This is a genomic window from Novosphingobium sp. GW835-FHT14H07 (genome assembly GCF_058793515.1).
This window is the reverse complement of the sequence record NZ_JBXAFX010000012.1, coordinates 1-110,719: the sequence shown is the minus strand read 5'-3', so window position 1 is coordinate 110,719 and position 110,719 is coordinate 1. Positions and strand designations below refer to the sequence as shown.

At 63.6% G+C, this 110,719-nt stretch carries 109 protein-coding genes and 1 tRNA gene (1 of these 110 cut by a window edge); 68 read left to right on the top strand and 42 right to left on the bottom strand.

Features of this window, described 5'->3' with window-relative positions:
* Positions 1-2,336: the 3' portion of a TonB-dependent receptor gene (locus tag AC1Q5P_RS12765; protein WP_039337912.1), read on the top strand. The gene continues 76 nt to the left of window position 1, outside the view; only the last 2,336 of its 2,412 coding nucleotides appear in the window; its start codon lies beyond the left edge, outside the window; its stop codon occupies positions 2,334-2,336.
* 93 nt (positions 2,337-2,429) lie between these two features.
* Here AC1Q5P_RS12765 and AC1Q5P_RS12760 read toward each other — a convergent pair whose 3' ends face one another.
* Positions 2,430-2,861, bottom strand: a complete 432-nt coding sequence (locus AC1Q5P_RS12760) for a VOC family protein (protein WP_039337913.1) — start codon at positions 2,859-2,861, stop codon at positions 2,430-2,432.
* Between the two features lie 465 nt (positions 2,862-3,326).
* Here AC1Q5P_RS12760 and AC1Q5P_RS12755 point away from each other — a divergent pair, with 465 nt between their 5' ends.
* The gene (locus tag AC1Q5P_RS12755) at positions 3,327-3,605 is read left to right on the top strand and encodes a hypothetical protein (protein ID WP_492477414.1); all 279 of its coding nucleotides are present in this window, start codon (positions 3,327-3,329) and stop codon (positions 3,603-3,605) included.
* Here AC1Q5P_RS12755 and AC1Q5P_RS12750 read toward each other — a convergent pair.
* Entirely contained in the window at positions 3,602-4,387 is a 786-nt protein-coding gene (locus tag AC1Q5P_RS12750; RefSeq protein WP_492519130.1) for a sulfite exporter TauE/SafE family protein, read from the bottom strand. The two genes, AC1Q5P_RS12755 and AC1Q5P_RS12750, sit on opposite strands and share 4 nt — an antisense overlap.
* Positions 4,388-4,397: 10 nt before the next feature.
* Positions 4,398-5,321, bottom strand: coding sequence for an MBL fold metallo-hydrolase (locus tag AC1Q5P_RS12745; protein WP_492519129.1), 924 nt, complete (start codon positions 5,319-5,321; stop codon positions 4,398-4,400).
* A 110-nt stretch (positions 5,322-5,431) separates the two neighbouring features.
* Between AC1Q5P_RS12745 and AC1Q5P_RS12740 the strand changes: the two genes are divergently transcribed.
* From AC1Q5P_RS12740 to AC1Q5P_RS12715, 6 genes are all read left to right on the top strand, one after another.
* Positions 5,432-5,737 (top strand): ArsR/SmtB family transcription factor, encoded by a 306-nt coding sequence (locus AC1Q5P_RS12740; protein WP_062341928.1) that lies wholly within the window; start codon positions 5,432-5,434, stop codon positions 5,735-5,737.
* 124 nt (positions 5,738-5,861) lie between these two features.
* Positions 5,862-6,488 (top strand): gluconate 2-dehydrogenase subunit 3 family protein, encoded by a 627-nt coding sequence (locus AC1Q5P_RS12735; protein ID WP_492519128.1) that lies wholly within the window; start codon positions 5,862-5,864, stop codon positions 6,486-6,488.
* A 12-nt stretch (positions 6,489-6,500) separates the two neighbouring features.
* The gene (locus tag AC1Q5P_RS12730; RefSeq protein WP_492519127.1) at positions 6,501-8,180 is read left to right on the top strand and encodes a GMC oxidoreductase; all 1,680 of its coding nucleotides are present in this window, start codon (positions 6,501-6,503) and stop codon (positions 8,178-8,180) included.
* Positions 8,181-8,184: 4 nt separating this feature from the next.
* Positions 8,185-9,636: an MFS transporter gene (locus tag AC1Q5P_RS12725; protein WP_039337921.1), complete on the top strand. Its 1,452-nt coding sequence runs from the start codon at positions 8,185-8,187 to the stop codon at positions 9,634-9,636.
* Between the two features lie 62 nt (positions 9,637-9,698).
* The gene (locus AC1Q5P_RS12720) at positions 9,699-10,286 is read left to right on the top strand and encodes an HD domain-containing protein (RefSeq protein WP_492519126.1); all 588 of its coding nucleotides are present in this window, start codon (positions 9,699-9,701) and stop codon (positions 10,284-10,286) included.
* A 101-nt stretch (positions 10,287-10,387) separates the two neighbouring features.
* A complete protein-coding gene (locus AC1Q5P_RS12715) occupies positions 10,388-11,971 on the top strand; it encodes a fatty acid--CoA ligase (RefSeq protein ID WP_492519125.1) in 1,584 nt (527 codons plus the stop codon).
* Positions 11,972-12,032: 61 nt separating this feature from the next.
* On the opposite strand, the gene AC1Q5P_RS12710 is transcribed toward AC1Q5P_RS12715, so the two are convergent.
* Complete coding sequence (locus AC1Q5P_RS12710; RefSeq protein WP_039337923.1) at positions 12,033-12,689, bottom strand: alpha/beta hydrolase; 657 nt, start codon at positions 12,687-12,689, stop codon at positions 12,033-12,035.
* Between the two features lie 126 nt (positions 12,690-12,815).
* Here AC1Q5P_RS12710 and AC1Q5P_RS12705 point away from each other — a divergent pair, with 126 nt between their 5' ends.
* The 6 genes from AC1Q5P_RS12705 to AC1Q5P_RS12680 all read left to right on the top strand — a co-directional run bounded on the left by AC1Q5P_RS12705 (position 12,816) and on the right by AC1Q5P_RS12680 (position 20,007).
* Complete coding sequence (locus tag AC1Q5P_RS12705; protein ID WP_492519124.1) at positions 12,816-13,871, top strand: cysteine desulfurase family protein; 1,056 nt, start codon at positions 12,816-12,818, stop codon at positions 13,869-13,871.
* Positions 13,868-14,950, top strand: a complete 1,083-nt coding sequence (locus AC1Q5P_RS12700; RefSeq protein WP_492519123.1) for a cysteine desulfurase family protein — start codon at positions 13,868-13,870, stop codon at positions 14,948-14,950. Before AC1Q5P_RS12705 ends, AC1Q5P_RS12700 begins: the two co-directional genes overlap by 4 nt.
* 2 nt (positions 14,951-14,952) lie before the next feature.
* Positions 14,953-15,285 carry a 2Fe-2S iron-sulfur cluster-binding protein gene (locus AC1Q5P_RS12695; protein ID WP_039337925.1) on the top strand — a complete coding sequence of 111 codons (333 nt, stop codon included), beginning with the start codon at positions 14,953-14,955 and terminating at the stop codon, positions 15,283-15,285.
* 34 nt (positions 15,286-15,319) lie between these two features.
* Positions 15,320-16,495: a mechanosensitive ion channel family protein gene (locus AC1Q5P_RS12690; RefSeq protein ID WP_193827701.1), complete on the top strand. Its 1,176-nt coding sequence runs from the start codon at positions 15,320-15,322 to the stop codon at positions 16,493-16,495.
* A gap of 88 nt (positions 16,496-16,583) precedes the next feature.
* A complete protein-coding gene (locus AC1Q5P_RS12685) occupies positions 16,584-17,741 on the top strand; it encodes an iron-containing alcohol dehydrogenase (protein WP_492519122.1) in 1,158 nt (385 codons plus the stop codon).
* A 136-nt stretch (positions 17,742-17,877) separates the two neighbouring features.
* Positions 17,878-20,007 carry a malate synthase G gene (locus tag AC1Q5P_RS12680; protein ID WP_492519121.1) on the top strand — a complete coding sequence of 710 codons (2,130 nt, stop codon included), beginning with the start codon at positions 17,878-17,880 and terminating at the stop codon, positions 20,005-20,007.
* A 31-nt stretch (positions 20,008-20,038) separates the two neighbouring features.
* On the opposite strand, the gene rsmA is transcribed toward AC1Q5P_RS12680, so the two are convergent.
* The 3 genes from rsmA to AC1Q5P_RS12665 are packed head-to-tail and all read right to left on the bottom strand — an operon-like array spanning position 20,039 to position 22,558.
* Positions 20,039-20,860: a 16S rRNA (adenine(1518)-N(6)/adenine(1519)-N(6))-dimethyltransferase RsmA gene (gene rsmA / locus AC1Q5P_RS12675; RefSeq protein ID WP_492519120.1), complete on the bottom strand. Its 822-nt coding sequence runs from the start codon at positions 20,858-20,860 to the stop codon at positions 20,039-20,041.
* On the bottom strand, positions 20,857-21,858 hold the full coding sequence (gene pdxA / locus AC1Q5P_RS12670) for a 4-hydroxythreonine-4-phosphate dehydrogenase PdxA (RefSeq protein WP_492519119.1): 1,002 nt from the start codon (positions 21,856-21,858) through the stop codon (positions 20,857-20,859). The genes rsmA and pdxA overlap by 4 nt, the downstream gene beginning before the upstream one ends.
* A gap of 10 nt (positions 21,859-21,868) precedes the next feature.
* Positions 21,869-22,558 (bottom strand): HAD-IA family hydrolase, encoded by a 690-nt coding sequence (locus tag AC1Q5P_RS12665; RefSeq protein ID WP_492519118.1) that lies wholly within the window; start codon positions 22,556-22,558, stop codon positions 21,869-21,871.
* 61 nt (positions 22,559-22,619) lie between these two features.
* Between AC1Q5P_RS12665 and glmU the strand changes: the two genes are divergently transcribed.
* Positions 22,620-23,981 carry a bifunctional UDP-N-acetylglucosamine diphosphorylase/glucosamine-1-phosphate N-acetyltransferase GlmU gene (glmU, locus tag AC1Q5P_RS12660; protein ID WP_492519117.1) on the top strand — a complete coding sequence of 454 codons (1,362 nt, stop codon included), beginning with the start codon at positions 22,620-22,622 and terminating at the stop codon, positions 23,979-23,981.
* A gap of 27 nt (positions 23,982-24,008) precedes the next feature.
* Here the strand turns inward: glmU and AC1Q5P_RS12655 are convergent, their stop codons facing one another.
* A complete protein-coding gene (locus AC1Q5P_RS12655) occupies positions 24,009-24,425 on the bottom strand; it encodes a DUF3597 domain-containing protein (protein WP_193827707.1) in 417 nt (138 codons plus the stop codon).
* A gap of 98 nt (positions 24,426-24,523) precedes the next feature.
* On the opposite strand from AC1Q5P_RS12655, the gene AC1Q5P_RS12650 reads away from it, so the two are divergent.
* Genes AC1Q5P_RS12650 through glmS form a run of 3 tightly spaced genes read left to right on the top strand, consistent with a single transcriptional unit; the run spans position 24,524 to position 26,999 of the window.
* Positions 24,524-24,772 carry a ribbon-helix-helix protein, CopG family gene (locus tag AC1Q5P_RS12650; protein WP_492519116.1) on the top strand — a complete coding sequence of 83 codons (249 nt, stop codon included), beginning with the start codon at positions 24,524-24,526 and terminating at the stop codon, positions 24,770-24,772.
* Positions 24,773-24,774: 2 nt separating this feature from the next.
* Positions 24,775-25,140 carry a type II toxin-antitoxin system VapC family toxin gene (locus AC1Q5P_RS12645; protein ID WP_039337932.1) on the top strand — a complete coding sequence of 122 codons (366 nt, stop codon included), beginning with the start codon at positions 24,775-24,777 and terminating at the stop codon, positions 25,138-25,140.
* 35 nt (positions 25,141-25,175) lie between these two features.
* The gene (gene glmS / locus AC1Q5P_RS12640) at positions 25,176-26,999 is read left to right on the top strand and encodes a glutamine--fructose-6-phosphate transaminase (isomerizing) (RefSeq protein ID WP_193827708.1); all 1,824 of its coding nucleotides are present in this window, start codon (positions 25,176-25,178) and stop codon (positions 26,997-26,999) included.
* A 5-nt stretch (positions 27,000-27,004) separates the two neighbouring features.
* Here the strand turns inward: glmS and AC1Q5P_RS12635 are convergent, their stop codons facing one another.
* Positions 27,005-27,544, bottom strand: coding sequence for a pseudouridine synthase (locus AC1Q5P_RS12635; protein WP_492519115.1), 540 nt, complete (start codon positions 27,542-27,544; stop codon positions 27,005-27,007).
* Positions 27,545-27,553: 9 nt separating this feature from the next.
* Entirely contained in the window at positions 27,554-28,228 is a 675-nt protein-coding gene (locus AC1Q5P_RS12630; protein WP_492519114.1) for a glutathione S-transferase, read from the bottom strand.
* Positions 28,229-28,301: 73 nt separating this feature from the next.
* Between AC1Q5P_RS12630 and AC1Q5P_RS12625 the strand changes: the two genes are divergently transcribed.
* Positions 28,302-29,174 carry a MipA/OmpV family protein gene (locus tag AC1Q5P_RS12625; protein WP_236727234.1) on the top strand — a complete coding sequence of 291 codons (873 nt, stop codon included), beginning with the start codon at positions 28,302-28,304 and terminating at the stop codon, positions 29,172-29,174.
* A gap of 72 nt (positions 29,175-29,246) precedes the next feature.
* Here AC1Q5P_RS12625 and AC1Q5P_RS12620 read toward each other — a convergent pair whose 3' ends face one another.
* Positions 29,247-29,540: an usg protein gene (locus AC1Q5P_RS12620; protein ID WP_492519113.1), complete on the bottom strand. Its 294-nt coding sequence runs from the start codon at positions 29,538-29,540 to the stop codon at positions 29,247-29,249.
* A 151-nt stretch (positions 29,541-29,691) separates the two neighbouring features.
* A complete protein-coding gene (locus tag AC1Q5P_RS12615; protein ID WP_492519112.1) occupies positions 29,692-30,333 on the bottom strand; it encodes a YqaA family protein in 642 nt (213 codons plus the stop codon).
* Between the two features lie 233 nt (positions 30,334-30,566).
* Here AC1Q5P_RS12615 and AC1Q5P_RS12610 point away from each other — a divergent pair, with 233 nt between their 5' ends.
* The 20 genes from AC1Q5P_RS12610 to AC1Q5P_RS12515 all read left to right on the top strand — a co-directional run bounded on the left by AC1Q5P_RS12610 (position 30,567) and on the right by AC1Q5P_RS12515 (position 46,401).
* Positions 30,567-31,094 (top strand): hypothetical protein, encoded by a 528-nt coding sequence (locus AC1Q5P_RS12610; protein WP_492519111.1) that lies wholly within the window; start codon positions 30,567-30,569, stop codon positions 31,092-31,094.
* Complete coding sequence (locus AC1Q5P_RS12605; protein WP_492519110.1) at positions 31,087-32,424, top strand: DNA-packaging protein; 1,338 nt, start codon at positions 31,087-31,089, stop codon at positions 32,422-32,424. The genes AC1Q5P_RS12610 and AC1Q5P_RS12605 overlap by 8 nt, the downstream gene beginning before the upstream one ends.
* A gap of 108 nt (positions 32,425-32,532) precedes the next feature.
* Positions 32,533-33,708, top strand: coding sequence for a phage portal protein (locus AC1Q5P_RS12600; protein WP_492519109.1), 1,176 nt, complete (start codon positions 32,533-32,535; stop codon positions 33,706-33,708).
* The gene (locus AC1Q5P_RS12595; protein ID WP_039338591.1) at positions 33,705-34,013 is read left to right on the top strand and encodes a DUF6127 family protein; all 309 of its coding nucleotides are present in this window, start codon (positions 33,705-33,707) and stop codon (positions 34,011-34,013) included. Before AC1Q5P_RS12600 ends, AC1Q5P_RS12595 begins: the two co-directional genes overlap by 4 nt.
* Complete coding sequence (locus tag AC1Q5P_RS12590; protein ID WP_039338594.1) at positions 34,010-34,432, top strand: HK97 family phage prohead protease; 423 nt, start codon at positions 34,010-34,012, stop codon at positions 34,430-34,432. Before AC1Q5P_RS12595 ends, AC1Q5P_RS12590 begins: the two co-directional genes overlap by 4 nt.
* A 77-nt stretch (positions 34,433-34,509) precedes the next feature.
* A complete protein-coding gene (locus AC1Q5P_RS12585; protein ID WP_492519108.1) occupies positions 34,510-35,511 on the top strand; it encodes a phage major capsid protein in 1,002 nt (333 codons plus the stop codon).
* Between the two features lie 124 nt (positions 35,512-35,635).
* Positions 35,636-36,187: a head-tail connector protein gene (locus AC1Q5P_RS12580; protein ID WP_492519107.1), complete on the top strand. Its 552-nt coding sequence runs from the start codon at positions 35,636-35,638 to the stop codon at positions 36,185-36,187.
* Positions 36,184-36,342, top strand: a complete 159-nt coding sequence (locus tag AC1Q5P_RS12575; RefSeq protein ID WP_156135949.1) for a hypothetical protein — start codon at positions 36,184-36,186, stop codon at positions 36,340-36,342. Before AC1Q5P_RS12580 ends, AC1Q5P_RS12575 begins: the two co-directional genes overlap by 4 nt.
* 3 nt (positions 36,343-36,345) lie before the next feature.
* On the top strand, positions 36,346-36,741 hold the full coding sequence (locus tag AC1Q5P_RS12570) for a DUF3168 domain-containing protein (RefSeq protein ID WP_193827715.1): 396 nt from the start codon (positions 36,346-36,348) through the stop codon (positions 36,739-36,741).
* Positions 36,742-36,770: 29 nt separating this feature from the next.
* Positions 36,771-37,178 (top strand): phage major tail protein, TP901-1 family, encoded by a 408-nt coding sequence (locus tag AC1Q5P_RS12565; RefSeq protein WP_062346116.1) that lies wholly within the window; start codon positions 36,771-36,773, stop codon positions 37,176-37,178.
* Positions 37,178-37,492 (top strand): gene transfer agent family protein, encoded by a 315-nt coding sequence (locus AC1Q5P_RS12560; protein WP_039338601.1) that lies wholly within the window; start codon positions 37,178-37,180, stop codon positions 37,490-37,492. The genes AC1Q5P_RS12565 and AC1Q5P_RS12560 overlap by 1 nt, the downstream gene beginning before the upstream one ends.
* Positions 37,489-37,686, top strand: a complete 198-nt coding sequence (locus tag AC1Q5P_RS12555; RefSeq protein ID WP_193827716.1) for a phage tail assembly chaperone — start codon at positions 37,489-37,491, stop codon at positions 37,684-37,686. The genes AC1Q5P_RS12560 and AC1Q5P_RS12555 overlap by 4 nt, the downstream gene beginning before the upstream one ends.
* Positions 37,676-38,254, top strand: coding sequence for a tail tape measure protein (locus AC1Q5P_RS12550; RefSeq protein WP_492519106.1), 579 nt, complete (start codon positions 37,676-37,678; stop codon positions 38,252-38,254). Before AC1Q5P_RS12555 ends, AC1Q5P_RS12550 begins: the two co-directional genes overlap by 11 nt.
* Before the next feature lie 18 nt (positions 38,255-38,272).
* On the top strand, positions 38,273-40,612 hold the full coding sequence (locus tag AC1Q5P_RS12545) for a DUF2460 domain-containing protein (protein WP_492519105.1): 2,340 nt from the start codon (positions 38,273-38,275) through the stop codon (positions 40,610-40,612).
* Complete coding sequence (locus AC1Q5P_RS12540; protein WP_492519104.1) at positions 40,609-41,427, top strand: phage/gene transfer agent baseplate hub protein; 819 nt, start codon at positions 40,609-40,611, stop codon at positions 41,425-41,427. The genes AC1Q5P_RS12545 and AC1Q5P_RS12540 overlap by 4 nt, the downstream gene beginning before the upstream one ends.
* Positions 41,424-41,819, top strand: a complete 396-nt coding sequence (locus AC1Q5P_RS12535; RefSeq protein ID WP_039338612.1) for an NlpC/P60 family protein — start codon at positions 41,424-41,426, stop codon at positions 41,817-41,819. Before AC1Q5P_RS12540 ends, AC1Q5P_RS12535 begins: the two co-directional genes overlap by 4 nt.
* A 5-nt stretch (positions 41,820-41,824) precedes the next feature.
* A complete protein-coding gene (locus AC1Q5P_RS12530; protein ID WP_492519103.1) occupies positions 41,825-44,017 on the top strand; it encodes a phage tail protein in 2,193 nt (730 codons plus the stop codon).
* Between the two features lie 25 nt (positions 44,018-44,042).
* On the top strand, positions 44,043-44,501 hold the full coding sequence (locus AC1Q5P_RS12525) for a DUF2793 domain-containing protein (RefSeq protein WP_193827722.1): 459 nt from the start codon (positions 44,043-44,045) through the stop codon (positions 44,499-44,501).
* 192 nt (positions 44,502-44,693) lie between these two features.
* Positions 44,694-45,770, top strand: coding sequence for an OmpA family protein (locus AC1Q5P_RS12520; RefSeq protein ID WP_492477439.1), 1,077 nt, complete (start codon positions 44,694-44,696; stop codon positions 45,768-45,770).
* Positions 45,771-45,864: 94 nt separating this feature from the next.
* On the top strand, positions 45,865-46,401 hold the full coding sequence (locus AC1Q5P_RS12515; protein WP_492519102.1) for a superoxide dismutase family protein: 537 nt from the start codon (positions 45,865-45,867) through the stop codon (positions 46,399-46,401).
* On the opposite strand, the gene AC1Q5P_RS12510 is transcribed toward AC1Q5P_RS12515, so the two are convergent.
* The 7 genes from AC1Q5P_RS12510 to AC1Q5P_RS12480 form a co-directional block, all read right to left on the bottom strand.
* Positions 46,402-47,994: an MFS transporter gene (locus AC1Q5P_RS12510; protein ID WP_492519101.1), complete on the bottom strand. Its 1,593-nt coding sequence runs from the start codon at positions 47,992-47,994 to the stop codon at positions 46,402-46,404.
* The gene (gene queC / locus AC1Q5P_RS12505; protein ID WP_492519100.1) at positions 47,969-48,667 is read right to left on the bottom strand and encodes a 7-cyano-7-deazaguanine synthase QueC; all 699 of its coding nucleotides are present in this window, start codon (positions 48,665-48,667) and stop codon (positions 47,969-47,971) included. The genes AC1Q5P_RS12510 and queC overlap by 26 nt, the downstream gene beginning before the upstream one ends.
* Before the next feature lie 67 nt (positions 48,668-48,734).
* A complete protein-coding gene (locus AC1Q5P_RS12500) occupies positions 48,735-49,211 on the bottom strand; it encodes a DUF3617 domain-containing protein (RefSeq protein ID WP_492519099.1) in 477 nt (158 codons plus the stop codon).
* Between the two features lie 100 nt (positions 49,212-49,311).
* On the bottom strand, positions 49,312-50,172 hold the full coding sequence (gene hslO, locus AC1Q5P_RS12495) for an Hsp33 family molecular chaperone HslO (protein ID WP_492519145.1): 861 nt from the start codon (positions 50,170-50,172) through the stop codon (positions 49,312-49,314).
* Between the two features lie 57 nt (positions 50,173-50,229).
* Positions 50,230-51,156, bottom strand: a complete 927-nt coding sequence (argF, locus tag AC1Q5P_RS12490; RefSeq protein WP_193827726.1) for an ornithine carbamoyltransferase — start codon at positions 51,154-51,156, stop codon at positions 50,230-50,232.
* Positions 51,153-52,346 (bottom strand): aspartate aminotransferase family protein, encoded by a 1,194-nt coding sequence (locus AC1Q5P_RS12485; RefSeq protein WP_039332477.1) that lies wholly within the window; start codon positions 52,344-52,346, stop codon positions 51,153-51,155. The genes argF and AC1Q5P_RS12485 overlap by 4 nt, the downstream gene beginning before the upstream one ends.
* Positions 52,347-52,518: 172 nt before the next feature.
* A complete protein-coding gene (locus AC1Q5P_RS12480; protein WP_039332478.1) occupies positions 52,519-53,322 on the bottom strand; it encodes a cold-shock protein in 804 nt (267 codons plus the stop codon).
* Between the two features lie 303 nt (positions 53,323-53,625).
* Between AC1Q5P_RS12480 and AC1Q5P_RS12475 the strand changes: the two genes are divergently transcribed.
* Genes AC1Q5P_RS12475 through AC1Q5P_RS12465 form a run of 3 tightly spaced genes read left to right on the top strand, consistent with a single transcriptional unit; the run spans position 53,626 to position 55,406 of the window.
* Positions 53,626-54,060 carry a protein tyrosine phosphatase family protein gene (locus tag AC1Q5P_RS12475; protein WP_492519144.1) on the top strand — a complete coding sequence of 145 codons (435 nt, stop codon included), beginning with the start codon at positions 53,626-53,628 and terminating at the stop codon, positions 54,058-54,060.
* An 18-nt stretch (positions 54,061-54,078) separates the two neighbouring features.
* Positions 54,079-54,522 carry a hypothetical protein gene (locus AC1Q5P_RS12470; protein ID WP_492519098.1) on the top strand — a complete coding sequence of 148 codons (444 nt, stop codon included), beginning with the start codon at positions 54,079-54,081 and terminating at the stop codon, positions 54,520-54,522.
* Positions 54,519-55,406: a sterol desaturase family protein gene (locus tag AC1Q5P_RS12465; protein ID WP_492519097.1), complete on the top strand. Its 888-nt coding sequence runs from the start codon at positions 54,519-54,521 to the stop codon at positions 55,404-55,406. The genes AC1Q5P_RS12470 and AC1Q5P_RS12465 overlap by 4 nt, the downstream gene beginning before the upstream one ends.
* Here the strand turns inward: AC1Q5P_RS12465 and AC1Q5P_RS12460 are convergent.
* The 3 genes from AC1Q5P_RS12460 to AC1Q5P_RS12450 are packed head-to-tail and all read right to left on the bottom strand — an operon-like array spanning position 55,403 to position 57,634.
* Complete coding sequence (locus AC1Q5P_RS12460; protein ID WP_492519096.1) at positions 55,403-56,191, bottom strand: SGNH/GDSL hydrolase family protein; 789 nt, start codon at positions 56,189-56,191, stop codon at positions 55,403-55,405. The genes AC1Q5P_RS12465 and AC1Q5P_RS12460 overlap by 4 nt on opposite strands.
* Complete coding sequence (spt, locus tag AC1Q5P_RS12455; RefSeq protein WP_492519095.1) at positions 56,191-57,390, bottom strand: serine palmitoyltransferase; 1,200 nt, start codon at positions 57,388-57,390, stop codon at positions 56,191-56,193. Before spt ends, AC1Q5P_RS12460 begins: the two co-directional genes overlap by 1 nt.
* A 4-nt stretch (positions 57,391-57,394) precedes the next feature.
* Entirely contained in the window at positions 57,395-57,634 is a 240-nt protein-coding gene (locus AC1Q5P_RS12450; protein ID WP_039332481.1) for an acyl carrier protein, read from the bottom strand.
* Positions 57,635-57,802: 168 nt separating this feature from the next.
* Here AC1Q5P_RS12450 and AC1Q5P_RS12445 point away from each other — a divergent pair, with 168 nt between their 5' ends.
* Positions 57,803-58,387 carry a Pycsar system effector family protein gene (locus AC1Q5P_RS12445; protein ID WP_492477444.1) on the top strand — a complete coding sequence of 195 codons (585 nt, stop codon included), beginning with the start codon at positions 57,803-57,805 and terminating at the stop codon, positions 58,385-58,387.
* Between the two features lie 3 nt (positions 58,388-58,390).
* Here AC1Q5P_RS12445 and AC1Q5P_RS12440 read toward each other — a convergent pair whose 3' ends face one another.
* Positions 58,391-58,753: a response regulator gene (locus tag AC1Q5P_RS12440; RefSeq protein ID WP_492519094.1), complete on the bottom strand. Its 363-nt coding sequence runs from the start codon at positions 58,751-58,753 to the stop codon at positions 58,391-58,393.
* A gap of 55 nt (positions 58,754-58,808) precedes the next feature.
* Between AC1Q5P_RS12440 and AC1Q5P_RS12435 the strand changes: the two genes are divergently transcribed.
* The 5 genes from AC1Q5P_RS12435 to AC1Q5P_RS12415 are packed head-to-tail and all read left to right on the top strand — an operon-like array spanning position 58,809 to position 62,063.
* Positions 58,809-59,084, top strand: a complete 276-nt coding sequence (locus AC1Q5P_RS12435; protein ID WP_156452162.1) for a DUF3572 domain-containing protein — start codon at positions 58,809-58,811, stop codon at positions 59,082-59,084.
* Positions 59,081-59,713 carry a hypothetical protein gene (locus AC1Q5P_RS12430; protein ID WP_039332486.1) on the top strand — a complete coding sequence of 211 codons (633 nt, stop codon included), beginning with the start codon at positions 59,081-59,083 and terminating at the stop codon, positions 59,711-59,713. Before AC1Q5P_RS12435 ends, AC1Q5P_RS12430 begins: the two co-directional genes overlap by 4 nt.
* Positions 59,710-60,177, top strand: a complete 468-nt coding sequence (locus AC1Q5P_RS12425) for a RidA family protein (protein WP_492519093.1) — start codon at positions 59,710-59,712, stop codon at positions 60,175-60,177. Before AC1Q5P_RS12430 ends, AC1Q5P_RS12425 begins: the two co-directional genes overlap by 4 nt.
* On the top strand, positions 60,149-60,925 hold the full coding sequence (locus tag AC1Q5P_RS12420; protein ID WP_230487770.1) for a glycerophosphodiester phosphodiesterase family protein: 777 nt from the start codon (positions 60,149-60,151) through the stop codon (positions 60,923-60,925). The genes AC1Q5P_RS12425 and AC1Q5P_RS12420 overlap by 29 nt, the downstream gene beginning before the upstream one ends.
* A 7-nt stretch (positions 60,926-60,932) precedes the next feature.
* Positions 60,933-62,063, top strand: coding sequence for a GNAT family N-acetyltransferase (locus tag AC1Q5P_RS12415; protein WP_492519092.1), 1,131 nt, complete (start codon positions 60,933-60,935; stop codon positions 62,061-62,063).
* A 9-nt stretch (positions 62,064-62,072) separates the two neighbouring features.
* Here the strand turns inward: AC1Q5P_RS12415 and AC1Q5P_RS12410 are convergent, their stop codons facing one another.
* Positions 62,073-62,411, bottom strand: coding sequence for a sel1 repeat family protein (locus tag AC1Q5P_RS12410; RefSeq protein WP_193827732.1), 339 nt, complete (start codon positions 62,409-62,411; stop codon positions 62,073-62,075).
* Positions 62,412-62,705: 294 nt separating this feature from the next.
* Here AC1Q5P_RS12410 and dksA point away from each other — a divergent pair, with 294 nt between their 5' ends.
* The 6 genes from dksA (at position 62,706) to AC1Q5P_RS12380 (ending at position 67,048) form a co-directional block, all read left to right on the top strand.
* Positions 62,706-63,164, top strand: coding sequence for an RNA polymerase-binding protein DksA (gene dksA, locus AC1Q5P_RS12405; protein ID WP_039332497.1), 459 nt, complete (start codon positions 62,706-62,708; stop codon positions 63,162-63,164).
* 180 nt (positions 63,165-63,344) lie between these two features.
* Positions 63,345-63,701, top strand: a complete 357-nt coding sequence (locus AC1Q5P_RS12400; protein WP_492519091.1) for a PilZ domain-containing protein — start codon at positions 63,345-63,347, stop codon at positions 63,699-63,701.
* A 40-nt stretch (positions 63,702-63,741) separates the two neighbouring features.
* Positions 63,742-65,208 carry an ABC transporter substrate-binding protein gene (locus AC1Q5P_RS12395; protein WP_062347110.1) on the top strand — a complete coding sequence of 489 codons (1,467 nt, stop codon included), beginning with the start codon at positions 63,742-63,744 and terminating at the stop codon, positions 65,206-65,208.
* A 5-nt stretch (positions 65,209-65,213) separates the two neighbouring features.
* Entirely contained in the window at positions 65,214-65,642 is a 429-nt protein-coding gene (locus tag AC1Q5P_RS12390) for a DUF4112 domain-containing protein (protein ID WP_052242106.1), read from the top strand.
* Between the two features lie 91 nt (positions 65,643-65,733).
* Positions 65,734-66,534 (top strand): esterase/lipase family protein, encoded by an 801-nt coding sequence (locus tag AC1Q5P_RS12385; RefSeq protein WP_492519143.1) that lies wholly within the window; start codon positions 65,734-65,736, stop codon positions 66,532-66,534.
* 67 nt (positions 66,535-66,601) lie between these two features.
* Entirely contained in the window at positions 66,602-67,048 is a 447-nt protein-coding gene (locus AC1Q5P_RS12380) for a hypothetical protein (protein WP_492519090.1), read from the top strand.
* A 12-nt stretch (positions 67,049-67,060) separates the two neighbouring features.
* Here AC1Q5P_RS12380 and AC1Q5P_RS12375 read toward each other — a convergent pair whose 3' ends face one another.
* On the bottom strand, positions 67,061-69,118 hold the full coding sequence (locus tag AC1Q5P_RS12375; protein ID WP_492519089.1) for a molybdopterin dinucleotide binding domain-containing protein: 2,058 nt from the start codon (positions 69,116-69,118) through the stop codon (positions 67,061-67,063).
* 195 nt (positions 69,119-69,313) lie between these two features.
* Here AC1Q5P_RS12375 and AC1Q5P_RS12370 point away from each other — a divergent pair, with 195 nt between their 5' ends.
* From AC1Q5P_RS12370 to AC1Q5P_RS12350, 5 genes are all read left to right on the top strand, one after another.
* Positions 69,314-70,747, top strand: coding sequence for a circularly permuted type 2 ATP-grasp protein (locus AC1Q5P_RS12370; protein WP_039332505.1), 1,434 nt, complete (start codon positions 69,314-69,316; stop codon positions 70,745-70,747).
* Positions 70,748-70,763: 16 nt separating this feature from the next.
* A complete protein-coding gene (locus AC1Q5P_RS12365; RefSeq protein ID WP_492519088.1) occupies positions 70,764-71,711 on the top strand; it encodes an alpha-E domain-containing protein in 948 nt (315 codons plus the stop codon).
* An 11-nt stretch (positions 71,712-71,722) separates the two neighbouring features.
* On the top strand, positions 71,723-72,535 hold the full coding sequence (locus AC1Q5P_RS12360) for a transglutaminase family protein (RefSeq protein ID WP_039332510.1): 813 nt from the start codon (positions 71,723-71,725) through the stop codon (positions 72,533-72,535).
* 46 nt (positions 72,536-72,581) lie between these two features.
* Positions 72,582-73,331, top strand: a complete 750-nt coding sequence (locus AC1Q5P_RS12355) for a proteasome-type protease (protein ID WP_039332573.1) — start codon at positions 72,582-72,584, stop codon at positions 73,329-73,331.
* A gap of 277 nt (positions 73,332-73,608) precedes the next feature.
* Complete coding sequence (locus AC1Q5P_RS12350) at positions 73,609-74,229, top strand: response regulator transcription factor (protein WP_039332870.1); 621 nt, start codon at positions 73,609-73,611, stop codon at positions 74,227-74,229.
* A 71-nt stretch (positions 74,230-74,300) separates the two neighbouring features.
* On the opposite strand, the gene AC1Q5P_RS12345 is transcribed toward AC1Q5P_RS12350, so the two are convergent.
* From AC1Q5P_RS12345 to AC1Q5P_RS12320, 6 genes are all read right to left on the bottom strand, one after another.
* Entirely contained in the window at positions 74,301-74,969 is a 669-nt protein-coding gene (locus AC1Q5P_RS12345) for an extensin family protein (RefSeq protein ID WP_052242108.1), read from the bottom strand.
* A gap of 82 nt (positions 74,970-75,051) precedes the next feature.
* Positions 75,052-75,127 (bottom strand) — tRNA-Val (locus tag AC1Q5P_RS12340).
* A 154-nt stretch (positions 75,128-75,281) separates the two neighbouring features.
* The gene (locus AC1Q5P_RS12335) at positions 75,282-77,264 is read right to left on the bottom strand and encodes a TonB-dependent receptor family protein (protein ID WP_492519087.1); all 1,983 of its coding nucleotides are present in this window, start codon (positions 77,262-77,264) and stop codon (positions 75,282-75,284) included.
* Between the two features lie 58 nt (positions 77,265-77,322).
* Positions 77,323-77,733, bottom strand: a complete 411-nt coding sequence (locus tag AC1Q5P_RS12330; RefSeq protein ID WP_193827739.1) for a hypothetical protein — start codon at positions 77,731-77,733, stop codon at positions 77,323-77,325.
* An 82-nt stretch (positions 77,734-77,815) separates the two neighbouring features.
* Positions 77,816-80,368 carry a DUF2309 domain-containing protein gene (locus AC1Q5P_RS12325; RefSeq protein WP_492519086.1) on the bottom strand — a complete coding sequence of 851 codons (2,553 nt, stop codon included), beginning with the start codon at positions 80,366-80,368 and terminating at the stop codon, positions 77,816-77,818.
* 4 nt (positions 80,369-80,372) lie between these two features.
* Positions 80,373-81,776 (bottom strand): proton-conducting transporter transmembrane domain-containing protein, encoded by a 1,404-nt coding sequence (locus tag AC1Q5P_RS12320; protein WP_492519085.1) that lies wholly within the window; start codon positions 81,774-81,776, stop codon positions 80,373-80,375.
* A 100-nt stretch (positions 81,777-81,876) separates the two neighbouring features.
* Here AC1Q5P_RS12320 and AC1Q5P_RS12315 point away from each other — a divergent pair, with 100 nt between their 5' ends.
* Positions 81,877-82,743 carry a LysR substrate-binding domain-containing protein gene (locus tag AC1Q5P_RS12315; protein WP_039332580.1) on the top strand — a complete coding sequence of 289 codons (867 nt, stop codon included), beginning with the start codon at positions 81,877-81,879 and terminating at the stop codon, positions 82,741-82,743.
* A 2-nt stretch (positions 82,744-82,745) separates the two neighbouring features.
* On the opposite strand, the gene AC1Q5P_RS12310 is transcribed toward AC1Q5P_RS12315, so the two are convergent.
* On the bottom strand, positions 82,746-83,228 hold the full coding sequence (locus AC1Q5P_RS12310; protein WP_039332582.1) for a hypothetical protein: 483 nt from the start codon (positions 83,226-83,228) through the stop codon (positions 82,746-82,748).
* A 231-nt stretch (positions 83,229-83,459) separates the two neighbouring features.
* Between AC1Q5P_RS12310 and AC1Q5P_RS12305 the strand changes: the two genes are divergently transcribed.
* Positions 83,460-84,362 (top strand): LysR substrate-binding domain-containing protein, encoded by a 903-nt coding sequence (locus tag AC1Q5P_RS12305; protein WP_492519084.1) that lies wholly within the window; start codon positions 83,460-83,462, stop codon positions 84,360-84,362.
* Here the strand turns inward: AC1Q5P_RS12305 and AC1Q5P_RS12300 are convergent.
* Complete coding sequence (locus AC1Q5P_RS12300; RefSeq protein WP_062347220.1) at positions 84,359-86,113, bottom strand: cation:proton antiporter domain-containing protein; 1,755 nt, start codon at positions 86,111-86,113, stop codon at positions 84,359-84,361. The genes AC1Q5P_RS12305 and AC1Q5P_RS12300 overlap by 4 nt on opposite strands.
* A 102-nt stretch (positions 86,114-86,215) precedes the next feature.
* Between AC1Q5P_RS12300 and AC1Q5P_RS12295 the strand changes: the two genes are divergently transcribed.
* Genes AC1Q5P_RS12295 through AC1Q5P_RS12285 form a run of 3 tightly spaced genes read left to right on the top strand, consistent with a single transcriptional unit; the run spans position 86,216 to position 89,939 of the window.
* Positions 86,216-87,679 (top strand): DUF4139 domain-containing protein, encoded by a 1,464-nt coding sequence (locus AC1Q5P_RS12295; protein WP_193827744.1) that lies wholly within the window; start codon positions 86,216-86,218, stop codon positions 87,677-87,679.
* Positions 87,680-87,687: 8 nt separating this feature from the next.
* Positions 87,688-89,220: a DUF4139 domain-containing protein gene (locus tag AC1Q5P_RS12290; RefSeq protein ID WP_492519083.1), complete on the top strand. Its 1,533-nt coding sequence runs from the start codon at positions 87,688-87,690 to the stop codon at positions 89,218-89,220.
* 50 nt (positions 89,221-89,270) lie between these two features.
* The gene (locus AC1Q5P_RS12285; protein WP_492519082.1) at positions 89,271-89,939 is read left to right on the top strand and encodes an SCO family protein; all 669 of its coding nucleotides are present in this window, start codon (positions 89,271-89,273) and stop codon (positions 89,937-89,939) included.
* Positions 89,940-90,011: 72 nt separating this feature from the next.
* On the opposite strand, the gene AC1Q5P_RS12280 is transcribed toward AC1Q5P_RS12285, so the two are convergent.
* Positions 90,012-90,902, bottom strand: a complete 891-nt coding sequence (locus AC1Q5P_RS12280; protein ID WP_492519081.1) for a MarR family transcriptional regulator — start codon at positions 90,900-90,902, stop codon at positions 90,012-90,014.
* A gap of 476 nt (positions 90,903-91,378) precedes the next feature.
* Between AC1Q5P_RS12280 and AC1Q5P_RS12275 the strand changes: the two genes are divergently transcribed.
* Both AC1Q5P_RS12275 and AC1Q5P_RS12270 read left to right on the top strand, forming a co-directional pair.
* The gene (locus AC1Q5P_RS12275) at positions 91,379-92,590 is read left to right on the top strand and encodes a surface lipoprotein assembly modifier (protein WP_492519080.1); all 1,212 of its coding nucleotides are present in this window, start codon (positions 91,379-91,381) and stop codon (positions 92,588-92,590) included.
* 304 nt (positions 92,591-92,894) lie between these two features.
* The gene (locus tag AC1Q5P_RS12270; protein WP_492519079.1) at positions 92,895-95,255 is read left to right on the top strand and encodes a beta strand repeat-containing protein; all 2,361 of its coding nucleotides are present in this window, start codon (positions 92,895-92,897) and stop codon (positions 95,253-95,255) included.
* Between the two features lie 46 nt (positions 95,256-95,301).
* Here the strand turns inward: AC1Q5P_RS12270 and AC1Q5P_RS12265 are convergent, their stop codons facing one another.
* The 3 genes from AC1Q5P_RS12265 to AC1Q5P_RS12255 all read right to left on the bottom strand — a co-directional run bounded on the left by AC1Q5P_RS12265 (position 95,302) and on the right by AC1Q5P_RS12255 (position 100,244).
* A complete protein-coding gene (locus AC1Q5P_RS12265; RefSeq protein ID WP_492519078.1) occupies positions 95,302-96,591 on the bottom strand; it encodes an adenylosuccinate synthase in 1,290 nt (429 codons plus the stop codon).
* A gap of 256 nt (positions 96,592-96,847) precedes the next feature.
* Positions 96,848-97,849, bottom strand: a complete 1,002-nt coding sequence (locus tag AC1Q5P_RS12260; RefSeq protein ID WP_492519077.1) for an alpha/beta hydrolase — start codon at positions 97,847-97,849, stop codon at positions 96,848-96,850.
* Positions 97,850-97,901: 52 nt separating this feature from the next.
* On the bottom strand, positions 97,902-100,244 hold the full coding sequence (locus AC1Q5P_RS12255; protein WP_492519076.1) for a TonB-dependent receptor: 2,343 nt from the start codon (positions 100,242-100,244) through the stop codon (positions 97,902-97,904).
* Positions 100,245-100,552: 308 nt separating this feature from the next.
* Between AC1Q5P_RS12255 and AC1Q5P_RS12250 the strand changes: the two genes are divergently transcribed.
* Positions 100,553-101,734 (top strand): glycoside hydrolase family 68 protein, encoded by a 1,182-nt coding sequence (locus AC1Q5P_RS12250; RefSeq protein ID WP_492519142.1) that lies wholly within the window; start codon positions 100,553-100,555, stop codon positions 101,732-101,734.
* Here the strand turns inward: AC1Q5P_RS12250 and AC1Q5P_RS12245 are convergent.
* The 4 genes from AC1Q5P_RS12245 to AC1Q5P_RS12230 all read right to left on the bottom strand — a co-directional run bounded on the left by AC1Q5P_RS12245 (position 101,731) and on the right by AC1Q5P_RS12230 (position 107,776).
* Complete coding sequence (locus tag AC1Q5P_RS12245; protein WP_039332601.1) at positions 101,731-102,732, bottom strand: LacI family DNA-binding transcriptional regulator; 1,002 nt, start codon at positions 102,730-102,732, stop codon at positions 101,731-101,733. The two genes, AC1Q5P_RS12250 and AC1Q5P_RS12245, sit on opposite strands and share 4 nt — an antisense overlap.
* Before the next feature lie 100 nt (positions 102,733-102,832).
* Positions 102,833-104,500 (bottom strand): carboxylesterase/lipase family protein, encoded by a 1,668-nt coding sequence (locus AC1Q5P_RS12240; protein ID WP_052242117.1) that lies wholly within the window; start codon positions 104,498-104,500, stop codon positions 102,833-102,835.
* Positions 104,501-104,567: 67 nt separating this feature from the next.
* Positions 104,568-106,721, bottom strand: coding sequence for a TonB-dependent receptor (locus AC1Q5P_RS12235; RefSeq protein ID WP_492519075.1), 2,154 nt, complete (start codon positions 106,719-106,721; stop codon positions 104,568-104,570).
* A gap of 92 nt (positions 106,722-106,813) precedes the next feature.
* Positions 106,814-107,776 (bottom strand): alpha/beta hydrolase, encoded by a 963-nt coding sequence (locus tag AC1Q5P_RS12230; RefSeq protein WP_492519141.1) that lies wholly within the window; start codon positions 107,774-107,776, stop codon positions 106,814-106,816.
* Between the two features lie 266 nt (positions 107,777-108,042).
* Here AC1Q5P_RS12230 and AC1Q5P_RS12225 point away from each other — a divergent pair, with 266 nt between their 5' ends.
* On the top strand, positions 108,043-109,140 hold the full coding sequence (locus AC1Q5P_RS12225; RefSeq protein WP_492519074.1) for an alpha/beta hydrolase fold domain-containing protein: 1,098 nt from the start codon (positions 108,043-108,045) through the stop codon (positions 109,138-109,140).
* Positions 109,141-109,317: 177 nt separating this feature from the next.
* Here the strand turns inward: AC1Q5P_RS12225 and AC1Q5P_RS12220 are convergent, their stop codons facing one another.
* Positions 109,318-110,523 carry an aromatic ring-hydroxylating oxygenase subunit alpha gene (locus AC1Q5P_RS12220; RefSeq protein WP_492519073.1) on the bottom strand — a complete coding sequence of 402 codons (1,206 nt, stop codon included), beginning with the start codon at positions 110,521-110,523 and terminating at the stop codon, positions 109,318-109,320.
* Between the last annotated feature and the right edge of the window lie 196 nt (positions 110,524-110,719).

Here is a 110,719-nt window from a genome sequence, read left to right as displayed (position 1 = left end):
TCGCTTCGTGCTTCCTGCTGCCCTCGGTGGCTGCAGCTCAGGCAGAAACCGCCGAGCCGCAGGAAGAAGTAGCCACCCAGGACATCGTCGTCACGGCGCAGCGCCGTGAAGAGCGGCTTTCGAAGGTTCCCGTCGCGGTCGTCGCGTTCGGATCGGAAGCGCTGCAGAACCGGAATATTACCAGCGAGCAGGATATCGGAACGCTCGTCCCTGGTCTTCAGGTGAAGAATGGCCAGAACTCCAATCAGCTGAGCTACAGCATGCGCGGCCAGTCACTGGACCCGTTCTCGGGCACCAGCCCTGCGGTCCTGCCTTACCTCAATGAAGCTCCATACAATCCCGGCAACACGGCCACGGCCTTCTTCGATCTGGGGTCGATCCAGGTGCTGAAGGGGCCACAGGGTACCCTGTTCGGGCGTAACGCCACTGGCGGTGCGGTTCTCTACACCACTCCCATGCCTGGGGACAGCTTTGGCGGATACGTGACTGTCCGTGGCGCTTCACGCGACTACGGGCAAATTCAGGCTGCCGTTGACCTGCCCCTTTCTGAAGGCAAGGCTGCCCTGCGCCTCGCATTCGACGCGACGCGCGGCAACGGCTACGTCACGAACATCAACACCGGGAACACGCTGGGCGACAAGAACAGCCGCTCCGGGCGTGCAACGCTGCTGCTCACACCTACCGATACGCTGAAGAATATCACGATCGTCCAGTATGATCGCGTCAAGGGGACCGAAGGCGTCGGCGGCATCTACACGTACAATTCGGCGACGAACCCGCAGTTCGTCAGCGACGGTACAAATCACATACCTGTCAGCGGGCTGACCAACACTCTCGCCGCCATCTATGGCAACAACGATGGTCCAGCTGCTCCTGGCTTCTTCCCGGGCGGCGTTGAAGGGTACACAAGATTCACCCGTGCAAACCCCTACAAGGTCTGGCTTCAGTACGATCTCCCGCACAGTGCCGAGAACGTTTTCGTCTCGAACACGACCGAGCTTGAAATTGGTGCCGACACCAAGCTGAAGAACATCTTCAGCTACATGAATGGCAAGTCCAACACCCCTGGCAACCTCGCGGGCGGCCCGTTCGGCTCGCTTTGGCTGTTCAAGCTGGCCGGGATCAACGCAACCGGCGCACCAGGCGGCCAGACCTTCCGGTCTAAGACGTTCAGCGAAGAACTGCAGATTCAGGGCAGCCTCTTGGATGACCGCCTGAACTACACCGCAGGCGTGTTTTACTCGAACCAGAAGCGCTTTGAGATCATCCCGATCAACATCGGCGCGGACGTGGTCCCGGGCGGCATTGCGGATATCTCCTACGCCTATCGCAACCGTCAGGAATCTAAGGCGGTCTTTGCTCAGGTAAGCTACAAGGTTACCGAAGCGCTTACCGCAACGCTTGGCGGTCGCTATACTTGGGAGAATGTCGGCATCCGGCAGGCACCCGGCAACGTGTTCGGCGTCGATCCCAACTCGCCAGCCGCAGATCAGAGCAGGAAGCTTTCGGCTCCGGCATGGACCGCCAGCCTGCAGTACCAGATCGACCCGAACAACATGGTCTACTTCAACCAGCGCGGCAGCTTCCGTTCGGGCAACCTGAACGGCACGGTGGCGCCGTTCACTGATCCGCTCACCGGCCAGCCCGCCAACTTCTTCAAGAACGAGAAGGTTCACGACTTCGAACTGGGCTACAAGTTCAATGGCCGTATCGGGGGTGCCCCCGTTCAGTTCAACGTCGCGGCCTACAAGATCATCGTCAAGGACGCCCAACGCGCCCTTTACGCGCTGGTGGGTGGCGCTCCGGCAGGGTTTACGGTGAACGTGCCGCAGGCCGAGACCAAGGGCTTCGAAGTCGACGCCTTCGCCGGTCTGACCTCCTGGCTCGATGTCGGGTTCAACTTGGCCTACACCGATGCGAAGTACACCAAGCGTACCGTACCCATCCCGTTCGTCGGCAGCCTGCAAGTCGATTCCTATCCAGACGCACCGAAGTGGGCAGGATCTGCAAACATCGAGGTGAAGTTCCCGGTTCCCGCCGAGATCGGCAAGATCAGCCTGCGCGGCGACTACTACGGCCAGACCGGCTTCTTCTTCTCGAACACCAACGGCACTTCCACGCCCGGAACGCACCTCGATGGGTATTGGAATGTCGGCGCAAGGCTGAACTGGAAGGAAATCATGGGAAGCCAGGTGTCCGCAGCAGTCTTCGTCCGCAACCTTACCGACGAGACCTACTACATTTCAGGTTATGCGCTGGGTGCATCCAACGGCGTCAACACGGCATACCCGGGCGAACCCCGCACCATCGGTGCGGAAATCTCGGTCAAGTTCTGAGGTTGCACGCGACGTGGGTCCGGGGCTGCGAATGCCAGCTCCGGACCCCCGGATTCCTTCGTCAGTTCAATATGATCTGGCTTGCATGATCAGCTACCGGTTCGCTGGCGCAGCAGCTGCCACCTTCAGTTCGATCCCGTTGCCTTCTGGATCCTGCAGGTAGACCGAAACGCCAAATCCTTGTGCGCCGAAACGGGTCTTGGGCTCATCCATTTCCAAGCCGAGCTCGCGTAGGTGCTTTCCGAGCGCTTCAGGCTCGATTGCATCGACCTGGAAGCAGACATGGTCGACGTTGCGCCCGGTCCCACTCGGTGCCGCAACGCCTGATACACCCAGTGGCCCGTCAATGCTCACGATGTCGAGCAGGGCGGATCCGGCGGTGAGATGATACAATCCCAGCTCGGGCCGCTCCCACTGCATCGTGCAGCCAAGAGCGCTCACGTAGAAATCGACCAGTCGCCGCGCGTCGGCCGCTCGGATTACGACATGATCGATACCCAATAGCGTGAAAGGTGCGTTAGACATAATATAGTAAGCTTTCGCAGGACCTTTCCTGGACAAGAATGGCGCATCGGACCGTCTCTTGCGAGTTGTTTCTTTTACCTGATCGCCGAAACGGTGTGGCAGGAGTGGTCGCGGGTTGAGCAACGACTGTCATCGGGCTGGCAGCTCACTGGCGGACTTTGCCACAGAAATGCTCGAAAGTCGCCACCGCGCTCCATCCTGTGCAGCGCGACGGACATTTCCGCTCCGACTGCGAACCGCTTCTGAGCCTCGATCACGCATTCTTGCCGTACAGAAGATGAACCTCTTGGCGCGCCCATGCGAACCCGACGTAAGAAAGCCGTCGTGCCTCGCGCAGGTCGTTTGCGTTCGGACTGTTCCGCGGCAACCGGCTATCTTCCCAATCCCTGCGCGCAAGCGGAAACGTCCCGCCAGTTCGCTTTGGTGGATTGCTCCATGGACTGCAGCGCGGCACAGAGGGCGGCGATGAGCAAGCGCAAGCGCCGATACCTGACTGCGACGATGCCCGATGGTTACGTGAAGACCATCGGGCCGACGACCGACAGTTTCACGCACTACTGGCGGATCGTCGCCGAACTGGAGAACGGCAAGACCGAGGTGTTCTGGGGCCACACCCGGTCGCTCGCCGAGGCCCGCAAGAAGCGGGCTCCGGCCCAGGAGGCGGCGAAGATGCGGGGCTGGAAGAGCTTTGCCTTCGAAATTGCCGAACTGGTCGAGACGGCCGCCCCCGGATCAGAGGCCTAGCCGAACAGTGCAGCGCCGCTGCGCGCAAGCATGTAGAGCGCCACGACGACGATGAGTCCGGCAAAGAGGGTGTTGAGTGTGCCCTTGCTTGCGGCAAGCCGGGTCGAAGCCCTGGTGCCGATGAGCGATCCGGCAATGCCGCCGGCAATGAACGCAATCGCCAGGGGCCAGTCGAGCATTCCCGACGCGGCGTAGTTCAGCGCGGTGGCAAGGCCGAAGGCGCTGACTGCGACAAGCGAGGTGCCGATGGCGCGGCCGATGGGCATCGAGGTGCTGGCGACAAGGGCCGGGACGATCAGGAAGCCACCGCCGATCCCGAAGAAGCCCGAGAGCAGGCCGGTGCCGGCGCCGAAGGCGAGCACGCGCGGCAGGTTGTCGCGGTTGCAGACGACGCCCTCGATCCCTTCGCTGCCGCGGCCTCGCCACATCAGGAAGGCGACGACCAGCATGAGCAAGGCAAAGAGGGCAAGCAGGCTCTGGCCGTCGAAGGCCTTGCCGATCGCCGATCCGCCGACCGCGCCGAGCACGCCCGCTGCGGCGAACATGCCCCCGCAGCGCCAGTTGACGTTGCGCGCCCGGGCGTGGCTGGCGAGGCCCGACAGCGCGTTTGCCGCCACGGCCAGTGCGCTCGTGCCGATGGCAAGGTGCGGGCTGGCGACGCCGACGACATAGACCATGAGCGGCACGGCAAGGATCGACCCACCACCGCCGACAAGGCCGAGGACGAAACCGACGATTACCCCCGACAGGCTCGCCAGGAGATGTTGCAGATCGAAGATCACCGCCGGCCCCTTACAACAGGTCTACCGGCAGGCGCAGGTAGCGCACGCCGTTGCTGTCTGGTTCGGGCAGATGGCCTGCGCGCATGTTGACCTGGATCGAGGGCAGAATGAGCTTGGGCATGCCGAGCGTGGCATCGCGCGCTTCCCGCATCGCGACGAACTCGTCCTCGCTGACGCCTTCGTGGACGTGGACGTTGGCAATGCGTTCGGCGCCGATGGTCGTCTCCCAGACGAACTGGTCGCGGCCCGTGGCCTTGTAATCGTGGCACAGGAACACGCGCGTCTCGTCGGGCAAGGCCATGAGGCGGCGGATCGAGCGGTAGAGCGTGCGCGCGTCGCCGCCGGGGAAATCGGCGCGGGCAGTGCCGTAGTCAGGCATGAACAGCGTATCGCCGACGAACACGGCATCGCCGATGACGTAGGCGAGACACGCGGGGGTGTGGCCGGGAACGTGCAGCGCCACGGCTTCAATCTCGCCTACGCGGAAGGCGTGGCCGTCGTCCATGAGCAGGTCGAACTGGCTGCCGTCACGGGCGAAAGCCGGGCCTTCGTTGAAGACCTTGCCGAAAACGTCCTGCACGGTGCGGATCGCTGAGCCGATGACGATCTGCCCGCCGAGCCTTTGCTTGAGATAGGGGGCGGCAGACAGGTGATCGGCGTGTGCATGGGTTTCGAGCAGCCAGTCGACCGTGAGGCCGTGCGCTTCGACATGGGCAATGACGCGGTCGGCAGAAGCATGGCTGGTGCGGCCCGAGGCCTGGTCGAAATCGAGCACCGGGTCGATCACAGCCGCGCGCAAGGTGGCGGGATCGTGGACGACATGGGTCGCCGTGAAGGTTGCCTCGTCGAAGAAGGTGGTCACGACGGGCACTACGGCCGAGGCACGAGTGGCGCTGATCTGGGCGGCGGCGGTAGCAATGGCATGGTCCGACATCGGAAGACTCCTTTGCTCCTGTATATAACTTTTACCTAATATAAGGCAAGTGTAATTTAACTGGCCTTGCAGTCTTGTGCGTGGCGCAATCGACGTTATCTGCTGAGCTTATGAAGCCCGCCAGCCTTGCCGACCTGAAGCAGAATGCCGCCGCGATGGCCGGGCGGATGCGCACGATGAGCCACCCCGAGCGCCTGCTCATGCTTTGCCGCATGGACGAGGGCGAGGTTTCGGTAACCGAGCTGGTCGAGCTGACCGGCCTGTCGCAGTCGGCGGTATCGCAGCACCTTGCGCGCCTGCGCGACGAAGGCGTGGTCGACAGTCGCGTGGCAGCGCAGGTGCGCTTCTACAGCCTGAAGGACGAGATCGTCCGCGCGATCATTCACGCCCTTTGCGAGATCTGCGAAAAGCGCTAGATTAATCACTGATCAATAAGCTGGATCGGATGCAGGAAGAGTCTTGCGTCATCGATCCAAATTAGAGTATTCATTCTATATTGAATGCGCGCGGTCATCCGTGCGCCGGGAGAGTCTTCGGTTGATGCAGAATGATCCGCAGCGCGGCTGGAATCGCCGCGAATTCGTCAGCGCCTCTGCGCTGATCGCCCTGGCGCTTGGCGTGCCCGCCGCCGCCGTGAGCCTGACCCGACTCGAATCGGAGGAAGCGCCGAGCAACGGGCAGCGCCTCATGATGAAGGAGGTCAGCCAGTTGGTGATCCCGCGTTCGGCAACCCCCGGCGCGGGTGACGTTGGCGCAGGCGATTTTGCGATTCTCGCGCTCGCCCACGGGCTTGATGGGTCGCGTTCGCCGCTCAAGGACCCAACGGCTTATGCCCGGTTTGCGCGCAATGACGGCTCGATACGGCACGTCGCCTGGCTCGAGAAGGAGCTCGACGGACGGACTGGCGGCAGTTTCCTCAAGGCGCCGGCAGCGCAACGCTTTGCCGCAGTGAAGGCGGTGGATGCCGAAGCCTTCGCCAGCCGCGAGAGCGAGAGCCCGTGGAAGGCCATCAAGGGCCTGATCCTGACGGGGTATTACACCAGCGAAGTCGGTGGCGCGCAGGAGCTGCGCTACGAGCCGGTCCCTGGCCGTTTCGATCCCGACCTGCCGCTGACGCCCGATTTCAGGGCGATTTCCAACGACTGGACCGCGGTCGACTTCGGATAAGGACTGACTGACATGCAATTCGACGCGATCGTGGTCGGCTCCGGTATCACCGGCGGCTGGGCGGCCAAGGAACTGACGCAGGCCGGCCTCAAGGTCCTGATGATCGAGCGTGGGCGCGAAATCGTCCACGGCGAGTACGAGACCGAGAACAAGGCCCCTTGGGAAATGCCGTTCCGTGGCCTCGGCGATGCGGCGCTCTATGCCCGCGAATACCAGGTCCAGATGAAGAACCGGCACTTCAACGAGTTCACCCAGGGGCACTTCGTCAACGACAAGGAAAACCCGTACTCGACCGGTTCGGATACCGATTTCACGTGGTTCCGCTCCTATCAGTTGGGCGGTCGCTCGCTCACCTGGGGGCGGCAGTCGTATCGCTGGTCCGATTACGATTTCGGCGCCAACAAGCGCGATGGCCACGGCACCGACTGGCCGATCCGCTATGCCGATCTGGCGCCATGGTATGACAAGGTCGAGGAATTCATCGGCGTTTCGGGCAGCCCGGAAGGCCTGCCTCAGTTGCCCGATGGCAAGTTCCAGCCGGGCATGAAGCTCAACGTGGTCGAGGAGCACGTGCGCAAGGTCGTGGCTGACAAGTTCGGCCGCTGCCTGACTATCGGTCGCACCGCGAACATGACCGTCGCCAAGCCCGAAGAGGGCCGCTCGGAATGTCAGAACCGCTCGATCTGTACGCGCGGTTGCTCGTTCGGGGCCTACTTCTCGACGCAGTCGAGCACGCTTCCGGCAGCGAAGGCCACCGGCAACCTGACCGTGGTGACCGATGCCATCGTTGAAGGCGTGGACTACGATCCGAAGACGAAGCGCGTGACTGGCGTGCGCTATGTCAACACGAAGGACGGGACGCGGGGGGCTCCCACGGCGCGACTGGTGTTCCTCAATGCAGGCGCCTTCAACTCGGTCCACCTCCTGCTCAATTCGCGCAGCGAGGCGATGCCGACTGGCCTTGGCAATTCTAGCGGCGTGCTCGGCACCCAGATCATGGATCACGCCAACACGCTTTCGACGATCGCGCTTTTCCCGCAGTTCAACGATCGCACCACGTTCGGCAACCGGCCGACCGGGGCGATCATCGCGCGCTATCGCAACATGGATGCGATGGATGGCGAGGGCCATACCCGCGGCTTCTCGTTCCAGGGCGGCGCGCTGCAGAGCAACTGGGGTGCGGGCAAGCGCGAGGCCGGAATCGGGGCGGAACTGAAGGACAAGCTGCACCAGCCCGGCATGTGGCGCATGGTGCTGGTCGCTTTTGCCGACTGCGTGCCGCGCGACAGCAACCGCCTTACTCTGGACCGGACCAGGACCGACCGCTTCGGCATTCCGCAGCTTCACGTCGATTTCGCCTTCGGCAAGGAAGAGCAGGCCGCATTGGCGCAGGCCAAGGCCGATGCCGCCGAAATGATGACCGCGGCGGGCGGCACCGTGATCATGGGCCTCGACAAGCCGGGGCCGGGCGGCACGGCGATCCACGAAATGGGCGGGGCGCGCATGGGCCTCGATCCGAAGACCTCGGTGCTCAACAAGTGGAGCCAGGCGCACGACATCCCGAACCTGTTCGTGACCGACGGCGCGCAGATGGCATCGTCGGCCTGCCAGAACCCATCGCTGACCTACATGGCGCTGACAGCGCGGGCCTGCGATGCGGCGGTGAAGATGCTCCGCGAAGGCGTGATCTGAGGAGATGGCCCAGACTATCGCCGGCATGACCGAGAGGCAGAAGAGCCTCGCATTCTTCACGCTGATCACCGCGCTGGTGCTCGAGATCGTCGACGTCACGATCATCAACACCGCGCTCCCGGCCATGCAGGCTGACTTCGCTGCTCGCGGGCAGGACCTTGGCGGCAGCGCGGCGCAGTGGATCGCGGCGGGCTATTCGCTGGCGTTCGGCTTGCTGCTGATCCTCGGCGGGCGGCTGGGTGACCTGTTCGGCGGGCGGGCGATGTTCCTGACCGGCGTTGCAGGCTTCACGCTGGCCTCGCTGCTGTGTGGCGCGGCGGCCGATCCGCATTTCCTGATTGCTGCGCGTGTTCTGCAGGGCGCGGCGGGCGCGATCATGGCGCCGCAGGTCATGGCGGTGATCCAGATCCTCTACGATCCGGTCGAGCGCATCGGGCGGCTGGCGTGGTTCGGCGTGATCGGCGGGCTTGCCGGGATCGCCGGGCCGATTATCGGCGGGCTGCTGATCTCGGCAGACATCGCAGGTCTCGGCTGGCGCACGGTTTTCCTGATCAACCTGCCCATCGGCATCGCAGCGTTCACGGCCGGGTGGCGCTATCTGCCCCGCGAGATCGCGCACAAGGGCGCCAAGATCGACGTTATCGGCACGCTCGCGTTCGGAGCGGCGCTGGCGGCCATGCTGTTCCCGCTGGTGCGGGGCGAGCATGCCGGGCTGGATGCGGCAAGCCTCGCGCTGCTGGCGGCATCGCCGCTGCTGATGTGGGCGGCGTGGGCCGGGCTCAACCGCCGCGCCAGGGCGGGCAGACCGGTGATCTTCGATCCGGAACTGCTGCACAACGGCCTGTTCCGGACAGGCGCGCTGATCGGCCTGATCTTCTCGGCCGCGAATACAGGCTTCCTGTTCGTGTTCGCCCATGCGTTGCAATCGCGGCTCGGCTATTCGCCCCTGCAGACGGGCCTCGTCCACATCCCGTTCAGTGCTGGCGTCATGCTCGGCATGGGTTTCCTCGGGCGGCGCTACCTCGCGAAGATGGGCAAGTGGGTGCTGGTTTCTGCGGCGCTGGCTCTGGTTGTGGCTGATACAGCCACCCTTTCCTGGATCGCGTGGGGTGGCCCCGGTCTGCCGCTGTTGCTCCCGGCGCTTCTGCTGGCGGGTGTGGGGATGGGTTGCCTTTCGGGCCCGGTCTCGCCGGTGGCGCTGGCTCGGGTCGACCGCCGCCACGCCGGTGCCGCAAGCGGCATTCTCAAGACCGTGCTGCAGATGGGCAGCGCGTTCGGCATCGCGCTGGTCGGCAGCGCCTATTTCGCGCTGGGCGGACCGGAACTGGCGATGGGCAGCAGCGGCATCTACGCAGCGCTTGCCGTCATCCTCGTGCTGTTGGTCGGTTGCCTTGTGCTGGCGCTTTCCCTGCCAGGGCAGATATTTGCGCCTGAGGCCTCTTCCCAAGCAGCATAAACGCGATAATCTCATCCGAAACGAGATGCGCCGCCAAGGCGCACCGTGAGAGGATGATCGCCATGGACGACCTGCCTACCGCCAAGTTCCATACCATGAACGAAGGCACCCAGGAAGACTGGGACGCGATCATGACCCACATGCGGCCCTTTGCGCAGAGCGGCGGCGCGCGCGTGCTCGATCACTTGCGCCTGCTGGAGGGCGATTGCGGGGGCTTTGCGGTCGATCGGCTGACCCATTGCCTGCAGACCGCGACCCGTGCCCACCGCGACGGGCGGGACGAGGCTTACGTGGTGATGGCCCTGCTGCACGACATTGGCGACACGCTTGGTGCCTTCAACCACCCGGACGTTGCCGCTGCGATCCTCAAGCCGTTCGTTTCGGAAGAGCTGCTGTGGATCGTCCAGCACCACGGCATTTTCCAGGGCTACAACTTCTTCCACTTCATCGGCCTCGATCGCAACATGCGCGACAAGTTCGCCGATCACCCTTATGCTGCGGCGACGGCCGAGTTCATCGAGAAGTACGATTGCCCGGCGTTCGACCCGAACTATGACACCTTGCCGCTCGAGTTCTTCGAGCCGATGGTCATGCGCCTCTTCGAACGGCCTTTGAACAGCGTGTACAAGAAAGCCATGGCGGAAGCCTGAGGCGGCCAGAAGCAAGGCGATACACTCTGTCACGATTGGTGGGCTTGCACCTTGCCTTAATTGCGTGATTAACTGCGCAAAATTGCTTGGGAGAGCAACACATGGCCGACGCCGCCGTGAAGCCGACGACAGCAGAGCGCACTGCCGACCTGTTCACCTTCGACGAATTCATTCGGTTCTGGGCAGCCGATCGACCTCAAGGCCTCGCGCTCGACGGACCGGATCGGACGCTGACCTATGGCAGCCTTGATTCCACGACGGCACAGGTGGTCGCGGGCCTTGTCGACCTTGGCATCGGCAAGGGAGACCGGATTGCCTGGTTCGGCAAGAACAGCACGCTCTATTTCACGTTGTTCTTCGCTGCTGCCCGCCTCGGCGCGGTCATGGTTCCGATCGGCTGGCGTCTGGCCCCGGCAGAGGCGACGTGGATTGCCAGCGATGCTCAGGCGAAAGCCGTGTTCCTCGGGGCCGGGTTCGAAGGACTGGCTGCGACATTTTCCGCGCTCCCTGCCGTGCGTATGGCGCTGACGCAGGACGAGGCGTGGCGCTGGATCGATGCGCAGCAGCCAATCGCCTATGAGGCCGCCGGGCCAGATGATGCGGTGCTGCAGCTCTATACCTCTGGCACGACCGGCAACCCCAAGGGGGCGGTGCTTTCCAATCGCAACCTGTTCGGCTTGCGCAAGCAATCGCTCGGGCAGGATCAGCCCTATACCCAGATGACGGACGACGAAGCGATCCTGGTTGCCATGCCGTGCGCCCATATCGGCGGCACCGGCCTTGGCGTCATGGCCATGGGGGCAGGGCTGCCGGGCATCATCCTTGCCGAGTTCGAGCCGCGTGCGGTGTTCGATGCGGTGGAGCAAAAGGGCGTGACGCGCTTCTTCATCGTGCCCGCTGCACTGCAGATGTTGCTCAATCACCCCGACTGCGCCAGCGTGGACTTTGCCCGCGTGAAGTACATCATCTATGGCGCATCACCGATCCCGCTGGTCTTGCTGCGCGAATGCATCGCCATGTTCAAGGCCGAGTTCATCCAGGCCTATGGCATGACCGAGACGACCGGCACGATCTGCATGCTCCCGCCCCAGGACCACTGCGTCGAGGGAAATCAGCGCATGCGGTCTGCCGGTAAGCCGCTGCCGGGTGTCGAAGTCCGGGTGGTCGGCGAAAACGGCGAGGCGTTGGGGCCGAACGAGATTGGCGAGATCCAGACGCGCTCGTCAAACAACATGCTGGGGTACTGGAACCTGCCAGAGGCCACCGCGAAGACGATGACCCCCGACGGCTGGATTGCCACCGGCGACGCCGGTTACCTTGACGAGGACGGCTACGTCTACATGCACGACCGGATCAAGGACATGATCATTTCGGGCGGCGAGAATGTCTATCCGGCGCAGGTCGAAAGCGCAATCTATGGCCATCCCGATGTGCTGGAAGTGGCGGTGATCGGCGTGCCTGATGCGACATGGGGCGAAGCCGTGAAGGCGGTGTGCGTGCCAAAGCCGGGCCACGTGATCGATCCGCAATCGATCATCGACTGGACGCGGGAGCGCCTGGCCGGGTTCAAGGTGCCCAAGTCGGTCGATGTGATCGAGGCGCTGCCGCGCAATCCTTCAGGCAAGATCCTGCGTCGCACCTTGCGTGAGCCCTACTGGGCTGGCTTCGAACGCCAGGTGAATTGACAGGGTACTGGCCGATCAGGGGGCCGGCTGGGCGGCATTCCTACCAGCCGGCTCCAATGCATCAGCGGATCGGGCAATCCGGCGAGAGGCGCATGTCGAGGTAGTTGTCGACCGCGCGCATCATGTCATCCATCTCGTTCTCGAAGAAGTGGTTGGCACGCGGGATTTCGTCGTGATGGATGGTGATGTGCTTCTGCGTGCGCAGCTTGTCGACCAGCTTCTGCACCGCGTTGGGCGTGACGACCGTATCCGCCGTGCCCTGCACGATGATGCCCGAGGCGGGGCATGGGGCAAGGAAGCTGAAATCGTACATGTTGGCGGGCGGCGCCACCGAGATGAAGCCGCGGATCTCAGGGCGGCGCATCAGCAACTGCATGCCGATCAGCGCGCCGAACGAATAGCCTGCGATCCAGGTGGTGCTGGCTTCGGGGTGGATCGACTGGACCCAATCGAGCGCGGCTGCGGCGTCGCTGAGTTCACCGATGCCGTTGTCAAAACTGCCCTGGCTGCGGCCGACGCCACGGAAGTTGAAGCGCAGCGTGGCAAAGCCGCGGGCCACGAAGGTCTTGTAGAGCGCCTGCGTGATGCGATCGTTCATCGTGCCGCCCGCCTGCGGGTGCGGGTGGAGGATCATCGCAACCGGTGCTCGGGGGCGGCTGGCGGGCTGGAAACGGCCTTCGAGGCGGCCTTCGGGGCCGGGGAAAATGACTGCGGGCATTGCCTGTCCGGTAATCCTGTGATCTGGCCCCATGCGGCACGGAATGCCGGGGCTGGGAATTAAGCTGATGGCTATATAGAAACCGAGCCTTCGAAAGCAATCTTTCCACGCATTCCGGGGCGAATCTTGCCGCTAAATCCGATCTATCTCGATCACGCCGCCACAACCCCGCTGCTGCCTGAGGCACTGGCGGCGATGGAGGAGGGCTGGCGCATCTGGGCCAACCCTTCGAGCCCCCATGCAGCGGGACGCGCGGCAAGGGCGGCGCTGGAGGATGCGCGGGCGCGGGTGAAGAAGGCGCTTGCCTGGGACGGCGAGGTGATCTTCACCAGCGGAGCAAGCGAGGCACTGGAGATTGCCGCGAAAAAAGTTTCCCCGGGGAAACATAACAGGAACATCGCGAGCGCGGTAGAGCATGAGGCGGTGTTGCGTCTGACGCCAGACGCTGTTCGCCTGGCCGTCGATGCGAATGGCCTGGTCCGCATTTCCGGCCTTGAGCAGGCGCTAAAGGAGGAAGGACCGGCGCTGCTGGCAGTCCAGCAGGTCAACAGCGAAACTGGAGTGATGCAGGACCTCGCGTCGCTGGCCGCGTTGGCAAAGTCCAGCAATGCGCTGATGCTGGTCGACGCGGCGCAGGGCGCAGGCAAGCTTCCGCTGCCCGAGGCCGACATGATCGCGGTTTCGGCGCACAAGTTTGGCGGACCGGTGGGCATCGGCGCGTTGCTGGTGCGCAGTTACGGCCTGCTGCACCCCGGCGGCGGCCAGGAGCGCGGCTATCGTGCCGGGACCGAGCCGATGCCGCTGGTGCTGGGCATGGCGGCAGCGCTGGAGTCTGGAAATGCATGGCTCAAGCGCGCTTCAGGTTTGCGGGTATCGCTTGAGAATCAACTGCTTGAAATCGGGGCGGAAATTGTCGCGAAAGATTCCCCGCGCAGCCCGACGATTGCCGCCTATCGCATGCCGGGCAAATCCAGCGCGGCGCAATTGATCCGGTTCGATGGCGCAGGGATCGCCGTTTCCGCCGGGAGCGCATGTTCGTCCGGCTCGTTGAAGGCGAGCCACGTGCTGACCGCGATGGGCTATGCCCATCCGGGCGAGGTCATCCGCGTGTCCATCGGGCGCGAGACGACCGAAGCCGAGATTGCCCGCTTTGTCGAGGTGTGGAAGGAGATCCGGGGGTGATCTACCTCGATTATCAGGCGACCACGCCGCTCGCTCCTCAAGCGCGCGAGGCAATGATGCCGTGGCTGGCGGGGCAAGAGGCCATGGGATTTGCCAATCCGCATAGCCCCCACCGTGCAGGGCGTGCCGCCGCAGCCGCGGTCGAGGTTGCGCGCGAGCAGGTGGCGGCGCTGCTCCCGCCCGGCGGGCGCGTGGTCTTCACCTCGGGCGCGACCGAGGCGATCAACCTTGCTCTGGCTGGATGTGGCCGAAAGCGGCTGGCGGTCAGCGCCATTGAACACGCGGCGGTCCTGGATACGGCGCGGGTTCTTGATCCCGCTGTGGCGGTGCTGCCGGTCGATGGTGCGGGTCTGGTCGATCCTGAGGTGGCGATTCCGGCGGGAACCGGTCTTGTCGCGGTAATGCAGGTCAACAACGAGATCGGCACGATCCAGCCGATCGAAGCGCTGGCCCGGCGGGCACGCGACATGGGGGCGCTGTTCCTGTGCGATGCCGTGCAGGGGGCCGGAAAGATCGCCGCTCCGCACGGAGCGGACCTTATCGCGGTGTCCTCGCACAAGCTCTATGGCCCGAAAGGCATCGGCGCGCTGTGGGTGCGTGACGGGGTGGAACTTGCGCCCCTGATCCATGGCGGGGGGCAGGAGGGCGGTTTGCGTTCGGGTACGCTCTCGCCAGCGCTCTGCGCGGGCTTCGGCGCGGCGGCAGCGCTGTGCACAAGTCTGTCGGAAACCGACCGGCTTCATGTGGATAAGCTGTGGGCGAAGGCTTTGTATCTGTTCGAGGGATGGATTCTGAACGGGAGCGCCACCGAGCGCTGGCATGGCAATCTCAACCTGCGATTGCCGGGACTGGACGTGGCGAGACTGTTGTCGGAATGCCGCACGATCGCAATTTCAGCGGGATCGGCCTGCGCCAGCGGGTCGGGCAGGCCAAGCCATGTCTTGCGCGCGCTCGGACTTTCGGACAGGGATAGCAGAACCGCGATCCGCATCGGTTTCGGACGCTATACGGGGGATGATGAACTGGAACAGGCTGCCGAGGCGATCAACGCCGCGGCGCGCGCGCAGGGAGTCTTGTAACCATGGTCAGCGTCACCTTCGTCACCGCAAAGGGTGAAAAGATCGCCGCAGAAGGCGAAGCGGGGACGCGACTTCTGGAACTGGGGCAAGCCAAGGGCATGCCGCTTGAGGGCACCTGCGAGGGCCAGATGGCCTGCTCCACCTGCCATGTGGTCATCGATGCCGACTGGTTTGCGAAACTGCCGCCAGCGATCGACGATGAGGAGGACATGCTCGACCTGGCTGCCGGGGTGACGCGGACGAGTCGCCTGTCATGCCAGATCGAACTTACCGAGGCGCTCGACGGGCTGGTGGTGCACATACCGGCCGAAGCGCGGGACATGCAGGGGCGCTAGGGAACGGATCGGCGGACCATCGCTTGAACAAGGCATGATCGTTACTCCGAAGGCCGCCGCGCTCGCTCTTCCATCCAGCCCCGACGTTCTGATTGCCGATACGACCGGCTGGATTACCGACAACTGGTTGCGCATCTCGATCGCCATCGGCATCGCGGCTGTCGTCGTTCTGGTCCTTGTCACCATCCGCAACCTCGGGCGCCGGTTCTGCCCCGAAGGCGAGGCGCTGGTCGGCTGGAAGACAATCATCGGCCGAATGGCAAGCCGCACGCGATTCTGGTTCATCGTGCTGGTCGCAGCGGAGGCGGTAGCCAGCTACGCGCAGACACCGGTCTGGCTGGACAAGACCATTCGCTTCCTCTTCACCGTCGGCCTCACCTTCCAGGCAGCGCTGTGGGTTCGGGAACTGACGATCGGCCTGATCGAACATCGCGCAGGTGAAGCACAACACGCCAACGGTGCGCTGAGTTCGGCACTCAACATCCTGAGGGCGCTGGTGACATTCCTTGTCTTCGCCATTGCCTTCGTCCTCATCCTCGGAAACCTTGGCGTCAATGTCGCCGGGCTCGTTGCGGGCCTTGGCATCGGCGGCATTGCGATCGGTCTTGCGGCTCAAGGCATCTTCTCCGACCTGTTTGCCGGCATTTCGATACTGTTCGACCGGCCTTTCAAGGTGGGGGAAGTGATCAGCTGGGGCGGGAATACCGGAACTGTCGAGATCATCGGCATGCGCACCACCCGTATCAGGCTGGTAAGCGGAGAACTGCTGGTGGTTTCGAACAAGAACCTGCTCGACAAGGAGATCAGCAATCTTACCGTGCGCGATCACATCCGCCTGACTTTCGCGATTGGCGTTGCCTATGAAACCCCGCCTGAAACCCTGGCGCGGATTCCGGCAATGCTGAAGGCGCTGGGCGAGGCGGAAGGCGCGAAAGTGGCCCGCTCAGGCTTCGAGGCGTTCGGAGCCAGTTCGCTTGATTTCACCCTGATCCTCGACGTGCCGGGTGCTGACTGGAACGTAGCGCATCCTTTGCGCGATCGCTTGCTGGTGGCGATCATGGAGCGCTTTGCCGCCGAAGGAATCAGCATACCCTATCCCACGCAGACGACCTTTACCGCCGCGCCCGACGGTACGTTGATCATGCCCTATCCCGATGGAGCGGTGATTCCCGTCACGGCAGAGCCGCTTGGTGATGCCCGACGGAATTGAGCGGTGACGGCCCGAACGGGTGCTTTTGCCAGCTTGCCGTCCGCCGCGATTTGCGGTCGGATAGGCAGGCTTTGGCAAGAGGACAGGTATGGCGGCGATCAATCTTCCACGGATCATCAGGGTAGGGGGCGGCACACTGGCCGAATTGCCGGAAGCGCTTGCCCAGTGCGGGGTGTCCCGACCATTCATCGTGACCGACGCATTCCTGGTGAGCAGCGGGATGGTGGCGACGTTGCTCGCCGTGCTCGACAAAGCCGGCATCGATGCGATCGTGTTCGCCGATACGGTGCCCGATCCGACCGTGGCGGTGGTTGAAGCTGCGCTGGAGGCTCTGCGTGCTGCCGATTGCGATTGCGTTATCGGCTTCGGCGGCGGCAGCCCGATCGATACGGCAAAGGCCATTGCCGCACTGGCGGTGGAGCCGAGGCCGGTTCAGTCGATGAAGACTCCGGCAACGACGGACGTGCCCGGCCTGCCGATCATCGCCGTGCCTACCACGGCTGGGACCGGATCGGAGGCAACGAAGTTCACCATCGTCACCGATGAGGCCAGCAGCGAGAAAATGCTTTGCGCTGGCCTTGCTTTTCTGCCGACCGTGGCGATCGTCGATTTCGAACTGACCATGGGCAAGCCCGCGCGGCTGACAGCCGATACCGGCATCGATTCGCTTACCCATGCGATCGAGGCTTACGTCTCGAAAAAGGCCAATGCCTTCAGCGATGCCATGGCGCTTTCGGCGATGAAGCTGATCGCGCCCGCCATTCGCACTGCCTGTAACGAGCCGGGCAACCGGGCAGCGCGCGAGGCGATGATGGTGGGGGCGCATAATGCGGGGATCGCATTCTCCAACGCCAGCGTGGCGCTGGTTCATGGCATGAGCCGACCGGTGGGCGCGTTCTTTCATGTGCCGCACGGGCTTTCCAACGCCATGCTGCTGCCTGCGGTGACGGCCTTCTCCGCGCCAGCCGCGCTTGCGCGCTATGCCGATTGCGCGCGGGCGATGGGCGTCGCCAGTGCGGACGAGGGCGATCAGGCGGCGGTGGCGCGGCTGCTGGAGGAACTGGCAGCATTGAACGCTGACCTGTCCGTGCCATCCCCGCGTTCTCACGGTATCAGCGAGGCGCGGTGGTTCGAGGTGGTGCCGGAAATGGCGCGGCAGGCGCTGGCTTCGGGATCACCCGGCAACAACCCGCGCGTGCCCGATGCGGCGGAGATCGAGCGGCTCTATGCAGAGGCATTCGGCTGAGGCACGACTTTCGCATGATTGCAATGCAATGTCGGATCATGCATAGGCTTTAGCCGTTCCTCCCCAGGTTCATCGGATTCGGCTTTTCGCAAGATTTGCGGGGCGCCGCTTATGTGAGCGTATGGACATGGGTGAAATGAACGGACGTATCGAACGCAGCGGCCTGAAGGTCGACGCTAACCTCGCCAGCTTCATCGACAATGACGTGCTCGGGCCACTTGGGCTTGACGCGGGCGCATTCTGGCAGGGCTTTGCCGCGCTGGTCGGCCATTTCGCCCCGGTAAACCGCATGTTGCTGGACAAGCGCGAGGCGCTGCAGGCGCTGATCGACTCCTGGCACCACGAACGCAAGGGCAAGCCGATCGATGCTGCCGAGTATCGCGCGTTCCTGACCGAGATCGGCTATCTTGTGGCAGAGCCTGAGGATTTCGTGATCGGCACGCAAAACGTCGACCGCGAGATTGCCTGCATGGCAGGGCCGCAGCTGGTCGTGCCGGTTCTGAATGACCGGTTCGTGCTCAATGCGGCGAATGCGCGCTGGGGTAGTCTCTACGATGCCTGGTACGGCACCGACGCGCTCGATGCGGCCCCGGCCCGGCCGGGCGGCTACGACAAGGAACGCGGCGCGGCGGTGGTCCGCGCAGGCCGCGCGTTCCTTGACCTGACATTCCCGCTGGACGGCATGAGCTGGACCGAATGGGACGGGGCGAGCAGCCTGCCGTTGTGCGATGAGATGCAGTTTGCCGGCACGAAACCCGGTGGCATTCTGCTGTGCAACAACGGTATGCATGTCGAAATCGTGCTGGACCGGACGCACCCGGTGGGCATGGATGACAAGGCGGGCATTGCGGATATCGTCATGGAAGCGGCGCTGACCAGCATTGTCGACCTCGAGGATTCGGTCGCTGCAGTCGACGCCGAAGACAAGCTGCTGGCCTATCGCAACTGGCTCGGCCTGATGCGCGGCGATCTCGAGGCGAGATTCAGCAAGGGCGGCAAGACCATGACCCGCGCGCTTGAGCCGGACCGCGAGTGGACTTCGGCCAAGGGTGAGGCGATCACGCTGCCGGGGCGCAGCCTGCTGTTCGTGCGCAATGTCGGCCACCTGATGACCAATCCGGCGATCCTGCTCCAGGACGGCAGCGAGATACCGGAAGGCATCATGGACGCTGTGATCACGTCGGCGATTGGCATGCACGACCTCAAGGGGCTTGGGCGCCATCGCAACAGCCGCACCGGCAGCATCTATATCGTCAAGCCCAAGATGCACGGGCCGGAGGAGGTCGCCTTCACCAACGATCTGTTCAATGCGGTAGAGGATCTGCTCGGGCTGGAACGCCATACCGTGAAGGTCGGCGTGATGGACGAGGAGCGGCGCACGTCTGCCAATCTCGCCGCCTGCATCGAGAAGGTTCGCGACCGCATCGTGTTCATCAATACCGGCTTCCTCGACCGCACCGGCGACGAGATCCACACCTCGATGCAGGCGGGGGCGATGATCCGGAAAGGGGCCATCAAGGGATCTGGCTGGATCGCGGCTTACGAAAAGCGCAACGTCTGCATCGGGCTGGCCCACGGCCTTTCGGGCAAGGCACAGATCGGCAAGGGCATGTGGGCCGCGCCCGACATGATGCACGACATGATGCAACAGAAGATCGCGCATCCCCGCACCGGCGCGAACACAGCCTGGGTGCCTTCGCCCACGGCGGCGACTCTTCATGCCATGCACTACCATCAGGTCGACGTTTTCGAGGTTCAGCGCGACGTTGCGCAGGAAGCGACACCGGGTCTGGACGCGCTTCTCGCCATTCCGCTGGCCGATGGTGCCAACTGGTCGGAAGAGGAAGTGCGCGAGGAACTGGACAACAACGCGCAAGGCCTGCTGGGCTATGTCGTGCGCTGGATCGATCAGGGTGTCGGCTGCTCCAAGGTGCCGGACATCAATGACATCGGGCTGATGGAGGACCGCGCGACTTTGCGGATTTCCAGCCAGCACATGGCCAACTGGCTGCTGCACGGCGTGGCCACCAACGAACAGGTCATGGACAGCCTCAAGCGCATGGCAGCCAAGGTCGATGCGCAGAACGCGGGCGATCCGCTCTACGAGCCGATGGCCGGAAATTGGGAAGAAAGCTTTGCCTTCCGTGCGGCCTGCGATCTGGTGTTCAACGGGGTGGAGCAGCCCAACGGCTATACCGAGCCGTTGTTGCATGCATGGCGCCTGAAGAAGAAGGCCGCTCTGGCGAAGGTCGCCGAGCCGGCCTGAACTTGAAGGGGGCGGGCCTGCGGGTCCGCCCTTACTTCGTCAGCACGCGAGCGATGGAGACGAATTCCTCCACGCTCAACGTCTCGGCCCGGCGCTGTGCGTCGATGCCGAGCGCTTCGAGCGCGTTCAGCGCGCCGGGCAGGCCCTTCAAGGACTGGCGCAACATCTTGCGGCGCTGGCCGAAGGCGGCTTCCGTCACGCGCTCCAGCATGCGGGCGGAGACGCCTTCGGGCATCGTGCCGGGCTCGACATGGACGATCGCCGACATGACCTTGGGCGGCGGAGTGAAGGCACTGCGGTGAACCTTCATCGCTATGCGCGGGGACGCGCGCCACTGTGCCAGTACGGCAAGGCGGCCATAGGCATCCGTGCCGGGCGCGGCGACGATGCGCTCCGCCACTTCCAGCTGGAACATCAGCGTCAACGACTTCCACTGCGGCGGCCAGTCTTGCCCGGATAGCCAGCCGGTGAACAGCTGCGTGCCGACGTTGTAGGGCAGGTTCGCCGCGACGTGCCACGGACCTTCAAACAGCGTTGCAGGATCGATCCTGGTGGCATCGCCCTGAATCACGGTCAGCTGGCCGGGAAAGGCATCGGACAGTTCGGCAAGCGCAGGCATGCAGCGCTTGTCCATTTCGATCGCGGTGACGTTTGCGCCTGCACGCAGCAGGGCGCGGGTCAGGCCGCCGGGGCCGGGACCGACTTCGAGAACATTCTCTCCCTTGAGCCTGCCGGGGACGCGGGCGATGCGATCGAGCAACTGCTCGTCGAACAGGAAGTTCTGGCCGAGCGCCTTGGTGGCGAAGAGGCCGTGGCGATTGATGACGTCGCGTAGCGGGGGGAGGTCGGTCATGCCGAAGCCCTCCGCGCGGCACATTCGCCCGCCATGCGCAGCGCTGCGATGGTGGGGCCGACGCGCGCCTTGCCGGTGCCGGCGATGGCGAAGGCGGTGCCATGATCCGGCGAGGTGCGGATGATCGGCAGGCCGAGCGTCACGTTCACGCCAGCATCGAAATCCAGCGCCTTCATCGGGATCAGCGCCTGATCGTGGTACATGCAGATGGCCACGTCATAGCCCTCGCGCGCTTCGGCGTGGAACATGGTATCCGGCGGGAGCGGTCCGAAGGCGTTGATCCCGGCGTCACGAAGCATGGCCACGGCGGGAGCGACGACCTGCGTGTCCTCATGGCCCATGCGCCCGTCCTCGCCCGCGTGGGGGTTTAGCCCGGCGACCGCGAGGCGCGGGGCGGTGATGCCGTAGTCGCGCGTCAGGGCCGCAGCGGTGATCGCGGCGCGGGTGCGGATCAGTTCGGCGGTGAGCATGTCGGGCACCAGCCGCAGCGCCAAATGGACGGTGATCGGCACGACCTTGAGGCTTGGCCCGGCGAGCATCATCACCGCGTTCTCGGCCGTCACGCCGCATGCTTGCGCCACGAATTCAGTCTGCCCCGGGTGATCGAAACCGACCCTTGCCAAGCGGCTCTTGGCGATGGGGCCAGTGACCAGCGCCGATGCCACGCCCGAGCGGACGAGGCCGGTGGCAGTGGCAAGCGCATTCAGGGCAAGGCTGGCGCCCGCGTCGTCAGGCTCGCCCGGAGTGTAGCGCAGATCGGCAAGGTCCAGCACCGGCAGCGCGCCGTCAAAGCATTCCGCCACTTCATCGGGCGCCTTGACCGTGCAGACCGGCGCCGAGATGCCACGCCGTCGCGCCGCTTCCTCGACAACGCGGGCCGAGCCGACGACGAAGAACGGGGGCAAGCCTTCGCTATCGCGCAACGCCCACGCGGCGGCGGCAAGTTCCGGGCCGACGCCTGCCGGATCGCCGATGGTAAGGGCTAGGGGAGCGGTCATCCGGGAAAGCCTAGACGCTCTGCGCAACGCTGGCGAGACGCTCCAGCGTCGGCACCAGCTCATCGTAATGATCGATTACGGCATCGGCGCCAAGCTCGTCAGCCGGAAGGTCGTTAAAGCCGAAGCGGACGGCGACGACCGGCATTTGCGCGGCCTTGGCGGCGCCCACGTCGAAGGTGGTATCGCCGACGAAAGCTGCAGGGCCTCCGCCACAGCGCGCGACCATTTCGTGCAGCATGTCGGGCTTGGGCTTCGACCGATGGCGACCCAGCGTATCGCCGCCGATCACGCAGGCGAAGCGGTGGAGCAGGCCCAGTTCCTCGAATAGCCTGACCGCCAGGCCTTCAGCCTTGTTGGTGGCGATGGCGATCTTCACGCCGCGCGCGTCGAGTTCGTCCATCATCGCTGCGCCACCGGGAAAAAGTTCGGTGTGGTGGGCGATGTTGTGGCCGTAGAATTCAATCAGGCTGGCCTGCAGGCCGGGGAAGGCGTCTTCATCCACCCCGCCCGATTCCGTCAGCGCCGAACGCAGCATCTGCGCCGCGCCGCCGCCGATGTGGCGCTTCGTCTCCTCCAGCGGCACAGGTGGCCTGCCTGCGAGAGCCAGCGCGTGATTGAGCGCGACGCCGAGATCGCGGCTGGTATCGAGCAGCGTGCCGTCGAGATCGAATCCGACGATTGCATAAGGAAAATCCGCCATGGTGCGCCCAAGTGGCGCGCTGTTCTGGAAAGCGCAAGATTTGTCTGGCAAGGGTGCGGCCATGACTGAACAGACCCCCCTCGCCATTATCGTCCTCGCCGCCGGAAAAGGCACCCGCATGAAGAGCGACCTGCACAAGGTGCTGCATCCGATCGCGGGCAGGCCGATGGTAGGGCACCTGATGGCGAGCGCTGCGGAGCTCTCGCCGCAGCGTCAGGTGGTGGTGGCAGGGCACGGGCGCGAGCAGCTGGAAAAGGCGCTCGGCGGATCTGCGACGATTGCCGTGCAGGACCCGCAGCTGGGCACGGCGCACGCCGTGCAGCAGGCCGAGGTCGCGCTCGCCGGTTTTGAGGGCGATGTGCTGATTCTCTATGGCGACGTGCCGTTTGTGCGCGCCGAGACGATGCGGGCGATGATCGCGCGATTGCATGAAAATGATGCGCCAGCCGCGGTCGTGCTGGGCTTCGCGCCCGCCGATACCCTGCAATACGGACGCGTGATTGCTGAAGATGGCCGGATCGTGAAGATGGTCGAGCACAAGGACGCGACCGACGAGGAGCGTGCCTGCCGCGTGTGCAATTCGGGCCTCATGGCGGTGCGCAGCGCGGACCTGTTCGGCCTGCTCGCCCGCGTCGGCAACGACAATGCCCAAGGCGAATACTACCTGCCCGACGTGGTCAACATCGCGATTGCCGATGGCCGGACTTGTGCCGTGGTCGTCACCGACGATGCCGATGAAGTGGCCGGGATCAACAGCCGCGCGGAGCTTGCCGAAGCCGAAGGCCGCTGGCAGCTGCGCCGCCGGGCGCAGGCCATGGCCGATGGCGCAACGCTGATCGCGCCCGAAACCGTGTGGTTTTCGTGGGACACCGTGCTTGGCCGCGATGTGACGGTAGAGCCCAACGTGTTCTTCGGCCCCGGCGTGACCGTGGCCGATGGCGTGACGATCCACGCCTTTTGCCATCTCGAAGGCGCGACGCTCTCGCCCGGCGTCCACATCGGTCCCTATGCCCGCCTGCGGCCTGGTGCGAAGCTGGAGGAGGACGTCAAGGTCGGCAACTTCGTCGAGGTCAAGAACACGGTCATGCACCGCGGCGCCAAGGCCAGCCACCTCACCTACCTCGGCGATGCCGAAGTGGGTGCCGAGGCGAACATCGGCGCAGGCACGATCACCTGCAACTATGACGGCTACTTCAAGTACAAGACCACTATCGGCGAGCGTGCCTTCATCGGCTCGAACTCGGCGCTGATCGCCCCCGTGAAGATCGGCGCGGACGCCATCGTCGCGGCAGGCAGCGCAGTGTCACGTGACGTGGCTGACGGCGAGCTGCGGATGGTGCGGGCCGAACAGCTGGTGAAACCGGGCTGGGCCGACCGCTTCCACGATGCGATGAAGAAGAAGAAGGCCGAAAAGCGGGGGTAAGGGACGCACCCTTACCCTCACGCACATTCAATCCAGCATCGCCGCCGGCACCTTGCCGCCGTTCTGCGCCAGCTTGCGCATGGTTGCCTTGTGCAGCCAGATGTTCATTTCGGCCGAACCGTCGAGGGCGCCGGTGTAGCCCAGTTCCTGGGCGAGTTCCTTGCGGTTGGCAAGGCTGGAATCGATGCCGAGCAGCTTCATCAGGTCGACGATCGAGCTGCGCCAGTTGAGGTCCTTGCCCTGCGCCATTTCGGCAAGATTGGCTTCGACGTCAAACTGCGAAAGGGGGGCTGCGGTTGCCGTTGGTGCGGGCGCCGGCGCCGGCGTCGATGGCGAAGGGGCAGCAGGGGTTGCGGTGGGCGCGGGTTTTGGCGTCTGGCCGGTCTGGGTCGGGCGCGTGCCCTTCCACGAGATGGCGTCCATGATCTTGCTGAAAATGCTCATCGGGTGCTCCTGCGATGGGTTTCCACAGGCAACCGGCGAGGGCAGGGATGCGTTCCTCAGGACTTGACGATAGCACGATATCATATCATGATATCACCATGACTCGTATCCTCGCCGATATCCCGGATGAAGACATTGCCGCGCTTGATGCGCGTGCCAGCGAACAGGGCAAGTCGCGGGCCGCGCTCGTGCGCGAGGCGGTGAAGCTTTTTCTCGTGCAGAGCGATACGAACAACGACTGGATTGACCGCTATGCCGGGTTGTGGGCCCATCGCACCGATATCGGCGACAGCGTCGAATATCAGCGCGCCATGCGCGAGGATCGCCGACCTTACGAAGACATCTGACCGTGTCGGCACCGTTTTTCGACACCAACATCGTGATCGACTGGCTGCGGCGGATGCCCCATGCCACGCAGGAGATCGCGCGATATCGCAGCCACCGCATCAGCAGGATCGTGTGGACCGAAGTGATGGCCGGTGAAGCACTGGAAAGGCGCGATCTGGTGCGTGAAGCCTTGAGCCATTTCGATTGCGTGGAAATCGATGCGCGGATCGCCACTGCAGCAGCCGATATCCGCTATCGCAGCCGGATGAAGCTGATGGATGCCTATATCCTGGCTACTGCACAGGTTAACGGGGCCATTCTGATTACACGAAATACCAAGGATTTTCCGGCAACCATGCCCGGCATCCGCGTGCCCTATACGCTCTAAGCGCCACAACACTCTAAACGAAAGCCCATCCCCAAATGTGCGGAATCATCGGAATCGTCGGCAAGGAACAGGTGGCAGACCGGCTGGTCGATGGCCTGCGGCGGATGGAATATCGCGGCTATGACTCGGCGGGCATCTGCACTGTCGAAGGCGGTCAGCTCGTGCGGCGGCGGGCCGAGGGCAAGCTCAATAATCTTGTGGCGGAACTGGCGCGCAATCCGGCCTCGGGCCTGATCGGCATCGCCCACACCCGCTGGGCAACGCATGGCGCGCCGACGACCAGCAATGCGCACCCCCATGCCACGGGTGAAGTCGCGCTGGTCCACAACGGCATCATCGAAAACTTCAAGCCGCTGCGCGAAGCGCTGATCGCGCGCGGCCGCACGTTCGAAAGCGAGACCGATACAGAAGTCGTCGCCCACCTCGTGTCCGAACAGGTCGAGGCGGGGCTTTCGCCGCAGGACGCGGTCAAGGCCGTGCTGCCGACCTTGCGCGGGGCCTTCGCCCTTGCCATCGCCTTCCGCACCCATGACGACATGCTGATCGGTGCGCGTCTCGGTTCGCCGCTGGTGGTGGGCTATGGCGTGGGCGAGACCTATCTTGGATCGGACGCGCTGGCGCTCGCCCCGCTGACGCAGCGGATCACCTATCTCGAAGAGGGCGACTGGGTGGTCATCACCCGCGATGGCGCGCAGATCTTCGATGCCGAAAACAATCCGGTCGAGCGTCCCATCGTCGCCTCGGGCGCAACCGCAGCCGCGATCGAGAAGGGCAACTACCGCCACTTCATGCAGAAGGAGATCTTCGAGCAGCCGGTGGTGGTGGCACAAACGCTGCGCTCCTACCTGCGCCGGGTGGAGCAGACCGTGGCGCTGCCGCAGATCGACTTCGATCTCGCCAGCATCAACCGCGTGACCATCGTCGCCTGCGGAACGAGTTTCTACGCCGGGATGGTCGCAAAGTACTGGTTCGAACAGTTCGCGCGGCTGCCGGTGGACATCGATGTGGCATCGGAATTCCGTTACCGCGATCCCGTGCTCGAGCCGGGCGGCCTTGCCCTGTTCATCTCGCAGAGCGGTGAGACGGCAGACACGCTGGCGGCGCTGCGGCATTGCAAGGCCGCGGGGCAGACCATCGCCGTCGTCGTCAACGTGCCGACGAGTTCGATGGCCCGCGAGGCGGACCTGCTGCTGCCGACCCATGCCGGGCCGGAAATCGGCGTAGCCTCGACCAAGGCCTTCACCTGCCAACTGGCCGTGCTGGCGGCGCTCGCGGCGCACCTTGCGGTGAAGCGCGGGCGGCTCAGCCGTGAGGAAGAGGCCGAGATCGTCGAGCAGCTGGTCGAGACTCCGGCCTGCCTCAACGCCGCGCTTGCCCACGACGAGGAGATTGCCGGCATGGCGCACCTGATCGCGCCTGCGCGCGACGTGCTCTATCTTGGCCGTGGGCCGGATTATCCGCTGGCGCTGGAAGGAGCGCTGAAGCTCAAGGAAATCAGCTATATCCACGCAGAAGGCTATGCCAGCGGCGAGATGAAGCACGGCCCCATCGCGCTGATCGACGAGGCTGTGCCGGTGATCGTGCTGGCGCCTTCCGGACCGCTCTTTGAAAAGACCGTCAGCAACATGCAGGAAGTGCGCGCCCGCGGCGGCAAGGTCGTGCTGATCTCGGACGCCGAAGGCATTGCCGAAGCGGGCGAGGGGTGCCTGGCCACCATCGAGATGCCGAAGGTCCACCCGCTGATCGCGCCGCTGGTCTATGCGGTGCCGGTGCAGTTGCTCGCCTACCATGTCGCCGTGGCCAAGGGCACTGACGTCGATCAGCCGCGCAACCTGGCGAAGTCGGTCACCGTAGAGTAACCGCTTTAGAGCGCTCGCCATTCTCCGGGCGCAATCCCGTCGAGTGTCCAGTCGCCGATCTGCCAGCGGACGAGGCGCAGTGTCGGGTGGCCGACGGCGGCGGTCATGCGGCGGACCTGGCGGTTGCGACCTTCGCGGATCGTGAGGCGCAACCAGGTGTCGGGGATCGATTTTCTCACGCGGATCGGCGGATCGCGGGGCCAGAGCGCCGGGTCGTCGATCCGCTCCGCCCTGGCGGGTAGGGTGGGGCCGTCCTTGAGCGTGACCCCCTTGCACAGCGCCTGCAGTGCGGCCTCGTCGGGCTCGCCTTCCACCTGAACGAGATAGGTTTTTGGCAGCTTGTGGCGCGGGTCGGCGATGCGGGACTGGAGGTGGCCGTCGTCGGTCAGGAGCAGCAGGCCTTCGCTGTCATGGTCAAGCCGGCCGGCTGGGTAAACGCCCGGGAAGTCTATGAAATCCGCGAGCGTGGGCCGGGGCGGGCCAGTGCGTTCGGGAGAGAACTGGCAGAGCACGCCAAAGGGCTTGTTGAACGCAATGAGGGCCATCCGCCGCGCTTAGGCGCTTGATTCCTGGGCGGCAATCGCGCGTTTCCACCTCTCGCGGGCAGAAAGCGAACTCCAGCGGTCGCGCAGCGAACACGGCACGAACTCTTCGAGGCCGACCGACAGCGCGAGCATGATCGCATAGCCAACCGAGATGTCAGCCATGGTGAACCGCCCGGCAGCGACGAATTCCTCACCCATCATGCCTTCCGCATTTCGCAATCGCGAGCCGAACCATTCGGCGTAGTCGCGCGCGATTTCGGGGCGGCGCTCTCCGGGCCTGGCGAAGACCTGGTAGCGCAGGTGGATGGTCTGCGGGAAGGTGAGCGTCGCCTCGCCCATGACGAGGAAGTTGAGGTAGGCGGCGTAGCCTTCCTCGTGCGGGGCGACGGCGAGGTCCGTCGGGCCGTACTTCGTGGCGAGGTAGTGCGGGATCGCGACGCTTTCGGTCATTCTCACATCGCCATCGATCAGGACCGGAATCGTGCCCAAGGGGTTGATTTCGTGCATGCCTTCATGCCGGTGGCGCGGCGGGAAGGGGAGGGTGTGGAGCCGGTAGGGCAGGCCCATTTCCTCAAGCGCCCAGAGCGCGCGGAAGGAGCGGGCGTTCTTGCAGTGGTAGAGCGTGAGCATGGCGTGAGGATTGCGGGACAGCGTGCGCAGCACAAGGGCAAGTTTTCGACACATTGCCGCAAAGTGCTGGTCGTGAAGGCAATCCATAGGACGCGACGGGTCGTTACTTACACTGAGGAGAATAAGGATGCGTGTCATTCGGGCGATGGTGCCTACTGCCCTCGGGCTTTCCCTGGCGAATCTGGCCCTGCCGCATCCGGCATTGGCGCAGACAGCGCCTTCGGCCACCGCTCCTGTGCGGCCAGCGGGACCGCCGATGGCACCTCAGGGGTGGACGATGACCGTGGGCGTGGCGCCGGTGTTCGGCATGGCCTGGGCCGGATCGAAGGACACCGCGCTGTCGATCTTCCCGGACCTGCGGATCAACTACAAGGACACGCTGTTCCTTTCGGTGCAGGATGGCCTCGGCTGGAACGCGGTGAACCGCGATGGATGGAAGGCGGGGCCGATCGTGCGGACCCGCTTTGGGCGGAACGATGACGATGGCGGATCGCCGTTCCTGATTGCCGGCGGCAGCGACGCCTTGCGCGGGATGGGCGACGTGGACATTGCCGGCGAGGCCGGCGGCTTTGTCGAGAAGCGGCTGGGCGCGAAGAAGCAGTGGCGCCTGCGGGCCGAGGTCCGGCAGGGCTTTGGCGGGCACGAGGGCGTGGTGGGCGACGTGCTGGCGCAGTATTCCGGGCGCTCGGGCAAGGTGATCTATGCAGTGGGGCCGCGCGCGACCTTTGCCAGCGGCGATTTCATGCGGACCTATTACGGGGTGGATGGGGCCCAGGCGGCGCGCACGGGCCTGGCGGTTTCGCGGCCCGATGGCGGGCTGGTTTCCTACGGGTTGGGCGCCAGCCTGATCCGGCCGCTCAGTCCGAAGCGGGCGGTGGCGGTGTTTGCCGGCGTGGACCGGCTGGGCGGCGAGCCTGCGGCGAGTTCGCTGATCCGGGAGCGCGGGCAGCGCACGCAGTTTTCGGTCGGTCTGGGGTATTCCTACCGGTTTGGGCTTTGATATTCGGGGGTTGCGCCTTTGCCCACCCCCAACCCCTCCCGCAGGCGGGAGGGGAGAATAATGGGCTGACGATCAGTTGATGGAAATGACGCCATCGACGGCGCGCCATTCCTGCGGGCCAATCAGGTGATTGTGGGCGATGCGGACCGAGTGGAGGGCAGCCTCGATTTCGCGCCGCCAGTGATCGAGGAAGCCGTGGAGGCGCGGGAACCGGGGGGCGAGATCGTATTGCTGGAAGGCGAACATCTGCAGCAGGCTGGGGTGGTCCGGCAGGTAATAGTGGATCTGGATGGTGGTGAGGCCGTAGCCTTCCATCTGCAGCCGGATATCCTCCCCAGGGGTGTTGGCGCCTATCACACGTCCCATGCTCTTCCTTCCTTCGGTTCGGAAGGAGCACCGGCCTGAAAGGAGCGCGATGCTCCGACCCATGCAAAAGTCGCAAAGACAGTTTCAGTTGTGACGAAAAATCCTGAAGATGCGGTGAACCGTCAAGAGGCGCAAAAAGCGTATTCCACAATCAGGATCCGGCAACGGGCGCGATCTGTTCGCACTTGGCCTTGGTATCCGACGTGCCGCCGCCGCCGAGCATTGTCGCGGCGATGAAGCCACCGACGACGAGCAGGACGAAGCCGACGGTGACGAGGCCGAGGTACTTGTCGATGAAGCGCTTGATCGGCGCACCGAACAGGCGGAACAGCACGCCGACGATCATGAAGCTGATCGAGCGGCTGACGATGCTGGCAAGGATGAACGGCACCAGCGGCATGGCGATGAAGCCGGCGGTGATCGTCAGCAGCTTGAACGGGATGGGCGTGGCGCCCTTGATCATGATGATCTCGACCCCGTATTCGCGCAGGTAGCACGCTGCCTTGGGGAAGCTTTCGGTCAGGTGCAGCGCGGCCAAGAGCTGGGTGCCGACAGTGTCATAGAGGCCATAGCCGATTGCGTAGCCGAGCAGACCGCCGAGAACCGAGGCGATCGTGGCAACAGCGGCGAAGCGCACGGCCTTCCTAGGTTCAGCGAGGCACATCAGGCCGAGCAGCGGGTGCGGCGGGATCGGGAAGAAGCTTGCCTCCATGAACGCGAACAGCGCGAGCCACCATTCGGCATGGGGGTGCGCGGCCTTGGCCATGGTCCAATCATAAAGGCGGCGGAGCATCGGGATCCTGTTCGTTGTTGCGGGTGTGCGGATAGGGGAGGCGGGGACGGAGTGCCAGAGCTTCTTATAGTTTGGTTATGCCGAAGGGGGAAGATAACCTTATTGGCACTTTTTGATTGACTTTCCCGGCCAATTGAGTACATAACAAGAACATCGCGAGGCCGAATCGTTCTGACAGCGGGAACGGCGGGCGGTGGCGTCAGAAAAGCTCAATTCCGAAAGGGATGGTCCGCATGGCCAAGCCGAAAGTGCAGCCGGGTGCCGATGAGTCATGTGCGGAGACCGCATGCGCAGACGTTCCTGATAGGGAACTGGCACCTGCGCAACCGGTGAAGGCGAAGAAGAGCAACAGGCCCTGGCGACCGGTGTTTCTGGCCGCGCTGGCCGAAACGTCGAACGTGACGGCGGCGGCAGCGGCGGCGGACATTCCGGCCTCGCGGGCCTACAAGGACAAGCGCGACGACAGCGAATTTGCCGCCAGGTGGCGCGAGGCCTTGTGCGAGGGTTACGACCTGCTTGAGATCGAAGTGCTGCATCGCCTGCGCTTTGGCGAGCCGAAGGATGGTGCGAAGTTCGACAATGCAACTGCTCTGCGCCTGCTTTCGCAGCATCGCGAGACCGTGGCGCGCGAGCGGGCGATCCGCGACAATGCCGACGTCGAAGCCGTGCGCCAGTCGCTTCATGCCAAGCTGCTGCAGATCCGCGAGGAAGTGCAGAAGCAGCGCCAGGCTGCGGCCATGGACTTGAGCGCGCATGGCTGAGCGAGCGTTGCTGGACTGGCTGTCCGATGCAAGCCCCGAGCACATCGCCGCTTTCGTCGAAGGGCTGGACGACAAGGAGATTATCGAGTGGCCGTTCGACTGGCGGACCTGGGCGCGGGAAAACCAGCTTGCGCCGGACGACGACTGGCGGGTGTGGCTGGTCATGGCCGGGCGCGGGTTCGGCAAGACCCGGCTGGGTGCGGAATGGGTGCGCGGCGTGGCCGAGAACGATCCGGAGGCGCGGATCGCGCTGATCGGATCGTCGCTCCACGAAGCGCGCAGCGTGATGGTGGAAGGCGAGAGCGGGTTGCTTTCGATCGGGGCGCCATGGCGGCGGCCGACCTATGAAAGTTCGGTCCGGCGCCTGACCTGGCCGAACGGGGCACAGGCGTTCCTCTATTCGGCGGGCGAGCCGGAAGCCTTGCGCGGGCCGCAGCACAGCCATGCCTGGTGCGACGAGATTGCCAAGTGGGACAACATGTCGAACCGGGCGCTTTCGACCTGGGACAACCTGCTGATGGGGCTGCGGCTGGGGAGCGATCCCAGGCTGGTGGCGACGACCACGCCGCGGCCGGTGCCGCTGGTGGCGCGGGTCATGGGTGGCCAGAACCCGGACAGGCGTGAAGACGTGGTGGTGACGCGGGGCACGACCTTCGACAACGCCGCGAACCTGCCCGAGCGCTTCCTTGAGGCGATGCGCAAGACCTTTGGCGGGACCATGCTGGGCCGGCAGGAGCTGCTGGGCGAGATGATCGAGGATCTGGTGGGCGCGCTGTGGAGCCGCCGCCTGATCGAAGAGAGCCGCGAAGACGCAGCGCCGCCGTGCACGCGGATCGTGATCGGAGTGGACCCTCCGGCGAGCGCGCATGGCGATGCCTGCGGGATCGTGGTGTGCGGCATCGGGGATGACCGGATCGCCCGGGTGCTGGCCGACTGTTCGGTGGAACAGGCCAGTCCCGAGCGCTGGGCCCGCGCCGTCGTCAATGCCGCGCAGGCCTGGTCGGCTGACCGGGTGGTGGCCGAGGCGAACCAGGGTGGCGAGATGGTGAGCGCGGTGCTGCGTGCGGCACAGGCGAGCCTGCCCCTGCGCCTTGTCCATGCAAGCCGGGGCAAGGCGGCGCGGGCCGAGCCGGTGGCGGCGCTCTATGAAGCGGGGCGGGTGCGCCATGCCGGAATGTTCGCAAGGCTGGAGGACGAGTTGTGCGGAATGATGCCGGGCGGCGAATACCAAGGGCCGGGGCGATCTCCAGACCGGGCGGATGCCTGTGTCTGGGCGCTGACCGAGCTGATGCTGGGGCAACAGGCGGAGCCGCGCATCTGGTTTGATTGAAGGTTTTGGTGGTGCTGCTTGCCCACCCCACCCCCTCGCGCTTGCGGGAGGGGAGAAGAGAAGTGCGCCTTGCGGGGCGGTCATTCAGTTCATCATGAAAGGCAGACTATGTCGTTCTTTCAATCGCTTGCTGCTGCCTTCAAGGGCGAGGCGGTGACGCCGCGCGCGCCGCTGGGGCGCAGTTTCGTCTCGCCGTGGATTGCCGCTTCGGACTGGCGCGGGGATAGCGCCCGCGGGCCGATCAACTATCCCGTGGCGATCCGCGAGGCCTACTTGCGCAACCCGGTGGCACAGCGCGCGGTGCGGCTCGTGGCCGAAGGAATCGGCGGGGCACCGGTCAGGGCTTCGCAGCACGAGCTGCTGGCGCTGATCAGCGAGACCAGCGCGGGCCAGCCGCTGATCGAGACGCTGGCGGCGCATCTGCTGCTGCACGGCAATGCCTATGTCCAGGTGCTGCGCGATGCCGATGGCGTGCCGGTGGAGCTGTTTGCGCTGCGGCCCGAGCGGGTGACGGTGATCCCCGATGCCGGCGGATGGCCGGCGGCCTTTGCCTACAAGGTCGGCGAGAAGGCGATGCGGATCGAGGCGACGGACGACTTCGGGCGTCCGAACCTGATCCATGTGAAGCACTTCCATCCGCTTGACGATCATTATGGCGCGGGGTGCCTGGAGGCGGCCGAGGAGGCCGTGGCGATCCACAATGCGGCGGCGGGCTGGAACCGCGCATTGCTGGAGAATGCGGCGCGGCCTTCAGGGGCACTGGTCTATGATCCCGGCGAGCCGGGGGCGGCGCTTTCGGCCGACCAGTTCGAGCGGATCAAGGCGGAGCTGACGGCGGCCTATTCGGGCATGGGCAATGCCGGGCGGCCGATGCTGCTGGAAGGCGGCCTCAAGTGGCAGGCGCTGGCGCTGACCCCTGCGGACATGGACTTTGCCACGCTCAAGGCGGCGGCGGCGCGCGACATCGCTCTGGCCTTCGGCGTGCCGCCGATGCTGCTGGGGATTCCGGGCGACAACACTTATGCGAACTATCGCGAGGCGAACCGGGCGCTGTGGCGGCTGACGCTGCTGCCGCTCGCGGGGAAGGTGCTCTCCGCGCTGGCCGAGGGGCTGTCAGGTTCGTTTGCCGGGGCGGCGCTGAGCGTCGATCTCGATGCGGTGCCGGCGCTGGCCGAGGATCGCGAGCGGTTGTGGGCCCAGGTTTCGGGCGCCGACTTCCTTTCGGCTGAGGAGAAGCGCCAAATGCTCGGCTTTGGGCTCGGGATCGGTGAGGTGGCGGCATGACCCGCGAGGACATGCTGGCGCGGCTGGTCGCGCAGGCCGAGGACGAGGGCGGCGATCTCGTCACGTTGCGGGCGATCGTGGAAGAGGCTTCGGACCTCGGCGCGGCACGGGTGCTGAGCCGGATGGGGCTGGCTGACGATCATGCGCCGACCGACATGGCAGAGCTGCGTCAGCTGCTAGGCGCCTGGCGCGATGCCAAGGCGAGCGCGTGGAAGGCCGTGGTGACCTGGGTGGTGCGGGGCCTGCTGGCGCTGCTGCTGCTGGGCATCGCGGTGCGCACGGGCCTGATGGAGCTGGTGCGTTGAGCGCCCCGGTGCGGTTCGCGGGCTACGCCGCGATCTTCCGCAAGCGCGACAGCGGCGGCGATACGATCCTGCCGGGCGCGTTCAAGGGCAGTCTCGAGCGCAGGCTGGCCGAAGGGCTGAAGCTGCCGCTGCTGTGGCAGCACCGCCCCGACCAGCGCATCGGCTGGATCGAGAGCGCAGGCGAGGACGAGCGCGGCCTGCGCGTGGTGGCACGGATCGATGCCGCGGATTCGGCGGCGGCGCGGGCGCTCAAGAACGGCGCGGTGGACGGGCTTTCGTTCGGATACCGCGTGCTCAAGGGCCGGGCGCTGCCGGGAGGGCGCGAGCTCGAGGACCTCGACCTGTTCGAGGTGAGCCTGGTGACCCGGCCGATGCAGCCGCTGGCGCGGGTCCACTACGTCGAGCCCGAGGCAGGCTGATTTTCCCGAAACCGAAGTCCCCGATGGGCCGCGCGGTCCCGTGCGACCTGTTTCATGCAGAAAGGACGTTGAGCCACATGGATAATCTGGAGATCGAAACCAAGGCCGATGCCATCGCTGAATCGTTCGACATCGTCGAGCGCCAGGATGCGCACGATGCCGCCATCGCCGCGCTGCGCAGCGAGGTGGAGGAAGTGAAAGGCCGGATCGAGCGGGCGGGCCGCATGGCGGTGCGTCCCATGCTCGCTGGCAGTGCGGAAGGCGGTCAGGAGATCAACGGCTTCATCGACGGCTATGTCCGCCATGGCCGCGAGACCGAGTTGAAGGCGCTTTCGGGCACCGTGCCGGCCGATGGCGGCTTTGCGGTGCCGCAGAAGATCGACGAGATGATCGCGCGCCGCATGGTGGAGATCAGCCCGATCCGTTCGGTGGCCAATGTCGTGCAGACCGGCACTTCAGGTTTCCGTCGCCTGGTGTCGATCGGCGGCGCGGCTTCGGGCTGGGTCAGCGAGACCGGGGCGCGTCCCGAAACGGCAAGCCCCAAGCTGGCCGAGATCCTGCCGCCGACCGGAGAACTCTACGCCAATCCTTCGGCGACGCAGGCGATGCTCGATGACGCGGCGTTCGATGTCGAGAGCTGGCTGGCGGGCGAGATCGCGACCGAATTTGCTCGCGCCGAAGGTGCGGCGTTCATCAACGGTACCGGCACCAACCAGCCCAAGGGCTTCCTCACCGCGACGACCAGCGCTGCAGGCGACAATACCCGTGCCTTCGGGGCGCTGCAGTTCATCGGTTCGGGCAATGCCTCCGGCTTTGATAGTGCGCCGGAGGCCAAGCTGATCGATCTGGTGTTCCAGATGAAGGCGCCGCTGCGCCAGGGCGCAGTGTGGGTGATGAACTCGACCACGCTGGCGACGATCCGCAAGCTCAAGACTTCGGACGGCGCGTTCCTGTGGCAGCCGGGTCTGGTACAGGGCCAGCCCGATCGCCTGCTCGGCTATCCGGTGGTCGAGGCCGAGGACATGCCACCCGCCGCGTGGGCGGGCAGGTCATGGACAGCGATGCGATCAAGCTGCTGAGAATCACGGCCTGATCGGCGTTCGGCTGACCCTTCCGGAAGCCTGACGGCCTCCGGATGCCTGCGGCGGTTCCTCCCCCTGCCGCCGCAGGCCCCCTTTCCTTCCAAGATGACCGGAGATTGCCATGATGCGGGCAATTGTCGCGCCGCCAGCCGTGGCCTCGGCGGCGCTTAGCGAACTGAAGGCCTGGCTCGGGATTTCCCGGACCGCCGACGATGGCGAGCTGGTCTCGCTGATGCGCGCCGCGTTTGACGTGTGCGAGGGCTTTACCGGCACGATGCCGCTGCAATCGGGCTGCGAGGACGTGCTGGAAGCCAGTGGCGAGTGGCAGGCGCTCTCGGCGCGACCGGTTACCGCGATCACCGCGATGGCAGGTCTGAGCACGGCGGGTCTGCGCACGGCGCTGGCTTCGACCGATTACGAGCTGGACATTCGTGCCGATGGCACCGGCCTTGTGCGGTTGCGCCGGCCGATCGAGCAGACGCGGGTGGTGGTGACCTATGTTGCCGGTCTTGCCAGCGACTGGACCACTTTGCCCGAGGCGATCCGCCATGGCGTGATCCGGCTTGCGGCGCACCAGCATCGCGCGCGTGACGACGAGAAGAAGGCGGCAACGCTGCCGCCGGCCGTGGTCGCCGCGCTGTGGCGGCCGTGGCGGCGGATGCGCCTCGCATGATCGAGGGGCGGGCCGATGGCGCCGGGCTGGTGCGGCGGCTGACCGAGAAAGCGCAGGCGCTGGCCAAGGCGCGGGCGGCAATGCTGGCGCAGGGCAAGAGCGCGCGGCGGTGGCGCCAGGCAGGTTTGCTCTGGCCCTTGTTCGGAAAGGAATAGGCAATGGAAATTCCCTTTCGCGCCGTGCTGATCGACTGGCTGGCAAATGATCCGGCGCTGGGCGCGGCGCTCAACGCGGTGGTCGAGGAAGCACCTTCGCGCGTGGCCTTGCCGTGGCTGGCGCTGACGGCAAGCGCGAGCACCAACTGGGGCACCAAGACGCTCGCCGGGCGCGAGATCCGCGTGGCGCTGGAGCTGAACTTCCGCAGCGACGATCCGCTGGGCGGCGCGGCGCTGGTCGCGGCGATCGAGGCGCGGGTCGAGAGCCTGCCCTACGACCAGGCAGCGAGTGGTTTCCGCATTGCCAGCCTGGCGATGCTGAAGGCGCGGGCCGAACAGCGTGGCGAAGCGGTGCGGGTGGTCGTGCTGGAATATCGGGCGCGCGTGATGGCGGCCTGACACCTCATTCTGTTTCAAGGAGAACCGACATGGCAGCACAGAAAGGAAGCGCCTTTCTGCTGAAGATCAGCGATGGCGCGGCAACGCCGACCTACAACACCGTGGCGGGCCTGCGGACCACGCAGATGTCCATCAACGGCGAGGCGGTGGTCATAACCTCGAAGGATTCGGGCGGGTGGCGCGAGCTGCTTTCCGGTGCGGGGACGCGCTCGGTGACGGTGAGCGCGGCGGGCATCTTCCTTGGCAGCGCGGCTGAAGGCCAGGTGCGCGGCAATGCCCTTTCCGGGACCATCGCCGACTACGAGCTGTCGTTCGAGGGTGGTGAGAAGATGCGTGGGCGTTTCCTCGTCCAGCGGCTCGACTACTCGGGCGATTTCAACGGCGAGCGCAACTATACGATGACGCTCGAAAGCTCGGGCGTGGTGGCGCAGGTCTGATGGCGGATGCAGCCAACCCGCACCGCGGTGAAGCGGTGCTATCGCTTGGCGGGCAGCCGCTGGTGCTGCGCCCGACCTTCGGCGCCCTGGTGGCAGCGGAGGAGGAACTCGGCTCGCTGTTTGCATTGGTCGAGCGGGCGAGCGCCGGGCAGCTGCGGCTGGGCGAGATGGTCGCGCTGTTCTGGCACGCCTTGCGCGATCGCAACGGGCTTGAGCGCGCCGACTTTGCCGAGGCGGTGGCGCGCGAAGGACTGGCCGCCTGTACGCCGGTGCTGCGTGCACTGATCGTGCAGGTGCTGAAGGGCGGCGGATGAGCGGCACCTTCGGCAAGGTGGCAGCGCGGCTATCGGGACAGGCCGCGCTGCTGCTGGGCTGGTCACCGAACCGGTTCTGGTCGGCGACGCCCGAGGAACTGGCCACCGTCCTTGCCGCGATGCGCACGCCCGATGGCCAGGGCGTGGATCGCGGCACAATCGACAGACTGATGGAGCAAGATCGTGACGGATGAACTCGACACGCTGATGATCGACGTGCGCGCCAATACGTCCGGCTTCACGGCGGACCTGGCGCAGATGCGCGGGAGCTTCGATTCGATCCTGGTCGACGGGTTCGGCCGGGCAGGCGACACGCTGGAGCGCGGATTGCTGGGTGCGATCCGGCGCGGCTCGCTGGGGTTCGAAGACTTGCGACGCGTGGCGCTGAACGTGGTCGGCGACATTGCCGCGCAGGCGCTGCAGGCCGGGATCGGCTCGATTGGCGGGGCAACGGGCGCGCAATCGGCCGGGATCGGCGGCCTGCTGACGGGACTGGTCTCATCGATCTTCGGATTGCCGGGGCGCGCCACGGGCGGGCCGGTGGCACCGGGCAGGGGTTACCTCGTGGGCGAGCGTGGTCCGGAGCTGTTCGTGCCGACGTCAGCCGGGCGCGTGGAGCCTTCGGTCGGCGGGGGGCGAGGGCGAGACGTGAACGTTTCGATCCGGATCGTCAGCCCGCAAGGCAGCAACCAGCCCGAAAGCCTGCGCCGTTCGGGCAAGCAGGTGGCGCAGGCGGTGCGCCGTGCTCTCAACGAATTCTGATCAGGCGGGGAACCGGCGATGAGTTACTGGCTGGCCAAGCGCCGCACGGTGCAGCATACCGACACGATCCAGCGCTTCGATCCGCGCTTTTGGACGGTGAATTTCCCAAGGCCCGCAATGGCCTCGGTGGTGACGACCGCGCCCGATGCGCTGCGGGTGGACGCGGTGTTCCGCAAGGCGGACGATCTGGTCGGGCTGATCTGGGAATCCGAAGACAAGTGGGATCACCCGCTGCTGGCCTATGAAACGCGGCGCGATTATTCGCGGCTGACGCTTTCGTTCCGCTGGCGATCGGGCGGGGTCCTGCCCCTTGATGCGGTAAACGGGCCGACGCTGACCATCGAGGGACGCGATGCGGCTGGCAATGCGCGGGCCTGGTACGTGCGGCTGTGGAACTATGCCAGCGGCTCGCCAACCGATGCGCAGATCACGCTGAAGTTTTCAGAACTCGACGGCGGGTTCCTGCTGCCGGCCGAAGCTGACCCGGTGCATCCGGCGGATATCGACCGGCTGTTCATCTCGCTGGTGGCGCCGGGCTATGCGCCGGGCAGTGCGACGCCGTTTGCGACTTCGGCGGCGGGGTGGGCGGAGCTTTCCGAGATTTCCTGCCAGGGGCACAAGCCGATGCTGGAACTGGGTGACGTGATGGTCCCGCCGCATGGCCTCGCCATGTGCACCGGCTATGACGACGCCTACAACCTGACGCCGGCACGACTGCTGCGGCAGATCCGGGGCCTGGGCTATCGCGGCAGCATCAACCACTACATCGGCATGAGCCACTTCTATTCGCTGGTACCGGACGGGGCAGGCGGGTTCGTGGTCGATCCCTGGCAGCCAGCGATGAACCCGGCGGCGCAAAAGTGGCATGAGGCGTTCTTCGCCGGGGCCAAGGCAATGGGGCAGACGATCATCGCCTCGCAATCCTATGAGGTGCTGGCGCAGAACTGCCCGGCGGCGTGGCAGCAGAAGGCGTGGGACGGAGCGCCGGCGCGGACGGGATGGGTGCCGCCTTCGGCACTGCTTTCGCCCGCGAACGCACAGGCGATGGCGTGGGTGCGCAAGGTTGGCGTGGCGCTGGTCGGCCTGATGCAGGGCGCCGGGCTGCCGGTGCGGCATCAGGTGGGCGAACCGTGGTGGTGGGTGACGCAGGACCGGCGCATCTGCATCTACGACGACGCGGCCAAGGCGGCGTTTGGCGGCAGTCCCGTAAACATTCCGGACATGGGCGCGAACCTTGACGCGGCGCAGAAGAGCCTGCTCGATCAGGCAGGCGCCTTGCTGGCGCAATCGACGGCGGACCTCGCCGCAGCGGTGAAAGCGGCTGCGGGCAGTGCCGGGGCGGAGAGGCTGCTGCTGGCATTCCTGCCGACCGTGCTCGATCCCGTGACGCCCGAGGCTTACCGCGCGAATCTGCCCGTCGGATGGGCCTCGCCTGCTTTCGACGTGCTGCAGCTGGAAGACTACGATTGGGTCACGGCGGGCAAGGATGCGCTGCGCGCCGAGGCGCGGGTGATGGCCGAGGCGCGACTGGGCTACCCGCGATCGAAGCAGCACTACCTCTCAGGCTTCGTGCTGTTTGCGGACAATGCGGAAGTGGAATGGGCCCGCATCGATGCGGCGGCGAGCGAGGCGGCTGGCCTTGGGGTGGCGGAAACCTTCATCTGGGCTCTGCCGCAGGTTTCGCGCGACGGCTTTACCCGGCTTCCCGACAAGAGCGGAGACGAGACCATGCAATCCTTTGACGATGTCCTGTTCCCGCTGGCGCTGGGACGGGACGCTTCGGTGACGCCGGAATTCTCGACCAATGTCACGATCACGGCTTCGGGCTTCGAGCGGCGTAACAGCCTGTGGTCGGATGCCAGGCTGCGCTTTGACGTGGGGCCGGGCGTGCGGTCCGAGGCGGAACTGGGCGAGTTGATCGCATTCTTCCGGGCGCGGCGCGGGCAGGCGCGCGGGTTTCGCTTGCGCGATCCTTCGGACTTCAGCTCCAACGGGATGACCGGGGTGCCGACGCCGACGGACCAGATTCTGGGGACCGGCGATGGCGCGACTGCGCGCTTTGCCCTGGTCAAGCACTATGGCGACGGGGCCGATGCGCAGAAGCGGCGGATCACCCGGCCGCGCGCGGAAACGCTGAGGGTGAGTGTCGACGGTGCCGAGACCGGCGATTTTTCACTCGATGCCAAAGGCGTGCTGGTGTTCGCGACGGCGCCGGCCGCAGGCTCGGTGGTGCGGGCCGGCTTCCTCTTCGACGTGCCGGTGCGGTTTGCCGAGGACCGTCTCGACATTTCGGGCGCGGAATTCGCGGCTGGCGAGGCGCCGAGCGTGCCGCTGGTCGAACTGCGAGAAGACGCATGAGCCGGACCTGGTTCAGCCAGCCCCTTGAGACCGTGGCGGTGTGGTGGCGGATCGAGCGGCGCGACGGTGTGGCGCTGGGCTTTACCAGCCATGACCGCGATCTCGTATTCGCCGGGCTTCGCCACCGGACGGCGCCGGGAATGGTGCCATCGGCCGTGCGTCGGACAGCGACGCTGGAGGCGGACTCGGCGGAAGTCTCCGGCGCACTGGCGCACGATGCGATAGGCGAGGCGGAGCTTGCCAGCGGACGGTTCGACGGCGCGCGCGTGGCGATGGGGCTGGTCGATTGGGAAAGCCTGGAGTTCGAGGCGCTGTTCACCGGGACGATCGGATCGGTCGGTCGTGAGGGGGAGCAGTTCTCGGCCGAACTGGAGTCGCTCAAGCAGGTGCTGGCGCGCGATCTGGTGCCGCGCACGTCGCCGACCTGCCGCGCCGAGTTCTGTGGCGAGGGTTGCACGCTTTCTTCGGCCCGCTTCACGCATGAGGCCACGTTGACCGAGGTGGGGGCAGGCCGACAATGGGTCAGGGCCAGCGGCATTGTTGCGGCCGATTTCGCTTTCGGCTGGCTGAGGCCGGTGGATGGCGGCGATGCCGGGGCGGTGCTGCGCGTGCGCGTGGTGGATGATGGATGGCTCGTGCTCGAGCGACCCCTGGCTGAAGACGCGACGGCGGGGCAGCGGGTTGTGCTGCGTGAGGGATGCGATCACACGATTGCAACCTGTTCAACGCGGTTCGGCAATGCCGTGAATTTCCAGGGCGAGCCGTATCTTCCCGGCAACGACCTGCTCACCCGTTATCCGGCGGCGCAAGGATGAGCCGGGCGCTTGCCGAGGCGGCGCTGGGCCTGGTGGGGGTGCCGTTCCGGTTGCACGGGCGCGATCCGGCTTCCGGCCTCGATTGCGTGGGACTGGTGGCCGAAGCGCTGCGCCGCGCCGGGCGGCAGCCTGATCCGCCCGAGGGCTATGCGCTGCGTTCGACCAGTGTGGCGCGGTTCCTGCGCTGCGCCGCGGCAAGCGGGCTGACGGAATGTGCGGACGGTGGCGATGTTGTGTTGTGCCGGGTCGGGCCGGTGCAATCGCATCTGGCGGTGCGCGTGCCTGGCGGCTTCGTTCATGCACACGCTTCATTGGGCCGAGTGACATTTCTGCCCGGGCCGCTTCCATGGTTGGTCAGCCTGCAATGGCGACTGGCAGACGAGAAGGATTGATTGCGATGGCAACCCTGCTTCTTACCGCCGTGGGCACCGCATTCGGCGGGCCGCTGGGCGGTGCGATCGGCGCGCTGCTCGGACAGCAGATCGACGGCGCGGTATTCGGCAAGCGCAAGGTCGAGGGGCCAAGGCTCAAGGAGCTGTCGGTCCAGACTTCCAGCTATGGGTCGGCATTGCCGATGCATTTCGGCCGAATTCGTTCGTCGGGCAGCGTGATCTGGTCGACCGAACTGGTCGAGCACAAGCAGAAGAACGGTGGCGGGAAAGGCCAGCCCTCTGTCACCAGCTATACTTACACCGCATCGTTTGCAGTCGCCGTATCGAGCAGACCCGTTACGGGGATCGGGCGCATCTGGGCAGATGGAAACCTTCTGCGCGGGGCGGCAGGCGATCTGAAAGTGGGCGGAAGCGTCCGCGTGCATCGAGGTTATGCCGACCAGGCTCCTGATCCGCTGCTCGTGCAGGCCGAAGGCGCAGCGCTGAATCCGGCTTATCGTAGCTTGGCCTATGTCGTGTTCGAGGATCTCGAGCTGGCCGATTTCGGCAATCGTCTTCCTTCCCTGACCTTCGAAATCCTGGCCGACGAAAGCGCGGTCAGTGCGGCCGACGTCGTGCAGTTCCTGCTGCCGACCGCCGACGTCTCGGGTATCGGTTCGCTTACGCTGGCAGGATATTCCGTCGAGCAGGGCGGGGTGGCTGACGCGGTGGCTACGCTGGCCGAGCTATCGCCGATTGCCTGCACCGTGGCCGACGAGAGGTTGCGCTTCCGGCTTGGCGACGACAGCCAGGCAACTACCCTTTCCTTGCCGCAGCCGTGTGCCGGCGGCGAATCCGCCGAGGATGCGCGTGCAAGCGGCTGGTCGCGTCGGCGCGAGGCGCTTCCGGTGTCGCAGCAATGTGCGGTCCGCTACTACGATATCGGGCGGGACTATCAGCCGGGCCTGCAGCGCAGCATTGGCCGCAGTGCCCCCGGAGACGTGGCTACCATTGAACTCCCGGCGGCGATGACGGCAGCTGAAGCTAGCGTCATTGCGGATCGCGCAGCGCGCCGTCGGACGATTGCGCACGACACCCTTCGTTACCGCATAACCGAGATCGACCACGCTTTTGCCCCCGGTGCCATTGTGACCACTCCCGTCACCGAAGGCCGGTGGCGAGTGGAGCAATGGGAATGGCAGGCGGACGGGGTAATGCTGGACCTGGTCGCAGTGCCGCCATCCGCACCTGTGGATACGACGATCAGCGATCCGGGCCGGGCGAATCAGGCTCTCGATCTGCAACCGGGACCGACGTCGCTGGCAGCGTTTGAATTGCCTTGGGACGGCGTGGGTGATCCGACTACAGTCAAGCTTCAAGTGGCTGCTTCATCTCAAAGCGCCGGGTGGACCGGTGCCTCCTTGTTCGTCCAAGCCGGCGATGGTCAGCTTGCGGCAATCGGATCGACAGGCCGACGCCGCGCAGTCCTTGGGCGCACCCTTACGCAACTGCCCGCAGGGACGCCGCTGATGTTCGACGCACATGCCACGGTTGATGTGGCACTTGTGCCGCACGATGCAGCGTTAGCTGACGCGACCTGGGCCCAATTGATGCAAGGCAGCAATCTTTCATACCTCGGATCAGAGCTCATCCAGTTTTCGCGCGCAGAAAGGCTTGCGAACGGAACATGGCGCATCAGCGGCCTCCTTCGCGGGCGTGGGGGAACTGAGGCAGCCATCTCCAACCATGCCAGCGATGAGCCTTTCGTGTTGATCGATGATTCCCTGACAATGATCGATCCATCGGACGTGGCCGAAGGACTTCAGATCGCAGCGCTCGGGCTTGGCGACCCGGAAGTCGTCACAACCGAGGTGATCAACCGCGGCATAGGCTTGCGACCATTGGCCCCAGTCCACGGCCAGGCAAAACGCCTCGCCGATGGGGGGCTGCAATTGGACTGGATCCGGCGATCGCGCGGCGGCTGGGCTTGGCTGAACGAGCTCGATGTCCCTCTCAATGAGCCTCAGGAACTCTGGCAGATCGCTTATGGCACTGCGGACGCGGTGAACGTCACCTGGAACACGACCGAGCCACGCCTGCGGCTTACATCCGCGCAGGTTTCAGCCCTGGGCCCGGCGACCGAGGCGCACCGCTTCAGCATCCGGCAGGTGGGAAGGACCTCCCTGTCATTGCCGCTGATCGTCACGGCACCAGAATGACCCGCCAGTATGAAAAGGGAAACCAATGACTGACCCTATCAGCTATTCGACGTCGACCGCACGACTGGGTCTCCCGCTGCTCTTTGCCGGCCAGGCGCAGAAGGAGACCACGGTGAACGAGGCGCTTGCCTTGCTGGATATTTGCGTGGCCGGTTCTGTCCAAGGCGTTCTGAGTGATCCGCCGACTGCCCCTGTGATCGGACAGGCATGGATCGTGGGGGCAAGTCCGACCGGGCCATTCGCCAACCACCAAAACGCGATTGCGGGCTGGACGGAAGGGGGCTGGCGGTTTGTGCAGCCAGTCATCGGCATGCGCTGCTATGATCTCCAGAACGGCGCCAACCGTCTGTTTGACGGTGGCTGGACTCTTGCAACGGCCCCGGCCAGCCCGCAAGGTGGAGCAGTTGTCGATGCCGAGGCACGGGCCGCGATCGCAGCCTTGATCGAACTGCTTAAAGTAACCGGCACAATTTCAGCGAACTAAGTGGAACCAATTCCCTCTAGCGGCATTTCACCGGCACATGAGGGCGCAATCATCGAGAATTTGCACTGCACAATGGAGGCAATCCGTTGTTTTCATGCAACACTCGGTGTGTTTGTCCGCTTGCATGACCACTTTGGAACCGGTAGACAACCTGCACGACGTGGCATGATGTCGCTAAAAGGGGAAACGATAATGCGGAAACTGGTCCTGGGCCTTGCCCTGGCGTCGAGTGCCTTGGCATCTCCTGCGTTTGCACGAGATGATTCTTGGTACGTCGAGGCCGACGCTGGCGCGATGAAGGTTGAAGACTCGGAAGCACTTAACGGTGGGATCGTTCTGAGCAACCACGATGGGTACGACTTCGGTGGTATCGTCGGTTATGACTTCGGCGGTTTCCGCCTTGAAAGCGAAGTCAGCTACCGTCGTGCATACAATGACTCGGTCGACATCGGCGGTGTGGTGCGTGACAACCCGCAGGGGCATGCTGACGCGCTGAGCTTCATGGTCAACGGTCTGCTTGACTTCGGTCCGGACGATGGCATCCAGGGCTTCGTTGGCGGTGGTGTCGGCGTCGCCCGCTCCAAGTACTTCATCAACGCTGGTAACTCCACCGTCGGCGTCCAGGTCAATGACTCCGACACCGGTTTTGCATGGCAGGCTCTGGCCGGTATCCGTGCGCCGATCAGCGATCACGTCGATGTGGGCCTGAAGTATCGCTTCTTCAACCACAACAACGTCGATCTGGTTGCTGCTGACGGCACCGCTGCTCGTACGCGCTTCCGTTCGCACTCGATCCTCGGCACGCTGAGCTACAACTTCGGTGGCGCGGCTCCGGTGGAAGAAGCGGCTCCGCCGCCGCCTCCCCCGCCGCCTCCGCCGCCCCCGCCGCCCCCGCCGCCCCCGCCGCCGGCTCCGGTCTGCAACAAGGGTCCGTACATCGTGTTCTTCGACTGGGATAAGTCGGACATCACGCCTGAGGCGGCTACGATCCTCGACAACGCGGTTACCGCCTACGGCAACTGCGCGAGCGTTCCGATCATGCTGGCCGGTTATGCCGACCGTTCGGGTACCGTGAAGTACAACCAGGCCCTTTCGGAGCGCCGCAACGTGTCGGTCCGTTCGTACCTCACCTCGCATGGCATTCCGGATGGCTCGATCACCAGCCAGGCATTCGGCGAAAGCAACAACCGCGTTCCGACCGCCGACGGCGTTCGCGAACTTCAGAACCGTCGCGTGGAAATCACGTACGGTCCGGGTTCGGGCATGTAAGCTTCGGCTTTGCCGGAAAAAGAACGAGGGGTCGGAGAAATCCGGCCCCTTTTTCGTTATGAGCTAGGGCGCCAACTGATCGGAGACCGTTGTAATGCTATCCAAGGCCGCAATCCTGCCTCTCGCCTTCTCGCTTCTGCTGGGCGCATGTGCAACGATGGACCAGGCGGACCAGACATCGACGCTGGCACGGGCTACGCTTTCAGACCCTGCGGGCGCTTCGGTAGGCACTGTCAGGATCGAGCAGTCGGGGACTGCGCTCTCGCTCGTTGCCGATGTGCGGGGAATGTCGACCGGGCAGCATGGGATCCACATGCATACGACCGGAAAGTGCGACGCTCCGGGCTTCACATCGGCCGGTGGTCATTTGAATCCCACCGCTCACCAACATGGCACGATGAACCCCGCCGGCCCGCACCTGGGGGATCTTCCGAACATCACCGTTGCAGCTGACGGGACCGGGACGTTGAGCGCGCCCCTCAGCGGTACAGCCGCCACGGTGCTGGCCAGCCTGTTCGATACCGATGGCACTGCCATCGTCGTCCACGCCGGGCCGGACGATTACAAGACCGACCCCAGCGGCAACAGCGGGGGCCGCGTTGCCTGTGGTGTACTTACCCAGGGCGCCTGATCAGGCGAGGGTTTCCCCGGCTGCGCGTGCCCGCTGATCGAGGCTGGCCAGCGCTCCGGGGACACTGCGAATTGCCACGATAAGAAGAACGAGCCCGATCGGCGCTGCCGCAAGCGTGGACAGCACCCCAAGCGATAGATCTTCGCCGTTGGTAGCCGACACGTAGCCCGCCATGAACGGCCCGAGCGCGAGACCGACCAGCGTGGTGGCGAGGAAGAACGTGGCCGTGGCAGTGCCCCGCATGCGCGGCAGGACCAGGGATTGACTGGTTGCCGCGGCACCGCCCAGCGCGCTGCTCGACATCGTCTGCGCCACAAACAGCATGGCGACGAAAATTGCGAAGCTGTCGGTCCGGAAGGCAATGACCATTGGGACGATAGGCGCAATCAGCCCGAACAAGGTCACCATGATCCGCCCGGCAGAATGTCGTTTGTACAGATGGTCGGCAATGCGGCCACCAATGATCACGCCGAGGAACCCGGCCAAGGCACCGGGCGCGCCGATGAACCATCCAAGGTCACCTTTGGCAATGGCGAACACGCGCTCGGCGTAAGGAGCGGCCCAGTAGGACGTGGCGTACGAAGTGAACGCCACCATGCCGTATCCAAGCGTCGTGCACAGGAATGCAGGGGTTCCCCAGATCAGGCGGAAGGTTGGCAGGTCGCGCGCCCGCAAGGCGCTTGCCCAACTGTAGACCGCGTAAAGGCCAACCCCCACGAAGATCCATTGCTGACGCGTCGGTCGTCCCAGCAGCATGGTAAGTGCGTAGACCCCGCCGGCAATGACCACGGCCACCGCGAGATTGGCGATCAGGGCCATGGCGCCGCGCCGCGCAGCGCCGATCAGCGTCAACGGCGGGATCACCGTGACGAGTTCTGCGAAAAATCCCTTGAAAGGGCGCTCCACGCTGGGCGTTGGCAGTCCGTCGATGGCGCCGCGTATGGGTTCGCGCAGGGTGGCAACGAGCAAGGCCAGAAGCACTCCGGGCAGGCCAACGGCCATGAAGGCTGCCTGCCAGCCAACAAGGCCGAAGGGGCCTCCTGCGGGGTACGCCGCGTTCCATTGCTCGACGATAAGGCCCCCCACCAGCAGGGACAGGCCGCCCCCCAGGAACAACCCGGAGGAGTAGATCGACAAGGCGGTTGCGCGCAGCCTTTGCGGGAAGTAGTCCGAAATCAGGGAATAGGCCGCCGGGCTCGCCGTCGCCTCTCCTACACCGACGCCGATGCGCGCGGCGGTGAGTTGTCCCCCGGTCCGAGACAGGCCCGAGACCGCTGTCATCAGTGACCACAACGCGAGTCCGGCACTCATCAGGCGGACTCTATGCCAGCTGTCGGCGAGACGGCCGAGGGGAATGCCGAACAGCGAGTAAAACACTGCAAAGGCGGTTCCGTAAAGGAAGCCGAGGTCCGCGTCGGTAAGCGACAGGTCCTTCTTGATATCGTTGGCCAGGATCGAAAGGATCTGCCGGTCAACGAAATTTAGGACGTAGACTAGCACCAGAATGCTCAAGACGTACCAGCTGTACGCAGTCGCTTCCTGTTCCTGAGGGTGCGTCGGGTCCGTGCTAGTCGCTGTACCGGGTTCCGTCATTCAGGCCTGCCTCTTCAAACCCTGCGCGTCGCAGGCGACAACTGTCGCATACGCCGCAGGCTCTCCCATCGGTCAGGGGATCGTAGCAGGACCAGCTCTGGCCAGCATCGAGCCCCAGTCGCGCTGCTTCCTGCGCGATCTGTGATTTCTTGAGGTGTTGGAGCGGGGCATGGACAGTTACTGTCCCACCCGCGCTGCCGACCTTGGTGGCGATCCGCGCCAGGCCTTCGAAGCCCTGCACGAATTCTGGCCGGCAATCGGGGTAGCCTGAATAGTCCAGGGCGTTCACCCCGATGAACAGGTCCTTCGAGCCAGCAGCTTCTGCCCAAGCCAGGGCGAGCGACAGAAACACGAGGTTACGGGCCGGGACATAGGTCACCGGGATGTCGTCACCCACGCCGTCCTTGGGCACGTCGATATCCGCAGTCAGCGCAGAACCGCCGAACTGGCGCAAGTCCAGTGGCAGGATGACGTGGCGTTCCACGCCGACGCGCTCTGCGATCACGCGCGCCGCGTCGAGCTCGATGCGGTGCCGCTGGTTGTAATCAATCGTCAGCGCAAGAACGCGGAATCCCTGCTCCTTGGCCAGCCCTGCGCAAACCATCGAATCGAGTCCGCCCGAAAGGAGAACGACTGCGAGAGGAGCTTGGGCGACTTCAGGGCTTTGCAACATTGCCAATGGGCTAGCCGTGCCGTCGGCCCGATGCAATGGTCTCGCGCGTAACTTTATGCTTCCTGTCTCAACGTGGGCAGGGACCGAGACGCCGTGCTTCGGCGACGAAGTTGAACGGCAGGCCGTTGTCGATCCCCTGCGTTTCCAGTTGTGCGAGGCGCGGGTTCTCGAAGCGGACCCGGGTGTGGCCATAGCCACCGGCCGGGCAGGTGTACTGCACCGTCACCATATTGGGCGCATCGTCGATGACAAACCGCCGGCAAGCCTCGCCACGGTGGCGCACCTGGATAAGCTTCCGGCCATTGTCGACGCATAGCTGCACGGTATCGGCCTCATCGCGGGCGCGCACTTCCCACAGACCCGACTCCAACCGGTCAAGCATGGCAAGGGCGGGCCCTTGCGCGACGCCGGACGTCGCGGCGAAGGCTCCAGCCGCAATGGCAGACAGGACTGTGGCGCGACCGAGGCCGCGAAGCGGGACCAGACGTGACGACATGAAGCTCCACTCGCACCCATGAGCGCGGGCGTCTGTGCCGTTGCTCACTCAATGCTTGATCTTATCACGCTGCTTCGCGCGACGGAACGGTCACAGTGCGCGACCAAATGTGAAAAGTGCTGTCACATTTTAGGTCAAGGCCTGATTGTCAGTCCAGTTCGATCGCAAATTCCCGCGAACAGAACGCGCAATCCACCACGATGAGCCCGTCGTCATTCTCCATTTCCGCGCGCTCGGATGCGGCAAAGCGGGACAGGATGTCGCGATAATGTTCGATCGTGCAGCGGCAACCGCGGGTGAGGGCCGTACCGGTCTCGGCCCGGATTTCCGGCTCCTCGTGGAACAGGCGCCACACTACGCTTTCGAGGTCGAGCGCCGGATCGACCAGCTCTGCCTCGCTGATCGAGCCACCGAGGACGGAGACGTGTTCCCACTCGGGATGGTCCAGCTGCACATGCAGACGCTCGCGGCCTTCCTCGCCTTCCGGCAGGTGCTGTAGCAGCAGGCCCCCTGCGACGCATGCGCCAGGGGTGTTGCTGACGCCGATACGAATCAGCGTGGGTATTTGTTCGGACTGAAAGAAATAGCTCTGGCACGCTTCTGCCAGCGAATTGCCCTCAAGCGGCACGACGCCCTGATAACGCTGCCCGGTTGCGGCAAGGTCAAAGGTGATCGCCAGGTATCCTTCGCCGAACAGGGAGAAGAGCGACGGCACCGGACCCAACTCGTCCAACCGTGCCCGGTCATGCCGGACGTAGCCACGCAGCTCGCCATTGCGATAGTCGCAGACCAAGAGGTCGACGATGCCGTCTTGCGTCTGCGCCTGCAGCGTCAATTGGCTGTCGTCGCCCTTCAGCAGTGATCCCAGCAGGGCGGTGATCGTCAGCGCTTCGGCCAGCAGGTGGCGGATCGGCGCAGGATAGGCATGGGCAGACAGGATCGTGTCGAGAACCGGGCCCAGCCGCACTGCCCGGCCGCGCGCATTCTTGTGCGGCAGGGTGAAGTGCATCACCGTATCGAAACCGGTGGACGGCTGGACCTGTTCACTCACTTTACGTCACATCCTTCAAATCTGGCCGAACACCCAGCGCAGCACAGACTTCTGCGCATGAATGCGGTTCTCGGCCTCATCCCACACGACCGAGCGGGGGCCGTCGATCACGGAGTCCGTGACCTCCTCGTTGCGATGCGCGGGCAGGCAATGCAGGAACAGGGCGTCGGGCTTGGCGTGGGCCATGAGCGCATCGTTGACCTGATAAGGCTCCATTGCCGCCAGCTTGGCCTCGGCATGGGCCTGGCCCATCGAAATCCATGTGTCGGTGACGACAACGTCGGCTCCGCGAACAGCCTCTACCGGATCGCGGACCACACGGATGCCGCCGCCAGCGAGCTTTGCCGCCTCGATCATCGCAGCGTCGGATTCATACCCCTCCGGCACGCCGATGCGCACATTGAACTTCATCAGTCCGGCCGCTTCGACGATCGAGTTGAGCACGTTGTTGCCATCGCCCAGCCAGGCGACCTCCAGGCCGGGCAGGGCCTTGCCATGCTCGATCACGGTCAGCAGGTCCGCCATGATCTGGCAGGGGTGGGACAGGTCGGTAAGGCCATTGATCACCGGAACGCTGGCATAGCGGGCCAGTTCCTCGACCTTGGCATGGTCGTCGGTGCGCAGCATGATGGCGTCTGCCATGCGGCTGAGCACACGCGCCGTGTCGGCGATCGTCTCGCCGCGGCCGAGCTGGGTGGTACCGGCATCGAGGATCAGCGCCGAACCGCCAAGTTGGCGCATGGCAATGTCGAACGACACGCGGGTGCGCGTGGAATTCTTTTCGAACACCATGGCCAGCACGCGACCGGCCAGTGGCGCGTCTGCGTCTGGCTGGCCCTTGGGAAGAGCGGCGCGCGCAGCCTTCCGGTCTATCGCGTCATTCAGCATGGCAGCGATGGAATCGCCGCCAGCATCGGTGAGGTTCAGGAAGTGCCTGGTCATGTAACCGGCGCCTCCGGCGCGTAGCTTGCCGCAGCGGCTGAAAGACGCTCCATGAATTCGTCGATGTGGCTGTCGTCGATCACAAGCGGCGGGATCACGCGGACGGTGTTGTCGCCCGCCGAAACGGTCAGCAGCTGGTGGTTGTCGCGCATGTGGGCGACGAACGGACGCGGTTCGACCTTCATCATGAGGCCGAGCATCAGGCCACGCCCGCGAACGCCGATGAACAGGTCGGGGTAGTTGCCGATGAACTGTTCGATACGGCCGCGCAGCCGCTCACCCTTGGCACGCACTTCGCTGAGGAATTCCTCGTTGGCGACCACATCGAGCACAGCTTCGCCGGCTGCCATGGCCAGCGGGTTGCCGCCATAGGTGCTGCCGTGCGTGCCGGCGACCATGCCGCGCGCCGCCTTTTCCGTGGCGAGGCAAGCACCCATCGGGAAGCCGCCGCCGATGCCCTTGGCAGTCGCCATCACGTCAGGCGTGATGCCATACTGTTCGTAGGCATAGAGCGTGCCGGTGCGGGCAACACCGCACTGCACTTCATCGAAGATCAGCACGAGGTCATGTTCGTCGCACAGCGTGCGCAGGCCCTTGAGGAACTCGTCCGAGGCATCGCGGATGCCGCCTTCGCCCTGGATGGGCTCGACCAGGAAGCCGGCGGTGTTCGGACCCATTGCTGCCTTGGCACCTTCGAGGTCGTCGAAGTCGACGTACTTGAAGCCTTCGAGCAGCGGCAGGAAGCCCTTGTGCATCTTCTCCTGATTGGAGGCACTGATCGTGGCCATCGTGCGGCCATGGAAGGCGTTCTTGAAAGTGATCAGCTCGTACTTGTGGTCATTGCCCACGGCCGAGTGATAGGCGCGCGCGGTCTTGATCGCGCACTCGACAGCCTCGGCGCCCGAGTTCGTGAAGAACACGGTGTCGGCAAAGGTCAGGTCGACCAGGCGCTGGGCGAGATGTTCACCCTGCGGGCTGCCGTAGAGATTCGACACATGCATCAGCGTCGCAGCCTGTTTCTGGATCGCGCCGATCAGGTGTTCGTTCGAATGACCGAGCAGGTTCACTGCGATGCCGCTGGCGAAATCAAGGTAGCGTGTGCCATCCTCGGAAATCAGGTGGCAATGCTCGCCTCGCACCGGACGCACGCCGCACCGGGGGTACACGGGCATCAGCGGGGTGATCGACATAGAACTCTCCTGTTCAGTCACGAATGTTTCCAGATGGCGCAACAATACTGCGCGAGCCAGATAGAAAAAGGGGAATCGACAAACGACAAATGGCGGCCCTTCAGGACCGCCATCTGTGCGCGTATGTGGTTGCAGGCCGCCGGTCAGACTACCGGAAGCGATGCAATCGGGATCAACCCTGAATCGGCACCAGGTTGACCGCCGAGTGCTTGCCTCGTCGATCGACCTCGAGGTCGAATTCCAGCTTGTCGCCTTCGTTCAGCTCGCGCAGGCCCGAGCGTTCGACGGCGCTGATGTGCACGAATGCGTCGGGCTGGCCGTCATCGCGAGTGATGAAGCCGAAGCCCTTCATCGCGTTGAAGAACTTGACCGTGCCGGTGGCCTTTTCGCCAGTCAGCTCGCGCTGCGGGGCAGCGGGCTTCGAAGCCACGGGGATGACATCGCCCACGACCTGAAGGTCTGCAGCAGAAATCTTGCCACCACGGTCGACGAGGTTGAATTCCAGCGTCTGGCCTTCGGCCAGGCCTTCAAGGCCGGCACGCTCGACTGCGCTGATGTGGACGAACACGTCCTCACCACCGTCTTCGCGCGAGATGAAGCCGAAGCCCTTCTGGCCGTTGAAGAACTTGACGACACCCTTGCCGGTGCCGACAACCTGGGCAGGCATGCCGCCGCCACGACCGCCGCCGAAGCCGCCACCGCCGCCGCGCGGACCACCGCCGCCAAAGCCGCCGCGATCGCCGCCGCCGAAGCCGCCGCGATCACCACCGCCGAAGCCGCCGCGATCACCGCCGCCGAAGCCGCCACGTCCGCCGCCGCCGCCAAAGCGATCGCCGCCGCCAAAGCCGCCGCGGTCACCATAACCGCCGCCGCCAAAGCCGCCACCGCCGCCGCCGTAGGGATCAAAACCGCCTTCGTCGCCGAATCCGTCGCGCTTGTCTCTGCCGCGACCGCGCCGCCCTCTGTCAAAACCCATAGAAATCAATAGACCTTCAATCCGCCCCAACCTTCACGGCACCGCAGGCCGGACGCGGGAACCGGCGGCGCGACGAGGGAATCAGTGCCGGACTCAAGAGGCCGGACCTTACCTTTGCGGCCAAGACTATAGAGCAAAAATGCAGGACCGCTAACGGAATCGACAAGGCGGCCACAATTCGTCCCGAAAACTGTGGCATTTGTGCCGATCTGCCCAATGCTCGTGCCTGCGGCTAGCGCCGTACTTGCCCCGGGCATGAGCATTGGGCAGAAGCGTGGCGAACAGATTGTCAGGACCCACCAGATGTTTCGCAAGATCGACGAAAAGACTTATGCCAGTCCGCAGATCGGCCTCGCCGAAGTGGCCTATGCCAAGGCGCTGGGCATCGGCATGATCATCAACAACCGTCCTGAAGGTGAAGCCGACGATCAGACTCCGGGCGCCGATATCGAAGCGGCCGCACGCGATGCCGGAATCGCCTATGTCGCAATTCCGGTCAGCCACGCCGGCTTCTCGATGCCGCAGGTCGAGGCGATGCAGGCGGCGCTGGCTCAGGCGGGCGACGCGCCCGTGCTCGCCTACTGTCGCTCCGGCACCCGTTCGACCCTGCTCTGGGCGCTCGCGCAGGCTCGCTCCGGCCTTGACCCTGACGAGATTGCCACGAGGGCGGCTGGCGCCGGGTATGACATTTCGCCGATCCGGGCGACAGTCGACATGCTCGCCGGGCAGGCCGGATAACGCGCACCGGGGGCGGGGGTGAACACTCTGATCGAGACCGCACTGGGCAATCCGGTCGTGGCCAAGGTTCTGCAATTGCTGGGGTCGCTTCTGGCGATACTCATGCTGGCATGGCTGGCGCGCCGCATGCAACTCGGCGGCGACCCCCGCATTGACGGCGCCGACGAAGCGCGCGCTTTGGCCGAGGATGCGATCTGCGGCTTCGAGGCTCAGGACATCGTCGTCGACCGCGCCGGCATCGGTGCGCTTGCCCGCGACGGGCTCGGCCGGGTCCTGCTCATCCGCCAGCATGGCAGCCATTTCGCCACACGCCAGCTGACCAGCCACGCCGGGGTGCGGCTCGATGGGCGCTTTCTTACCATCGCCACCGATGACCGACGCTTCGGCACGGTCACACTGGACCTGGGCGATCAGGCGCAGGTCTGGGCTGCCAGCCTCCGCCGCCTCGGAGCAGCCGCATGAAGCCGATTGATGTAGTCACCTATGCGGTGCCGTTCTTCGTTGTCATGGTGCTCGCCGAGATGATCTGGGCCGCACGCAGCGCCCCCGAAAAGTACGAACCGCGCGATACCCTGACCAGCCTAGCGCTGGGCCTTGGCAGCACCGTTGCCGGGGCACTGACGGCTGGCGTCGTCTTTGCGGGGGCGATGTGGCTCTACGATCACCGTGTGGCAACGGTGCCGTCTGCGTGGTGGGCTTGGATTGCCTGCTTCGTGCTCGATGACTTCAATTACTATTGGGCTCACCGCACCGGACACCGCGTGCGCTGGTTCTGGGCGAGCCACGTCAATCACCATTCGAGCCAGCACTACAACCTGTCGACCGCGCTGCGGCAGACCTGGACCGGCTTCTTCGCCCTGTCTTTCATCTTCCGCATCTGGCCGGCGTTTCTCGGCTTCCATCCGGCGATGATCGTCACCGTCGGCGGTGCCAACCTGATCTACCAGTTCTGGATCCACACCGAGGCGGTCGGGCGCATGCCGCGCTGGTTCGAGGCAGTGTTCAACACGCCTTCGCACCACCGCGTTCATCACGCCACCAACCCGATTTACCTCGATCGCAACTATGCCGGGGCGCTGATCGTGTGGGATCGCCTGTTCGGAACGTTCCAGCGCGAGCGCGACGATCTTGCGATCCGCTACGGCATCGTCAAGCAATTGGGCAGCTTCCACCTGCTGCATGCCGCGTTCCATGAATGGCGGGGAATGCTAGCCGATTTCTGGCACGCGCCGTTCCGGCACAAGCTCTCGTACCTGGTGCGCGAGCCGGGCTGGAGCCACGATGGCAGCCGTGAAGGCTCGGACGCAATCCGCGCACGCTGGCTTGAGCGCAACGGCGCCGATTAACGCTTCTTCGCTGCCTGCTTCTCGGCTTCGGCAATCGCCGCCTTAGCGATGGGCTCCATTACCGCATAGCCTTTGGCGTTCGGATGAATGCCATCGGGTGCCAGCTCCGGATTGATCCCGCCCTCGGCATTGACCAGCGCTGCGTGGTAATCGGCATAAACCGCACCACGAGCCTTGGCATAGTCCTTGAGCCAGGCATTCAGCGCAACGACCTGCCTTGCGGGCGAAAGCGCCGGTTTCCACGGGAACTTCGCGGCTGGCAGAATGCTGCCGATCACCACGGCGATGCCGTTCGCCTTGGCCAGATCAACCATTGCCGCGATATGGTTGGTGTACATCTCGGGGCTGTTCGGTCCGGTGTTGCCCGCAAGGTCGTTGGTACCTATCATGATGTGCACGACCTTGGGCCGCAGCCTGACCACATCCTGATAGAACCGCACCAGTATCTGCGGGCTGGTCTGTCCGCTGATCCCCCGCCCGACAGCTCCTGCGACGAACAGCGACGGTGCGAGGCCCACCCAGTTCTCGGTGATAGAATCCCCGATGAAGACCACGCGCGGCGTCTGTGCCAACTGCTTGTCAGCCTCGGCATAGCGGCATTGCCACGCCCAGTCGTACTGGCGCACATAGGGATGGCCGAAGAACAGCCCGCGCGTGTCGGTGGGGCAGGGCTTCTCGATCATTCCGTCGCCCGGCGGGGTCACCGTGGGCGCAACGGGAGGACGGTTCTGCGCCCATGCCGGAAGCGCTGCCAGAGCCAGAACTGCTCCCAGAACCAACCGCATCAGATGATTCCCACGGCCTTTCCGGCGCGTTCGAACATGCCGATGATCTTGCCGACCTGCTCGGCAGAATGCTCGGCGCAAAGCGAACAGCGCAGCAGTGTCATGCCTGCGGGCGTTGCCGGGGGACGGGCAAGGTTCACGTAAAGCCCTTCGTGCAGGAGCGCTTCCCACATTGCCGCGCCCCGCTCGAGATCGGGCATGATCACGGCAATGATCGCGCTCTGCGCTTCGCTGGTGCCCAGCTGGAAGCCCTTGTCGCGCAGGCCCTTGTGCAGCGTCTTCGAGTTCTCCCACAGGTGTGCCCGCTTGTTTCCGGCGTGCATAAGCTTGCGGATAGACGTTGCAGCCGTGTGCACCACGCTCGGCGGAAGTGAGGCGGTGAACACGTAGGGACGGCACACTAGCCGCATAATCTCGAACTTGGGATGGTTGGAAACGCAGAAGCCGCCGACGGTGCCGACCGACTTCGAGAACGTGCCGATCACGAAATCGACGTCCTCGAGACACCCTTGATCCTCGGCCACGCCGCGCCCGTTGGGGCCGATGAAGCCCATCGAGTGCGCCTCGTCCACCAGCACCATCGCGCCATGTTCCTTGGCAACGCGGATCATCTCCTTGAGCGGGGCGATGTCGCCCAGCATCGAGTAGACGCCTTCCAGCACCACCAGCTTGCCCGCACCTTCCGGCACGCGCTTCAGGCGCTTTTCCATGGCCTCAATGTCGTTGTGCTTGAACGGCACCACTTCGGCATCGCCCATCTTGCAGCCGTCCCAGATGGAAGCGTGGCTGTCGATGTCGAGGATGATGTAGTCACCCTTGCCGGCAATCGTGCTGATGATGCCGAGATTGGCCTGGTAGCCGGTGGAGAACACCATGGCATGATCCATGCCATAGAACTCCTTGAGCGCTTCTTCGCAGGCCTTGTGCCCGGCATAGGTTCCGTTCAGCACGCGGCTGCCCGTAGTGCCCGAACCGAAATCATCGAGGGCCTGCTTGCCCGCCGCGATCACGTCGGGGTCGAAGGTCATGCCCATGTAGTTGTAGGTGCCGAGCAGGATCGTCTCGCGCCCGTTGCACACCGCAACGGTCGGGCTGATCACCCGCTCCATCACGAGGTTGAACGGATCTTCCACCCCACCTGCCAGCAGCGCGCGGCGCTGTTCGATCAGTGGGTCGAACTTGCTGAAAAGATCGGTCATTGGCTTATCCCTGCAGCTTCGTCACTGCATCGATCAACTGGCCGTAGGTTTCGATCTCGGCCTGCTGGTTCATGCTGATGATGATGTCGAAGTCATCCTCGATGGCCGCGACGAAATCCATCACGGTCAGGCTATCCCATTCCAGATCGCCAGCAAAAGTGGTCGCTTCGGTGATTGCGATGCCCTTCTTGTTGAAGGGCTCGATCAGTTCGGCGATCTTTTCGGCGGTTGCGGCGCGATCCATCAATTCTTCTCCAAGGAGCAGGAGAGGCCCCCTGCCAGACGATTAAGGCCGAAAAGCGGCCAATGGCACTGCTTGTCAAGCACGCTGCCTCTGTGTCATCCCCGGAATTACGGATAACCGCACAGAACGGCGGCCAGAAACGGCGCACAGAACGGCAGGGGGGGAATGATGGCACAAGTCGAGGAACAGGCCGAGCAACCGCTGGCCGCACCATCGATGGCGTCGCCCTCGGGATACTCCAATCACGCCATTCACCTGGTGCGCACATCGCAGCAGATCAACCTGACGCTAAGCCAGATGGCCGACGCCAAGGCCTCGATCCTGATGGGCGCGACGTTTCTCGTGTTCACCATCGCGGTGGGGCAGGCGAAGAGCGGCGCAATGCCGTGGTCGCTGGGCGTGCTGGCGCTGTTTGCGTTCATCTCGGCCATGTGCGCGGTGTTCGCGGTCCTGCCATCGGTCAGCAACCCCAGGTCTGCAAAGCTGAACGATGGCAAGCCCAACAAGCTGTTCTTCGGCTACTTCACCCATATGGACGAGGGCGAGTGGACCGATTCAATCCTGTCCGAATTGCGGGCCGACGAAACCGTGTTCCGCACCATGCTCCACGATATCTACCAGAACGGGCAGGTCCTGCAGCGCAAGAAGTACAAATACCTCGCCTACGCCTACAAGAGCTTCATGACCGGCCTGTGCCTGACAGTCGTCACCTTCGTGATCGAACACGCGAGCAGCGTTGCGGCGGCGATGTAACTCTCAAACCAGCGCGTTCACCGCCACCATGAACGGCCCGATCGACACCGGCTTGGCAAGATAGCCCTCGGCGCCTGCCGCGCGGATAGTCTCTTCGTCGCCCTTGCCGGCATAGGCCGTCACGGCAAGTATCGGGATCCCCTTCAGCTCCTCGTCCGCCTTGATCGCCTCGATCAGGTCAATGCCCGAGACGTTCGGCAGCTGGATGTCCATGATCACCAGATGCGGCATGAACAGGCGCGTCTTCTCGATCGCCTCGCGGCCATCGGCCACCGGTTCCACCTCGAAACCCTTGGCGCGCAGCAAGTCGCAGAACAGCTTGCGGTTGAGGTCGTTGTCCTCGACAACCAGAATTCTTTTTGCCACTGACACGCCTGTTCTCGAAAGCTGACGGCGCCACCCTTATTGCCCGCGAAAGGCCCTGACAATCATCCGCGAGCCTTCCTCCCCCATCGATGCCGCTGCCCTTGCGCTGCAGGCTCTCGGCTGGGTCCTGTCCGATGGTGACCGCGCCGAGCGGTTCCTCAGCCTCACTGGCCTCACACCCGACGAGTTGCGCGCGGGCCTTGGCGATCCCTCCATGCTGGGTGCCGTTCTCGATTTTCTTGCCAATCACGAGGCAGACCTTGTCAACGCGGCTTTCGCGCTCGACATCTCGCCCGAAACCCTGATTGCCGCCCGGAAGGAATTGTCATGAGTAGCCGCCCCCTGATCGTCAGCGATTGCGACGAGGTGCTGCTGCACATGGTCGCCCCGTTCCGTGACTGGCTGGGCGAAAGCCAAGGCGTCAGCTTCAAGATGGACAGCGCCGATTTCTCCAAGGCGATGCGCTACGCCAAGGATGGCGAGCTGGTGCCGCCACAGGAAATCTGGAACCTGCTCAACAAGTTCTTCGATACCGAGATGTATCGCCAGCAGGCCATTGCCGGTGCTGTAGCCGGGATCAACGCGGTCGGGCAGGACGCCGACGTGGTGATCCTGACCAATCTCAACGATCACCGCCGTGACATGCGCGCGCGCCAGCTGGCCGATGTCGGCATCAACGCTCGCGTCTTCACCAACCAGGGGCCGAAAGGCCCTGCGCTCAAGGCGATCCTCGACGAGTACAATCCCTCGCGCGCCCTGTTCATTGACGATCTGCCGCAGCACCACGATTCGGTTTCGCAACTGACGCCCGAGGTGATCCGCCTGCACCTGTGCGGCGAACCGCTGCTCAGCCCCCATATCGACTGCGCCCACAAGGCCGGCCATGCCCACGCCCGGATCGATGACTGGGAAGCGGCACTGCCCTGGATACTCGAACAAATACATGGAGAAGACGCGTGACCGATCCCGTTGAAGCAAAGCTGGCAGCCCTCGGGCACACGCTGCCGCAGGCCGCCGCGCCTGTTGCCGCCTATGTGCCGACGGTCGAGGCGAACGGGCTGCTCCACGTCTCGGGCCAGCTTCCCTTCATCGATGGCAAGCTGGTGACTGGCCGCCTCGGCGAGAACGTCAGCCTTGCGGATGGCACCGCCGCCGCCCAGGCTTGCGGGTTGATGATCCTCGCCCAGGTCAAGGCGGCATTGGGCTCGCTCGATCGCGTGGAGCGCGTGGTCAAGCTTGGTGCGTTCATCAGCTCGACCGCGGACTTCACCGATCAGCCGAAGGTCGCCAATGGCGCGTCCGAGCTGATGGCTGCGGCTTTCGGCGACGCTGGCAAGCACGCCCGCAGCGCGGTCGGCGTGCCTGTCCTGCCCTTGGGCGCTGCGGTGGAAGTCGATGCTGTCCTTGCTGTTCGCCCTGCTTGACCGCTTTCTGGTCCCCGCGCCGGATCAGGCGCGGGTCGGCTGGCTGCGAGGCGTGAGCTACGCCCATCGCGGCTTGCACGGGGCCGGCGTTCCCGAAAATTCGCCCAGCGCGTTCGCCCTTGCCGTCGAGCGGGGCATGGGCATCGAATGCGATGTCCAGCGCACCGCTGATGGTCAGGCAGTGGTCTTCCACGATTGGGACCTCGATCGCCTGACCGCCGAAACCGGTCCGGTGATCGAACGGCGCGCCGATGCGCTGGCCAAGATTCAGCTGACCGGCAGCAGCGACTGCATCCCCACCCTGCGCACCTTCCTCGATTCTGTCGCCGGTCGCGCGCCGCTGCTGATCGAACTAAAGTCGAAGCGCGAAATCCGGGTCGCGCCATTGTGCCTGGCTGTGCGCCGTGGGCTTGAAGGCTATCGGGGGCCCGTTGCCGTCATGAGCTTCGACCCGCGCGTCTGCCGCTGGTTCGGTCGCCATTCGCCGCACGTGGTCCACGGCCTTGTCGTGACCGAGGAGGGCAAGCGCACGCTCCTCGCCACGCTCAAACTGCACTTTGCCTTCTGGCAGGCTCGCCCCCAGTTTCTTGCATGGGACGTGCGCGATCTGCCGAGCAAGTTTGCCGCCGCCCATCGCAAGCGCGGCTTCCCGGTCCTGACATGGACCGTCCGCTCCGCCGAGCTCGCCGCACGTGCGGCAGACTGTGCCGATGGACCTATTGCCGAGGGCGCAGGCGTCGGGGCATGACCCTCGCGTGACTTACACCGCGCGCATCCACAAGTCCGTCTCGGAAATCGCCGCCGAGGACTGGGACCGGCTTGCAGGTGACGGCAACCCCTTCGTTTCCCACGCTTTCCTGAAACTGCTTGAGGATTCTGGATCGGTCGGCGGCCGCTCCGGCTGGTCACCACTGCCCATCGTGATCGAGGGCGAAGGTGGCAAGCCCGCCGCAGCACTGCCCGCCTACCTCAAGAGCCACAGCCAGGGCGAGTACGTGTTCGACCATTCGTGGGCGGACGCTTGGGCCAGGGCAGGGGGCAACTATTACCCCAAGCTGCAGATCAGCGCTCCGTTCACTCCCGCCACCGGCCCCCGCCTGCTGCTCGGAGATCGCCCGGAACTCGCAATCCCGCTCCTGCGCGCCGCTGAACAGCTCTGTAACAGCAACGGCCTGTCCTCAGCCCACGCCACCTTCATCGAGCCGGGTCAGTTGCCGCTGTTCGAACAGGCCGGCTGGTTACCCCGCTCGGACATCCAGTTCCACTGGGAGAACCGTGGCTATGAAAGCTTTGCCGACTTCCTCGGCGCGCTGAGTTCCGAAAAGCGCAAGAACCTGCGCAAGGAGCGGGCCAAGGCGCAGGACGGCGTCGAGATCCGCCAGCTGACTGGTGATGCCATCTGCCCCCAACACTGGGACGCGTTCTGGGTGTTCTATCAGGATACGGGGATGCGCAAATGGGGCCGCCCCTATCTGACCCGTGCCGCCTTCGACCTGATCGGCGAACGCATGGCCGACAAGGTCCTCCTCGTCCTCGCCTTCGATGGCGACGAACCGGTGGCGGGCGCGCTCAACTTCATTGGCAGGGACGCGCTCTACGGCCGTTACTGGGGCGCAGTGGTGGAGAAGCCCTTCCTCCACTTCGAACTCTGCTATTATCAGGCAATCGATGCTGCCATCGCGCTCGGCCTGTCGCGGGTGGAAGCAGGCGCCCAAGGGGGCCACAAGCTTGCAAGGGGTTACGAACCCGTCCGCACCTGGTCAGCCCACTACATCGCCGATCCCAACTTCCGCAGCGCGGTCGCCGATTTCCTCGAACGCGAACGCGCAGGCATCGCGCAAGACCAGATGTATCTTGGAGAGCGGACCCCGTTCAGGAAGGGATGAATTGGCAGTTCAAGCCGCCGCGCGTCCTGCCCGCAGCCATTCACGTGCTCGGCGCTGCGCTTCGGCAATCTCGCGCGCGGTCATCTCGTCGGCCACGTCTGCCCGGCATTGGGCAGCTTCGTCATGACCGCCGACGGCTGCAAGGTTGAACCACTTGTGTGCCTCGATCAGGTCGCAGTCCACGCCGTGACTGCCGGTCGAATAGGCAACGCCCAGATCGAACAGCGCGCTCGTGTCGCCTGCGGCGGCGGCAGCAAGGCAAGTTGCCACCAGCATGTCGGCAACATCGCGCGATTCGCTGATCGGTGTCCCTTCCTTGGTAATCAGCTTTATCCAGGTCTGTCCCATAACCTCTACCCCCTGAAAGGAAGGCCGAACCCCCGGTCTTCCGACAGGACGAAGGTCAACGATCTTGGTCAACAAATGGTTAATGCTGAAACAAATCAGCTTTCGGATGAAACAGATTGGGAAAACCCTGTGCGTCTTCTCACGCTTCAGTCGTCATTAATGCATCATGGCCGCCTAAGTGCTTGTGCGCGTCACGGGCCAATCCTATAGGCGCGCGAAGACAAGAGCTTGCACGCCTGACAAGGGAATGATGCAGGCCGGGAGGGGCGGATAGCTTGTTATGCGGAGGGCCGAATGGCTGGGGTCTTGAGTGACGAGATTGACGTTCTGGCAAAAGCGCGTCGTGCGATGCCGAGCGATTATGTTCCCAATGACGACGAACCCTACATGAATGAAGCCCAGCAGGACTGGTTTCGCCGCCTGCTGATGGAATGGAAGAAGTCGATCCTCTCCGCTGCGGCTGGCACGCTGACCGCGCTGCAGGACGGACCGATCCGCGAACCCGACCTCAACGACCGCGCCTCGAGCGAGACCGACTGGGGCATTGAACTGCGCACCCGTGATCGCCAGCGCAAGCTCATCGCCAAGATTGATTCCGCCATGCGCCGGATTGATGAAGGCGAATATGGTTACTGCGAAGTGACCGGTGAGCCCATCGGCCTCGGTCGCCTCATCGCCCGCCCGATCGCGACGATGACAGTCGAAGCGCAGGAAGCGCATGAACGCAGGGAAAAAATTTCCCGCGATATGTAAGGCATGCGTCCCGGCCACACCGTGTCCGGGACCATGACATTCAGGTTAACAAAGAGCGGCAGCAACCTCTTGTTTACCCTCGACGTTTAGGAAAGTTCTACGAATTTTGAGTAGTTCGGTGCGTGCGGGCCCACATGGGTTGGCATGCGTGGGTTTCCTCGAAGGAAGACAGGACCTTTGGTGACAGACATCGACCATCGGCAACTGGGGCGCGACAGCCTTTTCCTGATGGCCGAAGTGCGCCTTTCTGGGAGCGAGGCCGAGCACCGCGTAAAGGTTCGCAACCTCTCCGCAGGCGGCATGATGGCCGAAGGCGAGATGAAGGTGATGCGGGGAACTCGGGTTCAGGTAAACTTGCGAAACATCGGCTGGGTCGAAGGGGTTGTTGCCTGGATTCAGGATAACCGTTTCGGCATTGCCTTCGTCGAGGAGGTCGATCCCAAGCTCGCTCGCGCTCCTGTCGGCAACGGGCCTTCGACACCGCGTTTCGTGAAGGTCCCGATCGCCACGCAGACGGGGCCATTGCGCAAGATCTGACCTTCTGGACGCTGGCGCGCTGCTGGCTTAGGCTGGCGCCATGATCCCGCGCCATGCCGTTATGACTGCCTTGGCCCTTGCGCTCGGCGCTTGCGGCCAATCGCGTGAAGGCACCCTCGAAATTGCCGTGATGGGCAATTCCTCCGCGCTCAAGGAGTCTGGCCAGCGCCTTTCGCCTGCCGCGCAACTCCTGCGCTCCGCCACCCACGAAGGCCTTGTCAGCTTCGATGAGCAAGGCCGCGTTGTGCCCGCGCTGGCCGACCGCTGGATCGTTACCGACAACGGGCAGAGCTACATTTTCCGCCTGCGCGACGGCACCTGGCCCGATGGCAAGCGCATTACCGCCGATGCTGCCGCCGCTGCCCTGCGCAAGACGATTGCCGGCTTGAAGGGCAGGGCCCTGGGGCTCGATCTGGCCGCGATCGACGAAGTGCGCGTGATGGCCGATCGCGTGATCGAGATAGACCTTTCAGCTCCAGTTCCAGAATTGCTGATATTGCTGGCCCAGCCTGAAATGGCGCTGCTGTGGCAGGGCAAGGGCACCGGGCCCATGGCGAAGGGACAGGATGAGGAAGGTGCCAGCATCTTCACGCTCATTCCGCCCGAACAGCGCGGCTTGCCCAAGCAGCCCGATTTCGCGCGGCGCGCGCGCAAGCTTGCACTGACTTTCGCCTCGCCCGACAAGGCTGTGGCTCTTTTCAACGACGGTTACGCCGATGTCCTGCTCGGTGGGCGGATCGATACGCTGCCCCTGGCCGGCTCGATCGGGCTCACGCGGGGCAACGTCCAGCTTGATCCGGTCATCGGCCTGTTTGGCCTGATGGTCGATAGCACCCAGGGTTTTCTCGGCGCGTCCGCCAATCGAGAGGCGCTGGCCATGGCGATCGACCGGGAAGCAGTGATCGGCCGCTTCAATATCGGCGGCTGGCAAGGCACCACCCGCGTCGTTTCGCCCGATGTCGAGGATGATCTCGGCACGATTGGCGAACGATGGCAGGGCATGTCGGTCGAGCAACGCCAGGATCAGGCCGCCGCCCGCGTTGCGGCCTGGAAAGGCGCGGGCAAGGCCATCCCGACGCTGAATATAGCCATGCCGGCGGGACCTGGTTCAGGACGGGTCTTCGATCAGCTGCAAAGCGATTTTGCCCGCATCGGCCTGTCGATCCGGCGCGTGGGCGAGCGTGACCGTGCAGACCTGCGCCTTGTTGACATCGCCGCGCGATATGGCCGTGCGACGTGGTTTCTCAATCAGTTGTCATGCACGGTGCAGAAGGCGGTGTGCAGTCCGGTAGGAGACGAGCGCGTGGCCGAAGCCCGCAAATCGATCGATCCGGCAGCCCGTGCCGCATTGCTGGCCGAGGCCGAGGCGGAAATCACTGCGGCCAACGGTTTCATCCCTATCGCCCGGCCCTTGCGCTGGTCGATGGTCCGCAGCGGCACATCGGGCTTCGCGGCGAACCCCTGGGGCTGGCATCCCTTGCCGCCGATGGCATGGCTTCCCAGATAAGGGGCATGGACCACTCCGCTTCCGCCAACCGTCCCCAGCGCATACGCCCGGAATTGCCGGGCATCGGCAACGATCCCGCCTCGGTTCGCCAGCGCGTCGAAATGCTGGAGCGCGTGCTGGAGCGCAGCTTCACCATCCCCGGCATCCGGCGCGAGGTTGGCTTGGACGCGATTGCCGGTCTTGTCCCCGTTCTTGGCGATGTGCTGACCGCCGCGATGGGCGCCTACATTGTGTGGGAAGCGCGCAACCTTGGCCTGCCAAAATGGAAGCTGTGGCGCATGGGCGCGAATGTTGCGTTCGACACTGCACTCGGCGCCGTGCCACTAGTGGGCGACGCCTTCGACCTGTTCTTCCGCTCGAACTCGCGCAATCTCCGGATTCTGCGCAAGCATCTCGACAAGCACCATCCCCAGAGCCGCGTCATCGAGGGTTGATATCGCGCTCGCTTGTCGATTCTTGACGCGAATTTGAAACAATTGCCAAATGCTGGCGTTCATCGCTGGTTCGGTCGATAGCGGGCAGGCAATGGCAATGATCTTCAATCTTCAGCAAGGGGCGGCGGGACTCGGGCAGGCGACTGCCCGCCTTTCGCTGCTGCGCGAGGAGATCGCGCGGCGCGGAAGTCTTGCCTTGCAGTCGCGCCCTGTGGATGTGCGTGGACCGAAGTGGCAGGCGTTTCTGGGTGAGTTGCGCACGCCGATAGAGCATTGGCAGGCCTCGCGGCAGATGCCTGTGCAAGATGAACCTGCCGGCGAATCGCGCGCTGTGATGCTGCTGCCCGGCTTCGGCACCCATCCGGTGCGGATGAAGCCGCTGCGCCTTGCGCTTGAAGCCGCAGGGCACCGCGTCAGTGACTGGGGCCTGGGCTTCAACTTCGGCCCGACCGAGGACCGCTTCGAACGGCTGTGCGAACGTGTCGTCGCCATGGCGCGCAAGGAAGGCGAGCCGCTGGTGCTGGTCGGCTGGAGCCTCGGCGGCCTGTTCGCGCGCGAGGTGGCCAAGGCCCACCCCGAAGCGGTGCGGCTGGTCGTCACCATGGGCACGCCCTTTTCCGGAGACCGCCGCGCCAACAATGCCTGGCGCGCTTACCAGTTGATTGCGGGCCATTCGGTGGACGAACCGCCCATCGGCCGCGACATGGCAACCAAGCCGCCGGTGCCGACTGTCGCCCTGTGGAGCCCCCGCGACGGCATCGTATCCCACCGCTCCGCCTGCGGGCGCAAGGGTGAGCGAGACCTGGCAATTCCAATGCGCTGCACCCACCTGGGCTTCGCCGCACATCCCGATGTCGCGGCGATGCTGAAGCAGTTGGTGGCAGTCCATTGAGGCATTGCAAAGTCGCCGGAATACCGAAGTGAATTGACTGTAAGCTGACGCTGTTCAACAAGAAGCGGTGTCCGACCGTTTTGCAGACTTGTCGCCGTTCATTGCCATCATCTGGATCACGTTTGTGATTGCAGTTTCGGTTCTCTACCGGAGAAGGGCTGGCAAACATGTCTTTCCCCAAGTTCCGGAAGATGCTTTGTTTGCGGAGCATTGGGCGTCGGGCATGTTCGCGTCAAACTGCCTTCTTGTTGCGATCACTCCAAACAGTATCTCGGTGGTTCCAAGGTTTCCGTTCAATCTCATGTTCCTGCCGGAAATCTATAGACTGGAAAGGATAATCCCAACTGCCAGTGTCTCCGCCGTTTGGCGGATAAAGGGAATAGTTGGAAACAATGTGGCATTCACCTACGGACCGGATCAAAGAACCCTGAGACTGCGTTTGAGTAAGCCCGACAAGTTCATGGAAACCTTGCGCCCGCTCGTGCCACCTACCGCCAGCTGGCGCGTGAGTTAGCGAAAAGAGAAGTCAAGCCAGTTCCACTTCCACCGCGATGCCGCTCAGTGCGGCGTTGCCGGAGAGCGGGTCGACTTCGTTGAGCGTGATGTCGTTGACGCTGACACCGGGTTTGCCGAGGGCATTGGCCATGGCGACGCCGGGGAGGGCGTGGCCCCAGCCGTGGGGGATGGAGACGGCGCCGGGCATCATGTCTTCGGTGACCTCGGCAGAAAGCCTTATTTCTCCGGCACTTGAGCGGACCTTGACGGTGGTGCCATCAGCGATGCCGCGTTGTTCTGCGTCGGCCGGATTGATCATCACCGTGCAGCGATCGGGGCCCTTGATGAGGCGGCGGCTGTTGGCGAGCCAGGAGTTGTTGGTGCGCAAGTGGCGTCTTCCGATAAGTCTCAGAGAACTAACGGAATTATCATTTTCGGGGATTTCCAACTCTCCGAGGCAAACCATGAACTCTGGTATGGCACAGGCCACACTCTTCGAGGCGGAACGCAGGCGGGCGGGTAACTGACCGGTGGGCGGTGGACCCAGATCGATGCCCGAAGGCGAGGCTTCTACCTGTTGGAGAGTGAGGGCGTAGGGCCCGGTTTGGAGAAGTCCGTCAAGCGCCTCGCGCGGGGTGGGCGCTTGCACCGATTCACCGCTGATCGCGCTGGCGAGGCCCCGCAGGATTTCCCAGTCGTGCAAGCTTCCTTCGGCCTGCGGCAGGGTGGGGGGCGAATAGACTGCAATGGTGCGCGCGGCCATGGGCAGGAGGAACAGGCCGTAGTGGTCGCGCTCCAGCGGGCCAGTGGGTGGCAGGATGTAGTGGGCGTGGGCGCTGGTGGCGTTGCGGTAGATGTCGATGGACACCATCAAGTCCAGCGATTCCAGTGCTTTGGCCAGGCGCGAGCCGTTGGGCGTGGACAGGACGGGGTTGCCGGCGACGACGAACAGGGCCTTGATCTGGCCTTCGCCGGGCGTCTCGATCTCTTCGGCCATGGCGGCGGCGGGAAATTCGCCGAGGACCGAGCGGTGGCCGGAAACGCGGGAGGTGTGCTTGCCGATCGAGCCGGGCGGCAGGACGCTGACGGTGTCGACTGCAGGCCGTCCGAAAACCCAGCCGCCCTCGCGATCAAGTTGGCCGGACGCTATGTTTATCAACGAGATAAGCCAGGCGTTCAGCGTGCCATGAGCCTGCGTGGCGATCCCCATGCGGCCGTAGAGCGCGGCTGGCCCTGCGGCAAAGCGGTCAGCCAGGCGCTCGATTTCAGGCAGGGCGATGCCGCAGGCCGTGGCGCAGGCCTCGCTGTCAAAACGCTGCAGCAGGGCGCCGACTTCGTCGAGGCCGGTGACGAAATCCTGCACGGGGCGGTGGGGTTTGCGCGCCATGACTGCCTTGAGCAGCGCGACGAGGAACCAGACGTCGGTGGCCGGGCGAATGAACAGATGTCTGTCTGCGATCCTGGCGGTTTCGGTGCGGCGCGGGTCGATGACGACGAGTTCGCCACCCCGGTCTCGCAGGTCCTTCATGCGGTTGCGGAAATCCGGGACGGTCCACAGCGAGCCGTTCGACGCCATCGGGTTTCCGCCGAGGATGATCAATGTCTGCGTGCGGTCCGCATCGGGAATCGGGAACATGCTGGCGTGGCCCCACAGGCGCAGATTGGCGACCTGATGCGGCATCTGGTCGACCGTGCTGGCGGAGAACTTGTTCCGGGTGCGCAGTGCCTTTTCAAGAAAGCCGATGTTGAGCGCGTTGCCATAGGAGTGCGCGTTGGGATTGCCGACGTAGACGGCCGTGCTGCCGGGATCGCGGGCAAGAATGGCGCGGGTCTTCTCGCCGATCTCGGCAAAGGCCTGTTCAAAGCTGATTTCGTGCCAGTCCGAACCGACGCGCTTCAAGGGTTTGCGCAGGCGGTCATGGTCTTCCTGCAGGTCTTGCAGGGCGGTGCCCTTTGGGCAGATATGCCCGCGAGACAATGGGTTGTCAGGATCACCCTTGATCGAAAGAACCTTGCCGGCTTCGACCTCGATCAGCACGCCGCAGTTGGCTTCGCAGATGTGGCAGGTGCGCTTGTGGACCTGTGGCATCGCCGTTCTCCCGGAACTTTTAGTTGAGCGATTAAGTCTCATTCCAGGCAGGCCGAAGCAAGCGGAATTGCTTGCCAGATTCCATGCCCGATTGCTGCAGGCACGCCGGCTCCAACTTTATTTCGCAGTGCAGCATTGGCGCGCTTGGCAAAGCGGATTCGTTGTGCAAGCTTGGGGTTCAGACGGGATGTGCCTATGAAAACAACCTCGCCCTCGTCCTATGACGAGATGCTCAACGCCGATGGCTCGGTGCGGCCTGCTTACGCTGGATATTGCCAGTGGTACGACGAGCAGCCACCGGATCTGCTAAGACGCAAGGGCAGCGAGGCCGAGGCATTCTTCCGTCGTACCGGAATAACCTTCAACGTCTATGGCAACGAGGACGCGGAAGAGCGCCTCATTCCCTTCGACATGGTGCCGCGGATCATCACGGCGCAGCAATGGCGCAAGCTGTCGCGCGGGATCGAGCAGCGGGTTCGGGCACTCAACGCGTTTCTGCATGACCTTTACCACCGGCAGGAGATCGTGCGTTCGGGCAGGCTTCCGGCGCGGCTGCTGAAAGGCAACGTGGCGTTCCTGCCGGAGATGGTCGGCTTCACGCCACCAGGCGGGGTCTACACCCACATCGTCGGCATCGACCTTGTCCGCACTGGCGAGGACGATTTCATGGTGCTGGAGGACAATGCCCGCACACCAAGCGGCGTCTCCTACATGCTGGAGAACCGCGAGACGATGATGGCGATGTTCCCGGAACTGTTCACTCGTGTTCGTGTGCGCGAGGTTTCGGACTATCCACGCCGCCTTGCCCGCAGCCTCGCCGCCTGTGCGCCGCCCGCGTGCGATGGGAAGAAGCCTGTCGTCGCGGTGCTGACGCCGGGGATCTACAATTCGGCCTATTTCGAACATGCCTTTCTGGCCGATCAGATGGGTGCGGAACTTGTCGAAGGCAGCGATTTGCGAATCGAGAACGGGCGCATCGCAATGCGCACGACGCGAGGGTATGAGCCGATCGACGTGCTCTATCGGCGGGTGGACGACGAATACCTCGATCCGCTGACATTCAATCCCAATTCGGTGCTGGGCGTATCGGGGATCATGGACGTCTATCGCGCGGGCGGGATCACGATTGCCAATGCGCCGGGAACGGGCATCTGCGACGACAAGGCAATCTATTCGTTCATGCCCGAGATCGTCGAGTTCTACACCGGCGAGAAGCCGATCCTGCAGAACGTGCCGACTTGGCGCTGTGCCGAGCCGGAATCGCTGAAGTATGTGCTCGACAATCTTGCCGAACTGGTGGTCAAGGAAGTTCACGGATCGGGCGGTTATGGCATGCTGATCGGGCCGACCTCCTCGCGCAAGGAACTGGCGGCGTTCGAGGCCAAGCTGCGCGCCAAGCCCGAGAACTACATCGCGCAGCCCACGCTCTCGCTTTCCACCGTCCCGATCCTGACCAAGGCGGGGCTGGCGCCGCGCCACGTCGATCTGCGCCCGTTCGTGCTGGTCAGCCCCAACGGGATCGACATCACGCCGGGCGGCCTCACGCGCGTGGCTCTGAAGAAGGGATCGCTGGTGGTCAACTCGTCGCAGGGCGGCGGGACCAAGGACAGCTGGGTACTGGACGACTGATGCCTAAGGAAATCCAATGTTAGGCAGATCCGCAAACGGCATTTTCTGGCTGTTCCGCTACCTCGAGCGGGCGGAGAACATCTCGCGCCTGATCGAGGCGGGGTTCCGCATGGCGCTGACGCGCGATGCTTCCGATGCTTCGGACGAATGGCGTTCGCTCATCGTCACGCTGGGGCTGCGGCCGGGCTATGAGGCGCGGTATGGCGCGGAGTACACGGGCGCGCACGTGTTCAATTACATCCTGCGCGACAAGGACAATCCCGGCAGCGTGCTGGCGATGACCGAGATGGCGCGCACCAACGCCCGCATGGTGCGTGGCGGCATCACCCGCGAGGTGTGGGAATCGGTCAACGACGGCTGGATGAAGCTGAAGGAAGCGCTGGCGCGGCCAGTGACCGAGACGCGGCTGGGCGACGTGCTCGACCTTGTACGCCGCCAGTCGACGCAAGTGCGTGGGGCCATGGAAGGCACCATGCTGCGCAACGAGATCTACAACTTCGCGAGGCTGGGCAGCTTCATCGAGCGGGCAGACAACACCGCGCGCATTCTCGACGTGAAGTATTACGTGCTGCTGCCGTCGATCTCCTATGTCGGATCGAGCCTCGACAACGTGCAGTGGGAAAACGTGCTGCGCTCGGTTGCGGGCGAGCGCGCCTATCGCTGGCTCAACGCCGGGCGGATGGACCCGAGGGGCATTGCCGAGTTCCTTATCCTTGATGGCCGTTTTCCGCGCAGCCTGGCGTTCTGCTATTCCAAGCTGCGTTCGAATCTTGCCAGCCTTGCGCGGGAATATGGCAGTGAGATGCATTGCCATGAAATTCTGCGCGATGCCGATTGCCAGTTCCATCAGGCGACGATCGATGCGATCTTCGAGCAGGGCCTGCACGAATTCATCGGCACGTTCATCCGCAACAACACCACGCTGGCGATGCAGATCCAGCGCGATTACCGCTTCATCGACTGAGCCACCGTCCTATGCGTCTCGCCATCGATCATACCACGCATTACGTCTTTTCCGGGCCGGTCAGCCGCGGGCTTCAGAGGCTTCGGTTGAAGCCCAAGACATCTGCCGGGCAGCGTGTGTTGGAATGGCGGATGTCGTTCGAGGGTGCGCAGCTTCAGGTGGAGTACGACGATGCGCACTGCAATCACGTCGCCCTGATTTCGTTCGACCAGGGCGTGCAGGAAGTGACGATCCGGTGTGAGGGGCTGGTGGCCACCAACGACGAAGCCGGTATCATGGGCAAGCATTCCGGCTTTGTGCCGATGTGGCAGTTTCTCGAACCGACCGACCTGACCAAGGTTGGCCCACGCATCCGTTCGCTGGCCTCGGCCGTGCCGCAGGAGGGGAACACGCTTGCCACGCTGCATGCCCTCTCCGCGCTGATCCGTGAGCGGGTGGCATATTCGACCGGGCACACCAATGCGGAAACGACCGCCGAGGGTGCCCTCGCAGCAGGGCGGGGCGTGTGCCAGGATCATGCGCACGTGTTCATCGGCGCTGCGCGGTCCCTGGGCATCCCGGCGCGCTATGTTAGTGGCTACCTGATGATGAATGACCGGATCGAGCAGGACGCCGGCCACGCCTGGGCGGAAGCGCATGTCGAAGGGCTGGGCTGGGTCGGTTTTGACGTGTCCAACGGCATCAGCCCCGATGCCCGCTATGTCCGCGTGGCGACCGGTCGTGACTATCAGGATGCAGCCCCAATCACGGGTATCCGATACGGCGCACTTGACGAAACGATGCATGTGAAGCTTGCCGTGGAACAGCAGCGTGTGGAACAATAGGCCACACCATTTTTAGTTTGAGTCCAGGCGGGATCGGGGCAGGGCGATGACATATTGCGTGGGGATGATCCTCGACAAGGGCCTGGTGATGATGAGCGACACCCGGACCAATTCGGGCGTCGACAACATATCCGTATTCCGGAAGATGCATCATTGGTCCGTTCCCGGAGAACGGCAGATCACGATCATGACTGCCGGCAATCTGGCAACGACGCAGGCCGTCATCTCGCAGCTCGAGGAGCGCAACAAGGCGCCGAGCGACCGGCGACCATCGATCCTCGAGGCGCCGACGATGTTCCAGGTGGCGACGCTTGTCGGCAACCTCCTGCGCAACGTGATAGAAGGGCGGCAGGACAACGGAATGCGGTCGGAAGGGCCGCGCTTCACTGCTTCGATGATCGTGGCCGGGCAGATCCAGGACATGGAGCCGCGGCTGTTCATGATCTACCCGGAGGGGAACTTCATCGAGGCGAGCTTCGATACGCCGTTCTTCCAGATCGGCGAGACAAAGTACGGCCGACCGATCCTGCTTCGCGGCTACGATCGGTCCATGAGTTTCGAGGACGCAGTGAAGCTGCTGATGGTCTCGTTCGATTCAACGGTGGCGGCAAATCTTTCGGTAGGTCTGCCGTTCGATCTGCTCGTCATGGAGCGTGATCGGTTCGAGCCGCTGCACCAGCGTCGCATTCTTGCCAGCGACCCCTATTTCAAATCCATCTCTTCCAGCTGGAGCGAAGCTCTGCGGCAGGCATTCCATTCGCTACCGGATTACAAGTTCGACATCGGCGTGGGGTGATTCTGTAATCTCGATTCGAGAATGGTGATTCGAAAACGTCCAGTCTGGTTAATGACGACCTTTCAAGACGTCCTTAAGTGCTGGATCTCGCTACGAAAAACACGTGAATTTCGTGTGCTGCATCACATTTCTTGGTTAACGTCGCCCTAAATGCTCCGTTCCGGAAGCGTTCATCCTAAGGAAAAACCTTTATAGCGGGTCGATGAAGGTCAGTTCTGGTTCATTACGAAGCTAACCCAAGTGGCAAAGTCAAAAAATCAGGCGCTTAATGAGCGTCATGGTTGATCGTGTCACTCTTCACATCCTCGATGGGGATTCCGCCCGCAGGGCTCAATTGGCCCGGCTTGCCTTCGCTGCCGGCCATCACGCCGAGATCTATGCCAATGCCGAGGAACTGCTGGCGCATGCACCTTCCGGCGGCCTTGTCCTGGCCCAGGACGAGCCGGTGGGAGAAGGCATCCCGCGGCTCATTTCGGTGATGATGCAGGCGGGCCACTGGCTGCCGGTCATCGCAATTGCCGAGCCACCCCAGACGGCAGCGGTGGTCCGTGCGATCAAGGCCGGTGCACTCGATTATCTCGCCATGCCGACGCAGATCGGCCCCCTGAATGAAGCCGTCGCCCGCGCCAGCCGCGAAGCCGAAGCCTACCGCGCCCAGCGCGCCCGTGCTGCCGAAGCGCGCCAGCGCATTGCCCGCCTTTCGTTGCGTGAACGTGAAGTCCTCGATCGCCTTGCCGAAGGGCAGAGCAACAAGGCAATTGCGCGTGAGCTCGACATCAGCCCGCGCACGGTGGAGATCCACCGCATGAAGATGATGGGCAAGCTTGGCGCCCGCCATGCCGCCGAAGCGGTCCGCCTGCGGATCGAGGCGACCGGACTGGACGACGTCGCGGCCTGACGCAATTTGGCACGATTGACCGGAACGCGAAGGGCGGGGGGCAACCTCCGCCCTTTGCTTTTACGCCAGCTTTAGCGGCAGAACGACTTGAGGCCGCCCGGTTCGAGATGCAGATGATCGCGGTGGGCAGCGTTGTAATCCGGGGTCAGCACGGTGCCGAAGCGCTTGCATGCGCTGTCGCGGATCGTGCGCAGAAAGGCCCGAACCTGCGGTGAGGGGGAGTTCCAGTCATTGACGATGCTGATCCGTCGGCCATCGGCCAGGCGGAAGGCGGCGATGTCGATGGCATTGGCCGTGGCGTGCGCGGATAAGCGGCTGGTGCCCGCAACATTGCGGCAGGAATAACTGCCCATGGTCTCGATCCGCTGGAGCGGGCTGCCAAGGATCTGGCGGGCAGCACGGTCCACCCCGAAACGCGCCCAACCTTGCAGCGCGTTTGCGGCCGGGCAGGACACCGGGCCGAGATTGGTGATGTTCAGCAGGCCATTGTCAGCACGCAGGGACTCAAGCCTGACCGTGCCGAGAGTCGAGCAGCCTGCGCCGTAGTATTGGTCGGCGAGCGGGGTGAAGCGGGCTTGCGCAGCGCCAAGATTGGCGAGACAGGCCCGAGTCTGCGGGGACTGGCTGAGCGAGGCTCCAGTGCTCGAGCGCGAAGGCTTGCGCACCGGCTGCTCGGGAGACCCTACGCACCCGGCAGTCAAGGCGGTCAGCGATAAGGCGATGAGTACGCGCCGGACCATGACCCAAGGATACCGGCAATCACACGGCTTGCACAGCACGCAGACGCACGGACTATCGCATGAGGCATGTGGCTGGGAACGGTGGTGGGCGCTGACGGGCTCGAACCGCCGACCCTCTCGGTGTAAACGAGATGCTCTACCAACTGAGCTAAGCGCCCCTCATGCGAGGTGGGGCGCTATTGCGCGGATTCGCCGACGAGGTCAATGGGGCGCGCGCATGCTCAGGTGATCCCGTTGCTGATCAATGCTGGAGTCTTGGCGCCCGTGTGGTGACAGCAGCATTGTCTGCCGCCACCACGCTTCGTCAAGATGTCAGAACCTGGCGCGCAGGCCGGCATAGACCGCGCGGCGCTCAACCGGGTAGTAGATTGCCGAAGTGCCAGATGCGGTGATGACGGCGGCGATGTCGCCTACGGCCTTCTTCCCAGTGATGTTGGGCAAGTCGGCGAAGAGATCGATATCGCTCGTCAGCGAGGCTCCCGCGCTTAATCCGACAAGCGCATAGCCGGGCGCGCGAACGGTGTTGCGATAGTCCGCAAAGGCGCCCTGCGGGACCCATTCGAGGCTGGGTGCGATGTGCAGGGTATCGCCGCCCAGGCGGACTTCGCTGCGCAGGACATGGCGCGGGACGACAGGCAGGCGGTTGTCGGCAAACTGGACATCGCCGCGGAACCGGAAGTCCGAATACTGCCAGATCTGGCGAAGGCGGAGCCAGCCGGCCGGCTGCCACGAGAGACCGGCCTCGACGCCCTGATGGCGCGTGCGACCTGCGTTGAACGTGGCAGCGGGGATGCCGACATTGGCATCGGGTGTGTACTGCAGCATCTCGCCGGTCAGGTTGGCGCGATAGAGCGATATGTCCCATTCCAGCGTGCCCAGGCGGCCGCGCGTGCCGATTTCCGCTGTCCAAGCCCGTTGCGGGCGTACGGGCACGAAGGCGGCTTGCTGGGCAAGCTCGACGAAGGTCGGGAATTCGGCAGAGCGGCTGTAGTTGGCATAGACCTGAACTCCTGCTGCCGGGATCCACAGTGCACCGAAGCGGGGGGAGAAGGCATCGAAGGAGGCATTGCCGGTGACAGTCGAAGGCAGTTCGCGTTCCTGCCGACGAGCACCATTGGCATAGATGCCCCCGGCAATCAGGGTGAGACTCTCCACTGGAGAGACCCGCAGTTCCCCATACGCGGAGGACGTGCGCGCGCGCTGCTGTGCGCGGAAGGTCAGTGCGCCGCGCTTGCCGCCGTTGTTGATGAATTGCCGGGCGCGGGTCGTGCCCCAGCGGGATTCGCCGCCGAGGGTGATCGAGACAATCTCCGCCTCCCATTCGGCACGGGCGAAGAGGCCGCGATCGTCTGACTTCTGGTCGATGACCATGAAGATCGGGTGATCAAGTTGCTTGATGTTGTAGAAGCCACCGACAGTGAGTTCGAGCGCGCCGAGATCGAAGGCTGTGCGGTTCTGCAAGCGCAGGGAATCGATGTTGCGAGCCTGATCGCCGGTGAAGTTGCCTTTCTGCGGCGTGGTCAGGGCATCGGCAAGGGAGAGTGCGCCGGGCAACTCCTGCCGGATATGGCTGGCGGTGACGTAGAAGCGCGTGCTGAGGTTCTCGGCCAGAGAGAGACCGACGTTGCCGTTGAAGCGTAGGGATCGGCGACTGGCGTGTTGCCGGTCACCATCGTGGCGGTCGGCGCTGATCCCGGCCCAGGCGTTGACTGTGCTATCGCCGAAGCCTGCGGAAACCAGACCGCGCGCGAGGCCGAACGAGCCACCATCGACGCGGGCGTAAAGACCGCGCGCGCTGTCACCACGTGGCGTTACGCCATTGATCGCGCCGCCCAGTGTACCTGAGCCGAAGCGAAGGGCATTGGCGCCGCGATAGACCTCGAGATGATCGAGGAAGATCGGCTCAAGCTCCTGGAAATCGCCGTTGTCGTCGGCAAGGTTGATCGGAACGCCATCCTGAAGCAGCGTCAGGCCACGCATGTGGAAGCTGCGCGAGAGGCCCGAGCCGCGGATCGAGATGCGGACCTCCTGTCCAAAGCGCGGCTGGGTGTAGACTCCGGGCGAAAAGGCCAGCGCATCGCGCAAGGAAATCACGGTGCGGTCGGCGAAGTCTTCGTAAGCAACGACATCGGTGCCGCCGGGCGTTGCGGCTGCCTCCTGTTCGGCAATGGAGGCATCGCCATGACCGATGACGATGATCGCGGCGCCTTCGGCTGCGGCGTCTTCGGCGTGGGCAGGAGTGGCGAGCGAGAAGGCCATGGCCAGAGGGGCCACGGCGAGTATGCGGGTAGTCATGCGGGAATCGCTTTCGATCGCGTCTGGGTTCAGACGGCGGGCAGGATGACCGGTTCGGTCAGGCTATCGAGGTGGCGATTTCCGAGGGCGGGCCGCACGGAGGCGGCAGGATGCGGCGCGATGGAGCAAGGCGTGGGACCGCGATGGCGAGGAAGCCCAGCGCCAGCACGAAGGCCAGCGCGACGGCGAGCTGGGTCGGATCGGCCCCGCCCAGGAGAGCGGCGCCGTGGCCTGCGAAAGTGCAGGGCTTGTGATCCTTGGCGGCGGTTTCCTTAGCGCCTTGCGGGATGGTGACCTGAACCGCCGAGTGTGCACCGGTACTGTCGGCGCAGACCAGAATGGTAATCGCGCGCGAAGTGCCGCCGACCATGTAGCCAGCCGGGACCAAGGCCTTCATGGCGAGCGCCAGCGCGACCAGCAGCACTGCCAGATGGCGGTTATGCAGCAGGAATGCGCGCAGGCCCCTCATGGCGCCCGCCCCTATGATGAGAGGCGGGCCGTGTCATGGGTTTTCATCAAGTTTTCAGCAGCGAGCGATCAACATGGTCCGATCAGCAGGGCCGGGCGGCCCATTCGCCGCGGACCCAGTGGTGGGCCTTGTGCTTCCACGGATCGATGACGACAAGATTGATCCAGCCGTTTTCAACCAGTCGGCCGACCACATCATGCGCCAGGACGATGTCCTGGACTCGCTGGAGCGGTGCCTCGATGATGACCGCAAGGCGGCGTGGTGTGTGGTAGGGCGTGCCATCATCATGGAACAGCGACTGCCGCGGCAGGCCGACACAGAGATCGCCGCCGCTGCCCTGCACGACGCCAAAGCCCCCGACCACATTCTGCGTCGTCTTGTCGCCCGCGCCGAACACCTCGTTGTCGATGGTCGAGAACAGGTACTGGCAATTGATCCACTGGGCGACGATCATCGGCGCAGTCATGATGCCCGCAAGTGCGCTGCCATCCTTGTCCCTTGTCCAGTCATAGCTGTGAAGGAAGGCGCTGCCGCCAAGGTCGATTTCCGCGGTCAGCGCGCGCGGGCCGACGATGAAGGCGGCGTTGCCGGACAGGCCCCATTCCGGGCGGACTTCTCCCCAGTGCGCGGCCCCGGTCAACAGGTCTTCGGCAGAGCGGCCAAGGCGGGCGGCGCGCTCGTTGCGGCACTGCGCACCGGCCCTTTGCAGGGCATGCTCGAACCTCGCGAGATCGGCCACGTGGCTTCCCGGCACGAGCTGGCGGTCGAAGATTTCGACCACGTCGCGGGTGGTATCGTGCTGCGCGGCGATGAACCAGCTATCATCCGGAATGGCAATGCCCTGATCGGCCAGGCCTGCGCGGACCTGACCGTCGTTGAGGATGGATGCCATGAGCCGTGCGTTCGGGCCACCCGGATGGCCACCGCAGGCGCCGCAATCGAGGCTTGCCGCGAAGGCATTGTTGGTGGTGCAGCCGCCGTGGCCGACAAGCGCGACGAGGCGCGCGGTATCCGGCGAAAGTCCGGTCAGCGAGAACATGGTGCGCGCATAGGCAATGCGTTGTTCCAGCGGGATCGCGTTGCTGCCGTGGCCATGGCCATGATCGTTGCAGGCGGCGGGCGTGAGAACGTGTCCCCGTTCGCCCACCAATCGTCTGCGGAAGGCGTCTGTCAGGCGTGGGGCAAGCGTGCGCGCGAGCAGGGCGACCGCTGCCAGCGGGCCAGCGGCCTCCGCCGTCGCAAAGCCCGTTGCACCGCCCTTGGTCGTATCGAGAATGGCGCGGGCGTCGGCGAGGGCGGCATGGCGCGCCAGCAGCGCATTGGCCTCGGCCTCCTGCCCTTGCGCGGCGCGTTCGGCCACGACGTGGGAGGGTGAAAGCAGGACCGGCAGCTGGTTGCGCTCCGGTGCATCACAGGCCGGCGAGATGGCGATGGGCAGCCCGAAGAAGCCGGCATAGCCAACCGTTTCGTAGCGGCCCTGTGCTTCCAGCGCGCGGCGCATGGGTTCGGAGCGGACATCGATGCAGAACACTGCCTGGGCTTCCGCAACCGGCACCTTGGTCTTTGCGGTCTGTCTTGCCGATGCGCCTTCGAGCTGGGGGGCGACCGTGCCGAGGAAGCTGGCCTCTGCTGCTTGCTGGAAGATCAGTCCCAGTTCGGCCAGCGACATCGCGGCGATGCGGTTCAGGCTCTCCCGTGCAGCCTGCGACCACGTGGCGGGCGTTTCCGGATCAAGACCGAAATGAGCAAGCAGCGTGCGGCAGACATGGGCGTGTTGGCGCGAAGGTTCTGCCAGTGCCCGGGGACCGCTGCGAACGCTGCCTTCGACGAGCGCGACCAGTGCCATCAGTTCGATCATCGATGCCGGGGCAGATGCACTGGCGGCAGGGCCGCCATGCTCGCTGCGCCAGCGCAGATGCGCGGCCCAACCCGGCAAGGTGGCGACGAGGCCACGCAGCCAGCCAAGGCGCCGGTCACGGGAAACGCCATCGCGGCGCGCGGCAAAGAGTAGCATCTCGAGAGGATCGGCAGGGACGTTCGCGAGCCAGTGTGCGGCGGTATCGTCACCTGCGCGGACAAGGCCCGGATCATGACGAAGCGCCGCGCTCACGCTGCTGTACAGGCCGTGCTGACGACCGGGCAGGGTGAGCGTGGCGTTGCGGTCGAAGAAGGCCGCGAGGTACCGCGCAAGTATGGCGATCGGCGTGGTGAGTTCCCGGCGGACAACCGGAGTGTCGTCCGCTGGAAGCTCGACAAGGCGCGCCACAAGAAGGTTATAGGCGTTGAGATCGGGGCCGAGCGGCGCGAATGCGGGTTCCAGACCGCCAAGCGCGGCGACCACGGCCTTGCGGAAAGCGATATCAGCAATGCGGCCTTCTGCCTTGAGCGCGCGCCACTGGACCAGCGAGAGGGAGGGGCGGGCGCCGAAGAGCTGGGCAGCCTGGGGCAGGGCGTCCTCGAACGGGAGGTCTTCGAAGCCCGACAGCGGGTTGACGGCGATGGCACTGTCCAGCGGCCAGAGCGGGGCAACAGTCTGCCCGGCAATATCGACAAGGGCTTGCAGTTCGCGCCGTTCTTCCTGGAGGCTGGCTGGAACGCCGGTATCGGGTGCGAGTGACGCAGTAGCAATGTTCATGGCTTCAGTCCTTCGCAATGACGGTGGTGGAGACGGGGGTGGAAGTGGTGAGGGCGTTGCCCGCATGAAGCAGGCGAGCGAAGAGGGAGGGAGGCAGAGCCTGTTCGCCGCTCACGATGCGTTGCTGACAGACCCATCCGGCGAGAAACAGCGAGAGGATGCCAAGCTGCCCGTAAGGCGACAGCAATGGCTGGGCGGCATCGGGCTGGAGTGCGGTCATCAGAACGAGCACCGCAGCGTTGAGGGCAATCAGAGCGCCCGGCATCAGGGCCACGACTGCGCCCAGTGGTCCACGCGGCAGAGATCGTGACGCAACGGCCATGGCACTGAGCAGCGCAGTGAGTGCGAGGCAGACTGGCAGGAGTGCATCAGCCCGGCGCGCCTCGATCAGGAAGATTGCGCCGACGATCGTTGCGAGCGCGATGAGCGCGGGCCACGGCTGGGCCAGACCCTTGGAACGTGTCGGCCTGGTGGAAATGGTGCCTGCCGAGCCGAGGAACAGCCAGGCCTTGAACAGGCCGTGAGCGACCATGTGCCAAAGAGCCGCAGCATAGGCGCCGAGCGCAACCGTGAGCAGCATGAAGCCCATCTGCGCGATGGTCGATGCCGCGAGCGATCCCTTCACGTCGGCCCGCACCAGCATGATGGCACTGCCGACCAATGCTGCGACGACGCCGGTAGCAAAGAGCGCGTAACGCGCGTGGGGCGATGCCTCGAGAACGGGGGCAAACTGGATGAGCAGAAACCCACCTGCATTGACGAAACCGGCATGCATCAGGGCGGACACCGGAGTCGGCGCGGCCAGCGAGCGCATCAACCAGTTCGAGAACGGCGGGATCGCACAGCGGGCCAGTGCGGCGATGACCAGGAGAAAGGCGGCGGTGGTCGTCAGAAGAGAGGAGGACCCAACGACAGACCTTATGGCAACGATATCGCTCGATCCGGCGGCAATCGAGAGCAAGGTCACTGCGCCGATCAGCGCCACGTCGCCAATCGTGAAGGCAATTGTGGCGCGGCGTGCGGCATCGCGGGCTTCGCTCCATTCGCCAACATGGCCGATCAATCCAGCCATGAGGCGGCCCGAGACGATCCAGGCGGCAGCGAGCAGCATGGCGTCGGCGGTCAGGCCCAGCAAGACAGTCGCTATGGCAAGGCTGGTCGCGAGGCGTGTGAAGGAATCACTGCGCCGGTCTGCGCGCAGTTGTCGACGGGAGAAGGCAAGGACAACGACGGCGATCAGGATGCCAAGTCCTGACAGGGCGACGCCTGGGGTAGTGACCATGGCATGGCCGGTGGCGATAGTTGCGGCAAGCAGGGAGCCAAGGGCGAAAACGGGCCAGTCGGCCGGCTTGAGGCGAAGCGCCAAGCCCCTTTTTGTGGCAGGTGCAGTCATGGTTGTCGGGTTCATCGTGTGCCTCCTTCGTTTCGCAGGTGCAGCACCGTCGATGATTTTAGAAACGAATTTATGAAATATTGAAGATTGCAAACGTCAATGATAAAATCCCGTCATGGCCCTGCGGAACCTCGACATCGACCTTTTGCGCTGCTTCGTGACGATTGCCGATACGGGAAGCTTTACCCGCGCCGGTGAGAGGCTGGGCCGGACGCAGTCGGCGATATCCCTGCAACTGAAGCGCCTTGAAGAGCAGGTCGGGCGCTCGCTGTTCCTGCGGAGCCCGCGACACCTTTCGATCACGTCCGAAGGCGAACGGCTGATCGGCCCGGCCCGGCAAATTCTGCGGCTGAACGATGCAACCTTGGCCGAGATGTTCGAGCCGGACATTGCCGGGTCGGTCCGCGTCGGCGTGCCCGAGGATTTTGCAACGGCCCATCTGCCCTCGGTTCTTGCAGCATTCACCGAGGCGCACCCGCTGGTCGAGCTTGAGGTAACTTGCGATCTGACTCTCAATCTCCTCGAGCGCTTTCACGCAGGTCACTTCGATCTGGTCCTGGTAAAGCGCCAGCCGACACAGGACGTGCAGGACGGCGTTCGGGTGTGGCGCGAGCCACTGGTCTGGGTCGCGCGGGACCGACAATCAGCGGCAGACTTCGAGCGGGTGCCGTTGGTGGTTTCGCCCGAGCCGTGCGTCTATCGCAAACGCGCCACCGAGGCACTGGACGCGATAGGGCGCGGCTGGCGCGTGGCCTATACATCGACCAGCCTGGCGGGGAGTCTTTCTGCGGTGCGTGCAGGACTTGGGATCACCGTACTGCCGCTGGAAATGGTGCCTGCCGGCTTGGCGACAGCTGGAGAGGAGGCTGGCCTGCCGCCGCTTTACGACACCGAGATCGCCCTGCTCGAAGCGCCCGGCCTTTCGGATACGGCGCACTTGTTGGCCCAGCACATCATCGCAGCACTGGAACGCGGAGCGTGACCTCAGTCGTCGAGGTTCAAGCGGGCGAACACTTCGGGCCGGATGCAGCGCAATCCGTTCTCGACCGGGTTGGCACAGCGCGATGGTGCGATCCGCAGCTGCGCCTGGTGAAGCGGTGGCCCGGCCTCTACGCCATCCATGACCAAGCGTAGGCCATCGCCTCGCTTTGCACAGACCGTGACCTCGCGCGTGCTTGAACAGCGCCGATCATGCGCGACAGGGCGAGGAGACGAGGTTTCAGGCAAGCGGTAGGCGTGGTGGGCCTCCAGCGGTTGGGGCGTTCCGGTCGTTACGGCAATCGCGGCCAATATCTTCAGCATGGCAAGTGACCTCTCGGTCTGGGCGGGATAGCCCTGAATTGTCTGGCGGCGCCTCGTGCCAGGGTCGTCACGATGCGCCGCCAGTGCTCCGCTGCCGTCGGCTTGCCGCTTCCGGGGGCGGGCCAGGTCGGCAGTGGCGCGCCTTGCGCCGGGTTGATCGCGCAAGGCCCGTTGCGAAACTCGTGGGGGCGACGCGGACTGGCGGTGCGTCGCCCCGGCAAGGCATCAAGGGACAGTCGGGCAGTTCAGCGAGGGGGGACGAGCGTGAACTGTGGGAGATCGACCGTCGGCGGGGCATCCTCTTTTGCCTTGCCCCTGCACAATGCCGGGGCCAAGCCATTGCGTCCAATCGAAAGAGCGGCGACGAATCGATAGAATTCTTCTATCGGAGGTGTCATGCCTACAGTCAGACAGCTTGAGTATTTCCTGGCGGTTGCCGAACTGCGTCACTTCGGACGCGCGGCGCAATCCTGCAACATTTCGCAACCTACCCTCAGCCATCAGTTACGTGCTCTTGAAGATCGGCTCGGCACCACCTTGATCGATCGCGCATCGCAAAACGTGGAATTGACGCCGGTGGGTCGCGAAATTGCCGAACGAGCGCGCCGGGTGCTGCGGGAAATCCGGGACATCCGCGCGGTTGCGGCGCGCGCGCGCAAGCAGCTTTCCGGTATCGTCCGGCTGGGGATCACGCCCACTCTCGGGCCTTACCTTTTGCCTGCCCTGATCGGCGCGCTCAATGCCGAACAGAGCGACTTGCGCTTCTATATCCGTGAAGGGATCCCCGCCGAACAGACCCGTGATCTCGCTTCGGGTCGGATAGATCTGATGGTGGGGCCGGGGCCGGTGATTGGTGAGGACCTGGAGATCGTCCCCCTGTTCGACGAGCCCATGAGCGTTGTGGCATCGCGCAGCCATCACCTCGCCGGGCTGGCCCACATTGACCGATCGGACCTCAAGGGGGAGCGCTTCCTGACGCTTGATCCACGCCACCACTATCACCAGCAGGTCCAGCGGGTCTGCGCCGAACTCGGTGCCGAGATGCTGCTGGATTACGAGGGGACAAGCCTGGACAGCATTCACCAGATGGTGGGCAGCGGTGTTGGTCTGGCAATTCTGCCGGAGCTTTACCTTCGGTCGGAAGTGGGGGGCGATGCTCTGGTCGTTCGCTTGCCGGTCCAGAATTGGCGCTGCGAACGTGCCATCGTTGCTGCCTGGCGTGCCAAATCGGCAGGCGCGGACGATTACCGCACCTTGGCGCAGCGCATTCGCAACGAAGCCGCCGAGTTGCTTGCCTAGGTCGGACGCCCTTGCGGCTCCGTGATGATACGGTCACGCGCGACACGGACGTCGCCCGCTTCGATCTGCAGTTTGAGCCGTTCGCGATCATTGGCGCGGAACATGTCTTCGGCGCGCGCAATATCTTCTGCCGAGAGGCCTGCGTCAGCAAGGGCGACGCGAGCCATCTTGACCGCGGACTCCATCACTTCGCGCACGACGGCGCTGACTGGCGTGCCGCGCAGCCGGATGAGCGCGCGCCGGTCGTAGGCGCGAACGTAGATTGACGCGCGCGGGAAAGCTTCGTGCACGGCTTCGACCAGATCAGTCGTGACCTGATCGCCGTCCATGCAGAAGAAGATCATCTCCGCTTCCGCTGCCCCGGCTTGACGCAGCAGATCGAGCCTTGTCCCGTCGCCGAAATAGACCTTGGCCCCGAACGTGGCTGCCACGTCGATCATCTCGATGTCGGTATCGACCATTGTTACCGGGATGTTGCTGGCCAGCAGCATCTGCGTGACACCCTGCCCGAAGCGGCCAAAACCCACGACCACGGCGTTCGAACCGTCGGGCTGGGGGCCTTCGCGCTCTCCGGGCGAAGCATTCTCCGCTTCGCGTCGGATCCCTGCTGTCGCCATCATCAAAAACGGCGTCGTGGCCATCGACAGGGTGACAACAGCTCCGAAGAGGCTGGCGGCTTCGGGAGCGATGAGCAGTGCTCTTTGCGCCTGCGTGAACATCACGAAGCCGAATTCGCCGCCTTGGCTGAGCAGCAGGCCGAGGGCGAGTGCGCCGCGCCAAGGCATGCCGAAGAGGCGGCCGATGCCGAAGATGATCGCCGCCTTCACCGCGATCAGGCCGAGGGCCATGCCGGCGACGAACAAGGGGCGCTCGGCAATGGCGGCAAGGTTGAGCATCATGCCCACGGCGAGGAAGAAGAGCCCGAGCAGAATCGACCGGAACGGCTCCACATCGGCTTCGAGTTCATGACGATAGGGACTGTCTGCCAGCATCACGCCAGCGACGAATGCGCCCAGCGCTGTAGACAGACCTAGGAGTTCCATGACGGCTGCCGACGCCATGACGGTAAACAAGGCAGCGACCACGAACATCTCGCGCTCGCCCAGATTGCCGATCAGGCGGAAGAGCGGCCGGATCAGATAGCGGCCAGCGGCGATCAGTCCCCCGATGGCGCCGAGAGTGTAGAGCACCATCAGCCACCCGGGAGGGCCCCCGGCATCGGCGGGGTTGCGGCTCATTGCCGTGATGATCGTGATCATCGGGATGATCGAAAGATCCTGAAAGAGCAGGATCGCAAAGGCGCGTTCGCCGAACGGCGTGCGCAATCGGCCCGAGGATTGCAGCATAGGCAGCACCTGCGCCGTGGACGAGAGCGCCAGCGGCAGGCCCAGGGCCAGCGCTGCTTCCCAGCTGAAATCCGTCGTCAACAGGATCATGCCTGCGACGGCGAGCCCACAAGCGGTTACCTGAAGCAGGCCAAGGCCGAGGATGTCGCGCTTCATCTTCCACAGCCGGGATGGGTTCAATTCCAGCCCGACCAGGAACAACAGCAAGGTTATGCCCAGTTCGGCGATGCCGAGCTTCTCTTCCGCATCGCCAACCAGACCCAGCAATTGCGGGCCGACGACGGCTCCGGCCACGAGATAGCCCAAGGTCGCCCCCAGCCCCAAGCGTCGGAAGATCAACACGAAGGCCAGCGCGAAGCCGAGCAGGAGGAATCCGTCGCGGAGCATTGATGTGTGTTCGGCCATCCTTTCTCTTTAGGCCGCTCATGTTTCATCGCAACCGTCGTTCAGCCTGCGTTGATCTGCCACCGGAGAGAGGTTAGCCTTTCGAGAACGGTGGAGGGGCAGATGCGCAAGGTTCTTGGTCTTCTGGGATCGGCTGTTCCCATAGTGGCTCTGGCTCAGACCATTCCGACAAGCGCGCAAGGCGACGTCTCGCTCACCATCTACAACAACGATCTCGCGCTGGTGCAGGACGTGCGGCAGATGTCTTTGCCGACGGGGCGGCATCGTCAGGAGTTTCCTGATGTTTCTGCAGCCATCCGACCAGAGACAGTGACGCTGAATGCCGGGGGCACCAGCATTGTCGAACAGAACTTCGACTACGACCTGCTGACGCCCGAAAAGCTGATGGACAAAGCGGTTGGACAGACCGTGACACTCGTGCGCGGGGCAGACGACAAGCGCGAGACGGCGACAATCCTCGCCAATAACGGCGGAACGATCGTCCGCGTGGGAAACCACATCGAAGTCTTGCAGAATTACGGTGCGCGAGTGCTGTTTTCCAGCTTGCCGCCGGGCTTGCGGGCGCGCCCGACGTTGTCGGTAACCCTGGACACGACCGCGCCGGGCGCGCGCCCGGTTTCGCTGAGCTATCTCTCGCGCGGATTCGGCTGGAAGGCCGATTACGTGGCATTGTTCGATGAGGCAGCCGGCAAGATTGATGTGCAGGGCTGGATCACGCTCACCAACAATAGCGGCACGACGTTTGACAAGGCCAAGGTGCTGTTGGTGGCGGGCGCAGTCGGCGATGGCAGCGGCGGCTATAATGGCGGATTTCGGCCCCAGCGTCCGATGATGCCGGGGAACCGACCCGGAACGCAAAGTGCAAATCGCGAGAGCCTGGGCGACTTCTACGTCTATCCGATTGCCGGGCGAACCACGGTGGCCAACGCCCAGCAGAAGCAGGTCAGCTTCCTCGACGTCGGCGGCGCGCCCGCGACCAAGGCCTACCACTTCCGCAATGGCTGGCTTTCCAGCCAGACCGAGCCGCAGAGCGCCGATACGGTGCTGCGCTTTTCGACATCGAGGGAAGCCGGACTGGGCGATGCCCTGCCTGCAGGCACGGTGCGGGTCTACATGCGCGATGCGCGCGGGCAGCCGCAGTTCATCGGCGAGAATGCAATCGGCCACACCCCGATGGGATCCAGCCTTGCCCTCAAGACTGGCGAGGCGTTCGACGTGAAGGTCCAGCCGGTGCTTGAAAAGCGCGACCGGATCGACAGCGGGGAATGGGAGAAGACTGCGCGCTATCGCATCACCACGCCGGGCAAGGCCCCCAGCGAAGTGACGGTGGAGAGCGAGAAGGTGTTCTGGCGCACGACAATGACCTACAAGGTGACCAACGCCCGGGCCACGCCGGTGACGGTTGAAGTTGTACAGGGCGGGCTCGACAATTGGTGGCATGATGCGCGCGTGCCGAGCGAGAGCATCAAGGGCGAGCAGCGCTCGGCCGACGAGCGGGTGTGGCAGGTCCCGGTCTCTGCCAATGGCGAGGCCACGCTGACCGTGCAGTTCGACACGCGATATTGAGCGCGCCGGTGCGCCGCCTTGCCATCGTGGCCCTGATGCTGAGCGCGGCACCAGCGCTGGGACAGGGGATTGTCACATCGCCCGGGTCCGACAGCGTCTCGGTCAGCATCTATCGCGCGCCCGACCGGGACAGCGACGAGGCGATGGATCTCGATTGGCTCGAAGGCTATGCACTCGTTACCGAGAAGCGCACCGTGGATATACCTGCGGGCAAGGCCACCGTGCGCTTCGAAGGCGTGGCGGCGGGGTTGTTCCCGGAAAGCGCGATCGTCACCGGACTGCCTTCGGGCGTGCGGGAGAAGAACCTTGATGCAGACCTGCTTTCGCCGCGCAGCCTCTACGCGCGCATGTTTGGCCGGCCGGTGATCTTGCGGCGAACCGACCTTGCGACCGACACGGTCCGCGAAGAGCGCGCGGTGATCCGCTCTGGCCCTGATGGGGCTGCCATCGTGCAGACGGCAGCGGGCTTCGAGGTTGCCAACTGCGGCGGCCTCGAGGACGAAATACTCTATCCCGAAGCACCAAGGGACCTGTCTGCGAAGCCGACGCTTTCAATCGAAACGGATAGCCAGGTGGCGCACAAGGCAACGCTGTCCTTGTCCTACCTCGCTTGGGGTTTCGATTGGCAATCCAACTACGTCGTGCGAATGAACGCGGATGGCCAGACGGCCGATGTCTCGGCGTGGGTAACCCTGGCCAGCAGCGATTCCATGAGTTTTGCCGATGCGGAGACTGCGGTGATCGCGGGCAAGGTCAACCGCGAGGACAGCTCCCAAGGGGAAAAGCCCTCGGGCGGGGAACTGGAACTGACCTGTTCGCTGTCGCAGCTGGCACCACCGCCCCCGCCTGCACCGCCGCCTCCGCCTATGGTCATGCCCGCGCCGGCGATGGAAATGGCCGACATCGTGGTCACGGCTCAGCGTGTGGGTCCGTTCAATGCGCCCGTCACCGTGCAGCAGGAGGGCCTTGGCGATCTCAAGCTGTACCGGGTGCCAGTGCCGGTTACCGTGGCGGCCAATGCGCAGAAGCAGGTCGCGTTGGCGCAGAAGCATGACGTGAAGATGGAGGCACTCTATCGTGCGGATGTCTCCGAAGACAGGGTCGGAGAGGTGCGCCAGATGTTGCGCACGCGCAACCGCAAGGAAGACGGGTTGGGCCTGCCGTTGCCGGGTGGGCCGGTAACGGTGTTCGAACCGGTTCGCTCTGGCCCGGATCAAGGGGCAATGCTTTTGGCCGGGGAGGGTGGGCTTCCAGACCGCGCGGTGGGGGAGGACGTTGAGATCGTGCTTGGAGAGGCGACGCAGATTGCGGCCAGCGTCCGGCAGATCGCTTCTGACGACGTATCGCGTACGGTGGCATTGGACGTGAGCAATGCTCGGCCGGTTCCTGTGCGCTTCGAGGCCCGGATTTTCTCAGGTGGGACAATGGAGGGTATCTCGCAGCGACGTCTTGTGCGCAGGGACGGACGGACGATCTGGTCGGTCGTGATACCTGCGCGCGGCAAGGCCAGTCTGACGTACAGGATTGTTAATTCTGACTAAAAACCGACACTTATCCTTCCGAAGAGATTTTCACCTGCTATCTCGGCGGCATGACCATGCAGAGCGACTTCCGGCGATCGTTCATGGAGCGTAAGCTGCGGCTGATTGTCGTGCTTCTGCTATTGCTTGGCGCGGCGGGGTATCTGTGGTGGGCTGCGCGGACGGAGAGGCGATACGAACAGTCAGGTGTTGCTGAAGACGGCAACTATCGGCTCGTCGCGCAGGACGGATCACTATTTCAGCGGTCCAGCCTAAAGGGGCATCCGTACATTACATACTTCGGCTATGCATCCTGTCCCGACAGATGCCCGGCGATGCTTGCTCGGCTTTCGCGCATCCGAGCCCGGATGGGGTGGACGCATGAAGACCTGCCGATCGTGTTCATCACCGTAGATCCCGCGCGGGACACTCCGGAACGCCTTGATGACTTTGTCAAAAGCCTTGGGGAGAATATCATCGCGCTGACAGGCGAACCGCAAGTCATAAACCGCATTACGGACAATGCTGGTGTCTTCGTGAAGATCATTCCGCAGTCCGGCGACAACTACCGCATCGAGCATACGACGAAGGCGTTCCTCTACAACGTGGACGGCGATTTTTGGGATACGGTCAGTCCGCAGGAAGCCGACGCCCGGATCGAAGCCAAATTGCGTGACGCCGCAGTAAGCCCACCGCCGAAAACCGAAATGTCTCACGCCACCTTGGACAGGCGTCGATAACTCCATCTCGTTGTCGGGCTGCGGAGCGACTGGCTTTGTCTCTCGCGGTTGCCGAACTTGAGTTGCTGGTTGTCAGAGCGGTGGCACGGCCGCCTCGATTTCCGCAAAGTAGTGCGCCATTGCGTCAGCCGCTTTGTCCGAAAGGGCGATGAACGCGCGGCGGCGATCCGTAGCATCCTCCGCCCGGCAAAGCAGCTCGGCCTCGGTCAACTGGCCGATCCACCGCAGCGCAGTTGTCGGCGGAACGCCCGATGCAATGCACAGAGATGTGACGGAAACCCTTTTGTGTTCGGCCCGCGCCGCCGTGAGATCGAGCAGCATGTCCCATGCAGGGTCAGCGAACAGATCGCCTTCGAAGAAGCGGGCGCGCAACTGGCGCTGGCGTATGATCTTGCGGACAAGGCGAGGGTCGGGCAGCGAGGGGCGAGTACCTCGCGCGATACGCACGCCGGCACAGTCACGCTCTCCGGTCGCATCAAAAGCGAAGGCGGAGGCCTGGACGTGATCAGTCGCCGCCGATGAGCCAGACAGCGTTTCCAGGCGATTGGCGATTTCGCTTACCTGCTGGGTCAAGCGAAGCAAGGACATGCGATCGGTATCCGACAGCTCACGAACTCGGCCTCCCTTGGCCGAGAGCGTAGGAGAGGCGAGGACGTGGCCGAGCGCGATGACCCGGTCCGACCGAGATGGATTGACGAGGATCTGCGCACCGGACTGATCGAGGCAACCGAATACATCATCCAGTGCCCCCACGCTCGTCGAAACGATCAACTGGCTACCTGTGCGGGCAGCACGTTCATCCAGCGAGACAAGTGCTGCAATGTCGGCACCTTCGAGGAGCGGGCAATCAACCAGTACCAGATCGCCCAAGGTCTGCTCTGCACGCGCATTGAGCAATTGCGCCAGCTCGCCCGTGCCGCAGACGCGCAACCCTGCAGCCGATGCATCTTCGGCCATCTCCATGCGCAGATAACTACGATCGGCGAAGATTGACACGGCAAGAGGCGCGGAAGGGCTGAGCCACGCTGCCTGCTCGTCGGCGAAAGGAGGGACGTCAAAATCTGTTGCAGCAAAGTTTGGTGCGAAGGCTTGGACCAGCGTCATTGCAATGTTCCCTCAGTACTTGCCCTAAGTGCGAACATGAGTGGAACATATGTGGATCAGGTCAAGATCGTTTATCTCGATTCTGGATATAGTTTCGCGGTGACCTGGGGGCAGGTGAATATGGCCTCGGTTGAAACGACGTCTTTTCCGCGCTTGATAACTGCTGATTTGTTCGCAATATCGGATCGGTGTTCTTACTGCAAACTGCCTCCATTTCGGATGTTCCAGCGCAACTAGTGCAGTCTCAGCGATTTCTCATTGAAACAGCACATGAAAATGCCAAGCAGGACGAATCGGCGCCCAGCTTGCAGCTGACAGCGGCGCAACTTTTCCAATTGGCCGATTCTGCTCGCGATGCTGGCGATTACGCCACGGCAGAGACGGCCTATCGCGCCTTGGCGGGCAACCCAGATATCGAGTTGCGGAGCGAAGCAAGGTTTCGCCTGGCGATGATGCTTGCCGACCAGATGAAGCGAACGCGCGATGCTGCGGTCGAACTGCGTCGCATCCTCGACGAAAAGCCGGATGCCGCGCGGGTGCGACTTGAGCTGGCCCGGATGGACGCGATGATGGGGCGACTTGGCGCCGCCGAGCGTGAAATGCGTGCCGCCCAAGCCAGTGGCCAACTTCCGGCAGACGTCGAGCGTGCCGTGCGTTTCTACGCTGCGGCGCTTGCTGCGGCAAAACCCCTTGGCGGCAGCCTGGAGCTTGCGCTTGCGCCAGACAGCAACATCAATCGCGCAACAAGGGCAGACACGCTAGGCACTGTCATAGGCGACTTTACCCTAAGCGACGACGCCAAAGCCAAGTCCGGCCTGGGGCTTGCGGCGCGCGCGCAGGGGTATCTCCGCGTGCCGCTTAGCGCCGGAGCCCGTCTGCTCGCGCGGGTATCAGGCAGCGCTGACTTCTATCGCTCCGGACAGTTCGACGATTATGCGCTGGCCGTGCAATTCGGACCAGAGTTCCAGTCCGGTGCAGACCGGATCACTTTCTCAGGGGGCCCGTCCTGGCGCTGGTACGGCCAAGCGGCGTTCAGCCAAGGATGGGGGGGCACTGCGGTTTTCCAGCACCCCTTGGGCAAGCGATCGCAGGTGCGTGCCGAAGCGGCTGTCTCGCGCCTCGACAATCGCCGCAACGACTTGCAGGATTCTACTATTTATGCCGGCACGCTCGGGATCGATCGTGCCTTCAGCGCGCGCTTTGGCGGCGGGATGCAATTGCGGATGAGCCGCACCTCAGCGCGCGATCCGGGTTGGTCAGATTGGACCGGCGGGACATCGGCGTATGTGTTCAGGGAACTGGGCAGGACGACGGTCGTGATGGACGGAAGCTACTCGCGCCTGGAGGCCGATGAGCGCCTGTTCCTCTATCCGAGAAAGCGTGTGGATGACCGGTTCAGCCTCGGGCTTTCGGCAACGTTCCGCGCCATCCAGTGGAAGGGCATCGCACCTTTCCTGCGCCTCAGGATAGAGCGGAACCGTTCGACGGTGGGCATTTTCGATTTTGATCGGCGCGCGGCGGAATTTGGCCTGACGTCGGCATTCTAGCGTAAGGAAAAAGGGGAGAGGGGCAATGACCAGACATGACCGCAGGGCGGCGACAGCGTCTGCCTTGACCATTGCATTGATGCTGGCAGCGTGCGGCGGTGGCGGCAATGGCGTCAGCAGCACTCCGGTGCCTACGCCTGCGCCTACGCCTACGCCTACGCCGACACCCACACCTACACCTACACCTACACCTACACCTACACCTACACCTACACCCACGCCTACGCCTACGCCCACACCGACACCGACACCGACAGCAAACACGAGCCTGGTCGCGCCGCTTGTCAGCGAAAGTTTCAAGAATGTGGCATCTGTCGGAACTGTAAGTGTTCCGACCAATGGCGCCGCGGTCAGCACCTCGGCTTCAGCCTTGGCGCTCACGGTCTCCTACAACGCCACTAACCGCTCCTGGACTGTCTCGGACGGCACGCGCAGCCGCACTTTCGGTCCAGGCGACATCGACGCGACGCAATCGAACAGCGCAATCACGACCTACAAGTTCGTTTCGGGCAATACGACCGAGTTCCTCTCGTTGACCACGACAGGCACAGCCGCAGGTCAGACCCGTTTCGTGGGGGCAGGGATCTGGCAGCGCCAGGTCAATGGAAGCACCACGATCGATGGGCGCATTTCCTCCTTCGCCTATGGGGTACAGACGCCGAACGGAACGCTGCCGAGGACGGGCGCGGCCAGCTTCGATGTAAAGCTGCTGGGCGCGCGGACGTTCAGCACGAACATTTATGCGCTGGGAGGGACAGGCAAGCTTTCGGTCGATTTCCTGTCCGGCGGCATTGCCGGAAGTGGCTTCTACGACGAGACCGATGTTCAGACCAATGTCACCGCGCGGGGCTATAACTGGAACGCCTTTGCGCTGCTGTCCAAGAGCGCGAACAGTTTTCTTGGCCAGTTGACCTTGGGCAGCGCCGGAACGGGTGAGTTGCACGGGGCTTTCTTCGGCCCCAACGCCGAGGAAGTTGGGGCGGCCTTCTCGCAAAACCCCAACTCGGACGTCGCCGCAACCGGTGTGATCTATGGCGCTCGCGGCACGACACCGGTCAATACCTCGACCAGCCTTGCCAGCCCTTCCACCGACCAGTTCTATCAACCGTTGAGCGCCTCCGTGAAGGGCACCCTTGATGGAGCAGGCAATCTTTCAGCAGTGGGCGCCGGCAGCGGGCTTGCGTCTGTGCATCAGGGTGAGAATGGATCGCCACTGGTGTTTTACGGTTCCGATGGCCGGATCATGTGGCAGCCGACAAAGGCGGGACAGGTCGGGCTGACGTACGACTTCTACACAAGCAGCGACTACCTGCGCGCAGGCATTCTGACCGACCGGCGATCGAGCATCGGCCAGATAGATGCGTTCGTTTATGGTTTCGCGACGGCCAATTCCTCGACCCCGCGTACCGGGACGGCTGCCTTCAATGTTTCTCTCAATGGCGGGATCCTGGCCAACGGGTCGAAGATCAGTGGCCTGAACGGAAATGGCAGTTTCAACGTCAACTTCCAGACTGGCGCCGTTTCGACGCTTGGAGTCTATACTGTTGGCAATGCCATTCCGGGCACCTCGGCGGGCCTGCCGGACACCCAATCGGATGCAGGCAACTGGAGCGGAAGCGCGACGCTTTCATCAAGCGCCAATGCGTTCAATGGTAACATCACCTTCGATGGTACGACCGATTACAACGGCACGCTGACCGGCAAGTTCTTCGGTCCGGCTGCGGAGCAGATCGGGGCGGTGGTTCAGGCCAACAGTTCCGGCGGTGCCGTCATGGCAGCTACGCTTGCAGGCGGCCGCGGTTCGGACAGCACCGCTTCCCAGAGCGGACTTGCCGGCCTCACGACGACTACTGTGCTGAATGGCAACGATTCCCAGTACTATGTCGTGAACGGTCTCAGCCCGGCGGAGCAGGCGCTTCTCGATACCAATGTCGAGGTTACCTACAACCCGACGAACAAGTCATATGTTCTCACGTCGAAGACGACTGGCACGAACTTCGGCAACGCCGTGCAGCTGTCGCAGACGCTGGCGGCGGCGGACTATAAGGCGGCGGAAAGCACCAGCACCTTCGATGTGTATCGCGGTGCCGATTACACGGCGCGGGTGTTCAAGTTCGGTAGCGGCAACCCCTCGATTGCCCTGACTTACACCAGTTTTGCCGAAGTGGTGCGAACCGACACGGTAGACGGACGCCAGGTGGCGACGCACTACTATGTGCCGTTCGGCGGCCTGACGCCAAGCTTCCAGATCCCGCGAACGGGCTCGGCAAGCTATTCCGGGGTAGTCTACGGTTATGGCCGGAACGGTGCGACGCAGCGCGAGGCTTCGCTTTCGGGGACCAGCACCTTCACGGCAGACTTCGCCGCAGGCACTGGCAGCGCCGTCCTCGCGTTGACGGCGACAGATGTCGGCAATAACGCGACGTCGAGCCTCGGCAACTTTACTTACAGTGGATCGCTTGCGGGCAATTGCCCAGGTTGCGGCGTTGGCAACACGTTCTCCCTCAGGGGAACCGGCACCGACGTGCTCAGCACCAGCTTCCTCAACGGCATGTTCTTTGGAGCCAACGCTGCCGAATGGGGCGGCTCGTTTCTCCTGCAGCTGAATCCGCCGGGCGGACAGCAATCGATCTATTCAGGTGTGACCGTCGGCAAGAAGAACTGACGCTTGGCAGCCTCACCATCCGCCCGGATGGTGAGGCTGCACGTGTTCAATCGACGAAGGGATCGCGCACAAGGATCGTGTCCTCGCGCTCCGGGCTGGTGCTGACAAGGGCAACCGGCGTTTCGATCAATTCCTGCACGCGCTGGATGTACTTGATCGCCTGGGCGGGCAAGTCAGCCCACGAACGCGCGCCAGCAGTGGTGCCATCCCAGCCGTCCATCTCTTCGTAGATGGGCTCAACCTCAGCCTGGTCGGCGGCGTGGGCCGGGAAGTAGTCCAGCACCTTTCCGCGCAGGCGGTAGCCGGTGCAGATCTTCACCTTCTCGAAACCGTCCAGCACGTCGAGCTTGGTAAGGGCAATGCCGGTCACGCCAGAGATGGCGCAGGACTGACGCACCAGCACCGCGTCAAACCAGCCGCAGCGGCGCTTGCGCCCCGTGACCGTACCGAATTCGTGGCCGCGCTCGCCAAGGCGCTGGCCGACTTCGTCCTCTAGCTCGGTAGGGAACGGCCCGGAGCCGACGCGGGTGGTGTAGGCCTTGACGATACCAAGCACGAAACCTGTCTGCGAAGGGCCAAGACCCGAACCGGACGCGGCGGTGCCCGAGACGGTGTTGGACGAGGTGACGAACGGATAAGTGCCGTGGTCAACGTCGAGCAAGACGCCCTGCGCGCCCTCGAACAGTATGCGCGCGCCGGCCTTGCGGACGGTGTTGAGGCGCTTCCAGACCGGCTGGGCGAACTGCAGGACGTACGGCGCTATCTCGCGCAGTTCGGCGATCAGTGCGGCGCGATCGACCGGCGGCTGTCCGAAGCCTGCACGCAGCGCATCATGATGCGCGCAGAGGCGATCGAGTTGGACATCGAGCGCATCGAGATGGGCAAGGTCGCACACGCGGATCGCGCGGCGGCCGACCTTGTCTTCATAGGCAGGGCCGATGCCGCGGCCCGTGGTGCCGATCTTGCCTGAGCCGGCTGCGTGTTCGCGCAGACCGTCAAGGTCGCGGTGCAGGGGCAGAATCAGGGGGCAATTGTCGGCAATGGCGAAGTTTTCGGCATTGATCTCGACGCCCTGCGCGGTCAGCTTTTCGATCTCGGCCTTCAGCGCCCACGGATCGAGGACCACACCGTTGCCGATGATCGAGAGCGTGCCAGTGACAATGCCCGAGGGTAGCAGAGAAAGCTTGTAGACCTGTTCGCCGACAACGAGGGTGTGGCCGGCGTTATGCCCCCCCTGGAAGCGGACAACGGCATCGGCACGGCTGGCCAGCCAGTCAACGATCTTGCCTTTGCCTTCGTCGCCCCACTGGGCGCCGATAACGGTTACATTGGCCATGAATACACTCCTCCACCCTGCCCGGGTGGATCCTCAAGACGCCCTTCGACAGGACTCGGCGAAACGGGATGGATGAGCGGGGCAAGACCCCGGTTTTCGGTGCGCGCCCTAGTGGCATAGGCAACCCAAAGTCAAGGGCGCCGCGAACTGGGCTGGTGAGATGGAAGGTCTCCTCGGCTTGCCGACAGCAGCTCTGACCTATCGCGGGGAGACCAGGTTGCCTTGCTGCAACTGTCGGCCAAGCCAAGGCCTGTTGTCAGGACGGTGCCATGTGGCGGGCAATGAAGGCACTCAAAAGTTGGGGCCACCGTCCCGCCGGCGCATTGGATGGGCCGATGCCGAAACCATGGCCCCCTTCTTCGAACAGATGAATTTCAACCGGACGCCTGGCGCGCTGCATCGCATCGAGGAACAGCAGGGAATTCTGGGATGGCACTGGCACGTCATCAAGAGCGTGCACGAGGAAGGTTGGGGGCGTGTTTGCACCGATACGGCGTGCAGGAGAGCGGCGCTCAATTGCCTCAGCAGTCGGATTTGGGCCGAGCAACATTTCAACCGACTGCTGATGCGTGTAGGGCGGTTCGGTGCTTATAACCGGGTAGATCAGAGCGGCGAGGCTGGGCAGCGGATCCAACTGGTCCGCCGCATCGCGCCCATCATAGCAGCCGTCCCTGCCGGCGGTGATCAACGATGCAGCAAGATGACCACCTGCAGAAAATCCGATCACGGAAATCCTGTCGGGATCGATGGAGAATTGTCCTGCCCGACTCTTGATCAAGCGCATCGCCCGCTGTGCGTCCTGCAATGGCACATCGGCGCGATTCGCCCAGCCTTCGCCAGGAAGGCGGTAAACTAGCACGAATACGGTGTAGCCCAGTTCAGTGAAGGTACGCGCAACGTCCGTGCCTTCATTGCGGATCGAGACGAACGTGTAGGCTCCGCCCGGGATCGTCAGTATAGCCTGCCCGTTGCTCCTTTTTGGACGGAACACGCGCATCTCCGGTCGGGCGACCCCTGTAATGAAAGTGGGGTCGAGTGTGATTGATGGCTTGGGCGCTGTACGCGGGCTTCCGGGCGGCAGGCCGTCCCACAAGGTGATCGACGGCGCTCCGATCCATTCGGCCGGAAGCGGTCCGGCTCCTTGCGGAATCTTCAGCGCTTCCCTTGCGGCGCTGACAGGTAAAGTCATCAGAAAAAGCCCACTTCCCAGCAGCATTTGCCTGCGATCGACCGGCATACGCATGACCTTCTCCGGCATGCGTGGCCGGAGATCATCGCTCCGGCCACGGCGCTTCCTGTTGTCAATGCGATCAATACTTGAAGCCGACGCGCAAGCCATAGGTTTGCGGCATGGCATAGCTGGCCGTCGTCGAACTCCAAACGGGAACGACGGTTGTGGGGATGCGACGGTCCTCGACGTTGTTCATGAACACGTTGAGGTAGGCATGCCCCGAAGGTTCGTCGAACTGCAGGTTGAGATCGGTCTTCGTGTAACCTGCAATCCGGCCCTGGATGGCGTTGTCCACGCTGGCGAATGTTGCCGTCTGCGCGAAGAAGTCGACTGCCGGAGTGATCTTCCAGCCAGAAGCGGTTTCGAACTCGTGAGCATAGCTGAAGCGCCCGCTGAAGCGTGGTGCAAAAGGCAGCCGATTGCCCGAGTAATCGGCAACTGCCGGCGCAATCGGCGCAAAGCCCAGGATCGGCGCGAAGATGTTGTAGATCGTATCGGCTGAGCGCAGATTGTCAGGTGCGTTGGCAAATCGCAGGAACTTGGTATGCAGCCAAGAGAAGTAGGCCGTGAACCGATCTGCCGGGGTGGGGCGGAAGCTTGTTTCCAGCTCGATGCCACGAATGCGCGCTCGGGCCGCATTGGTCGTAACCGGTATCGGGCCTTGCACCGGATCGACGATAATCGACGACACCTGCAGGTCCTTGTAGTTCATCTGATAGGCCGTGGCGCCAAGGAACAGGCGGCCACCCATCAGGTTGGCGCGCAGACCCAGCTCGAAATTGTCGACGGTTTCAGGCGCATAGCTTCGGAAGTTCGCCGGATTGGAACTCGGCTGCAGGCCACCCCCGCGATAGCCGGTCGAGACCGTAGCATATGCGAGCAGGTTCTCAGTCACGTCGGCGTCGATGCCCAGCTTCCAACTGACCTTGCTGTATTTCGCGCTCGGACGGTTGCGATCATCGGTATAGGCGATCGTGAAGGTCGGGCAGACATCGGGGGCGATTGTATCGCGGTCAAACGACTGGCCCGGGCAAACCAGTTGTTGCTCATGGCTGGTAACCGTATCCCAGGTTGAGCGGATACCCGCGACAAGGCGAAGCGATGGTGCAATCGCGAAGGTTGCCTGTCCGAACAGGGCGCGAGACTTGCTGCCCACACCGGCATAAGTGTTGACCACATCGACAGCGTCAATCGTGGAGATCTGATCGCCTGTCCCGACGACCTTCGCGCCGAAGAGGTTGAAAACCAGATTGAAAGGAGCGGGCGCCGTATTGCCGGCGTGCAGCAGTCGGGTGCCCGAGGGCTGGCGATCCTCATACAGGAATGCGCCGCCAACGAGCTTGAGCGGGCCATTCTCGTAATTCACGTCAACTTCGTGGGACCAGGTGCGGGTGCGATGATCGATGTATTCCTGCGAGAACACGCCGGTCGAGGCCGTGACGCCGTCGTTCTTGAGGAGTGAATAACCGGCAAGGTATGTGAAGCTGAGGCTATCGGTGGCATCCCACACCAGCTTCGAACGTACGTCATAGCTGGTGATGTCCTGCCGGTTGCTGGTTACGGTATCCAAGCCGGGATTGATCGCATCCGAGGGGACGATCGTGACCGGGCCGAACGTGCCCGCCACCAGATCTGCCTGCGGATAGACGTTGTAGTTGCGCAGGAACACTGATGCGACTGTGCCGGTGTTCCGGGCATAGGAGCCCGACAGGCGCCAACTGAGGTTCGGCGCCGGATCGAATACCGTGGTAACGCGCACCGCCGAAAGGTCAATCTTGTCAAAGCGGCGCGCCGCAAACCTGGGGCCGTACCCGTCGTTGACCTGATGGAACGCCGCTACGCGGACGCGCAGCATGTCGTTCACTGGCAGATCTACGGCAGCTTGCGCACGGATATCATTGAAGCGGCCATACTGCAGGCTGGCGCTGCCACCGAAATTACGTCCCGGGTCGGCTGTGTTAATGTTCACGACACCGGCAGTGGCATTGCGCCCATACACTGTGCCTTGCGGGCCGCGCAGCACTTCGATGGCTCCAAGATCGAACAAGGCCAGCGAAAGTGCGACGGGGGACGGATTGTAGATACCGTCGAACTGGGTTGCGACTGTGGAATAGCCGCTAAAGCCATTGTTCGAGCCAATTCCGCGAATGGCAAATCCGTTCTGCGAAAGCTTGAGCGTTGGCACCGTGGTCGCGATCTGTTCGCTGGTGGTCAGGCCCTGTCGATCAAGCAGTGATTGCGAAACAACGCTGACGGCAACGGGAGCCTTCGAGAGCCGTTCGCTGCTCTTCTGAGCTGTGACGACGATCTCGGTCGGTACGGATGATCCGTCATCCTGAGGTGTTGCCACATCCTGTGCATTGGCAGTCATGGATGACGCTGCAATTGCTACTGAGGCCAGCAGAACGGAACGTGTGTGCATGGGTATTCCCTCCCTTGATCGGCGCAGTCCTGGCCGGTTTGGACGCGACTTTTCCTGTCTTCGTCCGATTCGGGCTCCTTTCATCACAAAAGATGCGATTGCGCAATCGATTGCTCTAACCTAAAAAGGGTGGAGCATTCAGGTGCGGTGAGCCAAAAAGTACTGTGAAATTTTGGGCTCTGCCGGAATTTTGCTGGAGTCGTTGAGCCGTGGATATTCCCGCGCACTCTCGCTCCGCCATCTGATTGGGCAAGAAGAGTCAACGATTGCGCAATCTTCGCGCAATCCTCCCGGAGGAAGATCTCACTATGGCAACTACCGTTTCCGAGACTGGCAAACGCGTTGCCTCCGGGGCTTGTGCGAGCCCGACGATGTGGAGTGCTGCAGACCTGGGTGGGTTGGCGCTCTCCGAAACCAACTCCATTCCCACTCTCTCGCCAGCACCCGCTGCCCGCGTGGATGGCTTCGACCTTTGGGACATGTGGCCTATCGAACGGGCCGACGGCACGCTGCCTCGCTTCAATGGTGCGGCGTTCTGGATGATTCTTACTGCGCCTGTGGCCGCCGACCCCGATTCCCGCCACGCAATCGCCCGTATCCGTCTGGCAAGCGAGTACGATGGCCGCTGGACGCTTCACCAACCGGTTTTTCCCGATGGCTTCACCCCCGGCGATCGCGAATGGTCCGGCTCTGCAGTCCTGGATGAGGAAAAAGGCGAGCTTACGGTATACTTTACCGCTGCCGGGCGGCGTGGATCCTCTATGGCAACCCTTGAGCAGCGCCTGTTCGAGGCTCGTTGCCGGTTTTCCGAAGCGGACGGGGCCGTAATCCTGTCTGACTGGTCAAGGCCCGTTGAATCCGTCGAGGCCGACGGAAAAGATTACATGATTGCCAACCAGATCACCGGTGTTGGAGGGGAAATATTTGGTTTCCGCGATCCGGGCTTTTTCCGTGATCCCGCCAGTGGCCGTTCCTTCCTGTTCCTCACAGGATCATGTGCTAAGTCGCCATCGCGATGGATCGGTGTGATAGGAGTAGCTGAAGCCATCGGCGCAGAAGGTTCCGGCTGGCGCCTTCTGCCGCCTGTGCTTAGCGCGGCGGGCTTCAACAACGAACTCGAGCGCCCGCACATGAGGGTCGTTGATGGTCGCTACTATTTGTTCTGGTCAACTCAGCGGAAGGTGTTTGCAGCTAGCGGTTCCTCGGGGCCGACAGGGCTTTACGGTGCCGTTTCGGATGGGCCGCTGGGGCCATTCATGTTCCTGAACGGCCACGGACTTATTGCCGCAAACCCCGTTGACGCGCCAGCACAGGAATACAGCTGGTGGGTGATGGATGATCTCCGGGTCATCGGGTTCGCAGATTTTCCAGGGATCGCCGACCCTGCTACCCTTACCACTGCCCAGCTGCGGCGTGAACGGTTTGCGGGGTACCCGGCGCCGTTCTTCCGCATCGCGCTGGACGGAGGGACATCGCGGGTGGTTGTCTAGGTCGATCCGCGCACGATGACGTGCGGCTCGATCTGGCTGGATCGCGTCGCCTCTCCGGCGATCCTACGAAGGAGCGTCTGTGTGAGCAGTTGCGCTCCGTGCCGCAACTGCTGGTCGATTGTGCTGAGCGGCGGGCTCATGTGCTCGCCGATCGGCAGGCCGTCGTAGCCAATCACGCGGACGTCATCCGGTACGCGCTGACCAAGGTCGCGTAGCGCCCTGATCACGCTGATCGCGGTCACGTCGGATCCGGCGACGATACCGTCGGGGATTTGCGCCATGTTGCCCAGTTGCTCACGCACGTCGGCATAGGCGGCATCCGGTTCGAAATGCGTGCGCAGTTCCACAAGCGGAGTTGCCCCCGCCTCAAGCAGCGCCCGCCGGGCACCATCAAGACGCTCGCCGAACTCCGAACCTTCCAACGGCCCGGCATAGGCTATGCGTCTGCAGCCTCGGTCAATCAGGTGCATTGCCGCGAGCCTGCCGCCGAGTCGGTTGTCCGATCCGATCGAACAGTGGTGCTGACCGGGCGAGTAGCCGCCCCAAACCACCATTGGCTCGTAACGCCGCGATATGGTTTCGATGACGTGGAACTGGTCCGATTGGCCGACGACCACGATACCGTCGACTCGCCCACTTCCGATGAAGCGGTCCATCCAGCGGTCGTTGCGGGGAAGCACGCGTGACAACAGCATGTCGTAACCGTTTTCGGCAAAAGCATCGGCCAGAAAGCCTGTCATCGTGTTGAAGAATGGGTCTGACAGGTGCTGCAGGGCTTCGTGCCCCAAGGGTACCAGCACGCCGATGGTCATCGTACGCTGCGTGCGCAGGTTGCGAGCCGCAATGTTGGGCTGATAGCCGAGTTTTTCTGCCAGAACGGCTATGCGTTTGCGCGTCTCGTCACTTACGCGCCCCGATCCGGTCAATGCGCGAGAAGCGGTGGCGGTCGAAACTCCCGCCAGTTCGGCAAATTCCTTGAGATTCTTGACGCTGACCATGCCTGTTCGACTACCGTTGCCCGCCTTCAAGGATAATAGCTCTCCGCGCTGATGTGACACCTACACGCGGTGTCGCCAGTGGCAAACTGCAAGCGCACATTCATGTGAGAGTGGCGCGTTCTGCTGCGTCGTCTTCTCCGATCATGGTCGGTGAAGAATCCAACTGCAGCGATGCCATATCGTCTGGCGATGCGGCGCGCCACGGCGGAATGCCGCGGGCCGCCGGCGCGCCTTGGGCGGCAAACGCCGACAGAGCCTGAACCATGCTATTGGACAGGGCCACCGCGTCCATTCCACCGCCGGTCATCGATGCACAGGTCTGAGTGTTTCCGAACCAGAACGGAATGTCGAGGCAATGGAAAGCCATCGGTCGACCCTCAAGCACCGGAGTCTGCCAAGTGAACCAGAACAGCCACGTCGGGGAGCATTTGCTTTCGAACCGCCTTCTCGCCTGATTGATCACGGCGTCGCGGATTGGTGCAGTCGCGATGCGAGACCACAATGCGAAGGGCTTTTCGTTCTGCGCATTCGCCCGAAATCCGGCGATAACTGCTTCTGCCCTGCCGGGAGCGAATCGTTCGACCCTGCGCTGAAGTGCTGCTTCGTCCATCTCGAACGCTGCGGGATCGTTGATGCCGGTAACAAATTCGTTGAGCGTGGAGCCGATGATCAGTGGGACTTGCGGATCGTTCGCCGCAAATTCTGGATGCATGGGGTCTGCCAGCAGCGTTTGCCCGTCCAGCGTCGGGGCGAAGTTCAGCATATCCGGAATCCGGCGCACGTCTACAAAGCTGTCGAAAGGCGGATTGACCCGGGCAAGGACCCGCTGGGCTGCCGCCTGCATTTCTGAATAAGGCCGCGTTTGCAGAGAGGCCAGATCGCCCTTGGCAATGTCGAGCTCGTCAAGAATTAGGCGGGAAAGCCGGCGGGTCTTGGTCGGCGTGTTGAACATCGCGAAGGACCCGCTAAGCACCATCGCTCGGTGATACAGCCCCTTGGCCGTGGGCATCGCCATCAGCGCAGTGACCTTGGCCCCTCCGCCCGACTGGCCGAAGATCGTCACGCGCGAGGGATCCCCTCCAAATCGGGCAATATTGTCGCGCACCCAGCGCAGTGCAGCTACGATATCAAGCATGCCGAGATTGGCCGAGGTAACATGCTCCTCGCCCCAGTCGGACAGATCGAAAAACCCCAGCAGGTTCAGTCGGTGATTGAGCGTAACCACCACCGCGTTGCCACTGGTAGCCAGATTCGTGCCATCGAATGCCGGAATGTCATGCCCGGATCCGGCAGCAAAGCCGCCCCCATGCAACCAGACGAGCACTGGACGGCGCGCGGCATCAATAGCTGGAGTCCATATGTTGAGTCGAAGGCAATCTTCATCCTCGACGGCGTCGTTCCAGCGGAAGATGAAGGCTTCCTCATCACGGAAGCGTCCCATGCCCTTGTCCTGCGGTGCAATCGGGCCGTAGTGAAGGCATGAGCGAACACCGTTCCAGGGCTCGGGTGGGCGCGGTTCACGAAAGCGATTGGCACCACCGGTGGGCGCTCCATAGGGCACGCCCTTGAACACGGTAACTGCGCCCTGCCGGTAGCCCCTAATGGGTCCGGCAGTGGTCCTGACCGTAAGTCGTGCTGCATCGGTATAAATTGGCGCCCTCTTGTCAAAGAACGGCATCGCCTGGTCCTGCGCAGACGTTGCTGCAGTTGGTGCCAAGGCAATTGCTCCAACACCGGTCGCAGCAGTGATGATATCGCGCCTCTGCATACCCTCGCATCCTTATGCGACCTCGGCGATACCTTTGGGGGAAGGAGTGGTATCACCGAGAATTGCATCAGTTGGTGTTGACGCGGAATGTCACCCCGATCGTGCGCGGGCGTGGCCCTGCCAGAAGCGTAGGACCGTTGGCGGAGGTGGGGCCGCGTAAATCGGACAGGTTGTCCCCGAACAGGCGCACTTCGTATCGATCAAACCGCACGCCGATGCTCGCCTGATAGAGTTCGTAGGGATTGATCTCGTTGACCGTGGCATCCCCAAGACGCGAACGGCCGATGAAGGTTGCCGAACTGGTAGCGAAAAGCGTGGCATTGCCGATCGGCCGTTCGTAGCTCGCATCCAAACGGAAATTGTGTGTTGGCGTGTTGAGCAGGCGCAAGCCGTTGGAAATGCGAGGATCGGCTCCGGCGAACGCTGGGCGGACGCGTGTGAACTTGGAGTCGTTGACGTTACCGATGGCATTGAGCGTCAAGCCCTGAAGCGGCGTCCGCCATGTCATTTCCATGTCGATCCCCTGCGCTTTGCCATCGCCGAGGTTAGCAAAAGCCGCCAGCCCGATCGACGTGTTGAAGGCGCTCTGGATGTTCGTGTATTTTATGTCGTAAAGGCTGACGGCCACCCGCAGCGCCCCGTCCAGCAGTGCCCCCTTCATGCCCACTTCAAGGTTGCGCAGCTTGTCCGGCGTCAGCGAGATGCCGCTCGGCACGCCATCCGCGATCACCGCGTCGGCCTGTGCTTGTGACTGAAGAATTCCACTGCGGAAACCGGTGCCAGCGTTGAAAAACAGCATCCAGTCGGAACTGGGGTTGAACGCGAGGTTGGCCCGCCAGGTCAATGCGTCGGGCCGCGCCTGGCTCTGAACTCGCACTCCGTTCGAGATGGAGTCCGCTTCGCGTCGGTCTTTGAAATAGCGCAAGCCGACCAGCGGTACGAGCTTGCCGCCGAACAGTTCATAGCTCACCTCGGAGAACACTGCTGCATTCTCGGTCTTGGTGATGGTTTGCCCGTTCAGGCCAAAGGCCGGGAACGTCAGGCTGAACGTGTAGAGACTGCGCGCGTTCTGGTAAAAAACGCCGGCCACGCCCTTGAGCGGCCCGGCATCGCTTGTAGCAACCCGCAACTCGTTTACGAAGTTGCGCGCGTCGCCGCCGTTGATCAGCACGCCGGTGCCAAGCGGCGCGCCAAGGTTGAGGCCGACCTGGAAGCCGCCGGGCAAGGACTTCTGGTAGGATGTCGCGTTAGTCAACGTGACGGCGCCGAATTCGCGCTCGAGGGTGTTTGATGCATACCAGGCACGGCGCTTGTCAAAGCCGACAACGTCGCCTTGAAAGGCCGCGAACGGCGGGTCGAGCGAGTTGATCACGTTGAGGTATTTCTGATCCGTGGCGAAGTACCAAAAGCGCGTCCGAACCGAAGTAAGCTCGTCCGGCTTCCAAAGCAGCACGGCCTGCACGTCCTTGGAGGTGACATGGTTTGCGTCCCGCTCGCGCGGGGTACCAGTCGGCGCTCCGGAATAGATGTCGGCCACGCCGGCGCGACGATCGTATCCGCCGCTCACACGCAGGCCTAGCTTGCCGGGGACCAGCGGGAAGGAGATCGCGGCTGCCCCCCGATAGTTCGGATCGCTCGCCTCGGCCGATTTGGACAGTTCAAGTTCTCCGGCGTAGGTCACCTGATCGAGGTCGGGGTTTTTGGTGTGATAGATGATGGTCCCAGCCGAAGAGCCAAGGCCATAGAGGGTCCCCTGCGGACCGCGCAGAACTTCAACGCGGTCGATATCGAAATACTGCACCGGCGGAGCGGCCTGATTGTTGGGCACGCCGAAGGGCGTGTCGTCGAGGTAGTAGCCGATCAGGCCATCGCCAATGGGACCGCCGGCGCCCGAACCACGAAACGAGAAAATGCGATAACCCGCCCCGATTTCCTGTGCCTGTGAGGCGCCAGGGATCAGTTGGATGAGGTCCGCGCCATCGCGCACGTTGCGTTGTTTCAGCACATCGCCGTTGAACGCCTGAATTGCCAGCGGCACCTTGTCGAGTCGAACCGAACCGGACTTGAGCGCTGTCACGACGATCTCGCCCGCATCCACTGGGGCGTTCGCGCTGCCGGCAGAAGCATCCTGCGCCAAGCTCGGTGCAGACACGACCAAGCCACAGGCTGCCGAAGCGATCAGGCCAAGGCGCAGCTTGGCTGCATGCTGAGAAACTTTCATCCTAATCCTCCCTTTGTTCGAATAGTTGGGTAATCGATTGCGCACGTGTTGGTGATTGAGGCCTTCAGCGGCGGCATTAAAGAATATGGTTGTCAGGCTGCCGCGGGTCGGGCGAAAGCCATGCGCAACGTGCGCTTCCACGCGCTGGCAAAGGCTCGCGATACGTTAGCATCAGGCACCACGAAGTCGAACCCATGAAACGCGCCAGGCGAGACGAGCAGTTCAGTAGGGACGCCAGCCTGCACGAGCCGTTGAGCGTAGATCATGTCCTCTTCGACGAAGAGATCAAGCGATCCCACGCCAATGAACGTACGGGGCAAGCCCTCTAGGTTGGGCATCCTCCCCGGAACTGCGCCAGCCGGGACCTTGGTTTGGCCGGCAGGCTGGCCGAGCAAGCTGCTCCAGCCTACGACATTACCTGTTTCATTCCAACCGATCGTGCCGATGAAATCCGGCACGCGTCGGGTTGATCCGGTCCGGTCATCCAACATCGGATAGATCAGGATTTGACAGCACAACGGGACGCTTCGCCGGTCGCGGGCAGCCAAGGCAAGCATGGCGGCAAGTCCACCCCCGGCGCTTTCACCCTTCACGGCGATCCTCGCGCGGTCCACGCCTAGATCATCTGCGTTTTCATGGACCCATGCCAGCGCCGCGTGGCAGTCCTCTAGCGGCCCCGGAAAGCGCGCTTCAGGGGAAAGGCGGTAGTCCACTTCGACCACGATGCAGTCGAATTCCTGCGCCAGTTGCTGTGATGCGGGTATGGTGTCGGCCATGCGTCCGACGATGAAGCCGCCTCCATGGATGTGCAGGACCGCAGGTCGCAACTCCGTCTTTCGGCCTGCACCAATTACTGCGACCTTGACAGGTGGGTGGCCGTGAGAGCCCGGAATTATGCGGAAGTCGACCGCAGGGGCGGGCGCAGGCAAAATTTCCGGTGGTGGTGGCGCGGCTTTGCGCATGGCCACAATCGCAGCATGATCGAGAGGATCGGGCAGGGGCTGGGCGAGGATCAGCTTTGCCCCGTCGCGCAGTTCAGGATCGAGCAGTGTCATCGGAGTCACAGCGGCCTTTCCAAGAACCGCCGCACCGCCCCTTTCGCGCGCGCCTAGCAAGGAAGGCATCAATGCCGTTGCCAGGGCTGCTGCGCCAGCCGTCCTTCGGGTGAAGTTCACGTTTGGTCTCTCCAGGCCATGCTCTCTTACGGAGTCTTGGTGAATGCGTAATCGATTTCTTACGCCTTGCGGAGAATAATGCAATCGATTACGCACATCCGCAGCAAGCGATCGGACTGCTCCAGCTGCTAAGAGAGGGTACAGCGATGTCGGGGTTGAAGCGAATTGTGGCGTCATTGGTCGCACCTGCACTGCTGCTCGGCCCCGTCGCCAAGTCCTTTGCGCAGGCCAGCATGCCCTCCGGAATCCAAGTGGATGACGATGGTACGGTCCATGCGTCCGCCATGGCGGTGCCGGTCTCTTCGATGCTGAGCGCTGAGGCCAAGGCCTATCTGACCGACCACCTCAAGGCCATGCAGGATCCGGAGCAGCTAAAGCAGGTGGCTGGCGTGCCCGTGTTCATGCAGGGATACTTGGCGAAGGCGAAGGCAACTTTCGCTCCGACCATGGTCGAGCGCCAGATCGGCGGCGTGCACGTTCTGGATTACAGCCCTCGAGAGGGCGTTTTACGCAAAAATCGCAAGCGCGTGTTGATCAATCTTCACGGTGGCGGCTTCATGGGTTGTTTCCCGGGGTGCGCAGAGCTGGAATCCATCCCTGTCACCGCAATCGGCAAAGTCCGTGTCGTATCGGTCGACTACCGCCAAGGACCTGCTCATGTCTTTCCCGCTGCCAGTGAGGACGTGGCTGCCGTATATCGCGAACTGCTCAAAACCTATCCGGCGCGCAATATCGGCATTTATGGGTGCTCTGCGGGCGGAATGCTAACCGGTATGGCTACGGCATGGTTTCAGAAGCACGGCCTGCCACGTCCGGGTGCGATCGGAGTATTCTGTGCTGGGCTAACCACTTCCGCCTTCGGCTTCGGTGGGGATGCGGACTATATGACCGCTGCCATCGGCGACGCGCGTGCTGCCCCGGTCTGGCCGACCGACGCGCAATTGCCTTGGACCGCGCTGCCTTATTTCAAGGGGGCAGATCCGAAAGATCCCACCGTTTCGCCAGGGTCCTCAGATGAAACACTGCGTCAGTTTCCACCAACGCTGATCATTTCCGGAACAAGGGGCTTTGAGCTAAGCTCTGCCGTGAAGACACATTCTCGCCTGGTTGCGCTTGGCGTCAAAACCGATCTCCACGTTTGGGAGGGGCTCTTTCACGGGTTCTTCTACAATTCCGATATTCCCGAATCGCTTGAAGCGTACGACGTGATGCTCCGTTTTTTTGATGCCCACCTTGGTCGCTGATCTGCGCACCTGAAGGAGTCATCGTTGGCTGGGAGATCCTGCGATTTGGGCCTCCAAACAGCGTGCACCTAGTGGCTTTGATAACCCTTGTGGCTGTCACCGACGATCGGAGCGGGTGTCAGTTGTTGATGGCAGATTTCCGGGAAAGTGAGAGACGTACCGGTGAAACCGGCACCATCACGGACGCTGCATCACTTGTGCCATTGGCAGGTCCTTTGGCGAACCCGCAAATCGATCCACCCATTCATGGAAATGCTCGACACCGCCCTCATTCCGGCCAAAGCGAACCTCGCGGAGCAGGCCCGATGAGAGTACTGACTGCTGCTCGAGTGACATTGGCAGGTCCTCGGTTCCGACGACCTTACCGAGGAAGTCCGACATCGCCGTTGCATCTGCAAAGTGTTCTTCATCCGGCGGGTTCTCGTGCAAGAATATCTGCACGGTTTCGGATTCTCCTACCGTCTGGCCAGGCCAGACCTGGGACAGGATCACGCCGCGTCCGCCCTTGTAAAAGCAGTTGATCGAGACGTTCGGGAAGACGATCCATTCGCCGAACAGAAGGGAGGCGAGCGGCCATTCGCTCTCTGGCATGTCGGCGAGGCCGGCGATGTCATCCTGTTCGAGTACATGGTCCGCTTTGGTCAGCAAACCGAGGCGCTGATGCGGGCCATGGTAAAAGTATTCGGCGAGATTGCTCATGCCAGAACCAAAGGTCTCGCGGTGCAATACGGGCAGATGGTAGAACTCGAGGTGGGCATCGAACGCGAGCTTCCAGTTCGCGCCGGGTAGGCTGCGGCTCTTGAAATGATGCCACGTGTCGAACCCGAACTGTGCAAGCAACTGGTCGAACCCGTTGAGGAAGGCGTCAAAATCGGGTTCGGCGGCGGGGTCGATGATGGCCCAGACAAGTCCCGCCCGCTCGGTAGTGGGGAAGGAAACGAGACGGGCGGCATCGCTGTCGATCTCGCCGAAAGACTCCCGCGCCGCAATGCCCAGCAGCGATCCATCGAGCCGGAAGCTCCATGCATGGTAGGGACAGGTCAGCCGAGTTGCGTTCCCGCATTCGCGCATGAGGCGCGCCCCACGGTGGGTACAGGCATTAAGGAACGTGCGCACCACGCCGTCCTTCCCGCGCACGATCAGCAACGGCACGCCAACCACGTCCATCACCTTGCAATCGCCCGGATTGCGCAGCTCACACGACGCTGCCAGCAGCAATGGTACGCGTCGGAACAGGTGCTCCTTCTCACGCTTGAACCGATCCGCATCGGTGTAGATCGACGATGGCCTGCTGGTCACCTTGGGGGCACGAGTGATGCTGCCGCTGGCAAGGCGTTCGAGCATGCGCCGGGCATCTGCGACCAGGACCGATCTGACGTCCATTCCAGTTCCTCTGCGTATTACTTTGCCGGCGCCATTGCGCTCGGGCGAGCCACGTCCAACCACGTCCTAACGAAGGACGCAGCTGGACTTTCAGTGAGCTCACGCTCTGCAAGCGGCTCGGTGTAGCGCGACATCGTCGGTGACTGGTCAGCGACATTGATGGTGATGTGTCAGCGGTGACGTTGGGGATAGTGTC

Excerpts from the sequence above, each read along its gene's own strand:
- AC1Q5P_RS12580 (WP_492519107.1), top strand. The coding sequence starts at position 35,636 with ATGATGCGGGCAATTGTCGCGCCGCCAGCCGTGGCCTCGGCGGCGCTT.
- AC1Q5P_RS12625 (WP_236727234.1), top strand. The coding sequence starts at position 28,302 with ATGCGTGTCATTCGGGCGATGGTGCCTACTGCCCTCGGGCTTTCCCTG.
- AC1Q5P_RS12720 (WP_492519126.1), top strand. The coding sequence starts at position 9,699 with ATGGACGACCTGCCTACCGCCAAGTTCCATACCATGAACGAAGGCACC.
- AC1Q5P_RS12745 (WP_492519129.1), bottom strand. The coding sequence starts at position 5,321 with ATGTCGGACCATGCCATTGCTACCGCCGCCGCCCAGATCAGCGCCACT.
- AC1Q5P_RS12445 (WP_492477444.1), top strand. The coding sequence starts at position 57,803 with ATGGCACAAGTCGAGGAACAGGCCGAGCAACCGCTGGCCGCACCATCG.
- AC1Q5P_RS12535 (WP_039338612.1), top strand. The coding sequence starts at position 41,424 with ATGAGCCGGGCGCTTGCCGAGGCGGCGCTGGGCCTGGTGGGGGTGCCG.
- AC1Q5P_RS12385 (WP_492519143.1), top strand. The coding sequence starts at position 65,734 with ATGGCAATGATCTTCAATCTTCAGCAAGGGGCGGCGGGACTCGGGCAG.
- AC1Q5P_RS12690 (WP_193827701.1), top strand. The coding sequence starts at position 15,320 with ATGATCGTTACTCCGAAGGCCGCCGCGCTCGCTCTTCCATCCAGCCCC.
- AC1Q5P_RS12460 (WP_492519096.1), bottom strand. The coding sequence starts at position 56,191 with ATGCGGTTGGTTCTGGGAGCAGTTCTGGCTCTGGCAGCGCTTCCGGCA.
- AC1Q5P_RS12515 (WP_492519102.1), top strand. The coding sequence starts at position 45,865 with ATGCTATCCAAGGCCGCAATCCTGCCTCTCGCCTTCTCGCTTCTGCTG.
- AC1Q5P_RS12740 (WP_062341928.1), top strand. The coding sequence starts at position 5,432 with ATGAAGCCCGCCAGCCTTGCCGACCTGAAGCAGAATGCCGCCGCGATG.
- AC1Q5P_RS12585 (WP_492519108.1), top strand. The coding sequence starts at position 34,510 with ATGGATAATCTGGAGATCGAAACCAAGGCCGATGCCATCGCTGAATCG.
- AC1Q5P_RS12335 (WP_492519087.1), bottom strand. The coding sequence starts at position 77,264 with ATGACTACCCGCATACTCGCCGTGGCCCCTCTGGCCATGGCCTTCTCG.
- AC1Q5P_RS12735 (WP_492519128.1), top strand. The coding sequence starts at position 5,862 with ATGCAGAATGATCCGCAGCGCGGCTGGAATCGCCGCGAATTCGTCAGC.
- AC1Q5P_RS12615 (WP_492519112.1), bottom strand. The coding sequence starts at position 30,333 with ATGCTCCGCCGCCTTTATGATTGGACCATGGCCAAGGCCGCGCACCCC.
- AC1Q5P_RS12605 (WP_492519110.1), top strand. The coding sequence starts at position 31,087 with ATGGCTGAGCGAGCGTTGCTGGACTGGCTGTCCGATGCAAGCCCCGAG.
- glmS (WP_193827708.1), top strand. The coding sequence starts at position 25,176 with ATGTGCGGAATCATCGGAATCGTCGGCAAGGAACAGGTGGCAGACCGG.
- AC1Q5P_RS12540 (WP_492519104.1), top strand. The coding sequence starts at position 40,609 with ATGAGCCGGACCTGGTTCAGCCAGCCCCTTGAGACCGTGGCGGTGTGG.
- AC1Q5P_RS12545 (WP_492519105.1), top strand. The coding sequence starts at position 38,273 with ATGAGTTACTGGCTGGCCAAGCGCCGCACGGTGCAGCATACCGACACG.
- AC1Q5P_RS12755 (WP_492477414.1), top strand. The coding sequence starts at position 3,327 with ATGAGCAAGCGCAAGCGCCGATACCTGACTGCGACGATGCCCGATGGT.
- dksA (WP_039332497.1), top strand. The coding sequence starts at position 62,706 with ATGGCTGGGGTCTTGAGTGACGAGATTGACGTTCTGGCAAAAGCGCGT.
- pdxA (WP_492519119.1), bottom strand. The coding sequence starts at position 21,858 with ATGACCGCTCCCCTAGCCCTTACCATCGGCGATCCGGCAGGCGTCGGC.
- AC1Q5P_RS12650 (WP_492519116.1), top strand. The coding sequence starts at position 24,524 with ATGACTCGTATCCTCGCCGATATCCCGGATGAAGACATTGCCGCGCTT.
- rsmA (WP_492519120.1), bottom strand. The coding sequence starts at position 20,860 with ATGACCGACCTCCCCCCGCTACGCGACGTCATCAATCGCCACGGCCTC.
- AC1Q5P_RS12450 (WP_039332481.1), bottom strand. The coding sequence starts at position 57,634 with ATGGATCGCGCCGCAACCGCCGAAAAGATCGCCGAACTGATCGAGCCC.
- AC1Q5P_RS12610 (WP_492519111.1), top strand. The coding sequence starts at position 30,567 with ATGGCCAAGCCGAAAGTGCAGCCGGGTGCCGATGAGTCATGTGCGGAG.
- AC1Q5P_RS12485 (WP_039332477.1), bottom strand. The coding sequence starts at position 52,346 with ATGTCGATCACCCCGCTGATGCCCGTGTACCCCCGGTGCGGCGTGCGT.
- AC1Q5P_RS12360 (WP_039332510.1), top strand. The coding sequence starts at position 71,723 with ATGCGTCTCGCCATCGATCATACCACGCATTACGTCTTTTCCGGGCCG.
- AC1Q5P_RS12525 (WP_193827722.1), top strand. The coding sequence starts at position 44,043 with ATGACTGACCCTATCAGCTATTCGACGTCGACCGCACGACTGGGTCTC.
- AC1Q5P_RS12520 (WP_492477439.1), top strand. The coding sequence starts at position 44,694 with ATGCGGAAACTGGTCCTGGGCCTTGCCCTGGCGTCGAGTGCCTTGGCA.
- AC1Q5P_RS12565 (WP_062346116.1), top strand. The coding sequence starts at position 36,771 with ATGGCAGCACAGAAAGGAAGCGCCTTTCTGCTGAAGATCAGCGATGGC.
- AC1Q5P_RS12560 (WP_039338601.1), top strand. The coding sequence starts at position 37,178 with ATGGCGGATGCAGCCAACCCGCACCGCGGTGAAGCGGTGCTATCGCTT.
- AC1Q5P_RS12280 (WP_492519081.1), bottom strand. The coding sequence starts at position 90,902 with ATGGAGATGGCCGAAGATGCATCGGCTGCAGGGTTGCGCGTCTGCGGC.
- AC1Q5P_RS12305 (WP_492519084.1), top strand. The coding sequence starts at position 83,460 with ATGCCTACAGTCAGACAGCTTGAGTATTTCCTGGCGGTTGCCGAACTG.
- AC1Q5P_RS12325 (WP_492519086.1), bottom strand. The coding sequence starts at position 80,368 with ATGAACATTGCTACTGCGTCACTCGCACCCGATACCGGCGTTCCAGCC.
- AC1Q5P_RS12375 (WP_492519089.1), bottom strand. The coding sequence starts at position 69,118 with ATGCCACAGGTCCACAAGCGCACCTGCCACATCTGCGAAGCCAACTGC.
- AC1Q5P_RS12710 (WP_039337923.1), bottom strand. The coding sequence starts at position 12,689 with ATGCCCGCAGTCATTTTCCCCGGCCCCGAAGGCCGCCTCGAAGGCCGT.
- AC1Q5P_RS12320 (WP_492519085.1), bottom strand. The coding sequence starts at position 81,776 with ATGAACCCGACAACCATGACTGCACCTGCCACAAAAAGGGGCTTGGCG.
- AC1Q5P_RS12555 (WP_193827716.1), top strand. The coding sequence starts at position 37,489 with ATGAGCGGCACCTTCGGCAAGGTGGCAGCGCGGCTATCGGGACAGGCC.
- AC1Q5P_RS12350 (WP_039332870.1), top strand. The coding sequence starts at position 73,609 with ATGGTTGATCGTGTCACTCTTCACATCCTCGATGGGGATTCCGCCCGC.
- AC1Q5P_RS12570 (WP_193827715.1), top strand. The coding sequence starts at position 36,346 with ATGGAAATTCCCTTTCGCGCCGTGCTGATCGACTGGCTGGCAAATGAT.
- AC1Q5P_RS12655 (WP_193827707.1), bottom strand. The coding sequence starts at position 24,425 with ATGAGCATTTTCAGCAAGATCATGGACGCCATCTCGTGGAAGGGCACG.
- AC1Q5P_RS12730 (WP_492519127.1), top strand. The coding sequence starts at position 6,501 with ATGCAATTCGACGCGATCGTGGTCGGCTCCGGTATCACCGGCGGCTGG.
- glmU (WP_492519117.1), top strand. The coding sequence starts at position 22,620 with ATGACTGAACAGACCCCCCTCGCCATTATCGTCCTCGCCGCCGGAAAA.
- AC1Q5P_RS12295 (WP_193827744.1), top strand. The coding sequence starts at position 86,216 with ATGCGCAAGGTTCTTGGTCTTCTGGGATCGGCTGTTCCCATAGTGGCT.
- AC1Q5P_RS12370 (WP_039332505.1), top strand. The coding sequence starts at position 69,314 with ATGAAAACAACCTCGCCCTCGTCCTATGACGAGATGCTCAACGCCGAT.
- AC1Q5P_RS12255 (WP_492519076.1), bottom strand. The coding sequence starts at position 100,244 with ATGCACACACGTTCCGTTCTGCTGGCCTCAGTAGCAATTGCAGCGTCA.
- AC1Q5P_RS12390 (WP_052242106.1), top strand. The coding sequence starts at position 65,214 with ATGGACCACTCCGCTTCCGCCAACCGTCCCCAGCGCATACGCCCGGAA.
- AC1Q5P_RS12680 (WP_492519121.1), top strand. The coding sequence starts at position 17,878 with ATGAACGGACGTATCGAACGCAGCGGCCTGAAGGTCGACGCTAACCTC.
- queC (WP_492519100.1), bottom strand. The coding sequence starts at position 48,667 with ATGTTGCAAAGCCCTGAAGTCGCCCAAGCTCCTCTCGCAGTCGTTCTC.
- AC1Q5P_RS12635 (WP_492519115.1), bottom strand. The coding sequence starts at position 27,544 with ATGGCCCTCATTGCGTTCAACAAGCCCTTTGGCGTGCTCTGCCAGTTC.
- AC1Q5P_RS12695 (WP_039337925.1), top strand. The coding sequence starts at position 14,953 with ATGGTCAGCGTCACCTTCGTCACCGCAAAGGGTGAAAAGATCGCCGCA.
- AC1Q5P_RS12685 (WP_492519122.1), top strand. The coding sequence starts at position 16,584 with ATGGCGGCGATCAATCTTCCACGGATCATCAGGGTAGGGGGCGGCACA.
- argF (WP_193827726.1), bottom strand. The coding sequence starts at position 51,156 with ATGACCAGGCACTTCCTGAACCTCACCGATGCTGGCGGCGATTCCATC.
- AC1Q5P_RS12595 (WP_039338591.1), top strand. The coding sequence starts at position 33,705 with ATGACCCGCGAGGACATGCTGGCGCGGCTGGTCGCGCAGGCCGAGGAC.
- AC1Q5P_RS12630 (WP_492519114.1), bottom strand. The coding sequence starts at position 28,228 with ATGTGTCGAAAACTTGCCCTTGTGCTGCGCACGCTGTCCCGCAATCCT.
- hslO (WP_492519145.1), bottom strand. The coding sequence starts at position 50,172 with ATGCACTTCACCCTGCCGCACAAGAATGCGCGCGGCCGGGCAGTGCGG.
- AC1Q5P_RS12665 (WP_492519118.1), bottom strand. The coding sequence starts at position 22,558 with ATGGCGGATTTTCCTTATGCAATCGTCGGATTCGATCTCGACGGCACG.
- AC1Q5P_RS12620 (WP_492519113.1), bottom strand. The coding sequence starts at position 29,540 with ATGGGACGTGTGATAGGCGCCAACACCCCTGGGGAGGATATCCGGCTG.
- AC1Q5P_RS12250 (WP_492519142.1), top strand. The coding sequence starts at position 100,553 with ATGGCAACTACCGTTTCCGAGACTGGCAAACGCGTTGCCTCCGGGGCT.
- AC1Q5P_RS12260 (WP_492519077.1), bottom strand. The coding sequence starts at position 97,849 with ATGCCGGAGAAGGTCATGCGTATGCCGGTCGATCGCAGGCAAATGCTG.
- AC1Q5P_RS12355 (WP_039332573.1), top strand. The coding sequence starts at position 72,582 with ATGACATATTGCGTGGGGATGATCCTCGACAAGGGCCTGGTGATGATG.
- AC1Q5P_RS12725 (WP_039337921.1), top strand. The coding sequence starts at position 8,185 with ATGGCCCAGACTATCGCCGGCATGACCGAGAGGCAGAAGAGCCTCGCA.
- AC1Q5P_RS12760 (WP_039337913.1), bottom strand. The coding sequence starts at position 2,861 with ATGTCTAACGCACCTTTCACGCTATTGGGTATCGATCATGTCGTAATC.
- AC1Q5P_RS12395 (WP_062347110.1), top strand. The coding sequence starts at position 63,742 with ATGATCCCGCGCCATGCCGTTATGACTGCCTTGGCCCTTGCGCTCGGC.
- AC1Q5P_RS12330 (WP_193827739.1), bottom strand. The coding sequence starts at position 77,733 with ATGAGGGGCCTGCGCGCATTCCTGCTGCATAACCGCCATCTGGCAGTG.
- AC1Q5P_RS12315 (WP_039332580.1), top strand. The coding sequence starts at position 81,877 with ATGGCCCTGCGGAACCTCGACATCGACCTTTTGCGCTGCTTCGTGACG.
- spt (WP_492519095.1), bottom strand. The coding sequence starts at position 57,390 with ATGACCGATCTTTTCAGCAAGTTCGACCCACTGATCGAACAGCGCCGC.
- AC1Q5P_RS12365 (WP_492519088.1), top strand. The coding sequence starts at position 70,764 with ATGTTAGGCAGATCCGCAAACGGCATTTTCTGGCTGTTCCGCTACCTC.
- AC1Q5P_RS12230 (WP_492519141.1), bottom strand. The coding sequence starts at position 107,776 with ATGACACTGCTCGATCCTGAACTGCGCGACGGGGCAAAGCTGATCCTC.
- AC1Q5P_RS12510 (WP_492519101.1), bottom strand. The coding sequence starts at position 47,994 with ATGACGGAACCCGGTACAGCGACTAGCACGGACCCGACGCACCCTCAG.
- AC1Q5P_RS12235 (WP_492519075.1), bottom strand. The coding sequence starts at position 106,721 with ATGAAAGTTTCTCAGCATGCAGCCAAGCTGCGCCTTGGCCTGATCGCT.
- AC1Q5P_RS12240 (WP_052242117.1), bottom strand. The coding sequence starts at position 104,500 with ATGCAGAGGCGCGATATCATCACTGCTGCGACCGGTGTTGGAGCAATT.
- AC1Q5P_RS12245 (WP_039332601.1), bottom strand. The coding sequence starts at position 102,732 with ATGGTCAGCGTCAAGAATCTCAAGGAATTTGCCGAACTGGCGGGAGTT.
- AC1Q5P_RS12715 (WP_492519125.1), top strand. The coding sequence starts at position 10,388 with ATGGCCGACGCCGCCGTGAAGCCGACGACAGCAGAGCGCACTGCCGAC.
- AC1Q5P_RS12285 (WP_492519082.1), top strand. The coding sequence starts at position 89,271 with ATGACCATGCAGAGCGACTTCCGGCGATCGTTCATGGAGCGTAAGCTG.
- AC1Q5P_RS12410 (WP_193827732.1), bottom strand. The coding sequence starts at position 62,411 with ATGGGACAGACCTGGATAAAGCTGATTACCAAGGAAGGGACACCGATC.
- AC1Q5P_RS12300 (WP_062347220.1), bottom strand. The coding sequence starts at position 86,113 with ATGGCCGAACACACATCAATGCTCCGCGACGGATTCCTCCTGCTCGGC.
- AC1Q5P_RS12465 (WP_492519097.1), top strand. The coding sequence starts at position 54,519 with ATGAAGCCGATTGATGTAGTCACCTATGCGGTGCCGTTCTTCGTTGTC.
- AC1Q5P_RS12225 (WP_492519074.1), top strand. The coding sequence starts at position 108,043 with ATGTCGGGGTTGAAGCGAATTGTGGCGTCATTGGTCGCACCTGCACTG.
- AC1Q5P_RS12220 (WP_492519073.1), bottom strand. The coding sequence starts at position 110,523 with ATGGACGTCAGATCGGTCCTGGTCGCAGATGCCCGGCGCATGCTCGAA.
- AC1Q5P_RS12530 (WP_492519103.1), top strand. The coding sequence starts at position 41,825 with ATGGCAACCCTGCTTCTTACCGCCGTGGGCACCGCATTCGGCGGGCCG.
- AC1Q5P_RS12265 (WP_492519078.1), bottom strand. The coding sequence starts at position 96,591 with ATGGCCAATGTAACCGTTATCGGCGCCCAGTGGGGCGACGAAGGCAAA.
- AC1Q5P_RS12480 (WP_039332478.1), bottom strand. The coding sequence starts at position 53,322 with ATGGGTTTTGACAGAGGGCGGCGCGGTCGCGGCAGAGACAAGCGCGAC.
- AC1Q5P_RS12345 (WP_052242108.1), bottom strand. The coding sequence starts at position 74,969 with ATGGTCCGGCGCGTACTCATCGCCTTATCGCTGACCGCCTTGACTGCC.
- AC1Q5P_RS12430 (WP_039332486.1), top strand. The coding sequence starts at position 59,081 with ATGAGTAGCCGCCCCCTGATCGTCAGCGATTGCGACGAGGTGCTGCTG.
- AC1Q5P_RS12575 (WP_156135949.1), top strand. The coding sequence starts at position 36,184 with ATGATCGAGGGGCGGGCCGATGGCGCCGGGCTGGTGCGGCGGCTGACC.
- AC1Q5P_RS12475 (WP_492519144.1), top strand. The coding sequence starts at position 53,626 with ATGTTTCGCAAGATCGACGAAAAGACTTATGCCAGTCCGCAGATCGGC.
- AC1Q5P_RS12600 (WP_492519109.1), top strand. The coding sequence starts at position 32,533 with ATGTCGTTCTTTCAATCGCTTGCTGCTGCCTTCAAGGGCGAGGCGGTG.
- AC1Q5P_RS12420 (WP_230487770.1), top strand. The coding sequence starts at position 60,149 with ATGCTGTCCTTGCTGTTCGCCCTGCTTGACCGCTTTCTGGTCCCCGCG.